This window comes from Gilliamella sp. B3464 (genome assembly GCF_026536145.1).
GTDB lineage: Bacteria > Pseudomonadota > Gammaproteobacteria > Enterobacterales > Orbaceae > Gilliamella.
Map to the genome: position 1 here is coordinate 115,343 of NZ_JAFNOQ010000003.1, position 115,343 is coordinate 230,685.

General features: G+C 35.1%; 102 protein-coding genes and 1 tRNA gene (1 of these 103 cut by a window edge). 27 read left to right on the top strand and 76 right to left on the bottom strand.

The window, feature by feature from the left end; translation table 11 throughout:
* The 15 genes from murC to J3U57_RS04585 form a co-directional block, all read right to left on the bottom strand.
* Window positions 1–698, bottom strand: partial view of a UDP-N-acetylmuramate--L-alanine ligase gene (murC, locus tag J3U57_RS04515; protein ID WP_065798417.1) — the 5' portion only. Its footprint begins 748 nt before the window's first position; the window shows 698 of its 1,446 coding nt (coding positions 1–698); it begins with the start codon at window positions 696–698; its stop codon lies beyond the left edge, outside the window.
* A 168-nt stretch (window positions 699–866) separates the two neighbouring features.
* Window positions 867–1,919 (bottom strand): undecaprenyldiphospho-muramoylpentapeptide beta-N-acetylglucosaminyltransferase, encoded by a 1,053-nt coding sequence (murG, locus tag J3U57_RS04520; RefSeq protein WP_267343955.1) that lies wholly within the window; start codon window positions 1,917–1,919, stop codon window positions 867–869.
* Window positions 1,919–3,070 (bottom strand): cell division protein FtsW, encoded by a 1,152-nt coding sequence (ftsW, locus tag J3U57_RS04525; protein ID WP_267333545.1) that lies wholly within the window; start codon window positions 3,068–3,070, stop codon window positions 1,919–1,921. Before ftsW ends, murG begins: the two co-directional genes overlap by 1 nt.
* The gene (gene murD / locus J3U57_RS04530; RefSeq protein WP_267343956.1) at window positions 3,067–4,401 is read right to left on the bottom strand and encodes a UDP-N-acetylmuramoyl-L-alanine--D-glutamate ligase; all 1,335 of its coding nucleotides are present in this window, start codon (window positions 4,399–4,401) and stop codon (window positions 3,067–3,069) included. The genes ftsW and murD overlap by 4 nt, the downstream gene beginning before the upstream one ends.
* Window positions 4,402–4,423: 22 nt before the next feature.
* Window positions 4,424–5,506, bottom strand: a complete 1,083-nt coding sequence (gene mraY / locus J3U57_RS04535) for a phospho-N-acetylmuramoyl-pentapeptide-transferase (protein ID WP_267333547.1) — start codon at window positions 5,504–5,506, stop codon at window positions 4,424–4,426.
* Between the two features lie 15 nt (window positions 5,507–5,521).
* Window positions 5,522–6,883 carry a UDP-N-acetylmuramoyl-tripeptide--D-alanyl-D-alanine ligase gene (gene murF, locus J3U57_RS04540; protein ID WP_267343957.1) on the bottom strand — a complete coding sequence of 454 codons (1,362 nt, stop codon included), beginning with the start codon at window positions 6,881–6,883 and terminating at the stop codon, window positions 5,522–5,524.
* Window positions 6,880–8,433, bottom strand: coding sequence for a UDP-N-acetylmuramoyl-L-alanyl-D-glutamate--2,6-diaminopimelate ligase (gene murE, locus J3U57_RS04545; protein ID WP_267343958.1), 1,554 nt, complete (start codon window positions 8,431–8,433; stop codon window positions 6,880–6,882). The genes murF and murE overlap by 4 nt, the downstream gene beginning before the upstream one ends.
* A gap of 13 nt (window positions 8,434–8,446) precedes the next feature.
* Complete coding sequence (ftsI, locus tag J3U57_RS04550; protein ID WP_267333550.1) at window positions 8,447–10,222, bottom strand: peptidoglycan glycosyltransferase FtsI; 1,776 nt, start codon at window positions 10,220–10,222, stop codon at window positions 8,447–8,449.
* On the bottom strand, window positions 10,222–10,599 hold the full coding sequence (gene ftsL, locus J3U57_RS04555) for a cell division protein FtsL (RefSeq protein WP_065633882.1): 378 nt from the start codon (window positions 10,597–10,599) through the stop codon (window positions 10,222–10,224). The genes ftsI and ftsL overlap by 1 nt, the downstream gene beginning before the upstream one ends.
* Window positions 10,589–11,527 carry a 16S rRNA (cytosine(1402)-N(4))-methyltransferase RsmH gene (gene rsmH, locus J3U57_RS04560; protein ID WP_267358438.1) on the bottom strand — a complete coding sequence of 313 codons (939 nt, stop codon included), beginning with the start codon at window positions 11,525–11,527 and terminating at the stop codon, window positions 10,589–10,591. The genes ftsL and rsmH overlap by 11 nt, the downstream gene beginning before the upstream one ends.
* 23 nt (window positions 11,528–11,550) lie before the next feature.
* Window positions 11,551–11,997 carry a division/cell wall cluster transcriptional repressor MraZ gene (gene mraZ / locus J3U57_RS04565; RefSeq protein WP_267333552.1) on the bottom strand — a complete coding sequence of 149 codons (447 nt, stop codon included), beginning with the start codon at window positions 11,995–11,997 and terminating at the stop codon, window positions 11,551–11,553.
* Between the two features lie 394 nt (window positions 11,998–12,391).
* On the bottom strand, window positions 12,392–13,090 hold the full coding sequence (gene pgl / locus J3U57_RS04570) for a 6-phosphogluconolactonase (RefSeq protein ID WP_267333553.1): 699 nt from the start codon (window positions 13,088–13,090) through the stop codon (window positions 12,392–12,394).
* A gap of 14 nt (window positions 13,091–13,104) precedes the next feature.
* On the bottom strand, window positions 13,105–14,565 hold the full coding sequence (gene zwf, locus J3U57_RS04575) for a glucose-6-phosphate dehydrogenase (RefSeq protein ID WP_267343960.1): 1,461 nt from the start codon (window positions 14,563–14,565) through the stop codon (window positions 13,105–13,107).
* 182 nt (window positions 14,566–14,747) lie between these two features.
* Window positions 14,748–15,032 (bottom strand): 50S ribosomal protein L25, encoded by a 285-nt coding sequence (rplY, locus tag J3U57_RS04580; RefSeq protein ID WP_267333555.1) that lies wholly within the window; start codon window positions 15,030–15,032, stop codon window positions 14,748–14,750.
* A gap of 183 nt (window positions 15,033–15,215) precedes the next feature.
* The gene (locus tag J3U57_RS04585; RefSeq protein ID WP_267333556.1) at window positions 15,216–16,091 is read right to left on the bottom strand and encodes a D-hexose-6-phosphate mutarotase; all 876 of its coding nucleotides are present in this window, start codon (window positions 16,089–16,091) and stop codon (window positions 15,216–15,218) included.
* Between the two features lie 196 nt (window positions 16,092–16,287).
* On the opposite strand from J3U57_RS04585, the gene hemW reads away from it, so the two are divergent.
* The gene (hemW, locus tag J3U57_RS04590; RefSeq protein WP_267343961.1) at window positions 16,288–17,421 is read left to right on the top strand and encodes a radical SAM family heme chaperone HemW; all 1,134 of its coding nucleotides are present in this window, start codon (window positions 16,288–16,290) and stop codon (window positions 17,419–17,421) included.
* Window positions 17,422–17,652: 231 nt separating this feature from the next.
* On the opposite strand, the gene J3U57_RS04595 is transcribed toward hemW, so the two are convergent.
* Both J3U57_RS04595 and J3U57_RS04600 read right to left on the bottom strand, forming a co-directional pair.
* Window positions 17,653–18,615 carry a sugar kinase gene (locus J3U57_RS04595; protein WP_267333558.1) on the bottom strand — a complete coding sequence of 321 codons (963 nt, stop codon included), beginning with the start codon at window positions 18,613–18,615 and terminating at the stop codon, window positions 17,653–17,655.
* Between the two features lies 1 nt (window position 18,616).
* On the bottom strand, window positions 18,617–19,444 hold the full coding sequence (locus J3U57_RS04600) for a DeoR/GlpR family DNA-binding transcription regulator (RefSeq protein ID WP_267333559.1): 828 nt from the start codon (window positions 19,442–19,444) through the stop codon (window positions 18,617–18,619).
* A 340-nt stretch (window positions 19,445–19,784) separates the two neighbouring features.
* Between J3U57_RS04600 and J3U57_RS04605 the strand changes: the two genes are divergently transcribed.
* The 4 genes from J3U57_RS04605 to J3U57_RS04620 are packed head-to-tail and all read left to right on the top strand — an operon-like array spanning window position 19,785 to window position 23,500.
* The gene (locus J3U57_RS04605; protein WP_267333560.1) at window positions 19,785–20,639 is read left to right on the top strand and encodes a tagatose bisphosphate family class II aldolase; all 855 of its coding nucleotides are present in this window, start codon (window positions 19,785–19,787) and stop codon (window positions 20,637–20,639) included.
* Window positions 20,640–20,651: 12 nt separating this feature from the next.
* Complete coding sequence (pfkB, locus tag J3U57_RS04610; RefSeq protein ID WP_416379583.1) at window positions 20,652–21,572, top strand: 1-phosphofructokinase; 921 nt, start codon at window positions 20,652–20,654, stop codon at window positions 21,570–21,572.
* A gap of 13 nt (window positions 21,573–21,585) precedes the next feature.
* Window positions 21,586–23,004, top strand: a complete 1,419-nt coding sequence (locus tag J3U57_RS04615) for a PTS fructose transporter subunit IIC (RefSeq protein ID WP_267343962.1) — start codon at window positions 21,586–21,588, stop codon at window positions 23,002–23,004.
* A gap of 55 nt (window positions 23,005–23,059) precedes the next feature.
* Window positions 23,060–23,500: a PTS sugar transporter subunit IIA gene (locus tag J3U57_RS04620; RefSeq protein ID WP_267333563.1), complete on the top strand. Its 441-nt coding sequence runs from the start codon at window positions 23,060–23,062 to the stop codon at window positions 23,498–23,500.
* A 116-nt stretch (window positions 23,501–23,616) separates the two neighbouring features.
* On the opposite strand, the gene J3U57_RS04625 is transcribed toward J3U57_RS04620, so the two are convergent.
* From J3U57_RS04625 to rpsU, 14 genes are all read right to left on the bottom strand, one after another.
* Window positions 23,617–24,090 carry a hypothetical protein gene (locus J3U57_RS04625; RefSeq protein WP_267343963.1) on the bottom strand — a complete coding sequence of 158 codons (474 nt, stop codon included), beginning with the start codon at window positions 24,088–24,090 and terminating at the stop codon, window positions 23,617–23,619.
* Window positions 24,091–24,132: 42 nt separating this feature from the next.
* On the bottom strand, window positions 24,133–25,260 hold the full coding sequence (gene ribD / locus J3U57_RS04630) for a bifunctional diaminohydroxyphosphoribosylaminopyrimidine deaminase/5-amino-6-(5-phosphoribosylamino)uracil reductase RibD (protein ID WP_267343964.1): 1,128 nt from the start codon (window positions 25,258–25,260) through the stop codon (window positions 24,133–24,135).
* Between the two features lie 8 nt (window positions 25,261–25,268).
* Window positions 25,269–25,721 (bottom strand): transcriptional regulator NrdR, encoded by a 453-nt coding sequence (gene nrdR, locus J3U57_RS04635; protein ID WP_065633897.1) that lies wholly within the window; start codon window positions 25,719–25,721, stop codon window positions 25,269–25,271.
* Window positions 25,722–25,958: 237 nt separating this feature from the next.
* Window positions 25,959–27,248, bottom strand: a complete 1,290-nt coding sequence (thrC, locus tag J3U57_RS04640) for a threonine synthase (protein ID WP_267333566.1) — start codon at window positions 27,246–27,248, stop codon at window positions 25,959–25,961.
* Window positions 27,249–27,344: 96 nt separating this feature from the next.
* A complete protein-coding gene (gene thrB / locus J3U57_RS04645) occupies window positions 27,345–28,283 on the bottom strand; it encodes a homoserine kinase (protein ID WP_065633899.1) in 939 nt (312 codons plus the stop codon).
* The gene (gene thrA, locus J3U57_RS04650; protein ID WP_267333567.1) at window positions 28,284–30,740 is read right to left on the bottom strand and encodes a bifunctional aspartate kinase/homoserine dehydrogenase I; all 2,457 of its coding nucleotides are present in this window, start codon (window positions 30,738–30,740) and stop codon (window positions 28,284–28,286) included. It abuts the gene before it with no gap.
* A 346-nt stretch (window positions 30,741–31,086) separates the two neighbouring features.
* Window positions 31,087–31,416 (bottom strand): hypothetical protein, encoded by a 330-nt coding sequence (locus J3U57_RS04655; protein ID WP_065633901.1) that lies wholly within the window; start codon window positions 31,414–31,416, stop codon window positions 31,087–31,089.
* A 140-nt stretch (window positions 31,417–31,556) separates the two neighbouring features.
* Complete coding sequence (locus J3U57_RS04660) at window positions 31,557–32,312, bottom strand: SDR family oxidoreductase (RefSeq protein ID WP_267333568.1); 756 nt, start codon at window positions 32,310–32,312, stop codon at window positions 31,557–31,559.
* Window positions 32,313–32,495: 183 nt separating this feature from the next.
* Window positions 32,496–32,948, bottom strand: a complete 453-nt coding sequence (uspA, locus tag J3U57_RS04665) for a universal stress protein UspA (RefSeq protein WP_267333569.1) — start codon at window positions 32,946–32,948, stop codon at window positions 32,496–32,498.
* Window positions 32,949–33,013: 65 nt separating this feature from the next.
* Complete coding sequence (gene pitA, locus J3U57_RS04670; protein WP_267333570.1) at window positions 33,014–34,528, bottom strand: inorganic phosphate transporter PitA; 1,515 nt, start codon at window positions 34,526–34,528, stop codon at window positions 33,014–33,016.
* Window positions 34,529–34,596: 68 nt separating this feature from the next.
* Complete coding sequence (locus tag J3U57_RS04675) at window positions 34,597–35,568, bottom strand: bile acid:sodium symporter family protein (RefSeq protein WP_267333571.1); 972 nt, start codon at window positions 35,566–35,568, stop codon at window positions 34,597–34,599.
* Between the two features lie 65 nt (window positions 35,569–35,633).
* Window positions 35,634–37,475, bottom strand: a complete 1,842-nt coding sequence (rpoD, locus tag J3U57_RS04680) for an RNA polymerase sigma factor RpoD (RefSeq protein WP_267333572.1) — start codon at window positions 37,473–37,475, stop codon at window positions 35,634–35,636.
* Between the two features lie 85 nt (window positions 37,476–37,560).
* Window positions 37,561–39,342, bottom strand: coding sequence for a DNA primase (dnaG, locus tag J3U57_RS04685; protein WP_267333573.1), 1,782 nt, complete (start codon window positions 39,340–39,342; stop codon window positions 37,561–37,563).
* Between the two features lie 141 nt (window positions 39,343–39,483).
* Window positions 39,484–39,699 (bottom strand): 30S ribosomal protein S21, encoded by a 216-nt coding sequence (gene rpsU, locus J3U57_RS04690; protein ID WP_024495180.1) that lies wholly within the window; start codon window positions 39,697–39,699, stop codon window positions 39,484–39,486.
* A 185-nt stretch (window positions 39,700–39,884) separates the two neighbouring features.
* On the opposite strand from rpsU, the gene hemB reads away from it, so the two are divergent.
* The 3 genes from hemB (at window position 39,885) to J3U57_RS04705 (ending at window position 43,024) form a co-directional block, all read left to right on the top strand.
* Window positions 39,885–40,895 carry a porphobilinogen synthase gene (gene hemB / locus J3U57_RS04695; RefSeq protein WP_267333574.1) on the top strand — a complete coding sequence of 337 codons (1,011 nt, stop codon included), beginning with the start codon at window positions 39,885–39,887 and terminating at the stop codon, window positions 40,893–40,895.
* Between the two features lie 301 nt (window positions 40,896–41,196).
* Window positions 41,197–41,967, top strand: a complete 771-nt coding sequence (locus tag J3U57_RS04700) for a hypothetical protein (RefSeq protein ID WP_267343965.1) — start codon at window positions 41,197–41,199, stop codon at window positions 41,965–41,967.
* A 91-nt stretch (window positions 41,968–42,058) separates the two neighbouring features.
* A complete protein-coding gene (locus tag J3U57_RS04705) occupies window positions 42,059–43,024 on the top strand; it encodes a hypothetical protein (protein WP_267333576.1) in 966 nt (321 codons plus the stop codon).
* 33 nt (window positions 43,025–43,057) lie between these two features.
* Here the strand turns inward: J3U57_RS04705 and nudC are convergent, their stop codons facing one another.
* The 6 genes from nudC to epmB all read right to left on the bottom strand — a co-directional run bounded on the left by nudC (window position 43,058) and on the right by epmB (window position 47,717).
* On the bottom strand, window positions 43,058–43,861 hold the full coding sequence (gene nudC, locus J3U57_RS04710) for an NAD(+) diphosphatase (protein WP_267343966.1): 804 nt from the start codon (window positions 43,859–43,861) through the stop codon (window positions 43,058–43,060).
* A 60-nt stretch (window positions 43,862–43,921) separates the two neighbouring features.
* Window positions 43,922–45,550, bottom strand: coding sequence for a membrane protein insertase YidC (gene yidC / locus J3U57_RS04715; protein WP_267333578.1), 1,629 nt, complete (start codon window positions 45,548–45,550; stop codon window positions 43,922–43,924).
* The gene (gene yidD, locus J3U57_RS04720; RefSeq protein ID WP_323849446.1) at window positions 45,550–45,873 is read right to left on the bottom strand and encodes a membrane protein insertion efficiency factor YidD; all 324 of its coding nucleotides are present in this window, start codon (window positions 45,871–45,873) and stop codon (window positions 45,550–45,552) included. The genes yidC and yidD overlap by 1 nt, the downstream gene beginning before the upstream one ends.
* The gene (rnpA, locus tag J3U57_RS04725; protein WP_267333579.1) at window positions 45,840–46,196 is read right to left on the bottom strand and encodes a ribonuclease P protein component; all 357 of its coding nucleotides are present in this window, start codon (window positions 46,194–46,196) and stop codon (window positions 45,840–45,842) included. The genes yidD and rnpA overlap by 34 nt, the downstream gene beginning before the upstream one ends.
* An 11-nt stretch (window positions 46,197–46,207) precedes the next feature.
* Window positions 46,208–46,348 carry a 50S ribosomal protein L34 gene (gene rpmH / locus J3U57_RS04730; protein ID WP_025314679.1) on the bottom strand — a complete coding sequence of 47 codons (141 nt, stop codon included), beginning with the start codon at window positions 46,346–46,348 and terminating at the stop codon, window positions 46,208–46,210.
* A gap of 343 nt (window positions 46,349–46,691) precedes the next feature.
* Window positions 46,692–47,717 carry an EF-P beta-lysylation protein EpmB gene (gene epmB / locus J3U57_RS04735; RefSeq protein WP_267333580.1) on the bottom strand — a complete coding sequence of 342 codons (1,026 nt, stop codon included), beginning with the start codon at window positions 47,715–47,717 and terminating at the stop codon, window positions 46,692–46,694.
* Window positions 47,718–47,750: 33 nt separating this feature from the next.
* On the opposite strand from epmB, the gene efp reads away from it, so the two are divergent.
* Window positions 47,751–48,317: an elongation factor P gene (efp, locus tag J3U57_RS04740; RefSeq protein ID WP_065633915.1), complete on the top strand. Its 567-nt coding sequence runs from the start codon at window positions 47,751–47,753 to the stop codon at window positions 48,315–48,317.
* Between the two features lie 138 nt (window positions 48,318–48,455).
* Here the strand turns inward: efp and trmL are convergent, their stop codons facing one another.
* The 4 genes from trmL to thiI form a co-directional block, all read right to left on the bottom strand.
* Window positions 48,456–48,941, bottom strand: coding sequence for a tRNA (uridine(34)/cytosine(34)/5-carboxymethylaminomethyluridine(34)-2'-O)-methyltransferase TrmL (gene trmL / locus J3U57_RS04745; protein WP_065633916.1), 486 nt, complete (start codon window positions 48,939–48,941; stop codon window positions 48,456–48,458).
* Between the two features lie 12 nt (window positions 48,942–48,953).
* Window positions 48,954–50,333: an envelope stress sensor histidine kinase CpxA gene (gene cpxA, locus J3U57_RS04750; RefSeq protein WP_267333650.1), complete on the bottom strand. Its 1,380-nt coding sequence runs from the start codon at window positions 50,331–50,333 to the stop codon at window positions 48,954–48,956.
* Window positions 50,334–50,368: 35 nt separating this feature from the next.
* A complete protein-coding gene (locus J3U57_RS04755; RefSeq protein WP_267333581.1) occupies window positions 50,369–51,088 on the bottom strand; it encodes a response regulator in 720 nt (239 codons plus the stop codon).
* Between the two features lie 122 nt (window positions 51,089–51,210).
* Window positions 51,211–52,665 (bottom strand): tRNA uracil 4-sulfurtransferase ThiI, encoded by a 1,455-nt coding sequence (thiI, locus tag J3U57_RS04760; RefSeq protein WP_267333582.1) that lies wholly within the window; start codon window positions 52,663–52,665, stop codon window positions 51,211–51,213.
* Window positions 52,666–53,050: 385 nt separating this feature from the next.
* Between thiI and secG the strand changes: the two genes are divergently transcribed.
* The 7 genes from secG to J3U57_RS04795 all read left to right on the top strand — a co-directional run bounded on the left by secG (window position 53,051) and on the right by J3U57_RS04795 (window position 56,521).
* Window positions 53,051–53,422, top strand: coding sequence for a preprotein translocase subunit SecG (secG, locus tag J3U57_RS04765; protein WP_267333583.1), 372 nt, complete (start codon window positions 53,051–53,053; stop codon window positions 53,420–53,422).
* Between the two features lie 7 nt (window positions 53,423–53,429).
* Window positions 53,430–53,515 (top strand) — tRNA-Leu (locus J3U57_RS04770).
* Between the two features lie 457 nt (window positions 53,516–53,972).
* The gene (locus J3U57_RS04775) at window positions 53,973–54,293 is read left to right on the top strand and encodes a chorismate mutase (RefSeq protein ID WP_267333584.1); all 321 of its coding nucleotides are present in this window, start codon (window positions 53,973–53,975) and stop codon (window positions 54,291–54,293) included.
* A 7-nt stretch (window positions 54,294–54,300) separates the two neighbouring features.
* Complete coding sequence (locus J3U57_RS04780) at window positions 54,301–54,816, top strand: ClbS/DfsB family four-helix bundle protein (RefSeq protein WP_267343967.1); 516 nt, start codon at window positions 54,301–54,303, stop codon at window positions 54,814–54,816.
* A 44-nt stretch (window positions 54,817–54,860) separates the two neighbouring features.
* Window positions 54,861–55,103, top strand: a complete 243-nt coding sequence (locus J3U57_RS04785; RefSeq protein WP_267333586.1) for a hypothetical protein — start codon at window positions 54,861–54,863, stop codon at window positions 55,101–55,103.
* Between the two features lie 156 nt (window positions 55,104–55,259).
* The gene (locus J3U57_RS04790) at window positions 55,260–55,781 is read left to right on the top strand and encodes a low molecular weight protein arginine phosphatase (RefSeq protein ID WP_267333587.1); all 522 of its coding nucleotides are present in this window, start codon (window positions 55,260–55,262) and stop codon (window positions 55,779–55,781) included.
* 224 nt (window positions 55,782–56,005) lie between these two features.
* Complete coding sequence (locus J3U57_RS04795) at window positions 56,006–56,521, top strand: O-acetyl-ADP-ribose deacetylase (RefSeq protein WP_065633924.1); 516 nt, start codon at window positions 56,006–56,008, stop codon at window positions 56,519–56,521.
* A 196-nt stretch (window positions 56,522–56,717) separates the two neighbouring features.
* Here the strand turns inward: J3U57_RS04795 and mukB are convergent, their stop codons facing one another.
* The 3 genes from mukB to mukF are packed head-to-tail and all read right to left on the bottom strand — an operon-like array spanning window position 56,718 to window position 63,227.
* The gene (mukB, locus tag J3U57_RS04800) at window positions 56,718–61,136 is read right to left on the bottom strand and encodes a chromosome partition protein MukB (RefSeq protein ID WP_267343968.1); all 4,419 of its coding nucleotides are present in this window, start codon (window positions 61,134–61,136) and stop codon (window positions 56,718–56,720) included.
* A 2-nt stretch (window positions 61,137–61,138) separates the two neighbouring features.
* Entirely contained in the window at window positions 61,139–61,924 is a 786-nt protein-coding gene (gene mukE, locus J3U57_RS04805) for a chromosome partition protein MukE (protein ID WP_267333589.1), read from the bottom strand.
* Window positions 61,905–63,227: a chromosome partition protein MukF gene (gene mukF, locus J3U57_RS04810; protein WP_267333590.1), complete on the bottom strand. Its 1,323-nt coding sequence runs from the start codon at window positions 63,225–63,227 to the stop codon at window positions 61,905–61,907. The genes mukE and mukF overlap by 20 nt, the downstream gene beginning before the upstream one ends.
* A gap of 409 nt (window positions 63,228–63,636) precedes the next feature.
* Between mukF and J3U57_RS04815 the strand changes: the two genes are divergently transcribed.
* Both J3U57_RS04815 and J3U57_RS04820 read left to right on the top strand, forming a co-directional pair.
* Entirely contained in the window at window positions 63,637–63,798 is a 162-nt protein-coding gene (locus tag J3U57_RS04815) for a hypothetical protein (RefSeq protein ID WP_267343969.1), read from the top strand.
* Between the two features lie 121 nt (window positions 63,799–63,919).
* Window positions 63,920–64,042, top strand: coding sequence for a hypothetical protein (locus tag J3U57_RS04820; RefSeq protein ID WP_267333592.1), 123 nt, complete (start codon window positions 63,920–63,922; stop codon window positions 64,040–64,042).
* A 324-nt stretch (window positions 64,043–64,366) separates the two neighbouring features.
* Here J3U57_RS04820 and J3U57_RS04825 read toward each other — a convergent pair whose 3' ends face one another.
* Genes J3U57_RS04825 through J3U57_RS04835 form a run of 3 tightly spaced genes read right to left on the bottom strand, consistent with a single transcriptional unit; the run spans window position 64,367 to window position 67,275 of the window.
* Window positions 64,367–65,761, bottom strand: coding sequence for an MFS transporter (locus J3U57_RS04825; RefSeq protein ID WP_267343970.1), 1,395 nt, complete (start codon window positions 65,759–65,761; stop codon window positions 64,367–64,369).
* Window positions 65,758–66,714, bottom strand: a complete 957-nt coding sequence (locus tag J3U57_RS04830; RefSeq protein WP_267333594.1) for a nucleoside hydrolase — start codon at window positions 66,712–66,714, stop codon at window positions 65,758–65,760. Before J3U57_RS04830 ends, J3U57_RS04825 begins: the two co-directional genes overlap by 4 nt.
* Window positions 66,715–66,738: 24 nt before the next feature.
* Window positions 66,739–67,275, bottom strand: a complete 537-nt coding sequence (locus tag J3U57_RS04835; protein WP_267343971.1) for a hypothetical protein — start codon at window positions 67,273–67,275, stop codon at window positions 66,739–66,741.
* 739 nt (window positions 67,276–68,014) lie between these two features.
* On the opposite strand from J3U57_RS04835, the gene pntA reads away from it, so the two are divergent.
* Both pntA and pntB read left to right on the top strand, forming a co-directional pair.
* On the top strand, window positions 68,015–69,547 hold the full coding sequence (pntA, locus tag J3U57_RS04840) for a Re/Si-specific NAD(P)(+) transhydrogenase subunit alpha (protein WP_267333596.1): 1,533 nt from the start codon (window positions 68,015–68,017) through the stop codon (window positions 69,545–69,547).
* A 15-nt stretch (window positions 69,548–69,562) separates the two neighbouring features.
* A complete protein-coding gene (gene pntB / locus J3U57_RS04845; protein ID WP_267333597.1) occupies window positions 69,563–70,957 on the top strand; it encodes a Re/Si-specific NAD(P)(+) transhydrogenase subunit beta in 1,395 nt (464 codons plus the stop codon).
* Window positions 70,958–71,022: 65 nt separating this feature from the next.
* On the opposite strand, the gene J3U57_RS04850 is transcribed toward pntB, so the two are convergent.
* From J3U57_RS04850 to oxyR, 3 genes are all read right to left on the bottom strand, one after another.
* Window positions 71,023–72,051 (bottom strand): alpha/beta hydrolase family protein, encoded by a 1,029-nt coding sequence (locus J3U57_RS04850; RefSeq protein WP_267343972.1) that lies wholly within the window; start codon window positions 72,049–72,051, stop codon window positions 71,023–71,025.
* A 192-nt stretch (window positions 72,052–72,243) separates the two neighbouring features.
* Window positions 72,244–72,888: an HTH-type transcriptional repressor FabR gene (fabR, locus tag J3U57_RS04855; protein WP_267333599.1), complete on the bottom strand. Its 645-nt coding sequence runs from the start codon at window positions 72,886–72,888 to the stop codon at window positions 72,244–72,246.
* Between the two features lie 39 nt (window positions 72,889–72,927).
* Window positions 72,928–73,854, bottom strand: a complete 927-nt coding sequence (gene oxyR / locus J3U57_RS04860; protein ID WP_065633934.1) for a DNA-binding transcriptional regulator OxyR — start codon at window positions 73,852–73,854, stop codon at window positions 72,928–72,930.
* A gap of 450 nt (window positions 73,855–74,304) precedes the next feature.
* Between oxyR and pcnB the strand changes: the two genes are divergently transcribed.
* The 6 genes from pcnB (at window position 74,305) to sppA (ending at window position 82,932) form a co-directional block, all read left to right on the top strand.
* Window positions 74,305–75,639, top strand: a complete 1,335-nt coding sequence (gene pcnB / locus J3U57_RS04865; RefSeq protein ID WP_416379652.1) for a polynucleotide adenylyltransferase PcnB — start codon at window positions 74,305–74,307, stop codon at window positions 75,637–75,639.
* A gap of 74 nt (window positions 75,640–75,713) precedes the next feature.
* Entirely contained in the window at window positions 75,714–78,077 is a 2,364-nt protein-coding gene (gene lptD / locus J3U57_RS04870; protein ID WP_267333601.1) for an LPS assembly protein LptD, read from the top strand.
* An 81-nt stretch (window positions 78,078–78,158) separates the two neighbouring features.
* Entirely contained in the window at window positions 78,159–79,472 is a 1,314-nt protein-coding gene (gene surA / locus J3U57_RS04875; protein ID WP_267343973.1) for a peptidylprolyl isomerase SurA, read from the top strand.
* A complete protein-coding gene (gene rsmA, locus J3U57_RS04880) occupies window positions 79,465–80,262 on the top strand; it encodes a 16S rRNA (adenine(1518)-N(6)/adenine(1519)-N(6))-dimethyltransferase RsmA (RefSeq protein WP_267343974.1) in 798 nt (265 codons plus the stop codon). The genes surA and rsmA overlap by 8 nt, the downstream gene beginning before the upstream one ends.
* A gap of 4 nt (window positions 80,263–80,266) precedes the next feature.
* Window positions 80,267–81,085 carry a bis(5'-nucleosyl)-tetraphosphatase (symmetrical) ApaH gene (gene apaH / locus J3U57_RS04885; RefSeq protein WP_267343975.1) on the top strand — a complete coding sequence of 273 codons (819 nt, stop codon included), beginning with the start codon at window positions 80,267–80,269 and terminating at the stop codon, window positions 81,083–81,085.
* Between the two features lie 23 nt (window positions 81,086–81,108).
* Window positions 81,109–82,932, top strand: a complete 1,824-nt coding sequence (sppA, locus tag J3U57_RS04890; RefSeq protein ID WP_267343976.1) for a signal peptide peptidase SppA — start codon at window positions 81,109–81,111, stop codon at window positions 82,930–82,932.
* A gap of 42 nt (window positions 82,933–82,974) precedes the next feature.
* Here the strand turns inward: sppA and J3U57_RS04895 are convergent, their stop codons facing one another.
* The 5 genes from J3U57_RS04895 to moaC all read right to left on the bottom strand — a co-directional run bounded on the left by J3U57_RS04895 (window position 82,975) and on the right by moaC (window position 86,921).
* Window positions 82,975–84,795, bottom strand: coding sequence for a sulfatase-like hydrolase/transferase (locus J3U57_RS04895; RefSeq protein ID WP_267343977.1), 1,821 nt, complete (start codon window positions 84,793–84,795; stop codon window positions 82,975–82,977).
* 179 nt (window positions 84,796–84,974) lie between these two features.
* Entirely contained in the window at window positions 84,975–85,673 is a 699-nt protein-coding gene (locus tag J3U57_RS04900) for a Bax inhibitor-1 family protein (RefSeq protein WP_267343978.1), read from the bottom strand.
* A 59-nt stretch (window positions 85,674–85,732) separates the two neighbouring features.
* A complete protein-coding gene (gene moaE, locus J3U57_RS04905) occupies window positions 85,733–86,176 on the bottom strand; it encodes a molybdopterin synthase catalytic subunit MoaE (protein ID WP_267343979.1) in 444 nt (147 codons plus the stop codon).
* A gap of 4 nt (window positions 86,177–86,180) precedes the next feature.
* The gene (moaD, locus tag J3U57_RS04910; RefSeq protein WP_267343980.1) at window positions 86,181–86,426 is read right to left on the bottom strand and encodes a molybdopterin synthase sulfur carrier subunit; all 246 of its coding nucleotides are present in this window, start codon (window positions 86,424–86,426) and stop codon (window positions 86,181–86,183) included.
* Between the two features lie 18 nt (window positions 86,427–86,444).
* Entirely contained in the window at window positions 86,445–86,921 is a 477-nt protein-coding gene (gene moaC, locus J3U57_RS04915) for a cyclic pyranopterin monophosphate synthase MoaC (protein ID WP_267343981.1), read from the bottom strand.
* Between the two features lie 224 nt (window positions 86,922–87,145).
* Between moaC and priA the strand changes: the two genes are divergently transcribed.
* Window positions 87,146–89,317 (top strand): primosomal protein N', encoded by a 2,172-nt coding sequence (gene priA, locus J3U57_RS04920; protein ID WP_267343982.1) that lies wholly within the window; start codon window positions 87,146–87,148, stop codon window positions 89,315–89,317.
* Between the two features lie 55 nt (window positions 89,318–89,372).
* Here priA and J3U57_RS04925 read toward each other — a convergent pair whose 3' ends face one another.
* From J3U57_RS04925 to accD, 21 genes are all read right to left on the bottom strand, one after another.
* On the bottom strand, window positions 89,373–89,678 hold the full coding sequence (locus J3U57_RS04925) for a ComEA family DNA-binding protein (protein WP_267343983.1): 306 nt from the start codon (window positions 89,676–89,678) through the stop codon (window positions 89,373–89,375).
* A gap of 154 nt (window positions 89,679–89,832) precedes the next feature.
* A complete protein-coding gene (locus tag J3U57_RS04930; RefSeq protein WP_267343984.1) occupies window positions 89,833–91,689 on the bottom strand; it encodes a SurA N-terminal domain-containing protein in 1,857 nt (618 codons plus the stop codon).
* A 134-nt stretch (window positions 91,690–91,823) separates the two neighbouring features.
* Window positions 91,824–94,259, bottom strand: a complete 2,436-nt coding sequence (lon, locus tag J3U57_RS04935; protein ID WP_267333613.1) for an endopeptidase La — start codon at window positions 94,257–94,259, stop codon at window positions 91,824–91,826.
* Between the two features lie 195 nt (window positions 94,260–94,454).
* Window positions 94,455–95,720: an ATP-dependent protease ATP-binding subunit ClpX gene (gene clpX / locus J3U57_RS04940; RefSeq protein WP_267343985.1), complete on the bottom strand. Its 1,266-nt coding sequence runs from the start codon at window positions 95,718–95,720 to the stop codon at window positions 94,455–94,457.
* A gap of 21 nt (window positions 95,721–95,741) precedes the next feature.
* Complete coding sequence (gene clpP / locus J3U57_RS04945; RefSeq protein WP_304364024.1) at window positions 95,742–96,344, bottom strand: ATP-dependent Clp endopeptidase proteolytic subunit ClpP; 603 nt, start codon at window positions 96,342–96,344, stop codon at window positions 95,742–95,744.
* A 97-nt stretch (window positions 96,345–96,441) separates the two neighbouring features.
* Window positions 96,442–97,743, bottom strand: a complete 1,302-nt coding sequence (gene tig / locus J3U57_RS04950; RefSeq protein ID WP_267333615.1) for a trigger factor — start codon at window positions 97,741–97,743, stop codon at window positions 96,442–96,444.
* Window positions 97,744–97,851: 108 nt separating this feature from the next.
* Window positions 97,852–98,880 (bottom strand): UDP-3-O-(3-hydroxymyristoyl)glucosamine N-acyltransferase, encoded by a 1,029-nt coding sequence (gene lpxD / locus J3U57_RS04955; protein ID WP_267343986.1) that lies wholly within the window; start codon window positions 98,878–98,880, stop codon window positions 97,852–97,854.
* Complete coding sequence (locus J3U57_RS04960) at window positions 98,880–99,368, bottom strand: OmpH family outer membrane protein (RefSeq protein ID WP_267333617.1); 489 nt, start codon at window positions 99,366–99,368, stop codon at window positions 98,880–98,882. The genes lpxD and J3U57_RS04960 overlap by 1 nt, the downstream gene beginning before the upstream one ends.
* Before the next feature lie 39 nt (window positions 99,369–99,407).
* On the bottom strand, window positions 99,408–101,831 hold the full coding sequence (bamA, locus tag J3U57_RS04965; RefSeq protein WP_267333618.1) for an outer membrane protein assembly factor BamA: 2,424 nt from the start codon (window positions 101,829–101,831) through the stop codon (window positions 99,408–99,410).
* Window positions 101,832–101,856: 25 nt separating this feature from the next.
* Window positions 101,857–103,173, bottom strand: coding sequence for an RIP metalloprotease RseP (rseP, locus tag J3U57_RS04970; RefSeq protein WP_323849448.1), 1,317 nt, complete (start codon window positions 103,171–103,173; stop codon window positions 101,857–101,859).
* A gap of 14 nt (window positions 103,174–103,187) precedes the next feature.
* The gene (locus J3U57_RS04975; protein WP_267343987.1) at window positions 103,188–104,030 is read right to left on the bottom strand and encodes a phosphatidate cytidylyltransferase; all 843 of its coding nucleotides are present in this window, start codon (window positions 104,028–104,030) and stop codon (window positions 103,188–103,190) included.
* Window positions 104,024–104,755: an isoprenyl transferase gene (locus J3U57_RS04980; protein WP_267333620.1), complete on the bottom strand. Its 732-nt coding sequence runs from the start codon at window positions 104,753–104,755 to the stop codon at window positions 104,024–104,026. Before J3U57_RS04980 ends, J3U57_RS04975 begins: the two co-directional genes overlap by 7 nt.
* Window positions 104,756–104,817: 62 nt before the next feature.
* Window positions 104,818–105,447 (bottom strand): cAMP-activated global transcriptional regulator CRP, encoded by a 630-nt coding sequence (crp, locus tag J3U57_RS04985; RefSeq protein ID WP_416379580.1) that lies wholly within the window; start codon window positions 105,445–105,447, stop codon window positions 104,818–104,820.
* Between the two features lie 89 nt (window positions 105,448–105,536).
* Entirely contained in the window at window positions 105,537–105,743 is a 207-nt protein-coding gene (locus J3U57_RS04990; protein ID WP_065634209.1) for a YheU family protein, read from the bottom strand.
* Between the two features lie 155 nt (window positions 105,744–105,898).
* Window positions 105,899–106,960 carry a hypothetical protein gene (locus J3U57_RS04995; protein ID WP_267343988.1) on the bottom strand — a complete coding sequence of 354 codons (1,062 nt, stop codon included), beginning with the start codon at window positions 106,958–106,960 and terminating at the stop codon, window positions 105,899–105,901.
* A gap of 116 nt (window positions 106,961–107,076) precedes the next feature.
* Window positions 107,077–109,776, bottom strand: a complete 2,700-nt coding sequence (locus tag J3U57_RS05000) for an inverse autotransporter beta domain-containing protein (RefSeq protein ID WP_267343989.1) — start codon at window positions 109,774–109,776, stop codon at window positions 107,077–107,079.
* 454 nt (window positions 109,777–110,230) lie between these two features.
* Entirely contained in the window at window positions 110,231–111,757 is a 1,527-nt protein-coding gene (gene purF / locus J3U57_RS05005; RefSeq protein ID WP_267343990.1) for an amidophosphoribosyltransferase, read from the bottom strand.
* Between the two features lie 18 nt (window positions 111,758–111,775).
* Window positions 111,776–112,261, bottom strand: a complete 486-nt coding sequence (locus J3U57_RS05010; protein ID WP_065634277.1) for a CvpA family protein — start codon at window positions 112,259–112,261, stop codon at window positions 111,776–111,778.
* A 56-nt stretch (window positions 112,262–112,317) separates the two neighbouring features.
* A complete protein-coding gene (locus J3U57_RS05015) occupies window positions 112,318–112,911 on the bottom strand; it encodes an SPOR domain-containing protein (RefSeq protein ID WP_267343991.1) in 594 nt (197 codons plus the stop codon).
* A 4-nt stretch (window positions 112,912–112,915) separates the two neighbouring features.
* Entirely contained in the window at window positions 112,916–114,187 is a 1,272-nt protein-coding gene (gene folC, locus J3U57_RS05020) for a bifunctional tetrahydrofolate synthase/dihydrofolate synthase (RefSeq protein WP_416379653.1), read from the bottom strand.
* Between the two features lie 6 nt (window positions 114,188–114,193).
* Window positions 114,194–115,084, bottom strand: coding sequence for an acetyl-CoA carboxylase, carboxyltransferase subunit beta (accD, locus tag J3U57_RS05025; protein ID WP_065634214.1), 891 nt, complete (start codon window positions 115,082–115,084; stop codon window positions 114,194–114,196).
* Between the last annotated feature and the right edge of the window lie 259 nt (window positions 115,085–115,343).

Consider the following 115,343-nt stretch of genomic DNA (forward strand, 5'->3'; position numbering starts at 1 on the left):
TCGTCATAACACATTATTGCTAAACCATAAAAAGGAAGATTACGTAAAAACGAGATAAATGTCTGTTTAAGATTTTCGACATTACCTTGATAAGTATCCATATGATCAGGTTCAATATTGGTGACAATCGATACCATTGGTTGCAAATGAAGAAATGAAGCATCACTTTCATCTGCTTCGGCAATAAAATAACGGCTGCTACCTAATTGCGCATGTGTGCCAGCTGCTTTAACCAATCCCCCATTAACAAAAGTCGGGTCAAGTTTTGCTTCAGCATAGATAGCTGTAACCATGGCTGTTGTTGTGGTTTTACCGTGTGTACCGGCAATGGCAATACCATAGCGAAAACGCATTAGTTCGGCTAACATTTCTGCCCGTTGAATAACTGGAATACGCGCTTCACGTGCCGCAACAACTTCTATGTTATCTTGCGAAATAGCTGAAGATATCACAACAACACTTGAACCGAGTATATTTTCGGCCGCATGCCCAATAACAATTTTTGCACCTAATGTCTCTAAATGTTGTGTTACCGCGTTTTCAGCAATGTCCGAGCCACTAATTTGATAACCTTCATTAGCCAAAACTTCGGCAATTCCTCCCATGCCAGCGCCACCTATCCCAACAAAATGGATATGTTTGACACGTTTCATTTCGGGAATAATTGCTCTTAATTCAGCTAATTCCTTCGTATTCACAATCGAACTCCTAATTATACTGTTTTTATTTACGTGTTATGCCTTAACTTTATTGAGTATTCTATTATGCTTATTATTAATGAACTCAATAATTGATATGTCATAACGATATTATTAATCTTAAACATCTTAAGTAAGATGATTACATCACATTATATAAAAAATTAATCATTTTACTACTGAACACAAGGTTTGAGCCACTCTTTCTGTCGAATTCACAATGGCTAAACTTTTAGCCTTAACGGCCATATCTATTAACTCCGATCGATTTAAATTTTCAAGTAAATGAGAAAGCGATGCAACATTAAAATCGGGTTGCTCAATAATAGTTGCAGCACCAATATCGGCTAAAGATTTTGCATTCCAATATTGCTGGCGATCTTTATGCATAAATGGCACGAAAATCGCCCCTATACCGACCACTTCAATTTCACTTACTGTTAGTGCTCCACTTCGGCAAATGACAATATCTGCCCAATTATAAGCCTCGGCAACATCAGAAATAAATTCAGTAATTTTATTGTTTGTCATATCACAATCTTGATAAGACTGAGAAACTGATTCTAGCATTCCTTTTCCTGTTTGATGCCAAACTACATATTTATCGGACAATTTGGTTATCACTTTAGGCACAATATCATTAATCACTTTAGCACCTTGACTACCGCCCATTACTAATACTCGAATTGGACCTTGTCTATCTTTCAATCTTTCACTAGGATCAGCTAGTTGCAATAAATCATTGCGAACCGGATTACCCACTACCTCAGCATGGGGGAAAGCAGTAGGAAAAGCTTGAAGCACTTTAGTTGCAATTTTCGCTAACCATTTGTTAGTTAAACCAGCAATACCATTTTGTTCATGTAATACAATAGGTATACCTAAAGTTTTAGCTGCAATTCCACCTGGACCTGATACATATCCCCCCATACCAAGCACTACATCAGGACGATAAGCTTTCAAAATTTTTCTTGCTTGCAAAACCGCTTTAACAATTTTATAAGGTGCTTTTAATAAAGCGCTTATTCCTTTTCCGCGTAAACCTGATATTTGGATAAAATCAATATCAATTCCATTTTCAGGAACTAAATGCGCTTCCATTCTATCTGCTGTACCAAGCCACCTAACTTGCCACCCTTGTTTCATCAAATAATGCGCAACGGCAATACCTGGAAATACATGACCGCCTGTGCCACCAGCCATCACTAATAATTTTTTCATTATTTTATTGACCTTATTCTTGCTTGTGCTTGTTTTTGTCTAAACTCATAGTCTATTCGCAGTAATATAGCAACAGCAATGCTCATTACAATAAGACTTGAACCACCGTAGCTAATAAATGGTAATGTTAACCCTTTAGTTGGTAACATGCCTGATGTTACGCCTATGTTAACGAAAGTTTGAAAACCAAACCAAATACCAATTTCACAAGCTAAATAACCTGAAAACTGCGAACCATCATTAAGTGCTCTATATCCAATAGCTAATGCTTTAAATGTTAGAAAAAATAACAACATCAATAAAGCAACAACCCCAAGATAACCATATTCCTCAGAAATAATGGAAAAAATAAAATCTGTATGACATTCGGGTAAATAGCCCAATTTAAGAATTGAATTGCCCATTCCTTGACCAGTAATACCACCACTACCAATGGCCATCAATGAAGCAACTAACTGATAGCCCGATCCTGTTGCGTCTTGCCAAGGATCGAGAAAGGTTAATAAACGGGTTAAACGATAAGCTTCATATAAAATCAAACATATCACAGCACCAACACCCGTCAACAAAATAGCAATAAATTGCCACAACTGAGCACCGGCAATAAATAAAATACCAATGGTTACCATAAACAGCACAATAACGGTACCTAAATCGGGTTGTTTTAAGAGTAGAATTGATAAAACAGCCATCACCACCATAGGTTTAAAAAATCCCCAAAAACGATTTTGCACTTCATCGGATTTGCGTGATAGATAGGCTGCTAGAAAAATAAATAAAGATAATTTGGCTAACTCAGCCGGTTGGAAGTTAAAAACACCTAATGGGATCCAACGCGATGCACCATTGATTGAAGAGCCTATGCCTAATACAATCACTAACATAATAATGGCAACAATTAAAAGAGCGGTACTAAATTGTTGCCAGCGCTGCATAGGAATATACAATGTTACAAACATTAAAAACAGGGACATAGCCAACTGAATTAATTCGCGCTGGGTATAGAAAAAAGGATTAGTTTCACTAAATGACATCGATGCCGATGTCACCATAATCAAACCAAAAATCATTAAACCAAACACTGTCCAGAGTAATGAATTATCAAACGGTATATTTGGATTTACCTGTTTTTTTATCCAAAAAAACGTCATTTTTCACTCCTTTGAGCATATTGCTTTGCCAGTTGAGCAAATTGATTACCTCGCTCAATATAATTTTTAAATTGATCTAAACTGGCGCACGCAGGGGAAAGCAATACCACATCATCCACCTTAACTTTATTCGCGATCAGTTGCATTGCATCTGCCATGGTTTCAGTCACAGTAGTTTTACTCGGTGCTAATTTTGCAAGTAATTGACGGTCTCGCCCAAAACAAAAAACCTCAATCTGGTTATTTTGTAAGTAAGGAATCAGAGGGGTAAAATCGGCAGATTTTCCATCACCACCTAATAGTAAATATAACTTACCTTGGCACACTATACTATTTAACGCTGCCTCGGTGCTTCCAACATTGGTCGCTTTTGAATCATTAATCCATTTCACACCATTTTGTTGATATACCAATTCAAATCGGTGAGCTAAACCTTGAAAGGTTGCTATGGTTGCTAAACTTGACGTTCTGGAAATACCTAATCGATCACTAATAGCAAGCGCAGCCAACGCATTTAAATAATTATGACGCCCAATTAGTTTCATCTCTTTAGTCGATAAAACCACTTCATTTTGTGCAATTAAATGTTCACACTTATCATCTAAATGGTAATCGCCTTTATTTACCCCAAATGAGACACAATTTTGCTCATTAGACGCAGGTATTGTTAATTTATCATCGTGATTAAATACGCAATACTTTGCATTATGATAGATGCGTTGTTTAGCTTGAGCATATTGCATTAAACCTAGCGGATAGCGATCCATGTGATCTTCGGATATATTTAAAATCGTCGCTACAGTTGCTTGTAAACTAAAAGTTGTTTCTAATTGGAAGCTTGAAAGTTCAAGCACATACACATCAACATTTTGTTTTAAAAGTGATAATGCCGGCTCACCGATATTACCACCAACACCAACCTTAATACCTGATGATTTAACAATATCACCAACCAATGTTGTGACGGTTGTTTTACCATTGGCGCCGGTAATGGCAACTACTTGCTTATTGGCTTGCTTGTTAACCTCGCGGCAGAAAAGTTCTATATCGCCTATAATTTCAATACCTTGGTTTGCCGCTTGTTGTAATTGTGGCGTAGATAAAGCTATACCGGGACTTGCGATAATTAAATCAGCATCTAACAACCAATCAAGCTTTAGATCACCTAAATGGTATTCAATACGGCTGTCTAATAGTTCTAATCCTTGTGGCTTTAAACGTGTATCAATCACTTTTGGAATCACATTTTGAGCAAGAAAATAGTCCACACAAGAGAGCCCTGTGATGCCTAAGCCAATAATAACAACGTTTTTGCCCTGATAGCTAATCATGATTTAATCCTGATCTTATTAATTAACGTAATTTCAACGTTAATAACCCAATTAATACTAACATTAATGAAATAATCCAAAAACGAACAATCACCCGAGGTTCCGGCCAACCTTTAAGTTCATAATGATGATGTATTGGCGCCATTCTGAAAATTCTTTTACCTCGTAATTTATAAGAACCAACCTGTAAAATTACCGATAACGTTTCAATAACAAATATACCACCCATTATCAGTAATAAAAATTCTTGGCGTAATAATACTGAAATGATGCCAAACACACCACCTAACGCTAAAGACCCTACATCGCCCATAAATACCATAGCCGGATACGTGTTGAACCATAAAAAGCCAAGTCCAGCACCGACGATTGCAGTGCAAACAATCATGAGTTCTCCACTGAATTTAATATAGGGAATATGTAAATAAGCAGCAAAATTAACATTACCGGTAGCCCAAGATACTAAAGCAAAACCTGCTGCAACAAATACTGTTGGCATGATGGCAAGTCCATCAAGTCCATCCGTCAAATTAACCGCATTACCGGCACCAACGATGACCACATAGGTTAGCAAAATAAAGAATAATCCTAATTGTGGCATCACATCTTTGAAAAAAGGAACAACTAATACGGTTACCGCTGTATCTTTACCATAAGCATAAAGGCCGAACGCAACAATTAAGGCAATAACTGATTGCCAAAAGTATTTCCACCTAGCAATAAGGCCCGCTGTATTTTTACGAATAACTTTTAAATAATCGTCTGCAAAACCAACAATACCGTAACCAATTAAAACAAATAAGGTTACCCAGACATAAGGATTACGCAGATCTGCCCATAAAAAAACTGAAATCGAGATTGATGCCAAAATGAGGGTTCCTCCCATTGTTGGCGTCCCTTTTTTGCTTAAATGCGATTCGGGCCCATCATTACGAATGACTTGACCAATCTGCAATTTTTGAAGCCAATCAATGACCTTTTGCCCCATAATTAATGAAATAGCTAATGAAGTTAACAGCGCTAAGATGGCCCTGACCGTTAAATAAGAGATAACATTAAAAAAAGTAAAATATTTAACTAAATGTTCTGATATTAAAAACAACATAATTTTAATCCTGAATCAACATTGTTCGATTTGAATTTTTTCGATGAGCTCTTCCATTTTAGCGCTACGTGATCCTTTAACTAGTATGGTTAAAATTGGATGCTGCCGTAGTAACATTAACAGATAATTCACTGCATCTTGTTTATGATTAAAATGGTGGCCGACACCACTATACTGGCTAATAAATTGACTTAAATTACCGACACTAATGACACAATCAAGTTTTTCGTGATGAGCAAGTTCACCAATTTGTTGATGATATTTTTCGGCATCTTCGCCTAATTCAGCCATATCACCAACAACTAAAATTCGATAACCAGGTTGCTTTGCTAAAACCTTAATAGCTGCCGACATTGAACCAACATTAGCATTATAAGCATCATCCAAAATTAACTGGGTTTGATTTAATTGTATTGGAAACAATCGACCTTTTACCGGTTTTAAGGTAGCTAAACCTTGCTTTATTTGATTAAACGTTGCGCCTACAGAAATCGCTAAAGCTGACGCCGCAACCGCATTAGAAACATTATGTTCACCAATCAAGGGAAGTTCTAGTGCACATTGACCATTAGGTGTATGTAAGATAAATGAAGTGGTCTGAGCGATTTGAATATTACTGGCATAAAAATTAGCCGATGGATTAGATAATGAAAAGGTCCATACCGTTTTGTTACCTAACGAATTAAACCACTTATCACTACAGCTATCTAAATTGATGATAGCAATACCATGATTCGCTAATCCTGCAAAAATTTCACCTTTGGCGGTTGCCACTCCATCAAGCGAACCAAAGCCTTCAAGGTGCGCCTGCGCAATATTATTAATTAGAGCACTTTGGGGTTTAACAATATTAGTTGTATACGCAATTTCACCAATGTGATTCGCGCCTAATTCTATTACTGCATATTGATCTTGCTCAGTTAGACGGAATAACGTTAACGGTACACCAATATCATTATTAAAATTGCCCTGAGTATAAAGTGTCTGACCACAATGTTGTAAAATTGCGGCAGTCATTTCTTTAACCGAGGTTTTACCCGAAGAACCAGTGAGCGCAACAATTTTAGCATGACTTAACTGACGAACCGCCGCCGCAATAAGCCCAAGTGCAATTTTTGTATCCTTAACGACAATTTGAGCAATAGCATTATTGTCAATTTTATGATCAACAATAACCACACTAGCGCCTTGTTCTATTGCTTGTTCAACAAAAACATGCCCATCAAAATGATCACCCACTAAGGCAATAAATACTGCATTTTTGATAATGTTTCTGGAGTCTGTACAAATAGCATCAATCATCATATCTTCGTTTAAGATATGATAAGATTGACCATTTATGACTTTTTTGATTTGTTTAATTTGTAATGGAATCATGATTGATTCGCTACTCCTAAAAGCTGTTTCACTGTTTCTTGATCAGAATAGTGATATTTGGTTTTACCTACAATCTGGTAATCCTCGTGCCCTTTGCCTGCAATTAATATTACATCATTAGATTTAGCTTGTTTTAGTGTATAAGTAATCGCTTGTTTTCTATCAGGGATGACTTTTACATGGGTACCATCATGTAACCCTTGTTGAATATCATGAATAATGTTCATTTCATCTTCAGTGCGTGGATTATCATTAGTTAGTACAATTTGATCAGCAAATTGTTCAGCCACTTCAGCCATTAATGGGCGCTTTCCACTATCTCTATCACCACCACAACCAAAAATCACCCATAACGTTCCTTTGCAGTGAATTCGGCTAGCTTGTAACGCTTTTTGTAATGCATCTGGCGTATGCGCATAATCGACAATAACTGTAGGACTATTTTTTTCGTGTAGAACTTCCATTCGTCCACAAATTGGTTTAAGAAAAGAGGCCATATTCACAACAGCAAAAAATGGGTAATCTAGTGTTAATAAAGTTGCAATGGACAAAAGTAGATTAGAAACATTAAATTCACCTAATAATCGGCTATTGATAATGGCATTTCCCCAACTTGACTCCATATGAATTTTGGCGCCTTTATCGTGGTATTCAATCATCGATACGCCAACATAAGGTATATTTAGTGCTTTTAAACGACGTAACGATTTAGGCTGGCAAGATACCGCTGTCACCTGTGTCAGTTTTTCAATCCATCGCTTGCCATATTTATCATCATAATTCACAATTGACTTGCCCGAATTTAGTACTTGCTTTTGCTTTTCTTCTGGAGTGAATAATGACCATTTTGCTTTCGCGTATTTACTCATAGTTTTATGATAATCAAGATGATCTCGACTGAGATTGGTAAATACGGTTGCGGCACAATTTAAACTTTTAACGCGGTCCATGGCTAAACCATGTGAAGAAATTTCCATTGCTACAACTTTGACATGCTTTTTCACAAAATCGGCTAATAAAGTTTGTACATCGATAGCTGATGCAGTGGTATTGGTTGATGGCTCGAGCTGATGATTATAAATGCCATTACCAATAGTACCTAAAATAGCGGTTTTTTCATTTAATAACGTAGTACATTGAGCAATAAGTTGTGTCACTGTGGTTTTACCATTAGTGCCTGTTACTCCAATCACTGACAATTTTTTGGAAGGTGAATGATAAAAATCATTAGCAATCATCGACAAACGATGTGACAATTGAAAAATACTGATTTGTGGTATTACAGACTTATCATCTTGCTTAAGATAATTAATTTTTAAATTATTCGATTTTCGATTAGTTTCAATAAGTATCGCAACGGCACCTGCCAAAATGGCTTGTTCAATAAAATTACGACCATCTACGGTATGCCCTTTGATCGCAACAAACACATCGTTTTTTTCCACTTGACGACTATCGATACGTAAATGATTAAGCGGAAAATCGGCTAATTCTAATTTGCCAGTTCCACCTAATAATTCAAATAATGTTTTAAATGTGCTTGTAGACATCATTTACCACCTGTTAATAAATAATCATTTGCCCATCAACTTGACGATCTGGCTTCACATTCATTGTTCGAAGAACCCCCCCCATAATACGGCTAAAAACAGGTGCGGATACTGAACCACCATAATATTGACCGGCTTTCGGGTTATCAATAACAACAACTAATGAATATTTAGGACCGGTTGCCGGTGCAATTCCTGCGGTATAAGCTAAATATTGATTGACATAGCGTCCACCCGATAATTTTTTTGCAGTACCCGTTTTAACGCCAACACTATAACCAGGTACCGAAGCTTTAGTTCCCCCACCTGTCACAGCCACAGCTTCCATCAATTGCACGACTGTTTTAGCTATTTTTTCTTGTACTACGCGTTCACCTTTAACCGGTTCTGTAATTTTTAAGATAGAAACAGGACGATATATACCGTAACTACCAATAGTTGCATAAGCTCTTGCTAATTGTAACGGTGTGACACTTAAACCATACCCGAATGCAAAGGTGGCGCGCTCAATATCTGCCCATTTTCTGGTACGATCAGCAGCAATAGATCCACTCACTTCACCACCTAATCCTAATCCCGTTGGCTGACCTAAACCAAAACGACTATAAAATTCAACTAACTCGCCAGGCTGCATTTGTAATGCTAATTTACTGACCCCAACATTACTTGATTTTTCTAAAATGCCCGCTAGATTTAATGATTTTTGATACGACACGTCTTTAATTTCATACCGATTCACAAAAAATGGTCGGGTATCAATGATGGTATTTACATCTGCAATTTTTTTCTCTAAAGCTGCCATAACAACTAATGGTTTAACTGTTGAACCAGGTTCAAACGCATCAGTGACAGCTCTATTACGTAATAAATTATAATCAATAGAGGAACGATTATTAGGATTATAAGACGGGCTCGTTGCCATCGCTAAAATTTCACCTGTATGCACATCAATTAAAACAGCTGTTCCACTATCGGCTTTATTAAATTCAACCGCTTGACTTAATTCGCTGTACACTAAAGATTGCAAGCGTTCATCAATACTTAACGTTAAATCGGATGCGGCTTCACTATCAGTTCGTTCTAACTCTTCAATAACCCGACCAACTCGGTCACGTCTTACGACTCGTTGTCCTGATTCACCAATTAACCATTTATTGAAGCTTTTTTCTATCCCTTCAGAACCCCGTTCGGTGCCGTTATCGTCGATATCGGTTAAACCAATTAACTGCGCAATATTTTCAGCAGCTGGATAATAACGTTTGGATGTTTTAGCAAACGAAATACCTGGTAGTTTTAACTGTTTTAAATAATCCGCTATTGTTGGTGTAATTTGCTTAGTTAAATACACAAAACGCATAGATGGATTACTCAATTTTTGCTGTAAGGTTGACATTGAAATATTGAGTGTTTTGGCTAAACCTTGCCACCTAATATCATCAGCCTTGACACCACCTTTTTGTACAACAATTTTAGGATCCGCCCACACATCAAACATTGGCACACTCACGGCAAGCGCTCGACCATTACGATCAGTAATCATGGCACGCGGTGCATCCATTTCTTGATGGCGAATGGATCGTTTATTACCTTCAGCAATAAGCTTATCTGGTTCTATTATCTGCAATATTGCCATTCGAATAATTAAACACACAATAGCAAATATAATAAAACCATAGACGATATAAAAACGGTTAGGTGTAAAAAACTGTTTTTTGTTCGGTTTATTTGCTTTGTTTGTTTTTACAACCTTTTTAGTTTTATCTTTATTATTTTTCACTACAGGTTTCATTATTTACTCTTTATCACAATAACGGTTTCATTTTGAGGCGTCACATATGACATACCCAATTGATTTTTAGCTTTATCTTCAACACGTTTCGGATCGGCAAGTACATTTTCTTCAATAACTAAATTACGCCATTCGCTCTCTAAAACATCTTGTTCTAGTAAAAGTTGCTCACGTTCAAATAGTTGCTTACGAACTTGTTGCGTTGTGATTAATACGGCTCCAGCTGTAATAATGATAAGTATAAGTAATAATAATGAAATTTTTTGATGACCGAGCAAATCACCAACAATTAAGCCAAATAAACTTTTACTTGGTCGCTTTTGATTGTCGATTTCAGCATAAAAATTTTCGCTATCATTTGCTTGATTACTGTTCATTTTTCCTTTCAGCTACCCTTAATATTGCGCTTCTTGAACGCGGGTTGTGATTAATCTCATCCATACTTGGTTTTACCTTGCCAAGTGATTTTAACTCGGCACCACCATATTGTTTAATTTGTTGTTCAGTAAGTGGTAATCCTGCTGGCAACTCAGGTCCTTTACTCTGTTTGCTAATAAATTGCTTAACTATTCGATCTTCTAAAGAATGAAAACTAATTACGGCAAGCCGTCCTTGGTTGGCAAGTATCGACAAACTGGCGTTCAATGCTTGTTCAACTTCTTCAAGTTCGCTATTAATATATATACGAATTGCTTGAAAACTCCGTGTTGCTGGATGTTTATGTTTATCTTTTTTAGGTGTTGTTTGTTCAATTAAATTGGCTAACTCTAATGTGCGAGTAATCGGCATAATTTTGTTTTTTTCGACAATAGCTCGCGCAATACGTTTAGCAAATTTTTCTTCACCAAATGTTTTTAATACCCATGCTATATCGGCTTCATCACTATTTAATAGCCACTCACTTGCTGTCATGCCCTGATGATTATTCATCCGCATATCGAGCGGGCCATCACGCATAAACGAAAATCCTCTTTGCGGATCATCAAGTTGCGGAGAAGAAACCCCAAGGTCCAATAAAAAACCATCAACTTTACCAAGTAAGCCTAAATTATCAATATATTGATATACATTAGAAAACTCACCACGAATAAAGGTAAATCGCGGATCAATTATTTCACTCGCTGCCTGTTGAGCTTTGGCATCGCGATCAATGGCAATTAATCTTCCTTCATTACCTAGATGATTTAAAATTAAACGAGAATGACCGCCTCGACCAAAAGTTCCATCAACATAAATACCGTTTTTTTTTATATTTAATGCTGCAATAGCTTCATTTAGTAAAACAGTTGTATGTAGATAGCTCATTAGTCTTGTACTCTATTATTTAGTTAAATCGTTAAATTTTTTAAATTATCGGATAAGTTTGTAATATCAGCCGACAGCTCAGCAATATCTTCACTAATTTGTTGATACCAGATGACTTCATCCCAAATTTCAAATTTATTAGATTGACCTACAAACATGACATGTTTTTCTAATTTTGCGTATGTGCGTAATGTAGGCGGTAATAGGATCCGACCTGAATTATCCATAGGGCACTCAATTGCATAGCCTAGTAATAATCGTTTTATTCGACGCTCTGACTCAACAATAGTAGAAAGTGTTGATAGTTGCTTTTCAATACTTTTCCATTCAGAAATTGAGTAAAGTGACAAGCAAGAATGATATAAACCAATTGTGCAAACCATGCCTTCAGACAAAGCATCACGATAGCGAGTAGGAATAGCCATCCGCCCTTTACTATCTAAATTGACTGAAGTTGCACCACTGAACATGAAAGCACCGTTTTCTTTAAATTTTTATTATTTTTTTATTGATTAAAATCAGATGGTTAAATAATTCTTACTTTTTTACCACTTAAACCCACTTTTTACCACAAAAGTTACAAAAATAATAGGTATTTAATCAATTAATTTAGCGAATATTCATAAAAATAAGTGCACGCTATTTTTACTAAAAATAACTTCAGCTTTGAATATTTAAAATATTTATTTAAATCAATTGGTTAAATGATTTATTTTTTAAACGTTCATACTAACAATAGAAAAAATATGATTAAGAGATGATGTGAATAAAGTAATGAAGTTAAATATTACTCATAATGGATGAGTAATGATTGAGGCTTTAAAGAAAGATTGTGGCCGACATAAGTCGGCACAATCAATAGGCTTACGCAGCAGTCCAAAATATGGTCACATTAACTTTATCTTGCTGTAAAATTGCTCTAACTGGCATTTGGTTAATATCTTTACCTTGTTCGGCTTGTTCTAATACTGACATTTTACTATCACCCACTAAATGTAGATAGATATTGTGACTATTTAAAATAGTAGGCAGCGTTAAAGTAATTCGATCTAAAGGTGCTGTTAATGGTGTCATACCGATAACTTTACGGCCTGATTTCATATCTAAACCGGCAGCTAAATTCGCAGCGCCAGGGAATAATGACGCAGTATGACCATCTTCCCCCATACCTAGAATTAATACATCAAATGGCATTGGTACTTTGTCTAACTGTTTTTCAGTAATTGACGCGCCATCAAATGGATTATTACAGCTATTTTTTAAACCGATAAAATTAGCCAACTTTGCTTTATTTTGTAATAAGTAAGTCATGACCAATTTTTCATTACTGGCATCATCAGTATCATCAACCCATCTATCATCAACCAGAGTAATAAATACACGGCTCCAATCTAAATTTTGCTCACTAAGAGCAATAAATAAAGGAATAGGCGTTTTACCCCCCGATACAGCTATCGAAGCTTGTCCTCTAATTTGAATCGCTTTGGTAAGTTCATTCACGATGTGTGAAGTCAGGTCTTCAACTAATAACTCACTTGTTGCATATTTATTTAGTGTAACCATATTGGATATTCCTTTTATTCAAATTCATGCCATGAATAGCCATCTTTAGTAATTAAAGCGACTGATGCAACCGGTCCCCAAGTACCAGCTTGATAAGTTTTTGGTGTGTCATTATCAGCATCCCATGCATTGATAATAGAATCAACCCATTTCCAAGCAGCTTCAACTTCGTCACGATGAACAAATAGTGCTTGTCGTCCTCGCATCACTTCAAGTAGCAAGCGTTCATAAGCATCAGCACGATGTTGATGGAAAGTTTCACTAAAACTTAAATCAAGCTTAGTTGTTTGTAAAGTATGGGTACTATCTAACCCTGGCACTTTATTAAGAATTTCAATATCCATACCTTCATCAGGCTGTAATCGAATGGTTAACTTATTTTGTGGCAGCTCAGGATAAGATTCACTAAACAAATTCAGTGGTAATGGTTTAAAATAAACAACCACTTCTGAGCATTTGCTTGGTAAACGCTTACCAGTACGCAAATAAAAAGGGACTCCCGCCCACTGCCAATTATCAATATCGACACGAATAGCCACAAAGGTTTCAGTATGGCTGTCTGGGGTTGCACCATCTTCTTCTAAATACCCCGGTACATTAATACCGTTAACAAATCCTGAGGTATATTGACCTCTAACAACTTTATCACGAATATTGGTTTTATTAATTGGTCTAAGTGCATTAAGTACAGCGATTTTTTCATTACGCAAGCTATCATCACCAAGATTAGATGGTGGAGACATTGCAATCATAGTTAAAATCTGTAATAAATGGTTTTGTACCATATCACGCATTTGACCAGCTTTATCAAAATATCCCCAACGCCCTTCAATACCGACTTGCTCAGCAACAGTAATTTCAACATGATCGATTGAATTTCGGTCCCAAAATGAGGCAAATACAGGATTTGCAAAACGTAATGCTAATAAATTTAAAACGGATTCTTTACCTAAATAATGGTCAATACGATAGACTTGTGACTCATTAAAATATTTCGCAACAGAATCGTTAATTTCACGCGATGATTGTAAATCGGTACCGAGTGGTTTTTCCATAACAATTCGGTTTTGGATTTGATTTAATCCCGCTTCAGCTAAACCTTGGCAGATAGTACCAAACGCACCAGGATGCATGGCAAAATAAAAAATAGTTGGTCTGGTTTGGTCAAGTTCATCCTTTAATGCGCTAAAACCAGCAAGATTATTGACATCTAATTTATGAAAATTAAGTCGTTGACTAAATCGTTGCCAAATCGCGTCGTCGATAGGTTCTGGCATAAAAGTAGCCAATGCTTCTTTGGCTACATCGCAATAAGCAGCATGATCCCAATCAGCACGACCTACGCCTAAAATTTTAGTCTGTTTTGGCAACTTACCATATTTTTCCAATTGATATAAAGACGGTAATAATTTACGTCTCGTTAAATCCCCTTTAGCACCAAAAATAACTAAATCGCAAACTGGGATATCAGACATAATTTTCTCCTAAAAAAAGCATATTATCTATTTTATTACGTTGTCCTACCTATGTACACTCAGTTAATAGAGCTAATCATAATAATAGGTATTTGCCTTATTTGATACGAAAACAAAAGGTCACCATGAAGGCGACCTTTTGCGTGGATTAGTAATTGGGTGTTACCCAATTGATGGATAATTTATACGCGCACAAAATCCATATGCACTAATTTTGGTTTGAATGGATGACGTTGTACTGCTTGTACTTTTGCTTTAACAGCTTTACCGTCAACTTCAATAGTTAATACTTCAGAATAAAATTCTGGTTTTTCTTGCATATTAAAAATATGGTTGTGATCAAGCACAACAGAAACTGCTGCTTCACTTCCACCATAGATAATAGCTGGGAATTGACCAGCGTGACGCAGGCGGCGGCTCGCACCCTTACCATGCTCTTTTCTAACTTCTGCTTTTAATGTAAACATTTTAATTTCTCTTAGTAATTTCAAATAAAAACCAATTACAGGCGACCCAGTAATTGGCTATCAAATAGTTGCTTAAAAAGCGCTAGCGATTATAAAGCGTTCTGCAATTTAACGCAATCAAATAATCATACTACTATTAATCAAAACCAAGTATCGATTAAGTTTGTAATACGAATTTACCGTTTACTTTATTAATTCTATCTTAAAACCATAAGACACTTTTTCTGTTGGCGAAAGTTTTAAAGGTTGAGTAATACACGCAGTTTCGACACAAACCATAGATTGATATTCATCATCAGCAAAATCAGCCATTGCTTTTGCTTTATCTACCCATGGATTCCATGTTACAACATCGGTCGAATGATTATTAGTTAACTCAATAGTACGTTGCCCATCTTTAATAATTAACTTATTATCGGCATGGGTGTAAATACGATCGACTTCTTGATTGAAAGTCAGCTGACCTACAGTAGTGGGTTTATTTTCATTTGCTAAACGTTCTTGATAGCTGTCTCCTAAACCTTTAACAAGCACATTGTTAATATTATCTACACCAAAATAGGTATGTAATGCACTTGTTGCTTCAAAATCGCCTTGGCAAGTTAACGTGACTTGGCAAGTATTACCAATATGAATCTGTAACCAAACGTGAAAAGGTTTTGAAAAAAACGGCTCAGTTTGTTGATTATTGGTTAACGATAAAACAAGATCAACGCCATCATTATCTTCGTTGCATGAATCTAGAGTCCACTGCACTATACGGGCAAAACCATGCATAGGATCACCTAATTTACCAAACCAAGGCCAACAAATAGGTACGCCACCACGAATAGCGGTACCTTTTTTAAATACGGCGTTGTTACTTAACCAAACGACTGGTGCAGTTTCAGTTGTCGGTTGCCAAAATAATAGATGCGCACCTTGTAGTGAAACCGCGGCTGTACAAGTTTGGTGATTAATGACTAAAATAGGTAATTCACCATAGGTGGTTTGTTTAACAGATGGGCTTAAAGACTGAGATTGTTTAGCACTATCCAATAGTTGTTTTAAAATACTCATAATTACTCCTATAATGTTTAATCTGATCGACAATCAATGTCATAAACTAAATCTAAAATTGTTTCTATTTTACGCTTTTTCACCACATTCTAGAAATAGAATAAAGGTAAAAAAGCTTTTTTTAATAAATACGAGTAATATAGCCAGCTCATTTAAACTTATTCTGCGTATTTGACAAAAATTTATGGAAAAGCATATGTTTGATTATAAAATTCCGCTTAGCTTATATATTCATATGCCTTGGTGTGTTCAAAAATGTCCTTACTGTGATTTTAATTCACATACGGTGAAAAAAACACCTGATTATCAAGCTTATATTCAACATCTTATTGAAGATTTACGGCAAGATGTCAAACTGTGCCCTGATCGCTCAATTCACTCTATTTTTATCGGTGGAGGCACGCCAAGTCTATTTTCAGCCGAATTGATTAATCAGTTATTAATCGACGTTAATAAAATTATTCCAATAGAGAGCGAGGCAGAAATAACAATTGAAGCAAACCCAAATTCTGTTGATGTAGAAAGGTTTAAGGGTTATCAGCAAGCAGGAATTAATCGTATTTCAATTGGCGTGCAAAGCTTTCAATCGGCTAAACTAGTAAATTTAGGACGCATACATAACCCTGAAGAAGCCATAAATGCAGGTACTCTTGCTCATAACCTAAATTTACATAGTTTTAATTTAGACTTAATGCATGGCTTACCGAATCAATCCATTGATGATGCATTGTATGATTTAAAGCAAGCCATTAAGCTAGCCCCCCCGCATTTGTCTTGGTATCAACTAACTATTGAACCCAATACATTATTTGGTTCCAAACCACCAATCTTACCTGATGACGATAACCTATGGGAAATTTATCAACAAGGGCATCAACTTTTAACTCAACAAGGCTATCAACAATATGAAACCTCAGCATATGCCAAACCCGGCTATCAATGCGAACATAATTTAAATTATTGGCGTTTTGGTGATTATTTAGGGATTGGCTGCGGAGCGCATGGTAAAATTACCCAATCGAATGGCAAAATTACCCGGACAGTAAAAACACGTCACCCTAAAGGGTATTTAGAAGGTCGATATTTAGAACACGCTTATCAAGTAGCGTCGCAAGATCTACCCTTTGAATATTTTATGAATCGTTTCCGATTATTTGAAGCAACGCCCAAGCACGAATTTGAACAACGTACTTTTTTACCCTTGCAATCGGTAAGTAAGCAGATTGACCTTGCCATAGAGCAAAATTATTTGATTGAACATAAACATAATTGGCAAATAACCGAGCGCGGTAAGCTGTTTTTAAACTCATTATTGGAGATCTTCTTATAGATAACACAATAAAAAATAATGAATTAGTGACGAGAATAAAGCGATTTACACTTACTTAACAAGATAGATACAATCTATTTAAGCAATCATTTAGTTATCTTTACATACATTTTTTAAAAAAAGGCGCATACTAACACTCGACAATGCATTTATTTCATTGTTTTCCTATTCCTTATGTTTTCCCAATAACCATGTTATTGGGATTTTTTTTGCAAATTTGTTCAACTGATTTTATTTATATTTAGAAATAAATTGTTTTAATTCATCTAATGTCGATGTCCCTTCCATTGGACCTTTTTTAGATACAGCTAGAGCACCGCTCGCATTCGCATAGCGCAAAGCCTGTTTGACAGAATATCCGGCTAACATCAAACTCACAAAGGTTGCACCAAAACAGTCACCCGCTCCAGTTGGATCAATGACGTTTGTGGCAAAACCATCGACATGAAGTGTGTATAATTTATTTTTTTCATCGTGACCATAGTAGTCTGCACCATTACTACCTTTTTTCACCACAATATGTTTAATTCCTTTTTCGAGTAATGAAAACATGGTTTGTTGTTCACTCTCATCATGGCTATGGGCAAAATAACTGACCTCGCTTTCGCTTGGTAAAAATATGTCGGTATATTCCATGATATAATCAAACGATTGCTCCATTTCCTGAATATTAAACATCTCTTTACGCAAATTAGGATCAAACGAAATTGTGCCGCCATTTGTTTTAATAATATCAAGTGCTTTACGCATAGCATCAATGGCGCGAAAAGAATAAAGTGAAGAGCCCATAACGTGTAAATGGGTACAATCTTTTAGTAAACTTTCATTTATATGATTGAACGAAAGTAGACCACAGGCACTATTTGGGATATTAAAGATAAAATCGCGTTCATTTAAGTCTTTATAGGTTACAAATGCACTACCTGTATTAGCTTTATAATGCGAGGTAATCCCCTCAATAATCACACCATCTTGTTTTAATCGCTTAGTGCACATGTGACCAAAAGCATCTTTGCCAACACAACCAAAAAAAATAACTGGAAAACCTAATTTTGCAACTTGATCAGCAAATATTGCTGGTGCGCCACTGACAAAAGGTCCGACAAACTCACCCGGTTCGTCAAAACGTTGGTTTTTCTGTTTAGCTAAAAACTCAACTAGCAATTCTCCTATAGTACAAATCTTAAATTGCATATTACATCCCCTTTGCATTACGATAGATCACGCAAAATTTGTTAACCACATCTTGTTTAAAATTAGAATCTAATAATTGTTGATGATATTCGGTGACAACTGGTCTTGATAATATAACCGTATCTAAATGCTTTAGTTTTCCGATACTGTGTTCATCATTCATTACCAATCGTTGAGGTAAAAGGCCAATAGTATGGTCAGCATTTTTAAATATTTGTTGATATGTTTTTTGTTGATCAATATTAGCAATAATTAAATGATTATTAGCATTGATAGCTGCCAATTCGACAATAAAATGGGTAATAGAAAATTGGTTAACAACCTCAGTTAGGGCATTATTATTTTGCAAAATATTACCCTCTAAAAGCACCCCCCCCACTAATATGACTTCGGCATCTGAAAACTCCTTAACCAATTGAGCATTTTGAATATCATTCATAATTAATTTTAAGGATTTTTTATTATGCAAAAAAGGAATGAGTTTTCGAATTAAAGTGCCATGACCTAAAAAAAGTGTATCGCCATCATTTATATAATCTAAACAATTTTTAACGATATCGATTTCACTGATATTTAAATTGATATTACTATAATTTACAGAGTCGAAAGAAGTTTGGTTAGCCAAACTTTCAGGTGGAATATAAATTGCTCCACCAAAGGATCGTTTTAAATAACCTTGTTGTTCTAAATATGTTAAATCTTGCCGAATGGTAACATTAGATACTTGAAGCTTGTCAGATAAGTCATCTACTTTTACTTCACCTTGTTTACGTACGATTTCGGCAATATCTAACCTACGTTTTAGTAGGGCTGAAGACGCTCTAGCCAAATTTTATTTCCTATATAACTGATAAATATCTAAAGATGATAATAAAATTTATCATACAAGTGGTCAACATCAATTAATGTGAAGAAATTTATTCCTAAACATGAATCAATGTTAATTATCGCGATTTAGTAGTCTTAAATCAGCCTTGACCAGTTAAACGTTAAAATGCAACTTTAGCAACAAGTTTATCTTGTTCGACATATTAAAATCTATTTTTGTGATCCACCTCACGCTATTAACACTAGTATAACTTTCGTTTTGCAATCATAATTTAAAAAAATAACTTTCAATTCGAAAGTTAAAAAATTAAGTAGTTAATAAAAATTTTAGGAGAAGTTATATGTCAATTATTTCTAGCCACAATATGTTAAAAAAAGCGCAAAAAGAGCAATATGCCGTACCCGCCTTTAACATTCATAATTTAGAAACAATGCAAGTCATTGTAGAAACAGTTGCTCAATTACAGTCCCCTGTGATTTTAGCAGGAACCCCAGGAACCTATAGTTATGCAGGAACAGAAAATATTGTCGCTATTGCTTATGAGTTGTCGAAAAAACATAATGTTCCTTTAGCGCTTCATTTAGATCATCATGAAGACTATGATGATATAACAGCCAAAATCAATGCAGGTATTCGCTCTGTGATGATTGATGGTTCTCATTTTCCATTCGCTGAAAATGTTGCCATTGTTAAACGTGTCGTTGAATATGCTCACCGTTACGATGTCAGTGTAGAAGCAGAATTAGGACGACTAGGTGGCGTTGAAGATGACTTAGTTGTTGATGCTAAAGATGCTTTATACACTAATGCTAAACAAGCAGTTGAATTTATAGAAAAAACAGGTATTGACTCACTGGCAATTGCAATTGGCACTGCGCACGGTCTTTATAAATCAGAACCCAAACTAGACTTTGATCGTTTATCGGAAATACGTTCAATGGTCGATATTCCACTAGTATTACATGGCGCATCGGGCGTGCCAGATAAAGATGTACGTGAATGCATTAAACGCGGTATTTGTAAAGTCAATGTAGCGACAGAATTAAAAATCGCGTTTTCTGATGCCCTCAAACAATATTTTATTGAACATCCTGATGCAAATGACCCTCGTCACTATATGAAACCAGCAAAAGCAGCAATGAAAGAGATCGTCAAAAAAATCATCACAACATGCGGATGCGCAGGAAAATTATAGAGGCTAAGCATGATGATCTATACCTTAACACTCAATACCGCCATTGATATGAATATTCGTTGCCAAGGGCTTTATCCCAATTGTGTCAATCGTACTTCGCATACGGAATATAGCCCAAATGGTAAAGCTATCAATGTATCGATTGTATTACATAAATTCAATAAACCAACCTGTGCTTTAGGTTTCTTTGGTGGTTTTTCGGGTAAGTACATTGTTGATGAATTAACTAAATTGCAACTTGAAACCAAACCTTGCTTTATTGATGATATCACGCGTATCAATGTTTTTGTCAACGATGGGCATAATGAATATAAACTGGTGGGGAAAGGACCGTTTGTTCCTGATAACAAAAAAAGTGAAATGCTAGCGATTATTAGTTCATTAGCCAATGACAGTTATTTAGTGATCAGCGGAAGTCTGCCAAATAATATTGAACCAGATTATTATCAGTCTATCTTAGATTTATGTCTGTCCAAAAATATCCAAGTCATTCTTGATATTAGTCATCCCAAATTAAGTGAATTACTAAAGTATAAGCCATTATTAATTAAACCTAATGACGATGAACTAAAAGAAATTTTTGGACTTGAAACCAATACCCAACAGCAAATCATAACCGCACTTGAGGCTGTTCATTTAAAAGGCGCACAAAACATTTTATTAACAATGGGTGACAAAGGCATGTACTTTTCAGACGGCACGCATATTTGGTTTTGTAATGCGGTGAAAATAAATCTAGTTAGTTCGGCTTGTGCTGGTGACGCATCGCTTGCTGCATTTATTAGTGAGTGGCTTTTTGAACAACAAAATATTGAAAAAGCCATGAAAAAGGCCTCAGCAACAGGCGCTAATGTTGCCGAGTCAGATGGATTAGGTCAATTAGACAAAATTGACATTTATATGGGTCAAGTTGTCGTTACCCAAATCAAGTAAATAGGAGAGCATTATGAGAAAAATATTAGCTGTCACAGGATGTCCAACTGGTATTGCACATACATATATGGCGGAAGAAGCCTTAAAAAGCGCTGCCGAAAAAGCTGGCTTTGAAATAAAAGTAGAAACCAATGGCGCAGGCGGTGTTGATAACGCTATTACAGACGCAGATATTAGCGAGGCAATTGGGGTAATTATTGCTGCTGATAAAGATGTCAACCCTGACCGCTTTAATGGTTTACCTGTTATTGAAGTACCTGTTAAAGATGGTATTCATAAAGCTAAAGTACTTATTGAACAAATCACATCAGGCGCTGTTCCCATCCGTAAAGGCAAAAATAACAATTCAGACAAATCCAATTCATCATCTAACCAGATAGAAGTTAAAGAATCCATTGGTCGTCAAATTTATAAACACTTAATGAGCGGTGTTTCGAACATGTTACCCTTTGTGGTAGCTGGCGGGGTTTTAATTGCGTTATCGTTTTTATGGGGGATATATTCAGCTAACCCTGATAATGCTCAATATAATGAATTTGCCGCGTTATTAATGAAAATTGGTGGGCAAGCGTTTGGCATTATGGTTCCTATCTTTACCGGTTTCTTAGCGTACTCTATAGCTGGCCGACCAGGAATGGTTGCCGGGTTTGTCGGTGGACTGATTGCTAATATCACCGGAGCTGGGTTCCTTGGTGGGATTATTGCTGGTTTTGCTGCCGGTTATTTAATGCTGTTTGTCAAAAAATTGTTAGATGGACTTCCACGTTCATTTGAAGGGCTTAAATCCATTTTCATTATGCCACTCATTGGCGTATTTGTGATTGGTGCAGGTATGTTTTTACTCGGTGGTCCGATTGCGACAGTAAATAATGCCATGAAGTCTTTCCTCGAATCACTGCAATCTGCTAATCCTGTTTTATTAGGTATTGTTATTGGTGCGATGTGTTCATTCGACTTTGGTGGCCCAGTAAATAAAGCCGCTTACGTAACAGGTACCATGTTATTAGGTGAAGGCAATTTCTATTTTATGGCTGGTGTCTCTGCAGCTTGTATTGCACCCCCGTTTGTTATTGCTTTTTCAACAACAATCTTCCGCGATAAAGCCTTTACTGAAGAAGAGCGTGCAGCTGGACTGGTCAATTATATTTTGGGTTCAACACACATCACGGAAGGGGCAATACCTTTTGCAGCAAAAGATCCATTGCGCGTGATTCCAATTATGATGTTATCGTCTGCTATTGCAGCTGTTTTAACCTTTTTATGCCAAATTCAAGTCCCTGCACCTCACGGTGGTTTTTTAGTACTGCCACTGGTCAATAAACCATTTTTATGGGTAGGTTGCATTTTCGCGGGTGCAATAGTTGGCGCTATTTTATTAGGTTTAGTTCGTATGGCACAAAACAAAAAATTAGCCAATAAAGCAACAGTATAATCAACAAATTAGTCTACCGCTCATCAGCGGTAGACTAACAAAATAAGGATAACAAATGAGCGATTTAAAACTTAATGTCAATGATATTTCAATCATAGATGGCTCTTTTTCTAAACAAGAGGCGATAAGAGCGGTATCTGAAAAGATGATTAACGCGGGATTAGTCAAAAATGATTATACTCAAGCAATGTTCGATCGTGATGCTCAAATTTCGACTTTTTTGGGTAATGGTATAGCAATTCCACATGGCACAACCGAAAAACGTGATAGTGTTATCGAAACAGGACTTAAAGTGATTTATTATCCACAAGGTATCAAGTGGGATGAAGATAATAATATTGCTTATGTTGTCGTTGGCATTGCAGCTAAATCAAATGAGCACTTAGATATCTTACGTAAATTAACACGTGCCGTAATTGCAGACGATACACTTGAGCGCATCTTAGCCGTAAAAACACCAGAACAACTATTAGCCATTCTTCAAGGTAATTCATGATAATCACCGAATCAAGTATTCGCATTTAACTCATAGAGGTATCGGCATCTTATTAACAATAGATGCCGTTACTCAACTGAGCACAGTTCGTTTTTGCAATAGAAAATACAGTTCATTTATGAATAAAAATTTTTCAGGCGATTATGGATAATTGTCTTATCTTTTACCATTTCGAATGAAACTAAAAATCCCTGCCAATTAATACCTAAAACAATTAACATCTCGTCAAAGTCATAGTAATAACGCACCTGATCGTCATCAATAGAGTCTTTGAACTTAAAATTATGATTAAACTCATCTGTTAACTCAAACGGATGCCCCATTTTAAAATCAAAGCCTAGATAAGTTAAAATTTGATTAGCTTTATCACGTAAAAACGTGTTCTCCACCACATCTTCCAGTGATAATACTTCAACATGCCCCAAAATATAAAAAAACAGAATTTGATAACCACATACTTTTGCTATTCCAGATATATCCGCATAAATAAAATCATCGATAATTTGATACTCATCTAACGTAAAAAAATAATCGATATCCAGCTTGTTAAAGCTGTTTTTTTTATACAAAGGACGCCGTTCACTATTCAAATTAACGTTTTCCTTTTTTCAAAATAGGGAATTGAACTGTCATCAAATTGCAGATGATTTTCTTTTTAGAATAACGCGCATATCCTCACCAACTGCTGCAACTGATTCAAATTGAAATTGAGGAGCTAGGGATAATTTTTGCAAATTGGGTAAAATACACATATCGTTAGCATTATGACCTAGCAATTTTGGCGCATAATAAATAATCAGTTCATCAACTAAATTTTGTTCAATTAACGCACCAGCAAGGTGTGCACCTGCTTCAACCCAAACACTATTTATCTGCTTTTGCGCTAAGTTTTCGAGTAAAACGTTTAAATCAATATACTGATTAGCTGAAGGCTCTACAATCAACGATGTATTAGGCATTGCAATCGATAAATTTTGCTTTCGTACAACCCAAGTTTCACCGGGTTGTTGGAAAATATTTTCATCGCCGGTTAGTTGATGTTGACCATCAATAATTACTCTAATGGGTTGTCTAATCTTGTCTACAGGGTAGATTTTCTGTATGTCATCGGGTAATTGGTGATATCTAACGGTTAAACTTGCATTATCGGTTTGTACTGTTTTACGGGTACTTAATATACAACTGGCTTGAGCACGAAACTGTTGTACGTCTTCTCTGGCTTTGTTTGAGGTTATCCACTTACTTTCGCCTGATGCCATGGCGATTTTTCCGTCTAACGAAGCAGCCAGTTTAAGTTGGACAAAAGGTAAGCCTGTGCGCATACGTTTTAAAAAACCTTGATTAATCGCATCCGCTTGGTCAGCTAAAACACCAACAGTTACCGCTATACCAGCATCTTGTAAACGTTTAATACCATTACCGGCCACGTTAGGATTAGGATCTTGCATAGCAATCACAACACGCTTTATCCCTGATTTGATTAAGGCATCGGCACAAGGGGGAGTGCGTCCAAAATGACTACAAGGCTCTAATGTTACATATGCAGTTGCACCTACGGCATTAGCACCCGCCATTTGCAAAGCATAAACTTCCGCATGGGGTTGCCCCGCTTTTTGATGGTACCCCTTACCAATAATCTGATTATCTTTAACGATAATACAACCGACATTGGGATTAGGTGTTGTAGTAAAGCGACCAAGTTTAGCAAGCTCAATGGCTTGATTCATATAAAGTTGATCGGTATCGTAAGGCGTTGTCATAAGGGTCATTATTTTTGTTGTAATTTAGCAATTTCATTACTAAATTGTTCTATATCATCAAAACTAAAATAAACTGATGCAAAACGTATATAAGCGACTTTATCGAGGTTTTTTAACTCTTCAATAACGTAACTACCAATTAATTTTGCTGGCACTTCACGTTCACCGGTAGCTCTGATTTTTGATTTTATGCGCGTAATTGCATCTTCGATCGCATCAAAGCTAACTGGGCGTTTTTCTAGCGCTCGTTTTATTCCATTACGCAACTTATCTTCATTAAATGGTTCTCGAACTTTATTGCTTTTAATCACATTAGGCATAATTAATTCAGCCACTTCAAATGTGGTAAAACGCTCATTGCACTCAACACATTGACGACGACGACGGACTTGATAACCTTCACCAACAAGACGCGAATCAATCACCTTTGTATCATCTGCATTACAAAACGGACAGTACATAACAATATCCTTATAATGGCCTAATTGATATTACAATAGCTGAAAATAGTGATTTAAACAAGATATGTCTAAACAGCAAAATAAATACTATTGATTAGCGTTTACTAAAATAATGTATATGTGATTGAATGTAAAAATCGTGAGGATAAATTTAATAGCAAAATAAATAACTGAAATTAGCTAAACCATATTTGATGATAAAGAATAATCCGCCACCGATTGGCAGCGGAACTAATTTTACCAAGATAAATTAATTAAAAAATCACGTAATTTGGCAAAATCATTTGGCATATGATGCGAAAGTAGTGTCATATCTGCACGTTCAGCTAATGCTTTAGGCAGTGGAATTGATTTACCAAGAATATCTTCAACCACCTCTTTGAATTTTGCTGGATGAGCCGTACCTAAAAACAATCCATATTCACCTGCTTGCAGCTGATCACGTAATGCCCGATAAGCAATCGCACCATGAGGCTCAGACAAATAACCTTTTTTATCTAATTCTCTTACCGTTTGTGAAGCAACTTCATCAGACACCGCCGCATGCCCAAGTGATTTTAACACCCAGCCTTCGCGACGATAAATCTCTTCAATACGAGGCCAGTTATTCGGTTGACTCACATCCATAGCATTAGAAAGCGTAGCAACTGTTGCATGAGGCTCCCACTTTCCAGTTTCTAAATAGCGTGGCACCGTGTCGTTTGCATTCGTTGCAGCAATAAAACGTTTAATTGGTAACCCCATTGTTTTAGCCAATAAACCGGCTGTTAAATCACCAAAGTTACCACTAGGCACTGAAATCACTAATTGTTGACGTTGCGCTGGTGTCAGTTGAGCATAAGCTTCAAAATAGTAACAAATTTGTGCCAGTAAACGACTGATGTTAATCGAATTTGCAGAATTTAATCCAATTAGCGCTTTTAACTCTTCATCATCAAATGCTTTTTTAACTAAGGCTTGGCACGCATCAAAGTCACTTTTAATAGCGATAGTATGAATATTATCGCCCAAGGTGCAAAATAGCTTTTCTTGTAATGGACTAATTTTTCCTTCGGGATATAAAATGACAACACGAATATTAGGTAAATGATAAAAAGCATGCGCCACTGCGGCACCTGTATCACCCGAAGTTGCTGTTAATATCGTAATTTGTTTATCCGCAGCCACTTGCACTAACGCTTGTGCCATAAAACGTCCACCAAAATCTTTAAACGCAAGTGTTGGACCATGATATAACTCTAATGAACCAATATCTGCTTCAACCGATTTGACCGGCGCTGGAAATTGAAAAGCATTATTAACTAATCGATACATATCATCCTGACTAATTTCATCGCCAATAAACGCCGATAAAATTTTGGCGCTACGAGTTATAAAATCCAGTTTTAATAATGCTTCAATTTCATTTTCAGAAAATTTTGGTAATTCTTGCGGGAAAAATAGACCTTGCCCTCTTCCTAATCCTTGTTGCACAGCTTGGGAAAAGCTAACTTGCTGCGAATGATCTTTCAAATTGTACAATTTCATAATATGTTCCAGTTATATTTATGCTGTAATAATTTATTCGTTTTATTATCTATCAACCAAAAAAATAATTTTTTCAATTACGCTTTTTATAGGATTTTAAATAACTCTTGCACCTTGTGTATCTATTTTACAGATATGGGTAAAACCTTCATCATTTTGTAAATAATCACTTTTGAGTAATGCTTCAATTTGCTGAGCAATTTCAAGTTTATCAGCAATGACAAACATTGTTGGACCCGAACCCGAAATACCCGATGCTAACGCACCCAGCTGTTTAACACGTTTTTGCGTCTGATCAAAGTTAGGTAGTAACTGTTTACGATAAGGTTCAGCAATATTATCAACCAACATTGCCGCTGCTAATTTTGGTTGCTGAGTATAACAAGCATGCAAAAATCCACCTACATAGCGACCATGCGCAACACAGTCAGCTTTTTGATACTGAGCAGGTAAAATCGCACGCGCTTCAGCTGTCGACACTTTAATCCCCGGGTAAGCCATTACCCAGTACCAATCGTTAAAGTGCGGAATCGACTCACTGATTGTCCCGATTTCATCAATAATAAGTTGTAAACCACCTAAATAACAAGGCGCTACATTATCATAATGTACACTACCTGAAATTCGACCTTCAAGTTCACCCATCATTGACAACATTTGAAACTCGTTAAACGGTTTATCAAAAAATTCATTTAAAGCAACAAAAGCGCCAACGACAGAACAAGCACTAGAACCTAAACCAGAACCAATTGGCATATTCTTTTCAAGGGTCATATGCACGGGTAACGTTTTACCCATAGCTTGGCAAAATCGTTGCCAACATTGATAAACGATATTGTATTTTGGATCGCGCGGTAATTTTTTTACAAATTGCCCTTTACTGGTAAGAGTAAATTCTTCAGCGGGCGCAACAGTAATACAATCACCTAGCATCGCCCCACTAATGGGGTGAATTGCCGCACCTAAAATATCAAAACCTACACTAATATTTGCCATTGATGCTGGTGCATAAACCGTTAAAGATTGCTGTTTCATTTAGCCTCCAATCTTGCCTGATGTCGTACGTAAAATATCAGCAAAGACACCGGCTGCAGTTACATCATTGCCTGCACCATAACCCCGTAATACCAGTGGAATAGGTTGATAATAACGGGTATAAAATGCCAATGCATTCTCGCCATTTTTCACTTTGTAAAGTGGATCATCACTATCAACAGCTTCGATTTTAACGCTACATTGATTATTTTCGATACTACCAACATAACGTAATACTTTACCTTGTTTTGCTGCTTGCTCGGCTTTTAATTTAAACTCAGCATCAAGTTGCGGTAATTTAGCCATAAATTCATCCACATTACCTTGTGCATATTGTTCTGGTAAAACGGATTCAACATTAATTTGATCAAGCTCAAGCTGCAAACCCGCTTCTCTGGCTAGAATCAATAATTTTCTTGCCACATCGGTACCTGATAAATCATCACGAGGATCGGGTTCAGTAAAACCTTTTTCTTTAGCAAGTTTTGTTGCTTCAGATAGTGACATACCCTCATCAAGCTTACCAAAAATAAAGGATAATGAACCAGACAATATACCTGAAAATCTAATTAGCTCATCACCGGCATTAAGTAGATTTTGTAAATTTTCAATAACAGGGAGTCCTGCCCCAACATTGGTATCATATTGGAATTTACGTTTACTTTTAGCGGCTTCTTGACGTAAACGTAAATAGTAAGCCATTGAACTGGTATTAGCCTTTTTATTTGGCGTAACAACATGGAATCCATTAGCCAAAAAGTCAGCATATTTATCAGAAACTTCACTGCTTGATGTACAATCAACTAAAATTGGATTGAGTAATCGGTTATTCTTAGCAAATTCAATTATGCTATCTAAAGTATAGCTTGTTTCACTCTGTTTTATTTGCTCTCGCCAATTTGTCAGATTGATGCCATCTCGATTAAGTACACCGTGCTTAGAGTTAAATAACCCGCAAACATGCAGATCAACTTGTTTATTTTTGAGCCACTTTTGTTGTCGCTCAATTTGATCAATAAGCGCACCACCCACGCCACCAACACCAATTACAAAAACATCCAGCATTTTATCGGTACCAAATAACATTTGATGAGTAACTCTTACGCCCATCACTGCAACATCATTATCAACTACAACCGAAATTGAGCGCTCGGACGAACCTTGAGCAATGGCAACAATATTAATATTGGCGCGAGCCAATGCTGTAAAGAAATTAGCAGAAAGTCCACGTAAAGTGCGCATTCCATCACCCACAACTGAAATAATCGCTAGTTTTTCGATGACTTCAATTGGCTCTAATAATCCATCTTTTAATTCTAAATAAAATTCATCACCTAATGCTTCTTCTGCTCGATAGAGCTCTGCTTGTGGTACACAAAAGCTAATACTATATTCTGAGGAAGATTGAGTAATGAGAACAACCGAAATACCCGCGTAAGACATAGCGGAAAAAACACGCGCCGACATACCAACCATACCTTTTAAGCCTGGGCCTGATACGTTAATCATCGCCATATTATTTAAGTTAGTGATGCCTTTTACTGGGGTTGTTGAATCAACAACATTTGCACCGATGAGTGTGCCGGGTGCATCTGGGTTATTGGTATTTTTAATTAAACATGGGATTTGGAATTGTGCAATCGGCAAAATGGTTCTAGGGTGAAGCACTTTAGCACCAAAATAAGACAGTTCCATCGCTTCTTGATAAGACATGGTTTTAAGCAATTTAGCATCTGGCACAATTCGCGGATCACAGGTATAGACGCCATCTACATCGGTCCAAATTTCACAACAACTTGCACGCAAACAGGCGGCTAATACTGATGCGGAATAATCTGAACCATTACGACCAAGCACAACAAGTTCGCCTTTATCATTTCCAGCGGTAAAACCTGGCATTAAAATAATATGATCTTGTGGAATATGCATTTCGCTAATGCGATGTGAGGATTCTGCTATATCGACGGTAGATTCTAGATAACCGCCTTCAGCAATGAGCATTGCGACAGGATTAATTACTGTGACTAAGTGCCCTTTTGCCTTGAGCAACTCTTGCATGATAGCAATTGATAGTTTTTCGCCTCGGCAAATAATTGAAGCGTTAATGCTATCTGGACATTGCCCTAATAAACGAATGCCTTCTAATAATTGCTTGATATTATTTAATTCATCTAAAGCAAAACTTTTCATTTTATCGTAGGCAAAATTAGGGTGTTCTTTTGCGATACCGGCTAATAGATCAGCAAATATTTTTTCAGCATCATAAATATTATTCTGTATATCTTGCCCTGCTACGGTTTTTTCAACCATCGCAACCAGATGATTAGTAATCTTAGCTGGTGCAGATAAAACTGTTGCAGTTTGTTCTTGCTTAGCATTATTTTCAATAATTTCTGCAACTCGCAAAAAACGTTCTGCGTTAGCGACAGAGGTCCCGCCAAATTTCAAAACTTTCATATCACACCTTTACTTATTATCCTAATTTATGCCAATTAAAATTCAAAATACCCGTTTACCTAAACCACTGAATAGTTTTTGAAAACAGGCGTATCATTTTGAGCTATATTATTTTTTTCAAATGCCTATTTTTAAGGTTCTTGAACATGTTTTATATAAACTAAAAACCCGCTTTTTTCAGCGGGTTTTTTATATTTTTTTAAGGAAAAATCAACCCGCCCTATAGTGAATAATAGTGCCTAAGGTGCCAATAATGCCTGAAATGATCATTAACATTGTCATCATTTTTCCTAATTAGTTTTTACTCTAAACAAAACAGCCCGACACTTTCATGTCAGGCTGTTATTTAAAATACTTTTTTGCTATTTTCGTACTCATTAACTACCTTATTCAAAGCTTGATAAAGAGTTTTAGCGTCTTGTTTTTTTAACGCTTCATCAAGAATATTAAGATAAGATAGCATAACTTTTTGATTCTCTTCGGCGAATTTTGGTGAAACTTCCTGATCTTCATATAACATGACATAAGTACGCGCAAAACCAAAGATCAAAAAATAAACTGAAGCATTGTTTGGATCTTCTTGAATCAATGTACGCATAGCTTTACGCAGTTTTACATAACTATCTGTACCCGGCAAGCTTGTCGCAAATGTTTTCGTTACTTCAGTAAATGTCATTACCATTAACCTCAATCAAAATTACAAGGGAAAAGGATAGCAATCCATTGACAGAAGTGCAAGTCTATTTTGTTAACCATATCTATTTTTTTAACATTAAACCGCGTCGATATTGTTTATCCAATATCGACGTCAATTATCTATTTAGTTTCTTTATAAACGGCTAATCCAGCAGAAGCTTGAGCAACTGGCATAATTTCGAGTGCATTGACATTAAAATGTGTTGGTGTGTTAACCAGCCATGAAACAGTGTTAGCAATATCTTCAGGTGTTATATAGTCAACCCCTTCATACACGGCTGCTGCTTGTTCATTATTACCATGAAATCTGACATTAGAAAATTCAGTCCCACCACACAATCCAGGCTCTATATTTGTGACTCTAATTTTTTTGCCTAACAAATCTGTACGTAAATTCGCACTAAATTGTTTAACAAAGGCTTTTGTTGCGCCATAGACATTTCCACCTTTGTAAGCATAAGTCCCTGCGACAGAGCCAAGATTAATTATGTAACCAAAGTTTCGTTCAACCATGCCAGGTAAAAGATGGTGAGTCAAATGAATTAAGCCAACTATGTTAGTTTGAACCATTGTTTCCCAATCTTCATAATTAGCTTGATAAGCGGGTTCTAATCCCAAGGCTAATCCTGCATTATTTATTAAAATATCGATAGGTTGAAACTCTTTAGGCAATTGTAACAAGATTGATTCTACGGCATCTTTTTTAGTGACATCTAAAGGCAATGCACAAAAATTAGCACCTAATTCTTCTGCTAACTTTTGTAATTTATCTGCGCGCCTTGCCACACCAATGACTTTATATCCATCATCAATCAATTTACGACAAATAGCCTGACCAAATCCAGAAGAGGCACCGGTAACTAATGCGATATTCATAATAAATCTCCTTATATTCTAAATATTAAATCTGAGTATATTCTTTAAATTATTAAATGAATAGACAAAAAGTGGCAATTAAATAAATAGATTAAGCCGTATTTTTAAAAAAATTTGTTTAAGATAAAAGGATTGTTAAAATATAAAAAAACCCGCTAGTTAAGCGGGTTGATATTTAGCGGTTCATTTGGCTGTTTCTTCAGAAGGCTCTTCATCTTTTAGAGGAACTATCAATGTATCAATATGGGTATTGTTGATAAGCTGACGAGCAGAAGACATTAACTTGCTCCAAAAGTCTTGGTGGTGACCACAAACGACCAAATCAATACTATATTCATGAATAGCTTCAATTAAGACTTGACCAAACTCGCCATTTCCAGAAAGAGTATGTGCAATCGGGTATCCAGCATCATCGGCTAATTTATTCAATGCAAGATGCGCATCTTCAGTAATACGATCTTTCATATCATTCATATTGATATCAACTAAACCAGTGTAAAGATCTGAATAGTTAATACCAACATGAATTAAGGATACTTGAGCATTATATGGTCTAGCCATAGAGACTGCTTTTTCGACAAGAACCTCACTTTCAGGTGATAAGTCAACTGCGACTAATATATGTTTATAAGCCATGATACTTTACTCCTTCTTATTGTTAACGTCCTAGTTAAGTTAAAATCAGTACTCTATTTTTACTACTAAATTAATTTTTGAGCAAGCCAAAAAAGTGAGCCAGATAACAAAATCGATATTGGTAGGGTTAATATCCAAGTTAATGCAATATTTTTAATCGTTTTACTTTGCACACCACCACCATCAACGATCATTGTACCTGCAACAGAGGAAGAAAGTACTTGAGTAGTTGAAACTGGCATACCGGTATAACTCGCAATACCAATAGATAATGCGGTAGTAATTTGTGCTGATACGCCTTGTGCGTAAGTCATACCTTTTTTACCAATTTTTTCACCAATAGTAATAGCGACACGTCGCCAACCAATCATTGTTCCAACCGCTAATGCAGACGCTACAGCAATAATTATCCAAATTGGTGCGTATTCAATAGTTTTAAGTAAATCATCATTTAATGATTTTAAATATTGTTTATCTTGTGAAGAGACATTGGGTTGCTTAGCCACGTGAGAAACCGTATCAGATAAGCATAATAATATACGTCGGGTTTGTGAACGTTGCTCGACGGTTAAGGATTCATAATCATTAATTTTATTGAATAAATTATTAGCAATGCCTAAAGTGATAAATGAACGGGAATAATCACAATGGTACTTATTCAGGTCGCCTTCAGGAATACTAGTATCTAAAGCGGGTTGTTTACCAATAACATTCATCAGATCATCATTATGTGTTACAAAGTACTCTTGAATATTATGAATCGCATTACGGGTATTGGTAATTTCATAAGTAGATGCGCCCATATTAACAATAAACCCAGCAGGAGCAATGCCCATTAAGACCAGCATTAATAAACCAATACCTTTTTGCCCATCGTTAGCGCCATGTGAAAAACTTACACCAGCGGCAGATATAATAAGCATTATGCGGATCCAGAATGGTGGTTTTTTCTTACCGTAAAGTTTTTCACGTTGTTCTGGCGTCATAAAGATACGTTCACGTTTTTTACTGCTTTTTTTACTTTGGCTTTTACGAGTCCAATACTTTCGCAGTAAAAAAATCATTAATCCTGCAAGCACAAGCCCAACAACAGGAGAAATAATTAAGGACAAGAAGATTTGTAACATTTTCGGAATATTTAATGCATCAATAATTGAGGTATCCATAATAAATGCATTTGCAATTGCCACACCAATAATTGAGCCTATCAGCGTATGTGAACTCGATGCTGGAAGCCCAACATACCAGGTACCTAAATTCCAAAGGATAGCGGCAAATAGAATAGAAAACACCATCGCAAGCCCATGTAATGAACTTACATTAAGCAATAAATCAGTTGGTAATAGGTGCACTATAGCATAAGCGACACTAAGACCACCGAGCAAAACACCAAAAAAATTAAACATACCTGCCATAAAAACGGCAAGCTGTTCTTTTAATGCTCTAGTATAAATGACTGTTGCAACCGCATTAGCTGTATCATGAAAGCCATTAATTGCTTCATAAAAAAGCACAAAAAATAGCGCCAAAACTAGTAATACAATGGTGGAAAATTCTAAATCAGCAAATAGATGTAACATAATATATCTTTCTGTTGTTAATAGCGCTTCTATTATCCTTGAGAATTAAGCAATGAGCAAAACAATTTTTATATTTTTCGTTTGGCATAGCGAGCAGCTAATACTGCACAAATCATTAATTGAACTTGGTGAAAAATCATCAATGGTAAAATCATTATTCCCATAACAGAAATAGGAAAGATAACGCTTGCCATAGGAATACCACTTGCTAGACTTTTTTTCGAACCACAAAACACAATGGTGATTTCATCTTCTTTATTAAAACCAAGCAACCGTGAACCATACGTAGTAATAAGTAATACAATGGTTAATAACACAATTGAATAGAAAATTATTTGTACCAGTGATAGTAAGCTAATTTCTGACCAAATACCATTTGCCACCGCATCACTAAAAGCAACATAAACCACCAATAAAATCGAAATACGATCAGTTTTAGAAATGACACTTTTATATTTATCTACCCATTTACCAATAAAACGTCTGGATAAATGACCAAGAATAAAAGGTAACATTAGCTTTAACATAATAGATGAAATTGCATCAAGCATACTCATAGAGCCTGATGATTGTGTATTCATTAATAAACCCACTAATATTGGAGTAATAAATACACCCAATAATGTCGATGCCGATGCACTACAAATGGCAGCAGCGACATTGCCTCTTGCGATTGAAGTAAACGCAATTGCAGATTGCACGGTTGCAGGTAATACACAAAGGTAAACAAATCCTTGATAAAGTTCTTGTGATAAAAAAGTGGGGACTAAAAAATGCATCATTATTCCCAGTACAGGAAAAATGATAAAAGTAGTGCTAAAAATGAATAGATGTAAACGCCAATTTTTTATGCCAGTTATGATGGCATCTAATGAAAGTTTTGCGCCATGCATAAAAAAAAGCAAACCAATTGCAAAGGTGGTCAAGTATTGAAACACAACTTTTGTTTGCCCTTCACAAGGAAAAAAGCTAGCTGTGATAACAACACAAATCAGTGTTAGCAAAAAAGGATCAATTTTAAAACGTTGTAGTATATTCATGGCGTTGAGTATAATAAGTCAAAAAAAATCGCCACAAAAGTGGCGATATAAATGGGTAAAAATAATTATTCTAAGAAGCTACGAAGTACGTCAGAACGACTAGGGTGACGTAGTTTACGTAAAGCTTTAGCTTCAATTTGACGAATACGTTCACGTGTTACATCAAATTGTTTACCAACTTCTTCAAGCGTATGATCGGTATTCATATCAATACCAAATCGCATACGTAATACTTTCGCTTCTCTTGGCGTTAATCCAGATAAGATATCACGTGTTGCACTTCGTAAACTTTCAGAAGTTGCCGCATCCAATGGTTGCTCAAGTGCAGTATCCTCGATAAAGTCACCTAAATGTGAATCTTCATCATCACCAACTGGTGTTTCCATCGAAATTGGCTCTTTAGCAATTTTGAGTACTTTACGGATTTTATCTTCCGGCATTTGCATACGCTCTGATAACTCTTCCGGTGTTGGTTCACGCCCTATTTCTTGTAACATTTGACGTGAAATACGATTCAATTTATTAATGGTTTCGATCATATGAACCGGAATACGAATTGTTCTTGCTTGGTCAGCAATTGAACGAGTGATTGCTTGTCTAATCCACCATGTTGCATAGGTTGAAAATTTATAACCACGTCGATATTCGAACTTATCAACTGCCTTCATCAAACCAATATTACCTTCTTGAATAAGATCCAAGAATTGTAATCCACGATTGGTATATTTTTTCGCAATAGAAATTACCAAACGTAAATTGGCTTCTACCATCTCTTTTTTAGCACGACGAGCTTTCGCTTCACCAATCGACATTCGTCGATTAATATCTTTAATTTGCTCTATCGAAAGATTGGTTTCAATTTCGATTTGCTGTAATAAGTTAATTTCAGCTTGGATGGGTTCTTCAAACTCTTTTAAGCTTGCCGCAAAAGCACCTTTAGCAGTTAATGCTTTATTGAACCAGCTCATATTATTTTCATTGCCAGTAAAATGCGTCATAAATTGCTTTTTCGGCATTTTGCATTGCTCAACACAGATCTTCATAATCGCACGTTCATGCGCTCTGACACGATCCATCATACTTCTCATATTGTTAACAAGAATATCAAATTGCTTGCCAACTAAACGGAATTGTTTAAATATTTCAGATAGATTTTCGATCTCTTGTTGTGCTTTTTTATGCGCACGACCATACTTTTTGATCGCTTCAGATGTTTTATCATGCTGTTCTTTTAATTCAGCAAATTTAGCTCTAGCAACTTCAGGATCGATAGATACATCATCATCGGCTGAAGAGTCTCCCTCTTCTTCTTCGTTTTCATCATCGCTATCATCAAGCTCAATTTCTGCTTCACTGTCTTCAAGTTCTTCAGGTAACTCTTCTGTTGACTCTTCAGCATTAGGATCCACAAAACCGGTAATGAGGTCAGATAAACGAACTTCACCACTTTCAATTAGATTATATTGTTCTAAAAGATAAGTGATAGCTTCTGGGTATTCTGATACCGAAGTTTGAACTTGGTTAATCCCATCTTCAATGCGTTTTGCTATGTCAATTTCGCCTTCGCGAGTTAATAGTTCAACCGCACCCATTTCACGCATATACATACGCACAGGATCAGTTGTTCGACCTATTTCTGACTCAACATTTGATAATACTAATGCTGTTGCCGCTTCTACCGCTTCTTCATCAGGGACATTATCTGAAAGTAACAACTCATCAGAATCTGGGGCTTCTTCTAATACCTGAATCCCCATGTCATTAATCATTTGGATAATATCTTCAATCTGATCTGAATCAATAATTTCTTCTGGCAAGTGATCGTTGACATCAGCATAGGTCAAGTATCCTAGCTCCTTACCTCGGATGATCAGGAGTTTTAACTGTGATTGAGAATTTTGCTCCATAAAAGGTGTCCACATTTAGTTATTCGGTCATGTATATTGTATAGGTATAACTTAAAAAGTTTTATATTACCTATACCCAGTATATTTAGTCTTTTTTTGATAAAACAAGTATAAGCGTCGCTAATTCTTTTTTCTCTGCAGTACTTAAGCCTGAGACTCTCTCTTTTGCGATAAGTTCATCTTGTCTTTGGGTGAGTATATTATCATACAACTCTTTTAAAGTATGAGAAAAAATTGAGCTTACTTCCTCATCTTGATAATGGTACTCAAATGTTGCCAACCGGTTTAATTGCTTATAAAACGGTCTATTAATACATTCAGTCAATATCTGTGCAGTAGTTATATTTGGGTAACGCTGACATAATTCAAGCAATTCAATAAAAATATCAATACCAGCTAATTTAACTTGGCGCATAACTGCAATATCAGTCACTTGTTTGGCAAGATTCGGATATTGAATCAATAAACCAATCAAAATACGCATAGTGGTTAATTTCATCTGAGATGCAGGTGCTATCTCAGTCACTTTATCTTCGCCTTTTTGACGACTTGTCGACATTAATTGCTCTATTTGAGTTACATCAAGTAACCCCAAATAACGCCCAAGTTGTTGCAATAAATTTAATCGAAACGCTTTGGCTTTAATTTGATCTAACAAAGGAATCGCTAAAGAACTTAATTTTGCTTTTCCCTCTGCTGTTTTCAAATCAACTTGTTTAAGCAATTCATCAAATAAGAATTCAGATAAAGTTGGCGCAGTTTTCAGATAATCTTCAAATCCATCTTTACCAACTTTACGTACAAAACTATCAGGATCTTCATCCTGAGGTAAAAAAACAAAGGTAATTTTTTTACCATCAATCAGGCAAGGTAATAAAACATTCAATGCCCGCCAAGCAGCACTGCGTCCGGCATTATCACCATCATAACAAAATATGACTGAATCGCTTGCTCTAAACAATAATTTGATATGCTCTTCCGACGTCGAAGTACCTAACGCAGCTACCGCATAATCTATACCATATTGTGCTAGCGAAACCACATCCATATACCCTTCAACAACAATAAGTTTTTCAGGATTTCGGTTGACTTCTTGCGCTTCATAAAGTCCATAGAGTTGAAAACCTTTATGAAAGATTGGTGTTTCGGGTGAATTAATGTACTTCGCCGAATCATTAATGATTGTTCGCCCACCAAATGCAATTACATTACCTTGCCTATCACGAATAGGAAACATAATGCGTCCTCGAAAACGATCATATTGGTTGCCATTATCATTAGTAACTAACATTCCGGCCTGATTATACAATGTTGACTCGGCATTGCTTTTCACTACATTTTGCGAAGTTAAACGCCATTCATTAGGTGCATAGCCAATTTTATATCTAGCGATAATTTCATGATTTAGACCTCGTTGCTCAAGATAATGTTGTGCATCAATCGAGGTAGGTAATGCTAACTGCTGTTGGTAAAAATGAGTGATTTTTGCCATCAGTGTATACAGGTCTTTACGGACATTACGTGATTCAATATGTTTCGCTTGATCATCTTGCTTATTATCCGTATCAGTATAAGGAACACGAATTCCTTGCATACTGGCTAACTCTTCTATCGCTTCAGGAAACGATAAACGATCATATTGCATTAAAAAATTAACAACAGAGCCAGATGCACCACAGCCAAAACAATAGTAAATCTGTTTTTTTTCACTGAGTGAAAAAGAGGCCGTTTTTTCATCATGGAAAGGGCAACAACCAAAGTAGTTATTTCCTTTCTTTTTCATTTTGACGCGTTTGCCGATCACATCAAGAATATTGGTGCGAGCAATCAAATCTAAAATAAAATCGCGAGGAATAAGACCTTTCATGATAAAAATTCAACCGATATCAATGTTGGCATTACACAAAGACAACAAGCCGTATCTATGGGTACGGCTTGTTAAAAATTCTTTATATCAAAAATAGATAAAATTGATTTTTTATATCAATGATAATTTTCTGTATAAATATTAGTATAGACGAGTGCGACGAGCGTTTTCTCTTTCTAATTTTTTAGCATGGCGTTTAACAGCTGCTGCTTTAGCGCGTTTACGAATTGTCGTCGGTTTTTCATAAAACTCGCGGTTACGAACTTCAGCTAAAATTCCTGCTTTTTCACAAGAACGTTTAAAACGACGTAAAGCTACATCGAAAGGTTCATTTTCACGTACTTTAATTACTGGCATGTGCCTCTCACCTCAAATTTGTTTAATATCACAAAGGACTAAAAATTAGTGCGCAATTTTACCTCTAATATAACTATGTTGTAAAGTAAAATATCGAATTATTACGCCATAACAAATTAATTTGCTAATCTCGTAACACAGTCCGATAATAAAGCAATTCTTTACAAAGATAGTTAGGTAGTGTTATGTCATTATTTTTTACTGGTCAATATCCGCAACGACGTTTACGTCGCAATCGTTATCAGGATTTTAGTCGACGTTTAGTTGCTGAAAATCAACTGACAGTTAACGATTTAATTTATCCTGTTTTTATTGTGGAAGGGAAAAACATTACACAGCCCGTTTCATCAATGCCTAAAGTGAATCGTATGAGTATTGACGTCTTATTAAAAGAAGCGCAAGAAATTGCTAAATTAGGTATTCCTGTTGTTTCACTTTTTCCAGCCATTGACCCTGCGCAAAAATCCTTACTGGCTGAAGAAGCTTATAATGAAAATGGATTAGTGCCAAGAGCGATACAGGCTCTAAAGAAGGAAATACCAGAACTTGGCATATTAACAGATGTCGCGTTAGATCCTTATACAACTCATGGTCAAGATGGCATCATTGATGAACAAGGTTATGTACAAAATGACATCTCGGTTGAAACTTTAGTTAAACAGGCATTAATGCAGGCACAAGCAGGTGCAGATATTATAGCACCAAGCGATATGATGGATGGGCGTATCGGCGCTATACGTGATGCATTAGAACAACAGCAATTAGTTAATACACAAATAATGGCCTATTCCGCCAAATATGCATCTAGCTTTTACGGGCCTTTTCGCGATGCGGTTGGTTCTGCCAAAAATATCAAAGGTGGCAATAAAAAAACGTATCAACTTGATCCTGCAAATAGTGATGAAGCACTACAAGAAATCTATCAAGATATTAGTGAAGGGGCTGATATGGTTATGGTAAAACCCGGTATGCCTTATCTTGATATTGTACGAAGAGTAAAAGACAATTTTGCCGTACCGACTTTTGCTTATCAAGTATCCGGAGAGTATGCCATGTTAAGAGCAGCTATTGACAATGGCTGGTTAGATGAAAGAGCAGCCATAATGGAATCGTTACTTTGCTTTAAACGCGCAGGCGCTGATGGCATATTAACGTATTTTGCTAAACAAGTCGCAGAATGGTTAAATCATCAATAATTTTTCAAATTAACTAAAATCGACAATTAGCATTCAAACGTTAATGTCGATTTTACTTGCCGTTATAGGGGTTAAATTAAAGCAACTTACCATTATCAATACTCAACTACCTTTTTATTTACTTACCAATCTAATATGCTGTGCATAGGCTCAATTTATTTCTTTGATTACTTGCTAAAGCTATTTATAACTTTCGTGCATCAGCGAGTTAAATAATGTAAAAAAGTTTAAGGAAAGCTATATGTTTATGTAAAAATCTGATAATATTTAGGCAGATAAGGGATAAGGGAGTAAACAATGAATGATCGATGAACTCATACCACTAGAATTGCATGAGCAGCTAAATGCTTTTCGTCACGATCTAGAAAAAATAACATCTCAACATATTGATGCTTGTCCATTTTGTGGCAAAAATGAATTTTATTTGATTCGCTCCAAACCCACCACAACTTATCGATGTAAAGCGTGTTATAAATATTTTACTGTAGCAGTCAATACACCTTTTAGTCGGCTAACGCCCTTTAATTGGTTAGAAATTATTTTTATTAACCGTATTCAAAATCAAAGCTATAATACCATAGCTAACAATTTAGGATGCTCAGTTGAGAAAGTGATGCGACGAGATCACGCGATGATTGATTATTTAAAATCGCATTATCACGCATTGTATCAATGGTATACCAAAAAACAACAGAGCTGCTTAAATCCGGTTTTGATTAAACAACATAAAGTCGTGAGTGAAAAAATAACAGCTTTGCTCAATGTACAAAACCCAACGTGTATACACTGTGGTTCAACCGATACCACCAAAGTTGGGAGTCGTACTTGTTATCGTTGCAAGCGATGCCGGCATAGTTTTAATATTTTAAACGGCACCAAATTAAATCGTTTGCCTAAACCCGAATTATGGTTGCAATTTATCGATTTACTTGTTGCTGGCGAAACTAATGCACAACTTGAGAAAAAACTAAAATTAACCGATAACACAATAAGGAGCTGGCGATCAACCTGGTGCACCATGATGAAACAATGGAACTGTGATGCTCTGGCGATCTGGTGTCAAAGCCATTAAAAAGAATAGATGAATTGATGATTTGAAATATTAACAATTGAAACTAAAGAAATAATATCTTTTAAATATTAACATAAATAGAGCCAATAATATGAAAAATTACATAACTTATATCTCCATTTGTTTATTAGGCACCGCATTATTAATAGGCTGTGATGATAAAAAAAATGGCACAACAACCGACACAACAACCAATAAAAGTGTTGAGACTAACAACAATAGCAAAAGTAATACCGATCAAAACACATCTGCTGATACCACAAATACCGTAACGACATCTAATGCGCCTTCAACGGTAAACTCAGATGAACAAATAACCAAACCATCACAACAATCTACCCCAAAATTAACACTCAGTATTATTAACAGCTATCTTTTTCATACTGAACCAGAATTATTACCCAATAATAAACTGATTAAACAACAAAAAATCCAAAGTTCAGCAAAGAGTAATAAAATCATTAACTATAATGCACAAGGTTATGTAGCTAATTACAATTTAGAAGGTCTTCATGGTGAAGTTAATTATGATACAGCTAAATACATTTATGGCATGAACAATACCAAAAATGAATATGATATTACTTTTGATTCAGAAAAAAATATTTTGGGTATGAAAAACAATGATGGTGATATTGTTGCCAGTTCTGAATTTGATGAACAAGGGCATCTGATTGAAACAAATCTATCACATTTCGCCGAAAATAACGTTATTTTCAATAGTAAAATTGTTTATGAAAACGATCGTGTCGAACTCGTGTTGTATAATGCCTATGTACCTGTTGATAACAAAACAAGATTTCCTGTTTTAGCACAAGAAAAAGACATCGTGTACAACGCTAACAATCAACTTGAAAAAACGATTACCAAAACATTTAAATTAGCATCAAATGGTGACATCATTATTAACGATAAGAACCAACAGGAAGTAGAATTAACTGAAACATGTACTTACTCTGATTATAATGAAAACAGCGACTGGACCAAAGCGGTGTGCGTTACTTCAGGTGAAGAATCCAAAACCATTAACTTAACAAGAACAATTGAATATCAATAGGTCATATGCCTATTGATATTAACGTGAATATGATTAATTTTCACCAAATTCGTCATATTCACGGCAAAGTACGATAGTATCTTCAATCAACCTTCTTGCTATGGTGCCATATTCCGGAATTTTAGGTAACTCGGTATAGTGATACCAATTAGCGTCGACAAGCTCATTTTTATCAATAGTAATATCACCACTTTGATAATCAGCTAAATAAGCCATCATAAGTGAATTAGGAAAAGGCCAAGGTTGCGATCCGACATAACGAATATTCTTTATTTTGATTTGTGATTCTTCAAATACTTCACGCTCAACGGCCATTTCCATCGTTTCACCAACTTCTGTAAAACCAGCTAATACCGTATATAAATTATCTTGATTATGTCTGACATGCTTAGCTAATAAAATTTTATTTTTATCGCGAATAGCGACAATAATAGAGGGTGAGATTTGTGGGTAATAGCGCTCTTTACAATTCGCACACATACAGCACCACTCTGTTTTACTGATATACATTTCATGCCCACAATAACCACAAAATTTATGTGAACGATAAAATTCAGATAATTGTACAGCACGACCCGCCATGTTAAATAATGTCTGATCACTATTGCCCAGCAATGGTCTGATTGAACTCATTGAATGGCTCATTTCTTGGCAAATTAACCATGCAGTTTGTCCTTGCCATTCCCCTATCGGCTGAGCAAGTAAATCATTAAAATAGAAATCGTTTGCACGACCGACTGGTACCTCACCATTAGGTAACCATAGTCGTCCATTTTTACTTACAAACCAATAACCGCTTTCGTTACCAGTTAACTTAAATCGTTGCTGAATGTTCATATCAATTACACCAAAAATAACAATTAAAAAGGAGGGTTTTACCCCTCCTTACAATTAATATTATTTCTTTTTCTTTTCGTGAAGTCCCTTTTTCTCAAGTTCCCAGTAAATTATACGTTGCTGAGCAATCGTAAATAAGTTACTTACGATATAGTATAAAACTAAACCTGACGGGAACCATAAGAAGAATACTGTAAAGATTAATGGCATATAAGTCATTAATTTTTGTTGCAATGGATCAGTCACAGGTGTTGGTGACATTTTTTGAATTAAGAACATAGTTCCGCCCATTAACAACGGTAAAATATAGTATGGATCTTGTGCGGATAAGTCATAAATCCAAAGCGCAAACGGTGCATGACGCAGTTCAACAGTATTACCTAACATATAGAACAATGACAAGAAAATCGGCATTTGGATAATTAAAGGTAAACACCCTCCTAATGGATTCACTTTTTCTTGCTTATAAAGTGCCATGGTTTCCATGCTCATTTTTTGTCTATCATCACCATAACGCTCTTTTAAAGCTTGTAAGCGAGGTTGCAGTAACTTCATTTTTGCCATAGAACGATATTGAGCACGCGTTAATGGGAATAAAATACCACGTACAATAAAGGTGATAACAATAATTGAAAAGCCCCAATTACCAATAAAACTATGAATAAATTTTAGTAGATAAAATAGTGGTTGTGATAAGAACCATAACCAACCATAATCGACAACTAAATCTAAGTGATTTGCCGTTTGTTTCAATTGGCTTTGAATTTCTGGACCTAACCATAATTTAGCTGCAATCGATTCTGAGCTACCCGCTTGAATCACTGTCGATTGCCCTTTAAAACCAATTGTTGCTTGTGAATTTTTAGCTGTAGCACGTGAATAAAAAAGATTGCTTTGATCTTGAGCCGGCACCCAAGCTGACGCAAAGTAGTGTTGCAACATTGCAACCCAACCTGTTTGAGTCTCGACCGCTAATGCTTTATCTTTAATATCATCAAAACTGTATTTGCTATAGTTGGTACTAGAGCTTGAGTAAGCAGTACCACGGAACGCACTTAACCCTAAGCCGCCGCCACCTTCAGTTGTTGCATCGTCAGGTAATTTTATAGTTTGTTTTAATTGACCGTACATTGAAACTTCAACAGGTGAACCACTTTGGTTGTTAATGTCGTATTGAACGTCGATAGCATAATTACCGCGATGTAAGATGTAGTACTTGGTATAAGTCACACCATTGACTTGATAAGTAAGTGGTACACGTAATTCATCTTGTCCATCAGCTAAAACATATTCTGTTTGCTCAGTTTGATATATCGGACGTTTTGAACCTTGAGAGGCATTATCTGGACCATCTTTACCGGTTAAGCCACTTTCAGCGATATAAATAAAATCAGGTCGTGAAGTCAGTAATTGAAAAGGCGTACCTGAATGTAAAGTCTGCTCATATTTTAATAATTGAGCCGCCTGCACATCACCACCATAGGTATTAATAGTTAGTGACAGCACATCAGATTTTACAGTAATTGTCTTACCTAATGTAAAATCTGTATTGGAATCTTCTTCACTTACTTGCTGAGTTAATTGATTCGTAATCGGCGGTTTAGGTGCATGATCATCTTCCCATGCTCGCCAAATTAAAAAAGATACAAAAAGTAAAACAATGACTAAAATATTACGTTGAGATCCCATTAGTGTTTTTCTCTATTGGTTTTAGTTTTTGGAGGAACAAGATCTTCTCCTCCTTCATGTAAAGGGTGACATTTTAATACACGTTTGACCGTTAGCCAACCACCTTTTATCACTCCAAAGCGTCTTAGTGCAATTATTGCATATTGTGAACATGTTGGCGTAAAGCGGCATTTAGGACCAAATAGTGGGCTTATAATACGCTGATAAAAACGAATAAATAAAATAAAAATGTTAACTATCAAAGTCTTACATGCAATAATGTGCTGTTTTATAATTAATACAATTTTATCTAGACGCTTTGTTTTTCGATAATTCGTTGACATAGTTTCTCTAACGTCGCAACAAGTTTTTGATTATCTAATTCTATCGCTGGCGATTTAGCCATCAAAATAAAATCAATATTAGGAAACTGGTGTTGATGGTGACGAAAATACTCTTTCGCTAACCGCTTAATGCGATTACGTTCATGCGATCGTTTGATCTGCTTTTTAGCTATGGCAAAACCTAAACGACAATGGTTTAAAGTATTCTTTCGTGCAACTAAAGTAAGAAATGGCGAACCCGCTCGAACAGATTCTTGGAATACATAATTGAAATCAAAGGGAGTTAGTAAACGTAACTCCCGAGGAAAAGTGAATTTAATCACTCAACTTTAAATCAGCTAGCAACAGTTAAACGAACACGGCCTTTAGCACGACGGCGAGCAAGAACTTGACGACCATTTTTTGTTGCCATACGAGCACGGAAACCGTGAGTTCTATTGCGTTTTAATACTGATGGTTGAAATGTGCGTTTCATGACGATTTATATCCAAATCTAATTTATCAACAAGTTGTAGAGTTTAAACCCTACAGCATTAATTAAAGAGGTCGGAATTATAGAATCTATTTTAGATATCGTCAATGAGATTTTCATAGAGAATTTCATAGATGATACATTATCGTAATATTTTTATCACAATCGTTGGTGGTAAAAAAGATAGCTATTTGCTATAGCGTAAAACAACATTCAAGCCTTATCCATTTTACACATAATATATTATGTCAATATTAGCCTGTTAATAACATAGACAATATGGTTTGGATTAATAACATTTAGCCTAAAAGGTTTTTAATCATGATCAAATACCAATAGGAAAACACTAATCATCAACAGCAAGTACGCGCTTACTCTTTTCACCACCAATTTCACGCGCTAACTTAGGTACTAAATAACCCGAGACTTTTTCAGCTAATTGTTTCATTATTTTTTTGGCTTGTTTATCTTCAACTAAAAAATGCGCCGCACCTTGCACTTTATCGAGTAAATGAATGTAATAAGGTAAAATACCGATATCAAAAAGTTTATTACTCAGCTCGGCTAAAATGTCTGCATTATCATTAATTTTTTTTAGTAACACACTTTGATTAAGTACTGTAACCCTATTTTGTTTTAACTGTTTGATTGCATCAGCAACATTATCATCAATTTCATTTGGATGATTGATGTGAGTAACCACGATTATTTGTAAGCGACTTTGCATAAACAATTGACAAAGCGTGGTAGTGATTCTGGAAGGAATAACCACAGCTAACCGAGTATGGATACGTAATCGTTTGATATGGGGAATTTTCGATAACGCATCAATTAAATTAGCCAGTTCGTGATCTTTTGCCATTAATGGATCACCGCCTGAAAGAATAATTTCGTCAAGTTCAGGATGATTAGCGATATAGTCTAGTGCTGCACTAACATTTTTTTTAGTACTTTGGTTATCATAGTAAGGAAAATGTCGTCTAAAACAGTAACGACAATTAATAGCACATGCCGTTTTAGTGATTAAAAGCGCACGATTATGATATTTGTGTAAGAGTCCAGCAATGTCATTATTTTGCTCTTGTAAAGGATCTTCACTATATCCATCAACTTTTAACATTTCGCTGTCACTACAAAGCACTTGCAATAAAAGAGGATCGTCGTTATCACCTTTTTTCATTCTATGAATAAATGCCATGGGGACACGCAGCGGAAATTGTTTTTTCGCCTGTAACATTGATAACGAAATAGCGTTAGGATCCAAATCAAGATAACGATAAAGCTTTTGGATATCGGTTACGACATTAGCAAGATCAAAAATCCAGTCATCTTTGTTTGGTAGTTCAACTTTTTGCTGTATAATATGGCTCATTTTTTGTAATTCAGAATGATAGTTGGAGCTTTTATGGCATCTTATAGTACTAATGAGTTTAAAGCCGGTCTTAAAATAATGCAAGATGGCGAGCCTTGTGTAATAGTTGAAAATGAGTTTTATAAACCCGGTAAAGGACAAGCAATTAACCGCGTTAAAATTAAAAAATTACTTTCTGGTAAAACTGTCGATAAAACATTTAAATCAGGCGAATCAGTTGAAGGCGCTGATGTTGTCGATATGAACTTAACTTATCTATACACTGATGGTGAGTTTTGGCATTTTATGAATAATGAAACATTCGAACAACTATCTGCCGATGCTAAAGCGGTAGGCGATAATGCAAAATGGTTAGTTGATCAAGCAGAATGTATTTTAACTTTATGGAATGGTCAACCTATCGCTGTCACACCACCAAACTTTGTTGAACTCGAAGTTGTTGAAACCGATCCAGGTTTAAAAGGTGATACAGCAGGAACAGGCGGTAAACCAGCGACATTATCAACTGGCGCAGTAGTACGTGTACCACTATTTGTACAGATTGGTGAAGTTCTTAAAATAGACACACGTTCTGGCGAATACGTTTCACGTGTTAAATAATACGGATTTACTTAAACATAAAACTTGTTTTTGTAACATCAATGAATAAAGAGGTCTAATTAAGACCTCTTTATTTTAAATACACTAACTAATCTCAAATATTCAATTAACTACAACATTTAATCAAACTTTCACTGATTATTTAGCACCAATATAATTCAGCTGACGCCAAGATTCATAAACCACCACCGCAACAGAATTAGATAGATTCATACTACGGCTATTCGCTAACATCGGAATACGAATTTTTTTATCTTGCGGTAAAACATCAAGAATAGTTGCTGGCAAACCGCGTGTTTCAGGCCCAAACATTAAAAAATCATTGGGTTTATAACTCACATCACTATGTGGTTTTTGCCCTTTAGTTGTCAAAGCATAAATCTGAGTAAGCAAATCAATTTGATTACTATCTAAAAAATGATTCAAATTTTTATAACGCTTAACATCAACAAACTCTTGATAATCCAGTCCGGCTCGTCTCAATTTTTTATCATCCCAGAAAAAGCCCATAGGCTCTATAATATGTAAATTGAAGCCGGTATTAGCACAAAGTCGAATAATATTCCCAGTATTAGCTGGAATTTCGGGCTCAAATAAAACAATATTTAATGCAACATTAGACACAACAATATCTCTTTAGTGTTTTTGTTTTTGAATTGGCAATACTATCACAATTCTTAATCCACCTAAGTGACTTTTTTCAGCTTTAATTGTGCCGTTATCTCGTGTAATGGCATTAGAAGCAATAGATAGACCTAAACCAGTCCCGCCCGATTCTCGATCACGGGCCTCACTTGTTCGATAAAATGGTCTAAAAATTTGTTGTAGCTCATTGTCGGCAACCCCTGGACCATCATCATCAATAGTAATGATGATGTCAGCCTGCTGAACAGTAAAACTGACTATAATTTGATGATGAGAATAACGAAAAGCATTACGAATCACGTTTTCAACGGCACTACATAATGCGATGGGATAACATAAAATACCCACATCAGGAAGCGCTTTAGCAATAGAAAAAGTCTTACCAATTTGTTCAGCTTCAAAAGTGGCATTTTCTAACACTGGCTTAAATAATAGATTAATTTGTTTATATTCTCGCACTTCATTATTTTTATATTGTTGCCTTGATAAAGATAATAAATCACCAATCATTGCATCAAGTTTAATCGCTTCATTATTAATTCGATTCACTTCATTACTTTCACCTTGTTTACGACGTAATAAAGAAACAGCTAGCTGTAATCGAGTTAATGGTGTACGTAATTCATGAGAAATATCAGAAAACAAACGTTGCTGTAATTCCTGCATTCGCTTTAACTCTCTTAACATATGGTTAAAACTTGCACCTGTTGCTTTATATTCCGAAGAACCTATCGTTTCAAGTTCTGGCCATTGTTGCAAGTTTCCTTTAGCGACTTCGTCTGCTGCTTGCTTTAAGCGTCTTGCTGGTTTTGCAATACTCCAAGATAGCCATAGTAAAAATGGCGAACTTATTAACATCATGAGAGTTAATAGCAAAAGAGGATGATCAAAAATCAGATTAACAAATTGTGACTGCGCATCCGAGGAAGGTTGTAAAACATACAATCGATATTGATCATTAGCATAGTTAATCAAAAAAGGGCCAATGATTTCTTGTGAGTCATAAATTTTTTTAGCCGGATCTGCAATATTATGTGATATTTCACTAAAATTTTTAACTAAATCAATATTTTTAGTATCCGCAGTTATAAATTGGTCATTGGGCGTAAGAATGAATAAAAATTGCCCAGGCTTCTGATAATTATCCATCACAACAATAAAACGCATCCACCAACGAAAGCTATCCTTGGGGATATGAGTAAATTCTTGTTCAATTTGATTAGCAAGTATATTACCTGTTTCTCTTTCTCTATTTGCTAAATAAGTCAAATTTCTCGAATCTAAACTCGGCAATAATACAATCAGCGCTAAAAAAAATGCGATAGTGAGTAGGAAGATAGTGAAAATCCGAATAGTTAAACGATCAAAAATCCACATATCACCAACACCTAAATTAAAATATTACGTCAATTTTGTAACAAATCATCATGACTATCAATAACAAACAAATATCCTTTTGAACGTAGCGTTTTGATCCAAGGCAATCCATCGCTACGCGGTGGAAGTTTTTTACGCAAATTAGATACATGTACATCAATCGAACGAGCTAGTGGAATAAACTCTTTACCTAACACAGTTTCGCTCAGCGTATCTCGGGATATTATTTTACCACCATTCTCAAGGAGCTTAAGTAAAACTTGAAACTCAGTGCCCGTTAAATCGATATATTGATCATCATAATAGGCTGATTGCTGTTTACGATTTACGGTAAGTTTATCAACAGTATATTGTAAAGGTAAATTACTATCATCATTTACAATATTATCCCAGCGCGTTCTTCGCAATAATGCATTTATTCTTGCAATGAGTTCCCGATCGTTAAACGGCTTTAAAATATAATCATCAGCACCCAGTTCAAGACCAATAATTTTATCCATTTCATCGTCTTTTGCTGTTAAAAATATAACTGGAACAGTACACTTGCTTCTAAGTTGGGATAACACATTAAGACCATTCAGTTCTGGCATCATTATATCAAGTAGAATCAGATCAAAAGTTGAATCAAACTTTTCTAAAGCTTCTTTACCATTATTTGCTGTTTCAACTTGAAAACCTTCTAATTCTAGTAGTTCGCATAATAATGAGGCGATTTCTGGATCATCATCAACTACAAGCAATTTACTCATTACAATCCTCTTTTATTCATTTATCGCATTTATTTTTTGGATTAAATATAAAATTTGTATTTTCACTCAATTATTATATATGCAAAAAATGATAGTCTGGTTAATAATATGGTAAATAATTGTTAATTTGCATAATTTAACACCTTTACATTATGAAAACCTTGTTCAATTAAATACAGTGCTTGTAATTTGCTCATGACACCCCTTGCACAATAAAGCAAATATTGTTTATTTTGATCCAAATCACCGAATTGCGTTGCCAATTTATAAAAAGGAATTAACTTAATTTCAACATCGGCTAACTGTAAAGGATTGTCTTCTTGCTCTTCAGATGAACGAATATCAATAACAACATGATTATTGTGCAAGGTAGAAACGGTCTCAACTTGCTCAATTGAAGTATCTGATTGCTTAGCTATTTCTCGAATATCGATATTTTCAGCTTGTTCGACGGCCTTATCAAGTATTGAAAAATCGAAATTTAGCTCTTCTGCTTCAATTTTCTCTTTCACGGCTTTTACTGTTGGGCTTTTTGAAATTACGCCACAGAATTCGGGCATGGTTTTAGCAATATCTTCTGTGCCAATTTGCCGTGCTAAGTTAATAATTGTTTCTTTATCATGGGTTATCAATGGTCTTAAAATTAATCTATCGCTAACATTATCAATTAAACGTAAGTTTGTTAATGTTTGGCTTGATACTTGCCCTAATGCCTCGCCGGTAACAAGCGCTTCAACGTTATAACGCTGAGCTATTTTTGCTGCAGCACGAATCATCATCCTTTTTAAGATAACGCCCATTTGACCATCATCAATTTTTTCTAGAATTTCACCCACAACGTTAGAAAAATCAATGGCAATAAAGCGAACTTTATGAGATGAACCAAACCGTTCCCATAAATAGTGAGCCATCTGTTTAACACCAATTTCGTGAGTTTTCCCCCCTAAATTGAAAAAGCAATAATGCACTCTACAGCCACGCCTAATTAACATATAACTGGAAACACCTGAATCAAATCCTCCTGAAATAAGTGATAAGACATCTTCTTGAGTTCCAGTTGGAAAGCCACCTATTCCACAGTATCTGCCTTTAACTAATAATAATTTATCTTTATCAATTTCAAGGTTCACCGTGATATCAGGTCGAGTTAATTTAACTTTGGCTGAGGCAACATGTTGATTTAATCCGCCACCAACATAACGCTCTACATCAATTGAAGTAAAATCATGTTTTCCTCGACGTTTAACTCGAACACAAAACGTTTTGTTTTCAATAAGAGGAGCATAGTAATTTAATGCTTTTTCGTAGATGTCATGGACGTCAACATAAGTGAGCTCTTCAACGGCTAAGATATGATGAATACCAGGAATACGCATTAGATATTCTAAAATTTGATTTTCACTATCGACAATTTTTGGGCGAACTTCAATATAATCCCAGTGACGAATAACCGCCACTTCTTTAATATGATTTTTGAGAATATTGCGAATATTACTGGTTAATATTTTAATAAAACGTAAACGTACAGAATCACTTTTGATGGTAATTTCAGGGAAAAGCTTAACAATAAATTTCATAAAACGAGCATGGACTATAACTAAAAATGGCGTCTATTATACTGATTTTCACAAAAAACACACAACCGAATATCGCGATATCAATTTAAACGGGTCGGCAATATCATTAAATTAGACTTAGCCAATAATATAAAATTGTTTTGAAAACTGTTTACTGTATTGATTATATAAAAAATATAAAGATTAATTTAAATTTTTAGTAAAAAAAGATTTTTATTAATTTTAATACCAACGCTAAAAAATATTAGTAGTCATCGATTTAAACACTTAAATCTTAAATTATACCAACAATAACTTAAATTTTACTTGCTTGTTGGCGAGTCTTTCGCTAATATTTCGCAAAATTAAATTCTGTTGTATAACACATAAAAATTGACAGGTTGAAATGTACGAACTTTTGATTATCAGTTATTTGATTATTGCAGTTGCGATCATCGTTTTAGTTTTAATCCAGCGAGGAAAAGGCGCCGATATGGGTTCGTCTTTTGGTGCTGGTGCATCTGCAACGTTGTTTGGCTCATCTGGAAGCGGTAATTTTTTAACTCGCACAACAACGTTACTCGGTGTTTTATTTTTTATACTAAGTATTATTTTATCTAATTTGGGCAGTCGCAGCCATATCACTTCTAGTGGTGAGTTCAATAATATTGAAGATAATGCTCCTGTAACCACGCAACAAACTACAGGTCAAGCACCGACAGTAGATCCTGTTATTCAATCTGAGAATAAAAATCCAACATCAGATATTCCAGAATAAAAACGGCGCCGTGGTGGTGAAATTGGTAGACACGCTATCTTGAGGGGGTAGTGCTCTAAGGGCATGCGGGTTCAAGTCCCGCCCACGGCACCAATTCAATATTCAGTAACATTCTTTAAAATTCTTTAAACCACATCAAAACCTGAATAAACAAGGCTCAAAGCCTGTTTTACTATTTCGTAAGCATCAGTAAGATACATTTACAACCACATTTTTTAGTTATATGTTTAGTTATACAAATCTCGTATAACTACCGTTTTAACAAATACTCAAATAAAAACAATCAAGCCCAGCGATAAAATTACTCATTGTTTGACAGTGGAATAGATATTTACGAGTTAAAACGAGTTATAGTAAAAATAATCCCCCCAAAAAGCTACAAAGATATAATTCAAATATCTCGCTAACAATATAAAAAATAGATAAAATCGAGTAATTTTGGCGGGTTGCAGTTAAATATAATTCAAAATTAAAAATTATGATTAATAGTTTTATATAAAACAGCATAATGCTAGGATAGTCATTAATAAATTTTAACAGGCTAAATATCATGCAATATAATCCTAAGTTAACACCCCAAAAATGCTGTAATATGGACGATATTCGTTCAGAGATAGATCAGATTGATCACACTGTTATTAAGCTATTTGCAGCTCGCTTTGAATATGTTAAAGCTGCTAGTGAATTTAAAAAAAGTGCTAGTGCTGTAGAAGCCAAAGCCCGTTTTGACACTATGCTTGAGCAACGAAAGCTTTGGGCCAATGAGTTAGGACTAAATGGTGATATTATTAAAGCGTTATATGCTAATTTGGTTCGTTATTTTATTGATGAAGAATTAAAGCAATTTAAAAATAAAGCAAAAAAAGGATAGTTTGTCTATGGCTTATACCAGTAAACAACAGTTATTGAATGAAATAAACAAAACCGCTAAATTATTTATTGAAGAATTTAATACATTAACAGAATCGCAAAAAGATCAGTTAATTCATGGTGTCGATCGTACTCCTGCGCAAATGATTGCTTATCAGTTAGGATGGTTGGATCTTGTTAAGTCTTGGGATGATGATGAACTTGCAGGACAAACCCCAACATTACCAGCAGAAGGCTACAAATGGAATCAGTTAGGCAAATTATATCAACACTTTTATAAGATTTATCAGGATTATTCATTACAAGAACTAATTACATTATTTAACCAGAAACTTGTTATCTGGAATAATTGGATTGAATCTTTGGATGATGATACGTTATTTATTAAAGATAGACGTAATTGGACTAAACCTTTCCCTGAATCTTGGACCGTAGCGCGCTTTATTCATATTAATTCTGTGGCACCGTTTAAATCATTTCGAACCAAAATCAGAAAGTGGAAAAAGTTAAGTGAACAAGTTTAAATATAAATTAAAATTAATATTAATGTAATCCAAATAGGAATGATATGGCTTTTTCAGAAACAGAGCGACAACAATTGTTACAGCTAAAATTTGTGGGTGGCAAAATTATTGACAGACTTGAACAAATGGAACTTGATTCTTTTGATAAATTACGCCACGCCACTTTAGATGAAATTCTAAGCAAAGGCGCATTATTAACAGGCTCAACTTGCTGGAAAAACAGCCATCAAGCTAAAACCGCCATAAATAATATTTTGTATTTAGTTAAACAAAACGACAACAGGTAAACATAATCGGCTTCTTGTTTTTTTATCATATTGTTATTTGATAAATCGAAAGCTAATGAGTTATAACACTATGATAAACATTGTATTTAATGTTATTTAGTATAAAATTTGCTTAAAATTGTAATAAGCCAATTGATAAAGGATAAAGGAAATAGAATGTCTATGTTAAAAAAATTTTTAGTTTGTTTATTTGTATTTTTTAGTAGTTCTTGCTTTGCATTAGATCATATTGTTACATTTGTTTGTACTGGTAATACGGGACGTAGTCCAATGGCTGAAGCCTTGGCAAATGATTATGTAAAAAAACATAATCTAAATATTATCGTGCAATCAAGAGGTGTGAATGTTGATCCTAAAGAAACCGCACCAGAACAAGGGACAGTGACGGTATTAAAACAACATGGTATTGATATCTCATCACATAAAGCAACACAATTAACAAAAGCGGATATTGATAAATCAGAATATTTGCTGACTATGACACAAAAACACAAAGCAAAAATTTTAGAACAATATCCGCAAGCAAAAGGTAAGGTTTTTACATTATCTGAGTTTTCTACAGGTAAAAATGAAGATCTTTCAGATCCCTATCAAAAACCTTTAGAGGCTTATATCAAAGTAGAAAGTCAATTAAATGAATTTTTGCCATTGGCTTTAAACAAAATAGCTGACAAATAATCAATTAATCCCTTATTAACATAAGGTGCCTTGCTGCTTTAGAATAGCAAGGCAAAATTTTCTATATAAAATACCATAAAGTTCAAATAGCAATATCAAATTTCATTCATGTTTTAGAAGTTATAGCGATTGATAGATATTACTTGTTGACAGATAAGTGTAAATCTCAAACTCTAAAATTTAAGAATCTACCTATGTGAAAAATCAGAATTGGCGTTCATACCGTGAAGAATAAAATTGAATTACTGCAAGCTGACATTACTAAAATTTCGACAGATGCTATTGTTAATGCTGCTAATACCTCATTGCTAGGTGGGGGTGGCGTAGATGGAGCAATACACCGAGCTGGCGGTAAAACCATCCTTGAAGAATGTATAAAAATCAGAGAAAAACAAGGCGGTTGTAAAGTTGGTGAGGCCGTTATCACAACGGCTGGTAACCTTCCAGCTAAATATGTTATACATACCGTTGGTCCATGCTGGAATGGAGGTAAAAATAATGAAGAAGAATTATTAAAACAAGCTTATCTAAATAGTTTTAAGTTGGCATCTCAGTATCCAATTACCTGTATATCTTTTCCTAATATTAGTACTGGTATTTATCGTTTTCCTAAACCAAAAGCAGCACAAATAGCATTATCAACAATAAATCAGTGTTTAATGCAATATTCAATAATCACAAAAGTGAATATTGTCTGCTTTGATATTGAAAATTATCATATCTATCAAGCTATGATTTAGCATTAACTTTGTTAAAAAACAAAGAAAAAAGTTAATTATCACTGATTAAATATCAGTTATCCAAAAATAAGAGTAGAACACTTTTTAAAATGATAGATATTGACAAGGATTTATTACTAGTTAATTAACTAATAGAAAATTAGAAATAACATCTTCGTCGATTAAAATCGACGAAGATGTTAACCTTAAAAAATAGTTACGCAAAGCCTTTTAAACCAACCACATGTACATGTTCTTGGTTATTCATTACTTTACGCACCAGTTTATAAGTAGTCCCTTTTTCTGGGCTGATATTTTCTGGCGCTGCTATAATCAGTTGCATTTCGAGTCGTTCACACAGCTCAAATAACGTGGCAATCGATTTAGCATCTAGGCGAGCAGCTTCGTCTAAGAATAATAAGCGACATGGTAAAATATCTTTATTACGTAGACGTTTTGATTCTTCTTCCCAACTTTGAATGACCATCAAGAGAATTGACATACCGGTACCAATGGCTTCACCAGTTGATAATGCGCCACTTTCCGCACGCAACCAACCATCAGCACCACGATTAACTTCAACATCCAGCTCGAGATAATTGCGATAATCTAACAGCTCTTCCCCAATATTTTGTGCAGTTCGTTGCCCCATATCAATATGTGGATTCAAACGTTGATAAAGTTTAGCTAACGCTTCCGAGAAGGTAATACGATTATTACTAAACAGATCTTGATGCTCATTTTGATCATCGGCTAATGCTGCTAATAATGATGAGTGCGCTTCACGAATGGTAACATTCAAGCGTACACCGTTAACTTGTCCAAATGCCACCGCCTGTAGACCTTGGTTAAGCATACGGATACGATTTTGTTCACGCTGTATAGTTTTTCGAATAATGTTTGCCACACTTTTCGAACTTATTGCTAATTGTTGCTCACGCGAGGTTAATTCTTCAGTTAAACGTGATAATTCAATTTCCATTTGCTCAATTGCTTCAATTGGATCATCTGTTTTGACAATATCTTGACGAATTCGTTCACGAAGATGTTTATAAACCGCAATATAAAATTGAATTTTACGTTCCGGACGTTTTGGATCTTCAGATAATCGTAAAACATCACGTAAATGTTCATTATCATTCACAGCCAGACGTAATGAGCCCAGCGCCTTATCTGACATTGAGCGCAGTTCATCAGCACTTAAATAAGCTAATTCTCGACGATGTAATCGTCGTTCAACGCTATTTTCTTTGACGAGTCGTAAAACTAAGCACCAACCAGCTTTAGCTTCAACAACCTGTTCGCGTAATTGTTTATAATCACGGAGTGTTTGAGCTAAACGTTTTTGCATTTGCGTCATTTCGCTTTCACACATAATTAGTTGTTTTTCTAGCGAACTACAGTGCTGACGGTTACTGTTTAATTTTTGATGGATCTCATCACGACGTACCCTAGCCCTCTCTTCGGTGATGGCATCGGCTTTAACACCAATTTGTTCAATCTCTTTATGTAGTTCATTAAGCATGTCACGTTTAGTTTCAAATGCACTTTTTAATGAAGCTAATGTTTGATTGTACTGGTTATACTTATCTTGATACTGCTGCATTTGACGACGAGCATCGGTTCGCTGTGCTTCTACAATATCTAACCGAGCACGTAACTTTTCGTTCAAATCAGCATTTTCATTCAACATGCCGGCTGAATCTTCATAACTAAAATGGGCTCGGCGTTGCATCACTTCAGTAAGCGCAAACACCTGTTGACGAATCGTTTGTTGTTGCGACTTAACGGTATTATATTGCTCACGTAACGCTTCGTTCTGTTCTGGGTCACTTTGTAAAACGGCCACAATAGGCTCAAGCTCAGAAACCGTGTGACGATTGCGACCAACATATTGTGCAGCATCTTGTGCTTCGGCAACTTGTTCGCGTAGATCATCAACTCGATCTGCTAAATCTTCATCAGCTAATAAATGCATTTGCGCAACTAAACGATTAACCGTTGTTAACTGCTCTTTGCAATTAGCTACCTGCTGTTGATTCTGCTTATCTATTGCTTCTTGCGAGGATAATTGACGCTCAATCTCATTGCGTCTTGTCGCTAATTTTTGAGCTTCAGCTTCGGGATCGATATCAAAGGCAACTGATAAATATTCACCAATAAATTGACCCACATTTTGTTCTATACGTTGTAATTTTTGTAAATCAAACGAGATAGTGGCATAACGTTCATGAAGTTCATCACGCTCTGCCGATAATTTTTCCAGATGAACTTCACGAGCTGCGCGGCCAAATAATGGTACCGTTGGAAAACTGGAAAAGCGCCATTGACGATCACCAGTTTTGACCAATACCGCTTTATTCATCTCTTCACAATCAAATACACTGTCGTCAAATGAAGAAGGATCGCCTTCAATAAAATAGATATCTTCTGGGTAATCTTCTTCGCTAGCAGTAAGATTTTCGAGCTGGGTTTTGACTAACGACAAATCAGGTACCACAATCGCTTGTCTTGAAGGACCATATAATGCCGAGAAATAAGGCGCATCTTCAATAGTCACATCTTCATAAATTTCTGAAAGAAGAACACCATTAAACCGCTCAGCTAATGCCGATAAACGGCCGTCATCAACACCACTAGGTTGATTGAGTTGTTCTATTTGTGTATCTAATTGAGTTCGTTTAAAGGTTATCTGATCGCGCTCTGTAACCAATGTTCGTTCTTGCTCAAGCAGCTGCTGCATATGTTGCGTGACAGCTTGACTGTGGGTAAAACTTTGTCCGGTTTGTTCTTGTAAGGCAATTAAAGCATCTTGTGCTTTTATCCACATTGGTGCTTTTTGTCGATAATCGGCTATTTTAGATTGAATTTGTTCAAGTTCTTGTCTAAATTCAATGCGTTTTTCACTAGATTGATTAGCAAGCTCCGCATTTTCATCTAACTGAACTTCAAGTTCCTGTTTTAGTTCATCAAGTTCATCATAATTAACATGTCGACCAATACGTTTGCAAAATTGGTTTAATAATGATTCTGCTTCTTTTTGTTCAAAAAAGCGTTGTTCAAGCTCATCAAGCTGTAATTGTAAATGTTCAGCTTGTTCAGCTTGATAACATTGTGAAGGCCATTGTCTTAGTGCTTCTTTAGCAGCAGTAAATGCTTCACTACGAACAACATCACCAACCAGTTTTATTACAAGTTGATAAGCACGATCAAACTGATTAATTGCGGCATCAGAAACACTTAATCTTTGTTCAAGTTCTAAAACTTGCTCTGTAATCTCTTTTTGTTTTTCAGCAAAAACGTCAAAGTGATTTTCAATATTACTGATCCCCAATTTTGGTAATTGGCATAAAGACTGTGCATTTTTCAAAGCTTGCAAAGCTTGTTGATACTGAATTGCCCGTGTTTGCTGCACATCAAGAGCTTGTTGATAATCAGCTAATTGCGTTTTTATTTCATCCACTTCTTGTTCAGTTTGTTCAGCCTGATCACGGTAGCTTTGGTACTGTTCATTCGCTTCAATGACAACTTCATTTTGTTCTTCAAGTTTTAGATTAAGATCATCTAAGTCCGCTTGATAGCGATCAATTTTTTCTTGTTGGCGTAAAGCTGTTTGCGCTAGATTAAGATGGTCATTTGCCGCTTGTAAATCAGTTTCTAGGTCATTTTGGGCTTCTTGAAACTCTTTGAGCTCTTTTGCCATTTCAACTTGACGATATTGATGACTGATTAACAAATCTTGCGTTTTAAACATATCTCGACGCAAACCAAGTACCGATTCAATATGAACACGGCGCTCATTAGCATGGCGCATATAATCCGCTGCCACATAATTTGTTGATTCAGTAATCAGGTGTTTAAATAGATCGCGATCAGATTGCGTAACGCGAATCGCTTCTAATGTCATGCGATTTTCACGTAGTGCTGCTTCCATATCCTGAAAAGCTTTACGTACACCACTGTTTTCAGGTAATAAGTAATCACGAAGTGAGCGGGTAATGGCACTTGAAATCCCACCATAAAGTGACGCTTCAATTAATCGGTAATATTTACTACGATCAGATGAGGTACGTAATCGTTTTGGTAATATACCAAAATCAAACATTACTGAGTGATAATCAGTAATAGAGTTAAACTGTTTAAAAATCACGCCCTCTATTGATTCAATTTTATCTTTTAACTCAGGCAGTGATAAGATTCGTGCTTGTTTATCGTTTACTCTTTCTGTCACTAATTCTGTTGGTTTGATTTCAACAGGTAAACCTTGTATTAAAAAAGGTTTAATATCCACTTTTTTATCACGACCCGCAACTTGCTGTAATCGAACACCACATATAATCCGTTGGTGACGTGAATTGATCACATCAAGCATCGAATAACAAACACCGGGTTTTAATTTACCATGTAGACCTTTATCACGAGAGCCTGATGTTGCACCAGCTTCGGTAGTATTACGAAAATGTAATAAGGTTAAATCTGGAATCAATGCAGTAACAAAAGCCGCCATGGTGGTTGATTTACCTGCCCCATTCCCCCCAGAAAGTGTGGTGACAAGTTGATCTAATTCAAATGTTCTGGCAAAAAAGCCGTTCCAGTTAATTAAGGTTAAGGAGTGAAATTTTCCGTGTTCAATCATAATTATTCAATCTCCTCGTTAACTTCATCATCTTGTTCATCATTATTATCATCTAAGATGAGTGACGATTCAATTTTGATCGCTTCACCATCCCGAATTAAGCGTAATTGTGCTTCTTGCGCATCGTCACTACTGCGCACATCGGCGCCAAAACGGAAAATAGATTCATTAATTCGAAAACGGCTGCTGTCATTACCGACAATAAAAAAGATCATACCTAATCTACGCAGACGGTTTAGGGCTGTTTTAACTTTATCAAAAAGTTTTTGCCGATCTAAATCCGATCCGGTTGAACGTTGGTTGACTAATTTAAGTAATTTACTTTCGTCGGCTAACGAAACAAGCTCATCAAAGAGTTCTTGTAAAGTAAAAATGCCTTCATGCGCAAGTCGTTCGGGACTTAAATAGAGGTAACAAAGCACTTTACCAACAAGCATATCTAATTCTGATAGAACAGAACGAGGAATTAATGTTGTTGATCGAGGACGAAGATAGAAAAATCCTTCAGGTGCACGTATTAGCTCAACATTATAGCGTTGATAAAATTGTTCAAGTTCAAGTTGAAAATCCATTAAAAAGGCATGTTGATCGAGTTCATCAATACCTATATGACGCCCAGAACGAAGCAAACTATCCAACTCAGGAAAAATAGGATTAGCAATCGCTTGAGCTAATTTTACCGGCATGTATTTATCGATTGACGCTTGAGAGCTCGCTGCAATACGCCCTATAACCTCATCAATATGATGAGCGGTTTGTTCTAATTCTTTAATATCTGTTGATGACATGTGCTTGTACCTTAGCTCCATAATCGTTGATAGGTTTCCATTCGGCAGGAATACCGAGCAAATCATCTTCGGCAATACCTAGACGAATAGCTTGATCGATAAATAATCTTGCAATATCAAAATGTTGTTCACGTGGGAACTGTGCTAAATAGCTACGAATGGCAACACTTATATCGAGTGGTTTATTTTGTTGTTTAAAAACCAATAAATTTTGTTCAATATGCGCAATAATGTGTTCTTGAAGTTCTTCAATCATTTCATATTCAAGTTCTGATGGTAATTCACCTGTAACTTCAGCTTCATGTAAAGCAAGTTCTTCATCACGCATATCAAGTAGACGGTCGGCATTAGCAAAAGTCAGGGACCAGGGTAAATCAAAATAGCTCTGAATCGATTTACGTAATCGTTGAGAAAAGACGCGATTTTTATCTAAATCAATTGCTGTACGGATAAATTTATGAACGTGTCGGTCATAACCTATCCAAAGATCTATCGCTTTTTGCCCCCAACCAATAATTCGATCTAGCTTACCTTGTAGATCAATTACCACGTTATTAATTTTATCTAAATCAGGATTATCTAATGTCGCATCTTGAATTAACAATAAACTGGCTTGAAGTTTATCACCCGCCGCTGCCAGCGTATCTTGCAATTCGCGTAATGTTTGCGAAGTTTCGGTTAATAGCCCTTCACAACTGGTAATAGCAGCTTGCCAGTCTTGACTTAATAATGCCGAGATATTTTGTTTTACATCGGCTTGCTGCTCATCCATCACACGTTGAGTAATATCAATACTATCAAATATTTCAGCAACTGAATATTTTAGTGGAGCAAACACATTTCGATGCCAGTGTAAGTCATCACCACCTTCAAGTGCTGCATCAGCAGCTCGTTTTAACTCTTGAGCAACAATGGATAATTGGATAGACAAACGTAACGTTGAAAACTCCCGCTGACGAATATAGTAATCAGAAATACCAATACCTAATGGTGTCAAACGATAAATAGAATATCCATCAGTCATTTCGCTAGCAAAACGCGTAATTAGGCGCTGACGCACTAAGTCATTAATGGCATTATTTGCTCGAACAGTGATGGTGTCTTCACTCTGTTCAAAAATTTGTGAAACATGCCTGAAAGCATCAATTAATTCAGATTCGGTCATTTCACCATCAAAACGCTCGCTGTTTAATACGGCAATCGCCAATAAAAATGCAAGCCGTTCCACTGGCAAATTAATTGAAAAATCATTCTTTTTTGCCCAAGAGACCAATTCTGGCACTGATTGGGAAAAATCCATCATAGCGGTTCCTTAATTAAAGACACTCAATTTTTAAACGTATCTTAGAAATAATATGAGAAACACAATATATTGTGCTAAAGACAAAATATTATCGATTATATAACAATTTGTAGTAGTTAAAAATAACTAAGTTTGAGATTTATCATTTAACTTAATTAAAAAGCAACAAAGTCAATTTAATTAAAAATTACCTATAATAATTACGATTTTCTTTTTTTTATTTTCGCTCAATCCCATTTTTTGTCGTTAAAAAGATCAATGACAACAAAAAAATAATTATCATAATTGAATTTTAATCTTAAATAATCTTGATATGTTATGGAATTAATTGTTTAATTATTGTACCATTTTTAACTTATAGTTATATTAATAATGATAATGGTTATTTTTTTTATAAGGGAGAAAACAAATGAAAAGTCTATTATACATACTTTTAGCTGGATTAGTCGCATATGTTGTGTCAAAAGCCGTTTCTGCAAATGAAATCGATACAGTACACCGTGTTGTTCAGCAGCAGGGAGTTTTAAGTGAAAATCATTTAGAGAGTGGAGATAAACCAAATAGTCTCTGACAGTTCAGTCATTACTTTCATGATTAGTTAGGATTGTTGATCTTGTAACGCCTGCACGTTAATTTTGTCACAATTGGCGTGTTAATAATGCTGCTGCTTGTTGTAGTAGTTGAGTTTAATTGTGCATATTGATTTAATGGGCACGCAAGGTAAGACTGTTGTTTACCGCGTGTCAATAAATAAGCCCAAAATCACCGAAGATATTGCACTCCCACTAGCTGAACAATCCATTCCACAAAATTAAAACTTACCGATGCTTTCTTTATTATAGTCTTAAAAGAGAATGATCTAATCAGCAATATGCTTGCTATTATTGACGTTGTGAATAATGTCGATAAAGCAAATAATCAAATGATAAAAATCAAGTCATAATCGCGCTATTTAATTGAGTGTTAACTATCATTATTGTTATAAGTAGTTTTCAATTTGAAAAAACCACTCAGCCATTTAAGACAAGTTTTTAACAGCATAGTGTCTACACTTATGCACAACACAAAACTCATAAAATTAAATTTGATTTTGGTATTTTTAAAAAGGTGAAAACGGGATGGGTTATCCCGTTTTTTAATTAATGCGTTACTTCTGCATTGATTGGTCGAGGAATTAAGAAACTACTAAATAACGCTAAAATAGTAATCACTAATCCTACTAAAATACCATTAAAATACCCCGTCATTGTATTACCATTTATCATCTGAACTGCGGGTAACAACGCAAAACTTAATCCTGCACCTAAGTTAAACGCACCGGCATTCATTCCAGGTAAAAATCCTTGATTGTCGGCAGGTGATAAGACAACACCTAAACCATTTAAAATAATATTGGCCATGCCTGCGTAAAAAACACCTAGTGCAATTACACCGATTGATAAGATAGGTAAGGAATGCACACCATAAAATAAGATCACTAAGATACCAACAATACAACCAATCAAACCCAATTTGAGGACATTGTTATATCCGATCGTTGGTGCTAAGCGACCAGAAAATGGTCCAACAAACCAACCAATTAAAGCATAAGGTGTCAACAAAATTAATGACGCCCAATCAGGTTTTAGACCAAATCCTATATCATGATTTTGAGCAAGTGACATAACTAACCCATTGACTATGGCAAAAATACCTGTCATGGTTAAGGTTGTTGTTAACAATAAAGCCCAAGTAGCACGTTTTTTCAGATGCGTTGTTGTCACCAAAGGTTGCTTATTTCGTTTTTCGACATTCCAAAATAAAATAAAACAAACAATGGCAAACACGGTTAAGCCAGTAACAATTAACCAATTTGCATTAGCTAAATTACCCGCTTCATTAAGTGCCAATAATAATGCAGCAAGCGTTAGGACAATTAATATAACGCCTAACCAATCCATTTTAGTTCCTGCTGAAGGCTTGGATTCTGGAGCAAAACGATAGACAAGATAAGTCGAAATAGCTGCAACCACAGCAATTACCCAAAATACAGAACGAAAGCCCCAATAAGTAGCAAGTAAACCACCTGCTATCGCATCCACACCAGCAATACCACCGTTTACTGCGGTGATAATGCCCATTAACATGCCATATTGTTTGACATCTTTTACTTCGTAACTCAGCATAAGTAAGCAAAGTGGAACAACAGGACCAGATACGCCTTGAATAATACGCGCTGCATATAATACTTCAATATTAGGTGCAACAGCAGCCAATATTGTTCCTATTGTCATAATTAACAACATAACCGTTAATACTTTTTTACGACCTTTGATATCACTCAAACGAGGAAGAAAGAGTGAAAACAGTGCTGCCGCAGTAAAAAAAGAAGTTTGTGAAAATCCAACAGCTGCATCATTGGTGCCTAATTCTTTGGCTATAGTCACTAATACAGGACTTAACATACTTGCATTGAGCTGAAAAGCAACACAAGCTGCAAGTAAAGCAACCATTAATGTTAAAATACTTTTTTTATTGTTGCTTTGTGCAATCATACATTTACCTCACCAATTCGCTGTAACGCATCAACGATTAAATCCCAAAAACCTGCATGATCAAGTTTTGTCGCCACTTGTGTATGGCAAGTTTCATCGACTGGAAAACGAAAATCAGCAACAGTCATGCCTAAAGTTAATGTTCCTGTGAGCTCTATATCAACAGGAACTCGTCGAGTTTTAATTAAATCCGGATTAATAACATAAGCTACAGCACAAGGGTCATGTACTGGTGGATAAGTAAAACCTTGTGCTTGCTTATACATTTTTCCGAAGAATTCAAGCATTTCAAGTACAAATGTTGCTGGTTTTGTTTTGATTGCTGAGATTTTTTCAATTACTTCAGGCGTTGCGAGAGCTTGATGAGTCAAATCTAATCCCACCATAGTCACAGGCCATTTTTCATTAAATACTATATGGGCAGCTTCTGGATCGATTTTTATATTAAATTCAGCAACTGCACTCCAGTTACCAACATGATAGCCACCGCCCATCAAAACCACTTCTTTCACTCTTTCGACAATTTTGGGTTCTTTGCGCGCAGCCATCGCAATATTGGTTAACCCACCAGTTGGGACCAAGGTAATGGTTTTGGGTGGATGAGCCATAATCGTATCGATAATTAAATCAATAGCATGTCTAGAGTCCAATTGTATAGCAGGTTCGGGTAATACAGGACCATCCAGACCTGAATCACCATGAATATCTGGTGCAATTTCAACATTCCTCACTAATGGTCGAACAGCACCAGCGGCAAAAGGAATATGAGTTATGTTAGCAATACGAGCAACTGATAACGCATTACGGGTCACTTTTTCTAATGTTTGATTCCCGACTACAGTTGTTACCGCTAATAATTCAATATTAGGATTCCCATGCGCCAATAACATGGCAATAGCGTCATCATGACCTGGATCACAATCAAGAATGATTTTTTTAGGTTGATTTGTCATTAAGCGTTTTCCTCTAGTAAATTTTTAATTTGCCATTCTATCAAGTACATTTTGACAAGATGACATAGTTGATGTTCCTTCACGTTCAACCACTGAAAATGCAATAGCACCATCGGCTATCGGGTAAAAAAACTCTCCGTCAGCTTGTGATAAACTTAAAGCATAAATAAAATTGTTGGCCATGTTGAATATGCTAAGTAAGACAAATCCATAAATTTGAATATACCTATAATTTTTAACATAAAAAGCGAGAGGTCCATTACTATTAAATAGGATAATAATGGTTTGAATATCAAAGGAATGAATTTTAGTAACAATTAGTTTGAACGTATCAAAACGATTTACGTTAATGCCAAACATTAAACTTGTTTGAGTTTTATTAGATGTAATTTTATTGATATAAAGTAATAGTTGTATCATCTTGTTAAAATACGCATTAGGATTAACAACGACTTCAATGCCTAAAGCTTTAGCTAATGTTATTACATTAAAAACAGCATCACTAGTTTTTGCAAGTTGCGTTAATAAGATATCAGATTTTTTTAAGTTCGTTTCTAACATTACAATTTTTTATCAATCCTTGATTAAATTAGCCACTTAATTTGATTATTATTTTTACCAAAGTTAATTAAAGTATCTTTGGTTGCTTTATTATCATAATGATATAAAGAAAAAAATTCATACTTGATAGCAAATAATAAGGACGCTAACCCAATGATTCTTCGTACATCAAGTAATCAAATCCAATTAATTTTTGGCTAAATTATTAATACTTTTTTACCTATACTTTTATATACTCAATCTAGTTAATTAGGTCGCGATAACAATATTCATATAACACAAAATACCGATATTACTCTGTAATTTTCTTTTCGCTTTTAGTATTTTATCTTTGCTATTTTTCCATTCATTATAACAATATGAAATACAACGATTTTTTATTATTTATGTTCACCTAAATATCCCAGAATAACCTTATTTTTTTCGAAAAAATAGACTCATTTTTTGCGTGTTATTTGATCAGTATAGCGCAGGTAAATGATAAAAAGAGTGACGAACATCATAACTTAGAAAATAAAAACAAAACTTAAATAATGGATGAAATCAATATATAACAACCATAAATCGGCAAACAATAAATTGATTATTGCTTCATTTAAGAAAGAATCGACAACCGACTTATTAGTTACAATAATAATGTGACTTGGAAGATAAAAAATAAATTCCTTACTCGCACTGCCGCTAATTTATGCTAAAATCGAAAATCATTAATAAACACTAAACATAAGGATGTAACGAAATGCATATCGGTATACCAAAAGAGCGGTTAGCCAATGAAGCTAGAGTTGCAGCAACTCCACAAACAGTTGGACAACTGTTAAAACTTGGATTTACAGTCTCTGTAGAACAGGGTGCAGGGCATGCTGCTCACTTTGAAGATCAAGCATTTATCGATGCTGGAGCAACAATTCAAAATACTCATGATATTTGGCAAAATGACTTAATTTTAAAATTTCATGCCCCAACAGATGATGAAATCGCATTAATGAAAGAGGGTTTAACCCTTATCAGTTATATTTATCCAGCTCAACATAAAGAACTATTAGAAAAATTAGCAGCCAAAAATATTACAGTCATGGCGATGGATTGTGTGCCACGTATTTCTCGTGCGCAATCGTTAGATGCACTAAGTTCTATGTCAAATATTGCTGGCTATCGTTCTGTGATTGAAGCTGCCAACCAGTTTGGTCGATTCTTTACAGGTCAAGTCACTGCCGCAGGTAAAGTGCCACCGGCAAAAGTGTTAGTCATTGGTGCTGGTGTTGCTGGCCTTGCAGCAATTGGCGCAGCAGTAAGCCTTGGTGCAATTGTTCGAGCCTTCGATACTCGCCCTGAAGTTGCTGAACAAATTAATAGTATGGGTGCTGACTTTTTAGAGTTAGATTTCGAAGAAGAAGCCGGCTCTGGAGATGGTTATGCAAAACAAATGTCTGCTGCCTTTATAGAAGCTGAAATGGCATTATTTGCAGAACAAGCTAAAGATGTTGATATCATTATTACTACAGCATTAATTCCAGGTAAACCAGCACCAAAACTGATTTCGAAAGAGATGGTTGAATCTATGAAACCTGGTAGTGTGATTGTTGATTTAGCTGCATTAACGGGTGGTAACTGTGAATTAACTAAACCCGGTGAAGTTTATGAAACAGATAACAATGTAAAAATTGTTGGCTATACTGATTTGGCAAATCGCATGCCAGCTCAAGCATCTCAACTTTATGGTACCAATATCGTTAACTTATTAAAGTTACTGACTAAACAAAAAGATGGCAATATTGATATCAATTTTGACGATGTGGTTATCCGCGGAGTGACCGTTGTTAAAGATAAAGAAATCACTTGGCCTGCACCGCCAATTCAAGTATCAGCACAACCGCAGAAAAAAGTTGCAGCGCCGGTTGCTAAACCTGAACCTAAACCAATGGATCCACGCAAAAAATATGGCATTTTAGCGTTAATAATCATTGCTTTCTTCTGGTTGGCTAATTCTGTTCCTGAAAGCTTTTTAGGTCACTTTACCGTATTTGCTCTATCATGTGTAGTTGGTTATTACGTAGTATGGAATGTAACTCATTCTTTACATACACCGCTCATGTCAGTCACTAATGCCATTTCAGGCATCATTTTAGTTGGTGCAATATTACAAGTTGGTGATGATAATGGCTTAACTACGGCAATTGCCTTTGTTGCTATTTTAATTGCTAGTATCAATATTTTTGGTGGATTCTTTGTTACCCAAAGAATGCTAAAAATGTTCCAACGTGGCAAATAAAGGAGAGTATCAATAATGTTAAGTAATGGAATTATTCAAGCAGCTTATGTAATTGCTGCCTTACTGTTTATATTCAGTCTACGTGGTCTTTCCAATCAAGAATCCGCTAAATCGGGTAATATCTATGGCATGATCGGTATGGCAATTGCCCTTATTGCCGCGATTGCGAGTATCAATGGTGGATTACATTGGGTCATCATTGCGATGATTATTGGGGCGGCTATTGGTTTATATTTAGCCAAAAAAGTAGAAATGACACAAATGCCAGAACTCGTTGCACTACTTCATAGCTTTGTTGGTATGGCTGCGGTACTCGTTGGTTTTAATAGCTTTTTAGACTCACATATTTTTACCTTCTCATCGAGTGAAATTACCGTTCATTTGGTCGAAATATTTGTTGGTGTTTTTATTGGTGCGGTTACATTCTCTGGTTCGATTGTCGCGTTTGGCAAACTAAATGGTCGCATTAGTTCAAAACCATTATCTATTCCAAATAAACACTATTGGAACCTTGCTGCTATTGTCGTATCTGTAATACTCATGTTTACATTTGTCAATCTGCAAACAGGAGCTGGCGCGCTATTTTGTTTACTCATTATGACACTTATAGCATTAGTCTTTGGTTTCCATCTTGTTGCATCAATTGGTGGCGCAGACATGCCCGTTGTTATTTCGATGCTTAACTCCTATTCTGGATGGGCGGCTGCTGCGGCAGGATTTATGTTAGGTAATGATTTACTCATTGTAACTGGTGCTTTAGTTGGTTCTTCAGGCGCAATTCTTTCTTACATTATGTGTAAAGCAATGAATCGCTCATTTATTAGCGTAATTGCCGGTGGTTTTGGTAGCGATGGCAGTTCATCAAGCTCTTCAGAAGAAGAACAAGGTGAATATCGCGAAATCCAACCTGCTGAAGTTGCACAAACTTTAAAAGAAGCACGCTCAGTTATTATTGTTCCAGGTTATGGTATGGCGGTTGCACAAGCGCAAGGTGCAGTCAGTAACATTACTGAAAAACTACGAGCTATGGGAATTGAAGTGAGATTTGGTATCCACCCTGTTGCCGGGCGTTTACCGGGGCATATGAATGTATTATTAGCCGAAGCTAAGGTACCTTACGATATCGTACTTGAAATGGACGAAATCAATGACGACTTCCCTGATACTGATGTTGTATGGGTCATTGGTGCAAATGATACGGTTAACCCAGCGGCAGAAGAAGATCCAAATAGCCCTATCGCAGGTATGCCAGTTCTTGAAGTTTGGAAAGCTAAAACGGTTATCATTTCTAAACGTTCAATGAATACCGGTTATGCCGGCGTTCAAAATCCACTATTCTTCAAAGAAAATAGTTATATGCTATTTGGTGATGCCAAAGATAGTGTTGAAAAAGTGTTACAAAATCTTTAATGACAATTAGTCTTATAGAGAATACAAAATATTACTGCGGCCTAGCCGCAGTAATTTTATAAGCGTTAAGGGTTCAAATTTATTTGCGCTAAGAAAGTAGTAATTTGTTTAATTATTTCACGATGAATCTCGGCTCGAGTTCGTTTCCCACCATCCTTACAAATAATACCTTCGCCTTGAGCTTCTTGCTCTAATATTTCTATTGCCTTAGGTTTACAAACTTGTATAAAACTAAAATGCATCGCATCTGGTATCACCGTATAAGTAGATAGTGATTTTGACAGGAACTGCATTAAATAGCCTGATTCAAGCTCTGCATCCATATCACCTACATCAACTCCTGCACCAATAATTAAAGAAGGGATGTTAATATCTTTTAAACTTTTTGACGTAAAACCTCTGACTAATCCTGCATCTAAAGAGATAAATGATTTTATTCTTGGATCGAATAAACTTTGATTTAATTTTGGATTATCAAGACCGAGTTCAGTCACTAATTGGCACGCTTTTAAATGGGAATGAATTGTACAGTCTTGCTTAAAAAGCTCTGTATCAAATTTTGCTCCAGCAAGTGCAATTACCGTCCAACCGCCAAGGGAATGCCCAATGGCTGATATATTATTCATATCAATAGAGTTTGCTAAAGTCTTATCCTCTATCAAACAATCAATTGTTTTACTCAAATCTTGTGGGCGCAACCATAATTTAGAAGATTGATCAATATCTTTATTAAACAGTGTAGTCCCTGGATGATTTGGTGCGGCAACAATATATCCTTTTTCGGCCAGCGCATAAGCAAGCCAACTTAAATTTTGCTGGCTGCCCCCATAACCATGTGAGAGAACAATTAAGGGATGCTTACGATAATCTAAAACAGGGGGTGCATTGAATAGAACCTTATAACCATAAAAAATAGCACTATCGCCAACCATTACGTCATCTTGTTGATTATTTGCTTTATACCATATTGCGATATTCAACGGTCGGTTACTTTGTTTATCGTAATAGATTTGTTTAAACCCTACAGCTGAATAAGCATGATTGCTAAAGGTGAAGATTAAATAAACAATCAAGCCAATGTAGAATTTAGTCATTCAATTTATCTCTATTAAAAAAATTGCCTATTTGCAGCTGGAATGAATATGAAGACTTAACAATAGAATAAATAATACAATTTGTTAATCAATAATTAAATTTATCAGATTAAATATTTAACAAATAATATGACACATTAATTTATTAAAACACGTTAGATTCACTATACATGTCAGTATAAAAATTTAAAATCAGTGATTTTCTTGCTTAATCAATTCTTTGTGATAAAGGTAATAGGCACCGCGCGAAACCATACGAAGTTGAAATATAAGATTTTCGATCAATTTTTGGCGTTGTATTAGGTCAAAATCTAAAGCCTCGGCTCCTGCATTAAAAGCAATGGTAACCATTGCTTCAGCTTGAGCTTCATTATATTGATGAGGCATGTCATTAGCATTATCTAAATAATCAACCAATTCAACAATAAAATGTTGAATTTCTCGAGCAATAGCAGAACGAAAAGCCGATGATGTCCCCGCTTTTTCACGCAGTAATAATAAAAAAACTTTAGGATTTTTATCAATAAATTCAATAAAGGTTGTAACAGAGGTTCGTAACACACTTCCGCCCTTTTCAATACGTTTCCGTGCTTGTCGCAAAAGTTGACGAAGGGTTAAACCACTTTCATCAACCATCGCCAAACCTAATTCATCCATGTCACGAAAGTGCCGATAGAAAGAAGTAGCGGCAATACCAGCTTCACGTGCAACTTCACGCAAACTTAGACTAGCAAAACCTTGTTCGGCATTAAGTTGATTAAATGCAGCTTCTATTAATGTGCGACGAGTTCGCTCTTTTTGCTGAGCTCGAACCCCCGAAGTTTTGGCATTTTTCATTATTTCAATCGATTTTGGTAATTTTAACTTAGTCAATCATTAATTCGCTTTTTCTAACAAACGCTCTTTTTCAGCAAATACTTTTGGCATGTGATCTCGAATTGTTTTAGCAATGGTTTCATAACGGGAACGTAATGGCGATCCCGGACGATATATCAGGGCAATGCTTCGCACTGGAACAGGATCAGTACAAGGAATATAGCAAATATTATCACGAATACGTTCATTTGGTGCCGCTAATTCAGGAAACAACGTAATACCGCGCCCAGCAGAAATCATACTGCGTAATGTCTCAAGACTTGTCGCTTTAAATTGTTTGTCTTCGTCAATTCCGACTTGAAAACAATATCCCATTGCATGTTCACGTAAACAATGACCATCTTCCAACATTAAAAACTTATGTCCTTTTAAACTAGAAAGTTTAATTGTCCTTTTGCTGGCTAGTTCGTCCGTCGCCGGAACCGCTAAAAACATCGGCTCATCAAATAATGGCAATTCTATAAATTGTGATGTTTCTTTAACCTGTGCAACAATGGCGCAATCAAGCTTGCCACTCTCAAGTTGGGCAACTATATTGGCAGTTTGCGCTTCATGTAAATAGAGTTCAAGTTGTGGAAAAGATTCGTGTAATACTGTTATTACATGTGGTAACAGATAAGGTGCAATTGTTGGTATCAAGCCAATATGCATTGGGCCGGACATCTCTTCACCTTGACGACTGGCCATCTCTTTTAAAATTTGGATATTGCGTAAGATCTCTTTAGCCTGTTCAACAAGCATCATACCTGTTTGTGTAAATAGTACTTTGCGACTAGTACGTTCCAGCAACATTACACCAAGTTCATCTTCCAATTTTCTGATTTGTCCACTTAATGTTGGTTGACTCACATTGCAAGCATCAGCGGCTTTACGAAAATGACGAAATTCAGCTAACGAAACAAAATATTCCAAATCACGAATATTCATAATGTCCCCCAATAAGTTATCAGTTAATGTTATATACTCAATTGACTTTTTGTCAAAGCGATCTATTAAACGACTATTACTCACATTACTCAAAAAATTAAGCAAAATGTTTAATATGCTTCCTATATCTATTGTGTTCTACAATGAATTAAAAAAGACGTTTTGAGCATAGGTTGTAGTAAACCTTAATCAGCTTGTTAAATAATGCATGAAATATGTATAAACAGGTATTGATGCCTTTTAAAGCTATATGACTAATTCTACTCTATAAACTGCTATTGTTGATAATTATTGCCAAAAAATCAAATAGAATATTCATTTAAAATTAGAAAATACCTGCTTTTCATCGAATTAAAATTCAGATAATAAGAAAAATGGAAAGTTATAAGCAATTATTATATAATCGCGCGCTATATTGCCATTTTGGTTCATACACGTTTGAGGTGCACTATTTTTAAACAAGTCTCTCGCTTTTATCGCAAAATGTTTCGCCATGAAGAACAAAAACAATCTCGCTATATTTCTATTTCTCGTAATGAACATAATATTTCTCGTAAAAATATCAGTGAAAATGCATTAAAAGTTCTTTATCGTTTAAACAAACAAGGATATGAAGCTTATTTAGTCGGTGGTTGTATTCGCGATCTTTTATTAGGAAAAATACCAAAAGATTTTGATATCGCCACGAATGCGACACCTGAACAAGTGCAAAAAACATTTCGAAATTGCCGTTTAGTCGGTCGTCGTTTTCGTCTTGCACACATTATGTTTGGTAAAGAGATTATCGAAGTTGCTACCTTCCGTGGCGAACATAGTTTTCAAGATGAACAAAGTAATGTTGCCAAACGATCGCAAACCGGTATGTTATTACGTGATAATGTCTATGGTACGATTGAACAAGATGCTTTGCGACGTGATTTTACAATGAACGCGCTTTATTACAGTGTTAAAGATTTTACACTGCGCGATTATTGTGGAGGTATAAAAGATTTACAAAATGGTATTATTCGCTTAATTGGTGATCCACAAACTCGCTATCGAGAAGATCCTGTGCGAATGTTAAGAACCATTCGCTTTGCAGCAAAACTCAATATGACAATTGAGCAAGCAACGGTTGAACCAATTAAAGAGCTTGCACCATTATTAAAAAATATTCCTGCTGCTCGTTTATTTGATGAATCATTAAAGTTACTGCAATCAGGTCATGGATACAAAACCTACCTATTATTAAAAGAATATCACCTGTTTGAACAATTATTTCCAGTCATTCAACGATTATTTACCGGAAATAACAATAGCTATTTAGAAAAGATGATTGAACAGGTGTTAAAAAATACTGACTACCGAATTGCTCATAATCAACGTATTAATCCAGCATTTTTATTTGCTGCTTTCTTCTGGTATCCGATTATGGAACAAACACAATTAACGTGTGTTGAAAGTGGCTTACAATTCCATGATGCTTTTTCAATGGCTATCAATGATATTTTAAGTGAACAATGTCAAATTATTGCTATTCCAAAACGTTTAACATCAATAATGGGTGATATTTGGCGACTACAATTACGTATGAAAAAGCGTGAAGGTAAACGTGCATTTGCCATTTTAGAACATCCTAAATTCCGAGCGGCTTATGATTTATTAGAAATGCGGGCATCTATTGAAAAAGGGGAGTTATTGGATTTAGCAAAATGGTGGGATGAGTTCCAACATACCTCAATTGAGAAAAGAATTAGCATGGTTAACCAGTTGAGTAAAAGAAATAAACGCAGGGCTAAACATTAATTTTTCATTCGCACTTTTATAAATAACCGCTATAATGCTTAAATTAAAATAATCATCATTACTTTTAATCATTAATGAAAAAATTAGCGCCTTCATTTATCGCAATAACCGTTACTCTATGTCTCTATAATAGTAGCAGTTATGCTATCGGATTACCTAAAGCTATTATTAATAATCCACAATGCCTCATCGATGTGCCTAAATTCGATCGCCCATTAGTTGAGGGTGATATCCAAACACTGCCTGTTGATGCTGAAGCAAACCAGTTTGAAGCACTTTATCCAAACAAAATAATTTATCAAGGTGATGTAGTTGTCGAACAAGGCAATCGTACCGTACAAGCAGATAGAGTAACGATTGATTCTCATGATAAAAATAATCGACTTGTTACTTTGCAAGGCGATATTACTTATCAAGATAATTTGATAAGAATTAAAGGCAATGATGCCTTGATGAATCTTGATAATAATGATGCTAATATTACACCGAGTGATTATCATCTGGTTAACCGACTAGGCCGTGGTAACGCCGACGAGATGAAGCTTGAAAAAAATCGCTATGTTATTTTGAAAAATGGTAGTTTTACATCTTGTCCTGTCGATGACAGCACATGGAGTGTAAAAGGTAGCACAGTGATTCATGATAATGAAGAGCAATTACTTGAAGTATGGAATGCAGTATTTCGTATTGGGAAAGTACCGGTTTTATATTCACCTTATTTACAGTTACCAACTGGTGATAAACGCCGTTCAGGCTTGCTAATGCCTAATTTAAATTATGATAGTGTCGATGGTATTGATTTTTCGTTACCAATTTATTGGAATATTGCACCTAACTATGATGCAACATTTACCCCAAGAATATTACAGCGTAGAGGCGTTCAGTTACAAACAGAGTTCCGCTATTTAAATCAATTAGGTTTAGGTACTGTAGCTTTTGACTGGCTACAACATGATAACAAATATGATGATGATCGAGATAGATTATTAAATGGTCAAAATTATGATGATAACCGCCATCGTTGGTTATTCTACTGGAAAAACGATGAGTTAATTAATTACAATTGGCGTTTTAAGGCAGATACTACAAGAGTAAGCGATAATCAATATCTAACAGATTTGAACTCTAAATATGCGTCACAAACAGCTGGATATTTAACTCAATTTTATAAAATTGGCTACAATGATCCTAGTTGGGATATTACTCTGGGTTATAGACACTTCCAAGCATTCCATGATGGAGTTAGAGATTCACTATACCAAACTCAACCACAATTAAATATGAACTATTATAATTATGATTTTGGTCCATTTAAATTCAAAACCTTTTCACAAGTATCACGCTTTTTAAGTTCAGGCAAAAATAATCCGAAAGCTTGGCGTGCACATATTGAACCTACTCTTGATTATACTATCACCAATACATGGGCTTCATTAAGTGCGTCTGGTGGTTTAATGGCAACGCACTACAACCAAGATAATATAAAAAAATCTATTGAAAGATACCAAAACTTAGACAAGAGTGTTAATCGTTTTATGCCTAAATTTAGTATCGATGGAAAAGTCATTTTTGAGCGTGATTTTGATCTGATTGAGGGTTATACCCAAACTTTAGAGCCACGAGTAAAATATACATATATTCCATATCGCAATCAGTCAAATATTGGCAGCTATGATTCTACTTTCTTACAATACGATTATATCGGTCTATTTAGAGATCTCCCTTATAGTGGGTTAGATCGCATTGCATCAGCTAATAATATCGCGACAGGTGTGACGACCCGTTTTTACGATGAAAGCAAGGTAGAAAAATTTAATTTATCAATCGGACAAATCACCTATTTTACTAAATCAAAAACCAGTGAACACAATACCGAAATAGACAAAAATTCTGATACAGGTAGTATTACTTGGGCATCGGATAATTTCTGGCGTATTACTGACGATGTGATTTTTAGAAGTGGCGTACAATACGATACCCGTATTGATACTATTTCTTTAGCCAACACGATACTTGAATATCGCCCTTCAAGTGAGAAATTACTACAGCTATCATATCGTTATGCTAATCATAATTATATCAATACGGTAGATAAAAGTTCGTTATATAGAGGCTATAAACAAGATATTTCCCAAGCAGGTATTGTGACTACTTGGCCATTATCTCAAACTATAGATGCTGTTGGTTCTTATTATTATGATATTAAATTGGGGCAAACCGCAGATGGTTCAGTTGGATTACATTATAGTGACTGCTGTTGGGGTATGACTGTTCAATATGGACGTAAATTGACAGATTGGGATTGGATATCCCATGATAGTAAATATGAAAATAAACTTTCAGTTAATTTTGAGTTAATGGGTCTAGGCCACAATCGTGATGTAAAAGCAAAAATGTTGAATTTTGGTAAACTACCTTATACAACAGCGTTTGAATAATTATATTAGTAACGCATAACATAACTAATTAACTTAATTACAGTTATTGTCAACTGTAGCAAATAAAATGAGTTGAATAATATGAAAATATCTAAATTACTTATCGCTTTAAACTTAAGTTTAAGTATAGCAGTGATTAATCCTTTATCAGCTAATGCTGCCGCTAAAGTCGTTGAGCAAGTTGCTGCAGTAGTTAATAACAATGTCATATTAGAAAGTGACGTTAATGATATGTTAAAAACTATAAAAGCAAGCACCGATCCACGTAATTTACCGAATGATAACGTACTGAGGCAACAAATTCTTGATCGTTTAATTGTTGAAAATCTAATCTTGCAAAAAGCCGCTAAAGCTAAAATTACAGTGAGTGATGATCAAGTGAGCAATGCGATTGCTAAAATTGCAGAAGAAAATGGTATGACAATCGATCAACTTAGAAGCAAACTTTCAACAATGGGGATAAGTTATAGCGCTTATCGTGAACGTATACATAACGATATGTTAATAGACCAAGCCCGAATGAATGAAGTCAGACCTAGAATTAAAATCTCTGAAAAAGAGGTTGAAAACTTAGCTAAAAATATGTCTCAACAAACCTCTAACAATATAGATGTTAAAGTAAGCCATATTCTTATATCCGTTCCAGAAAAAGCCTCTAAACAACAAATAGATGATGCGACTAACAAAGCAACCGACATTATCCGTCGAGCCGAAAAAGGTGAAAGTTTTGCGAAATTAGCGACCTCATATTCAAATGATGATCTTGCTTTAAAAGGTGGCGATATGGGCTGGCATAAGCTCAATGAATTGCCTACCATTTTTGAAGAAAGATTAATTCGAGCACCAAAAGGAAGTATTATTGGTCCAATTCGATCCGGTGTTGGATTACATATTTTAAAAGTTGATGATACACGTTCTGAAGCACCGAAAAAATTCACCATTGATGAATTTAATGCTCGCCATATCCTAATTAAAACTAATGTGCTTGTAACAGACCAAATTGCCAAACAAAAACTGTCTGATATCCGTAAATCCATAGTAAGTGGAGCGACAACCTTTGAAGCAGCAGCTAAAGCTAATTCTCAAGACCCAGGTTCTGCTGAAAGTGGCGGTAATTTAGGTTGGAGTCGAGCCGATGTTTATGATGCTGGTTTTAGAAATGCATTAGTTCAATTAAAAAAAGGCGAAATTAGTCAACCAATCAAATCATCGTTTGGATGGCATTTGATCCAATTAATCGATACTAAACAGACTGATGGTACAAATGCAGTGAAACAAGATCAAGCTTATCGATTAATTTTCAACCGTAAATTTGGTGAAGAAGCGCAAGTATGGATCCAAGAATTAAAAGGCGATGCTTATATCAAAATCACAGGTGAAGAAAAACATGACTAACCGTGTACACCAAGGTCACTTTGCCCGTAAACGATTCGGGCAAAACTTTTTACATGATGATTATATTATTGAAAGTATTGTCGCAGCTATTCAACCTAAATCAGATCAGGCTCTTGTAGAGATCGGTCCTGGTCTAGCTGCATTAACAGTGCCAGTCAGTAAATATGTTGACCATCTAACAGTTATAGAAATTGATAGAGATTTAGCCAGTAGATTGATTGATAATCCTTTATTAAACAATAAATTAACTGTTATTGAACAAGATGCTCTAACCTTTAACTTTAATGAGTTAAATCAACAATTAGGTAAACCATTAAGAGTATTTGGTAACTTACCCTATAACATTTCTACACCGTTAATGTTCCATTTATTTGAATATGCCAATATCATTGATGATATGCATTTTATGCTACAAAAAGAAGTAGTCACGCGACTTGTCGCGGCACCAAATAGTAAAGATTACGGAAGATTAAGTGTAATGGCACAATATTATTGCCAAATTATTCCTGTGTTAGAAGTTCCGCCTACCGCGTTCAAACCGGCACCTAAAGTTAACTCTGCTGTTGTCAAGTTAATTCCTTACAAACAAAAACCTTATTTAGTTGATGATGTTAAAATACTTTCTCGCATCACTACAGAAGCCTTTAATCAAAGACGCAAAACGATTCGCAATAGTTTAAGTAATATGTTTACAACAGACCAATTAATTGAATTAGATATTGACCCTAATTTACGTGCTGAAAATTTGTCAGTACAACAATATTGTAAACTTGCAAACGCATGGAAATAATATTATGGCAAACCTAATCATTGGTGATATTCATGGTTGTTATGATGAGTTTATGCGTTTGCTTGATAAAGCGAGTTTTTCATCATCTGATACTTTGTGGTTAACCGGTGATTTGGTTGCCAGAGGACCAAAATCGTTAGACGTGCTTAGATTTGTAAAAAATTTAAGTAGTCAAATTCGTTTAGTTTTAGGTAATCATGATTTACATTTATTATCGATTTATGCCAATGTAACATTAGCAAAAAAGAAAGATAATCTTGACAGTGTGATCAATGCGCCTGATTACGATGAATTAATGAATTGGTTACGTAAACAACCATTAGTTCAAATAGATGAAAAGTTAAAACTGATTATGACTCACGCGGGTATTTCACCTCAATGGGATCTTGATACATTAAAAAAATGTGCCAATGACTTAAATGTTATGTTATCGAGTGATTCATATCCACTTTTTCTCGACAAAATGTACGGTAATTTCCCTGATGAATGGTCTTGTGATTTACAAGGATTAGATCGGTTACGTTACATTGCTAATGCACTCACACGAATGCGGTTTTGTTATGAAGATGGCCGACTTGATTTTTATTTCAAAAAATCACCAGATCAAGCGCCTACAAAACTTAAACCTTGGTTTTTATTACCTTCAAAAATTCCAGCTCAATACAGTATCGCTTTTGGCCATTGGGCCGCTTTAAATGGTAAAGGTACTCCAGATAATATTTATGCTCTCGATACTGGCTGTTGTTGGGGCGGTAAATTAACATGCTTGCGTTTTGAAGATAAAAAATATTTCAAAAAACGAAATATAGAAGCGAAAAGCTAACATTACGACTAAAAGGGCTAATTATGATATCTGTATTATCAGTCATAAAATTAATTTGGAAAACCATCAACGTTTTTAGACAAATTTTTCTAAATATAATATTTTTTATTGCTATTATTCTTATTTTTAGTGGTATTGAACTGATAAAAGATTTGAAAAAACAGGATGTCGTTCCACAATATGGCACGCTTGTACTTGATTTAGAAGGTGTTATTGTTGATAGTACGCGATATGACGATGAGATTTATGCATTACAAAATAAAATATATGGCAAAAAAGTAAATACTTCTCGTGAAAATAGTTTATTTGAATTAACACAAAAAATAGCGCAAGCAACAACAGATCCTAATATTGATGGTATGGTTTTAAAATTGGATAATTTTGTTGGGGCAGATATGAGCTCATTACAATATGTGGGTAAATATTTATCCAAATTTAGAGAAGCCAATAAGCCAATTTATGCAATTGGTTCCAATTTTAATCAAAGCCAATATTATCTAGCCAGTTATGCCAATAAAATTTATTTAACACCATTAGGTGCAGTCAGTGTATACGGGTTATCAGCCAATAATCTGTATTATAAAACCTTATTAGATAACTTAAAAATTAATACTCATGTTTTCCGAGTAGGCACATACAAATCTGCAATTGAACCATTCATTCGAGACGATATGTCAGATGCAGCAAAAAGCAATACGACGCGCTGGCTTTCAGCCATGTGGGAAAATTATCTTAATGATATTTCAGCACAACGTAAAAAAGCCCCTAGTCAATTAGTTCCAAATCCTACTGATATGTTGTCAGAGTTAAAAGCAGCTAAAGGAAGTATGAGTCAATATGCTTTATCTACTGGTTTAGTTGACGTTGTTGCATCCAATTATCAATATGATCTCGATATTGTTCAGAATCAACATCAATTAAGTATTTATGACTATAAATTGACAGAAAAAGATGAACAAACTGACGATAAACCATTAATCGCTGTTGTTTTTGTCAATGGTACGATAACTGACAGTGAAAATAATACTGATATAGCGGGCAGCCAAGATATTGTTGAACAGCTTAGAAATATCCGTAACAACTTGGATAATCAAAATGTTCAAGCTGTTATATTACGAGTTAATAGTCCTGGCGGAAGTGTTGACGCCTCAGAGGCCATTCGCAGTGAATTAGAAGCACTACGCAGTTATCAAATTCCTGTAGTAGTTTCAATGGGCGGAATGGCCGCATCTGGTGGATATTGGATATCGACAGCATCAGACTACATTATTGCTAGTCCGAATACAATCACTGGCTCTATTGGTATTTTTGGTATCATTCCAACCTTTGAAAAATCATTATCTCACATTGGTGTTTACAATGATGGAGTTGCGACATCACCACTTGCAAATAATAGTGTTACTCGAAATCTACCGGATGAAATGAGCCAACTAATACAAATGAATATTGATAATGGATACAATACCTTTATTTCATTGGTTGCTAAAGCAAGAAATATGTCAACAGAACAAGTGGATAAAATAGCTCAAGGTCAAGTTTGGTTAGGTTCAGAAGCAAGTAACATTGGTTTAGTTGATAAACTTGGTGATTTTGATGATGCTATCGAAACAGCCGCTACATTGGCCAATTTAACGGATTACAAAATTGACTGGCTTAAACCAGATGTCAGTTGGTTCAATAGTTTTTATTCTGAAATGCTAACAATGCTGCCAAAATCAACTGCCGAAATATTTTTTGATCAATTACCACAAGCAAAACAGTTAAAACAACAAGTGTCTTTATGGAATAAATTTCACGATAGCCAAAATCGCTATATTTATTGTTTAAACTGCGCTGATGTTCGTTAAGAATTCTTCTCTATCCTTTTAAATAAAAGGATAGAGAACTAACTAGTTCGAAGGTTGATAAAAATAACGCATATTGCCTATTGCCGCTTGGATATAGCTATAGTTAGGCGTTGCATCAATCTCATGATTGTGCGAATCCATATAATGACTAATACCTAGTCTGTTAACAAGATAAATATTATCCGGTGTGCGAACAGCATAGGAACTATAATTTGACATCAATAACCAGTTACGATTAGTGATTGGGTTAAATAAATCATACCCTGTTGAATAATCACTTATATCATTTTCCACATATAAATAATGTTTCATTAATGACGGTACTACATCTTCGTGACTAGTCAGTTTAGCGGCATTATCTTTTAACTGCTCTAAATTTTTAGCGCCAATAATGATAAACGGAACTTTGGTTTGAGCATCGGTATAATTACCATTGTGCCCCCAAAAACCAAGCTTATTATCATTCATTTCTTGACCATGGTCACCAGTAATAATAATTAACGTATTATCCAACGTTCCCGATCTAATTAGTTCATCATAAACATTTTGCAATAAATAATCATCATAATAGACGCTTTGTTTATAACGATTGAAAATTGGCACAGGATCAGTATTATTATTTAATGTCATATAATCAAGGTCACCAATTGGCTTAAATTTTACCTCAAAATCATCTGGAAAATCATAAGCGTGAGGTGCGTCATAAAATAAAAATGAGAAACTTGGTTTAGAGGTATCACGTTGTTTATACCATGCTAACCAATCGTTTGTGATCTGTTTATCGCGACTTGAAGCTCGGCCATCGTGACTACTTATTCTTAAATTTTTAATTGTTGCAAATACGGTGCGATCAAATTCAGGGGCAGTCACCTTAGCTGAGGTAAAAATACCAATATTAAAATTTTCTTTTTGTAATGTCGTAACGAACAAAGATGGAACACTATTACGCAAAAAGGCATCCCAGTAAGTACCAGGGATACCATAAAATAACCCAAAGATACCTGTCCGAGTAGCGTTACCCGTTGAATAATGATTATTGAAAATAACACCATTATTTTGTTGTGCAAAATGATAAGTATTAGGAGAAATTTGCTCACTAAATGTATCATAACGCCAAGAGTCTAATACAATAAACATAATATTTTGAGGTTTATTGTTATCAGAATTAATAATAAGCGTATGTTTAGGATAATGAATTCCTGTATGTTCATCATCTTTTTCATAAATAACTTTTCGTTGCCCTTGTTTATCAAAAAATTCCATTATTTTTTTTGATGTAAACGGACGATATAAGGGAATATATTCTTTTACTACCATAATTGGAGAATAAGCATAATAAAAAGCAATCATGTGCACAATATGGCTAATAAAAAAAGCAAAAATAAGAAAAATAGTAGATAAACGTAGAAATTTAGACTTAGTGTGTGCTATTGCAAATTTGTTATTAATCCAATAAAGAATAAAGCACTCTAGGCAAAGTGAAGCAATGATTAATGTCAACATCAAGCAATAAGTGAATAGCGAAAAATCCACCACTTGCCCAGAAAATACCATTGATATAACAGAGAGATTTATGTGAAATCGGTATTGTTGAAAAACAATAGTATCAATAAATAATCCAATTTGAAAAAAACCAAATAATACAATCAAAATGAGATTACGAAGACATGGTTTTATCCAAAGCAGCGGAATACAAATAATTAAAAGCAATAAATAAACTGAGAAAAAGTGTCCAATTACTGCGAAAATTGAAAAGGTAATTCCGGTCCAATTAAATAACGCTCCAGGAACAACAAAATAACGAATGGCAATGATTGATGAAATAAAAATGTTTATTAGAACAAAGGAATATAATTTTTTCACAGTAATTCTCTAATATTAAACTTAATATTAAGTATATAAGAAATAAAAAACGGTATTCTATATTAAAACACAGTATTTTCCGCGAAAATTTTAATATAAAAGACTAAAAAAACAAATTACTAATAAAAAACTAACAAAAAAGGCTCTTAATAGAGCCCTTTAAATCTATAAAAATACCATCATCGACGATCGCCAAAAATCCTTAGCAGCATAATGAACAAGTTAATGAAATCAAGATATAAAGTTAATGCACCTAAAATGACAAAGCGTCTAAATACATTTTGATCATCATAAGATATATTTTCGCCTAACTCTTTAAGTTTTTGATTATCATAAGCAGTTAATCCTGCAAAAACAAACACGCCAATGTAAGTTACAGCCCACATTAATGGCTCACTCTTTAAAAAGAGATTAACCAATGAGGCAATCACAATACCAATTAGTCCCATAAATAAAAAGCGACCGAAGGCTGATAAATCACGTTTTGTGGTATAGCCATAAAAAGCCATCGCAGCAAACATGCCTGCTGTAATAAAAAATACACTCGCAATCGAAGACGAAGTATAAACTATAAAATAGATAGAAAACGTACAACCATTTAAAACAGAATAGAGCATAAACAATGTGGTTGCCGCTGCGCCAGATAAACGATCGATAAAACCAGAAATAACAAAAACTAGCCCTAGCTCAGCAATTAATAATACCCACATACCTCGATATAATAACTGTAATAATTGCAGATTAGTTGATGCATACCATGCAACTAAAGCTGTTAATAATAGTCCAACAGTCATCCAGCCGTAAACATGACTCATATAGGTTTGTACACGACTTGTCGATTTTTCGATTATTGAACTATTAGATGAATAATTTGCCATCCTTTACCTCTTATAAAATATTATGTAACATACTCAATCTATTATATATTAAATGGAGATTAAAGCCATTTTTTCAATGCTTGTATATCAGAATTTTTAGGCTCGACCCAATTATCCCCATTACCTGTACGTTCTTTTTTCCAAAAAGGCGCTTGTGTTTTTAATACATCCATTATAAATTCAGCTGCAGCAAAAGCATCCGCACGATGGGCACTACTGACTCCGACAAAAACGATTTGTTCATTATTATTTATTTCACCTACTCGGTGAATCACGGCCACACGACTTAATTGCCAACGCTCACGAGCTTGATTAACAATTTGACGTAGTACTTTTTCTGTCATGCCAGAATAGTGTTCTAAAAAAAGGCTAAGAGGCAGCTCGTCAACTGAACGAACTTTACCCATAAATGTTACAACCGCACCGTCTTGCGATAGTTCTGATAACCAAGCACTTAATTTGTTGGCATCTATTTGCTCATCACCAACTTGAATGATATCCATATTTTCAGCCGCCTGTCACAGGAGGAAAAAAAGCGATTTCATCATCAGGTTGTATTATATAATCAAAATCGACCAATGATTGATTAACGGCACATAATACAGTTTTCTCTGTTAATGCCATTGACCATTTATTGCCTCGCTGGCTTAATTTTTGTAAAAGGTCAGAAATCGACAATTGACTAACATCTAATAAGATACTTTCAACACCAATGAGCTCTCTTATTTGAGCAAAAAAAATAATTCTATTCATACTTTGACTATTTTAGTATTAGATTGAAAAATCACCCGATTTACCACCCGTTTTAGTTAATAATCTTACTTGAGTGATAACCATGTCTTTTTGTACAGCTTTACACATATCATATATCGTTAAAGCCGCTACAGATGCAGCAACCAATGCTTCCATTTCAACACCTGTTTGACCTTGCAATCGACATACAGACTCAATTCTAACACAAGAATTAACAATATCAGCTTCAATATTAACTTCAACTTTACTCAGTAAAAGCGGATGACAAAGGGGAATAAGTTCCCAAGTTTTTTTAGCGGCTTGAATACCTGCAATTCTAGCAGTGGCAAAAACGTCACCTTTGTGATGTTTACCTTCAATAATCATGTTTAATGTTGCTGAGTTCATCAAAACCTGTGACTCAGCTCTTGCTTCCCGTGCCGTTATTTGTTTATTGGACACATCAACCATATGTGCATCACCATTATGATTAATATGTGAAAAGTTTTCTGGCATTTTGTATTCCTTAAAAAATATCACTAATTCTAATCTGCCAAGATAACAAATTTTATAAAACGATACCATATTTCGATCAATGGGTTACCATTTAAATTTTAAAGTTTAATCGCAAACTTATTAGATAAAATCCATAAAAAAACAAATGATGTCAGCTAGCTTTTGCGAGTTATATAAAAACTCAGTACAATATTGACCTTGATTAATTTTACTTGTGACACTTAATGCTGATCGCTCATGTAGCCTTACCGGTACCGCTTTACCAACTTTATGACTATTGCTTAACTTCACCTGCTCAAGTGGGTATGCGGGTAAAAGTCCCTTTTGGTAAACGTTTTGCTATAGGTATTATTGTTAAAATAGATCAGCAAACCGACATTGAAATTGAACACTTAAAATCGATTGTCTCAATAATTGACGAGCAACCGTTGTTCACAAATTCAATTTGGAAATTATTAAATTGGGCAGCTAATTACTATCATTATCCCATTGGCGAAGTTTTGTTTCACGCTATGCCTATTTTGCTACGCCAAGGTCGCAAAGCTTGCCAAGATGAAATTAAACAATGGCAACTGACGCAATTAGGTCAACATATTGATTTAAATACATTATCAAGAGCACCAAAACAAAAATTGTTATTATCTTTATTTAGAAATAATCAGTTGCATGATTCAGATTTAAGCTTAACTGTATATCATCAGTTACAAAAAAAACAATTGATTACCCAAATCAGTCAACAACCAAATAACATTCCATGGCAATCTAGTTTTTCAACTAATCGCAATACTATTGTATTAAATAACGAACAAATCCAAGCTATTAATACCATCAATCAACAAAATGATCATTTTTCAGTATTTTTGTTAGAAGGGATCACTGGATCAGGTAAAACGGAAGTTTATTTAAATGTCCTTACTGGCATTTTAGCAAAAGGCAAGCAGGCTTTAGTATTAGTACCCGAAATTAGTTTAACGCCACAAACAATTAGACGTTTTGAACAACGCTTTAACGCACCGATTGATATTTTACATTCAGGATTAACCGATAAGCAACGGTTGAATGTTTGGTTAAGGAGTAAGAATGGTGAAAATGCCATTGTCGTTGGTACTCGCTCTTCAGTTTTTACACCGTTTAAAGACTTGGGCATAATTATTATTGATGAAGAACATGATAGCTCTTATAAACAACAAGAAGGATGGCGTTATAATGCAAGGGATTTAGCCATTATTCGTGCCAAATTCGATAATATCCCTATATTATTAGGTTCTGCAACACCGTCACTTGAAACCTTGAATAATGTCCAAAATCACCGTTATCAATTATTACAGTTAACTAAACGAGCAGGAAATGCACAACTAGCAAAACAATCTATCTTAGATATAAGAGGATTAGTCTTATCGGCTGGATTATCTCAACCCCTTATTGAACAAATAAAAAAACATCTAAACAATAACAATCAAGTCATGTTATTCTTAAATCGACGAGGTTTTTCACCTTTATTGATATGCCATGATTGTGGTTGGATTGCTGAGTGCCCACGTTGTGATAGACCGTATACCTTTCACCAACAGCAAAATAAACTCAGTTGCCATTATTGCGATACCCCAAGAGGGGTACCTAAACAATGCCCTAAATGTGGTTCAACGCACTTAGTACCCGTTGGATTTGGTACCGAACAACTTGAAAAACAATTAGCAATATTATTTCCAGAAATAAAAATTAGCCGAATTGATCGTGATACTGTATCTAAAAAAGGTGCACTCGATACATATTTACAAACTATTGAGCAAGGTGATGCTCACATTTTAGTTGGTACCCAAATTTTAGCTAAAGGCCATCACTTTCCGAATGTTACTTTAGTTGGTATTGTTGATGTTGATGGTGCATTGTTTTCAAGTGATTTTCGCGCAACAGAGCGATTTGCACAAATCTATACGCAAGTATCTGGTAGAGCAGGACGTGAGGCCAAAGCAGGTGAAGTCATTTTACAAACCTATCATCCAGATCATCCTTTATTAAATATTTTGCTTCATCAAGGATATCAAGAGTTTGCCAAACAGACGTTGCTAGAGCGTCAAAAAACCTTATTACCGCCATTTAGTTACCAGACATTAATTCGTGCAGCAGATCGTAATAATCAATATGCACCAGCATTTTTACAACGTATAGATGAGTGGTTAAAAATACATTGTGACGATCCTGCTTTATGGTTACTTGGTCCAATGCCAGCAAATCAAGCCAAAAAAGCGGGGTACAACCGTTGGCAGTTATTAGTACAACATACTAATCGACAAAAGCTTCAAACTATTTTAGATCAATTAATTATAACAATAGAAAAATGGAATGAATCAAGCAAAGTTAGGTGGAGCATAGATGTTGATCCTATAGATAATTAATCGAAGCCATCTAGATAAACAGCCGACGAGGTTCTCAGTCGACTGCCTAATTACGTTATAATGCTATTTTACCAGCATTTTTATCCAATGTTGCTTGACCAATACCTGATACCTCTTTTAATTGTTCTACTGAAACAAAAGGCCCAAATTTTTCACGATACTCAACGATTTTTTTAGCTTTACTTGCGCCTATTCCTGTTAATACTTTTGTGAGTTCCTCTGCCGAAGCGGTATTGATATTGACTTGAGTGATTTGTTGCTGATCTTGTTTAGCTACTTCATTAGGTAACTTATCAGCTAAACTTACATTAGAAAACGCTAGACTCGATAATAAAAGACAGATTAGGGAAAATAGTTTCATTTGATTAACCTCTTAAATATAGTTATGCAATTAATATGCTTTATTACTATGTCATTGAATAAAACTATATGGCGTTAATCATTTAAAAAATGAGAAAAGTCACCTAAGTGACTTTTCTAAATTAAACAAATTTTCTGTAATTTTACGAACTACATCACAAATTTGCATCCGGCATTATTTCGATTTTAGCTTTAGAACGGATATCTTCAGCTAAATAATAATAGGTATTATTCATGAATAATGGTAATAATTCTGATGATATATCTTTCGATTCGCTAGGGGTATTAACACCCGTTAACACAACAACTGTTGCGCTTTTATCATTCAAATATTCTACGCCATACACGCGTTTAGATGTTGTTGAAGGTACCAGATCAAACACCATATTTATAACACGCGCATCGAGATCATTGTCATTACGATGTAGGGTATAATTTTTGGAAAATTGCACATTTGCCGAACTACCTTTATTATTTAATTGTTCCATTGTGCTATTAACAGTAGCTTGAAAACGACTATTGGCAATATCTTGATGTAATTTTTTATTAATTTCATCTTTAACTTCATCAAAAGGTGCAATACCTTCTGGTCGATAATCAACCACCTGAATGACAAAATCAGACAAATCTAAACCTTGTCCGACGGTTATCATTTCAGACACTTTACCTGTTACTTTACCATCAACTATCATTTCATCACTAAAAGCAACATCTCTAACTTCAGGATAACGTAAAATAGTTGATACATCATTAAAATAAGCCCAATCAGAATTAAATAGTGGTAAATCAGATTCTTTAGCAATCAATTCTAATGAATTAGGATTTTTGTTAACTGCAGCTTGGATTTTCTGTTCTACAGTTTCAAATGCATTTTTTATTTTCGAATTCTTAAGTTTTGATTCGATAATAGACTTAGCATAATCAAAATCCATTGCTTTAGCGGGTTGAATATCATCTAATTTGACAATAAGATATCCTTCATCAACAGCAATAGGATTAGATATTTGCCCTATTGTATCCAAGTGTGCATCTTTAAATGCCTGTGGTAAAGAATCATCATCAACAAACCAACCTAATGAACCATTTTTACCATATGGAGATGCATTATCTTGATTAACAGTTTTAGCAATACTTTCAAAATTGCTACCTGATGCTAATTCATTAACAATATCATCAGCCTCATGTTTATCTTTGATATAAATTACACTATAAGATTTTTTTGCAGGAAAAGTATAATCTTTAATATTGTTATTAAATTCTTGTTTTACCTCATCACCACTGACATGAATTTTTTTATTATATTGATATTCTTCATTTAAAATATAATTAAATTTCACTCTCTCTTTTTTATAAAATTCACTTTGGTGTTCGTCATAATATTTTTGCTCATCCTCTAACGTAATTTTCACATCATCGAGATTAACAATATTGGGATTAATCTCTGCTGTATAAATGGTTCGAGTTTGCTCCTTCAATTTAGAAATTTCTGAGTCCACAGGTAAAACAAAACTCGAATTGATTAGAGCGTCTATGACTTGTTGTTGTTGTAAAGATGATCTTATACCTTCACCATAAGTATCTGGTGTGTAACCATTGGCAGCTAAGAGGTCTAAATATTTTTCATTACTAAATTTACCATTGTCAAAAAATACTCTTTGCTGTCTTATAAACTCTTTTACTTGGTCATTACTTATATTTGCACCAAGTTGTTGAGAAAATTTATAGGCTAAATAGTTGGTAATTTCAGAATAAAATACGTTCCGACGAAGTTGTTTAATAAATGCAGGATCACCCATTGACGTTGAGGTAACTTCTTTTGCGCGTGCTTCAAATTCAGCTCGACTAATACCTTCTCCATCAACTTTTGCAATATATAGTGTAGCATCGTTAGCTTTGTTACTACCACCAAACCCAAAAAAACCAATCCCTGTAAATATAAAAGATAAAATAATGATTGCAAAAATAATCTTAACGACAATATTATTTGCCGCTTTACGGATTGTATCCATCATTTCTTGCTTTTCTCCATACACCTTAAGTTTTAATTTGGCAAGTATAGCATATTTAGTTAAATTGGCTATTATCGGAATTATCCGAGATAAAAAAAAAGATCAACATCAGTTGATCTTTTTAATTTTAAGGATGATTAATTCAATCGGGCATGTGTAGGAATTTTAGTTTTCACTACTTTTGTAGCCTTTTTTGAAGAGGGTTTTAATTTAATGTTTTTTTTCAGTGGTTCGATACCAAATGGATTATTTTGTAATGCAATGGTGATCACGTCATCAATCCATTGAACAGGTCTGATATCAACTTCTGATTTTACATTATCAGGTATTTCCTCTAAATCTTTAACATTATCCTTTGGTATAATTACTGTTTTAATGCCACCGCGATGTGCTGCCAGTAATTTCTCTTTTAGTCCACCAATAGGTAACACTTCACCACGTAAAGTTATTTCACCTGTCATGGCAACATCTGACCGGACAGGATTACCCGTTAGTGTCGAAATTAATGATGTACACATGGCAATACCAGCACTTGGTCCATCCTTTGGTGTCGCACCATCAGGAACATGTACATGTATATCGCGTTTTTCGTAAAAATCGCTATTAATACCTAATTTTTCTGCTCGAGAACGTACCACCGTCAATGCCGTTTGGATAGACTCTTGCATAACATCACCTAACGAGCCTGTGTATGTTAGTTTTCCTTTACCAGGAACACTCACCGATTCAATTGTCAATAAATCACCACCAACTTCTGTCCAAGCAAGACCAATAACTTGCCCTACGCGATTTTCGTTGTCAGTTTTACCGTAATCAAACCGTTGAATACCTAAGAAATCCTTCAAATTATCTTGCGTAATAGTTACTTTTTTCAACTTACTGTTTAAGGCTAATTGCTTAACCACTTTACGGCAAATTTTGGCAATTTCTCGTTCTAAACTACGTACACCAGCCTCTCGAGTATAATAACGAATAATGCCGATAATCGCTGAATCATCAATCTCTATTTCTTTTGATTTTAATCCATTATTTTCAATCTGTTTCGAAATTAAATGCTGCTTTGCAATATTCAATTTTTCATCTTCGGTATAACCTGATAGACGAATGACTTCCATCCTATCTAATAAAGGAGCAGGAATATTCATTGAATTCGCCGTAGCAACAAACATCACATCCGATAAGTCATAATCAACTTCTAAGTAGTGATCACTAAATGCGTTATTTTGTTCTGGATCAAGCACTTCTAATAAAGCTGAAGCAGGATCGCCCCGCATATCTGATGCCATTTTATCAATTTCATCAAGTAAAAATAACGGATTTTTGACACCGACTTTAACCATACGTTGAATCAATTTACCTGGCATAGAACCAATATAAGTACGTCTATGACCACGAATCTCGGCTTCGTCTCGAACACCACCGAGAGCCATACGTACATATTGACGACCTGTTGCTTTAGCAATAGATTGACCTAACGATGTTTTACCTACCCCTGGAGGACCAACTAAACATAAAATTGGACCTTTGACTTTATTAACCCGTCCTTGTACGGCTAAGTACTCTAAAATACGGTCTTTAACTCGCTCTAAACCATAATGATCTTTATCCAAAACTTTCTGTGCAGCTTCAATATCTTTTTTGACTTTCGAACGTTTATGCCATGGAATTTGTATCATCCAATCAATATAACCACGGACCACTGTTGCCTCAGCAGACATTGCTGGCATCATTTTGAGTTTATTAAGCTCCGCTAATGCTTTTTCAGTCGCTTCTTGAGGCATCTTTGCCTTAGTAATTTTTTCTTTTAGTTCTTCATATTCATCAGGTTTATTATCGATATCACCTAATTCCTTATGAATTGCTTTGATTTGTTCGTTAAGATAATACTCTTTTTGCGCTTTTTCCATTTGTTGTTTAACGCGCTGGCGGATATTTTTTTCAACTTGCAATAAATCAATTTCCGCTTCCATCAATGAGATAAGCAATTCAAAACGCTTTTCTAAATTAGCGGTAACAAGTAACTCTTGTTTTTGTTCAACTTTCAAAAATAGCGTAGCTGCAATTGAATCAGCAAGTTGAGAAGGCTCTTTGATTAATCGAATTGAATCAACAACTTCTTGTGTGACTTTTTTATTCAGTTTTGCATAATCATCAAAATTAGAAAGTACTACCCGCATTAAAGCTTCATTCAAATCACTATCTTTATTTTTTTCATGCAATGGTTGAATACTTGCAACGAAAAAATCATCTTCTTTTTGCTCGACAATATCAACAATTTTTGCTCTTTCGACGCCTTCAACTAACACTTTTACTGTACCATCAGGCAGTTGAAGTAATTGCAAAATATTTGCTACAGTACCAATTTCATATAAATCATCAATCTCAGGATCATCTTGTGAAGGATTTTTTTGGGTTACAAGAAAAACTTGTTTGTCCATTTCCATTGCACTTTCAAGACAACGTATTGATTTATTACGACCAACAAAGAGAGGGATTACCATATGTGGAAAAACAACGACATCACGTAATGGTAAAATAGGCATAATCATTTGGTTAGTTTGTTTTGTTTTCATTTTATTCTCTCTAATAGTACAAAACCTATTATGTTGATATTGGGGTCGTTTTTAGATATTCAAGTCTATAATTTATGATTTGAATACATACTATTCCTGAAACATCTTGACAATATCTATACGATCTATACGTAATTATACCTAAATTATTTGAACTAATGCTTGTGAGTCAAAAACTAACAAGCATATCTAAAATTATGCTGAAAGCTCAACATTATCTCGGTATACTAAACTTGGTGTTTGCGACTGTTCAACCGTTTCTTTTTCAACTATCACTTTTTTAATATTTTTGTTTGATGGTAAGTCATACATAGTATCTAACAAAATATTTTCAACAATTGAACGCAAGCCACGTGCTCCAGTTTTTCGTTTTAAAGCTTTAGTTGCAATAGCAGCTAATGCCTCTGGAGTGAATTCAAGTTCAACACCATCTAAATCAAAAAGTGTTTCAAACTGTTTTGTTAAAGCATTTTTCGGTTCAGTCAATATACTAATTAATGCCTCTTTATCCAGTTCAGACAATGTCCCAATCACTGGTAATCGTCCAATAAATTCTGGAATCAAACCAAATTTGACTAAATCTTCTGATTCGATTTGCGCCAATAATTCGGATTCAGTTGCTTTATTTTTGGTACTTTTAACATCAGCGCCGAAACCTATGCCGGTGTTAGTAGAAACTCGATTTTCGATAACTTTATCTAAACCACTAAATGCGCCACCACAAATGAATAAAATTTTAGAAGTATCAACTTGTAAAAATTCCTGCTGCGGATGTTTACGCCCACCTTTAGGTGGAACCGAAGCAATAGTTCCTTCAATAATTTTTAAAAGTGCTTGTTGAACGCCTTCACCAGATACATCTCGAGTGATAGATGGATTATCAGATTTTCGTGAAATCTTATCGATTTCATCGACATAAATAATTCCTCGCTGAGCTTTTTCAACATCATAGTCACAATTTTGTAATAACTTTTGAATGATATTTTCAACATCTTCACCGACATAACCAGCTTCAGTTAGCGTTGTTGCATCAGCCATAGCGAAAGGAACATCTAAAAAACGCGCTAACGTTTCAGCTAATAATGTTTTACCACTACCAGTTGGCCCAATTAATAGAATATTACTTTTACCTAATTCAACATCATTACGGCTAGCATGATTACGTAAGCGCTTATAGTGATTATAAACAGCAACGGATAAAACCTTTTTCGCTCGATCTTGACCAATCACATATTCATCAAGATGTTTTCGAATTTCATGTGGAGTTGGTAAAGGTTTGTTAATAAACTCTTCATGAGAAAGGAAGCTTTTAGTTTCTTCTTTTAAGATATCATTACATAATCCTATGCATTCGTTACAAATATAAATAGATGATGGACCAGCAATTAATTTACGAACTTCATGTTCACTTTTCCCACAAAAAGTACAATAGAGTAATTTTTCAGAACTTTCTTTATTCACTTTTACCACCTAATTTATTTATTATGATCGTTTACTGTATATGGCATCAACTAATCCATATTCAACTGCTTTTTCGGCAGACATAAAGTTATCACGATCGGTATCTTTTTCTATCACGCTGATATCTTGACCGGTATGCTTGGCTAAAATACTATTCAACCGACTTTTTACCTGTAAAATTTCCTGAGCATGAATTTGAATATCAGAAGCTTGTCCTTGAAAACCACCTAATGGTTGATGAATCATAACCCGAGCATTAGGTAAGCAGTAACGTTTACCTTTAGTGCCAGCAGTCAGTAGTAGTGACCCCATTGAACATGCTTGTCCCAAACAAATAGTGCTTACATCTGGTTTGATAAATTGCATTGTATCGTAAATAGCCATGCCTGCTGTGACGACACCGCCAGGTGAATTAATATATAAATAAATATCTTTTTCGGGATTTTCAGCTTCTAGAAATAACATCTGAGCAATAATTAAATTCGCCATATTATCTTCAACTTGACCAGTTAAAAATATAACGCGTTCTTTCAATAATCGTGAGTATATGTCGTAAGCTCTTTCTCCTCGCGAGCTTTGTTCAACAACCATTGGAATAACGCTCATATATGGTTCTAAAGGCATTTTCATCTCCTAATTAAACAAAATAGCCCAAACAGACAATCCTTATTTGGGCTCTAAAGTGATCTTTTTGATTAAATGAAACAGATAATAAAAAAAACTAAGCTACTTGTTGATTCATTAATTCAGAAAATGAGTAATTTTTATCTGTTACTTTAGCGCTAGCTAATAATAAATCAACAACTTGATCTTCTAATGCTACAGAACGAAGGTTATCCATAGCTTTTTTATCTTTATGATAATATTCTATGACTTCTTTTGGATCTTCATAAGCTGTTGCAATTTCATCAATTAATGATTTCACTCGTGTTTCATCAGCTTTAAGTTTATTACTTTCAATGATTTCACCAAATAGTAATCCCACCGATACGCGACGTTTCGCTTCTGCTTCAAAAAGTTCTTTAGGTAATTCCATTGCTTGTTTCACATTACCACCAAAGCGAGAGACTGCTTGTTGGCGTAATACATCAATTTCGCGCTCAATTAAGGCATTAGGAACATCAATTTCATTATTTTTAACTAAACCATCAATGACTTGAGCTTTTATTTTGTTACGAATAGTTGCATTAAGCTCACGTAACATATTTTTACGCACTTCTGCACGTAAACTTTCAACAGTACCATCAGCAATACCAAATCGTTTGATAACGTCTTTATTTAATTCAGGTAGTTCTAGCTCTTCAACTTTGTTTAAGGTCGCAGCAAAAACAGCCGGTTTACCTTTTAAGTTTTCAGCATGATAGTCTTGAGGGAAAGTGACGTTAATATCAAATTTATCACCAGCTTTATGACCAACAATTGCATCTTCAAAGCCAGGAATCATACGACCTTGACCTAAAACTAGAGTAAAATTATCCGCTTTTCCACCTTCAAATTCACTACCATCAACTTGACCAACAAAATCTAAAGTAACACGATTTTGTTCTTGTGCAGATTGATCTACCTCTTTCCAAGTGCCTTGTTGTTTACGTAAAGTCTCGATCATTGTATCAATATCAGCATCATTTACTTCAGCGACAGGTTTTTCAACTTCAATTTTATCTAAATCTTTAATTTTAACATCCGGATAAACTTCAAATTCAACCGTATAAGTATAATCTTGTCCTTCTTTAAACTGAGTAGGAGAATAAGTTGGTGCGCCAGCTGGATTGATTTTTTCTTGAATAATTGCATCAACAAAATTTCGTTGCATTAAATCACTTAATGCATCTTGTAAAATAGAAGCCCCATAACGCTGCTCAACAATTTTTAAAGGTACTTTTCCTTTACGAAAGCCATCAATACGTACTTTTTTTGCAGTATTAATGAGTTCTTTATCAACCGCTTTTTTAATGTCTTCTGCTTTAATTGTAATTGATAAACGTCGACCTAAACCTTGTGTTGTTTCTACCGAAACTTGCATCTTCATACCTCAAAATTATTAAATAATATCTGCTCAAAATTAGTTTAACTTAATAATTGAGCTAAAAAAATTGATAAAATAGGCAAGCATTATACCGACCGTAATCGCCTACGTCGAGACATTTAATAGTTTCTTCTCAAGCGCTTTCAAACGTTTATTCATTTCATCAATATGTAATACCAATGAAGCGGTTTTTCGCCATACTTTATTTTCTTGTAATGGGATCCCTGATGAGTAAACGCCAGGCTCTTTAATAGGGCGCATAACCATTCCCATTCCTGTTACGGTAACTTGATCACATATTTCCATATGCCCGTTAATGACGCTCGCTCCACCAATCATACAGTGACGACCAATAGTTAAACTTCCCGCCATAATAACGCCACCAGCGACCGCAGTATGATCACCGATTACATCATTATGCGCAATTTGGCATTGGTTATCGATAATCACGCCATCACCAATTACTGTATCATCAAGTGCACCACGATCAATTGTTGTTGAAGCACCAATTTCTACATTGTTACCAATGATAACCCGACCTAATTGTGGGATTTTAATCCATTTACCGCGATCATTAGCGTATCCAAATCCATCTGCACCAATGACGGTACCGGATTGAATTAAACAATTATCACCAATTATACAATTATGATATACAGAGATATTAGCCCATAATTTTGTCCCTGAGCCAATCGTCGTATTTTTTCCTATAAAACAACCAGGACCAATAATGCAATTATCACCAAGTACAACACCACTTTCGATAACAGCATTTGCGCCAATCGAAATATTAGTACCTAATTTTGCTGTTGGATCTATTACAGCAGTCGTTGCTATACCTTTAGCGGGTACAGGTGTACTGTCAAGTAACTGAGCTAATTTTGCATAAGCGAGATAGGGATTTTTGACAATTAGAGCAGCACCCTTCCAATATTCAAGACTATCCTCTGTCATCACAACAGCAGAAGCTTTGCATTCTAATAAGTTACTTTGCAATTTTTTATCAGACAAAAAAGTAATTTGTCCTGATTTTGCACTTTGCATTGAAGCAATACCGGTGATGGATAATTCACCATCACCATGTAACTTCGCATCAAGCTGTTGAGCTAGTTGTTTTAAACAAAAAGCTGACATTATTTACTAACCTTTTCCAATACTTTATTTGTGATATCTACAGCATCTGATGCTGATAATGTCGCTTCAGCTTTTAAAATGATATCGTACTTTTCAGTAGTAACAATGTCTTTAACCGCTTCTTGAATTTTAGTTAATAATTTGCCGGCTTCTTCTGTTTCACGTTTACGATAATCAGCTGAAAATGCTTTAGCTTTGTTTTCAAAATCAGAAATTGTTTTGTTTAATTTAGTTTTTTCAGAAGCAGATAAAGTCAGACCATCTTTTTTGAGACGAGCAGCAGCATCTCCTGCTTTCTTTTCTTCGTCTTGCAGAGATTTAGCTCTTGCTTCAAATTCCTTATCTAATGCTTTACCTACTGTTTCTCGTTGTGGCATTTTTTGTAAAACTGACATAACATCAACCACACCAATTTTCACTTCTGCATTTGCCATACCTGTAAACAATAATGCAGCACTTATACCTAGAACTGAAATAATTTTTTTCACTTTTATCACCTATGTCTATTTATTAATTTTGACATGGCATTACCATGTCGATCCTATATTAAACTGGAACTGTTGAGCCGAGTCTCCATTATATTTTTTAAACGGCTGTGCATAAGAAAAGACTAATGGTCCTAAAGGGGACATCCATTGCACAGCTAAACCCGCTGACATTCTTATATCAGATGGAGAGCTATAATCCGGAATATTATGTCCTTTAAAGTCCCATTCGGTATCCCATACTGTACCAGCATCAAAAAATACAGAGGTACGAACATTATCTACATATTTTTCACCAATGAATGGTGTTGGCACTATTAATTCAGTACTAGCAAAAGCAATAGCATTACCACCAACCGCATCTTTAGACCTTGTACATGTACTTGTATCATCTAAACCGCTACAGCCTTTACTGTTATTAAAATATACAGCCTTAGGACCAACAGTATTTGATTTAAAACCACGAAGTACTGTTGAACCACCAGCATAGAAGTTCTCATAAAATGGTAATTCTTTACCGCCAAGACCATTACCATAACCTAAACGGCCACGAGTTAAAAAGACCCAATGATGTTCAGAATCAAATGGTAAATAATACGATGCATCAGTAACTAGCTTGTAAAAACGGTTATCAAATACTGGTGCAGAAATTTTAGCATTAGAGGTTATTTTTAAACCATCAGTCGGGAAGAAACCACGATCTAACGAATTATAAGTCCAATATGCATTTAATAATAAGTCATTGGTATCAAACGATATAGAGTGTTTATCTTTTGTTTTTTCGCCCATTTTATCAAAATATCGCCACATACCATATTGGGCTTTCATATCTGATAGCTTATGATTTGCGTATTCGGTACCAAAACGAACAAAATTATTCTCACTAATTGGAAAACCTAAATTAGCTGAGGCCCCCCATGTTTTACTCGAATATTCTGATTCATCTTTATCATCATCAGCTTTATAAGTATTATAATAAATACTTCCACCTAAACTGACACCATCCACCGTAAAATACGGGTCAACAATTGAGATAGATGCAGTTTTGTCAGTATCTGTAGTATTCACATCAAACGATACACTGTTACCTGTACCTAACCAGTTATCTTGTGAAATACCAGCATTGAAACTTATTCCACTATCTGAGCCAATACCAACACCAAATTTAATACTACCCGTATTGCGTTCACTCACTTTATAAATGATATCAACTTGATCATCAACGCCCGGAACGCGTTCAGTGTTTGCTTCGACTGTATCAAAAAAGCCAAGTCGATTTAATCGATCTTTACCTAGTTCCACTAAACCGTTACTTAACCAAGCCCCTTCCATTTGACGAAGTTCACGACGAACAACACTCTCACTAGTAACAGTGTTACCAACGATTTTAATATTACGAACATAATAACGTTGGCCTACATCAACCATGACAGTTAATTTGACCTGATGGTTGGCATCATCCATCTCTGGTTGGATAGCCACTCGAGGATAGGCATAACCAAAATTAGCAAGTAAACGTTTAATATTATCTTCAACATCGGTAATTTTTTTGCCGTTATACAGCTCACCAATTGTTACGTTTTCTTTTGCTATTTTAGCAATAGCATCTTTATGACCAGCGAAATTGCCTTTAAAATCAAGGCCTGATAGTTTGTACTGCTCACCTTCATGAATATTAATGGTGACGTAAATGCCTTTTTTATCTGGCGTTAAACTTACTTGAGTTGATTCAATATTAAATCGAGCATATCCACGATTGAGGTAAAAACTTTGTAATTCATCTAGATCGTTAGCTAATTTTTGTTTTTGATATTTACGATCACCAAGCATATTCCACCAAGGAACTTCATCTCGCAAAGAAAAACGGGCAATAAGCTCTTCAGAAGAAAAAGCTTTCGCACCGACAATATTGATTTGATCGATTAATGCGGATTTTCCTTCTGCAATAACTAATTTCAGATCAACACGATTTCGAGATAATGGTGTAACAACAGCTTTGATTTTTGCGTTATATTTACCGACACTATAATAAAAATCTTCTAGCCCTTTTTCTATTCCTGAAAGCATTGTACGATCCAACGCTTCACCTTCTCGAATTCCAGAACTATCTAAATTCTTTTTTAACATGTCATCTTTGACTGATTTATTACCAGAAAAAGTAATACTTGCAATAGTTGGCCGTTCTTGAACATGAACAATTAATCGATCACCATCACGAGAAACACTAATGTTTTCAAAATTGCCACTCGCATAAAGTGATTTGATGATACGCCCAAGATCGGCTTCATTCACATAATCACCAACTTGAACAGGCATTTCAAGCAATGCCGCTCCCGGAGTAACCCGTTGTAATCCTTCGAATTTAATATCCTTTACCACAAAATCATCAACACAAAATGCGTTAGAACTGTATACCGCTGTGGTACTAAACAGCAAAGATGCTATAAGTAATTTATTTATTTTCATTGTAAATGTTTATAACCTCATCCCATCACAATCGTAAAACATCATTAAATAGTGCAATTCCCATTATTACCATTAATAATAAAAACCCTATACGAAATAATCGTTCCTGAGTTATATTAGATAAAGCTTTTCCCTTAATCTTTTCACATAATAGTAAGACAAGGTGACCGCCATCTAGCATTGGTAATGGAACAAGATTGATAACCCCCAAACTTACACTGATAAAAGCAAGAAAGTATAAGTAAGGTGTGAAACCATAACTTGCTGTTTGCCCTGCGCTTTTTGCTATCGTTATTGGTCCAGATAAATGCTTAAGACCAATAACACCTGTCACTAGCTGATAAAGTGAACCTACAGTTAATTTTGTTGTTAATACTGTTTGCTCAATGCCTTTACCTAATCCTTCAAAAAAACCATACTGCTTAACTACCGCGTTTGAAGAAGGATATAAACCCGCTACACCTTCTCCATTTTTTTGAATGGTCGGTGTAAGAAGCAGTTCAACATCATGATTCTTCCGTTCGACCTTCAATGTTAGTTTATTTGCTTTTTTTATCTCAGCTGAAAAATCATCCCAATTAGTATAAAGTTTATTATTATAACTGATAATTTTATCACCAATTTGTAATCCTGCTTTTTCTGCTGCAGATTCTGGCACAATTTTACTCACAATTGGATAAATTTCCAACGCTTTAGGAATAAAACCAAATGTTGTAATTGCTGATTCTTTCTCTACATCAAATCGCCAATGGCTAATATCGACAGTTTTTCTAATTTCGTCTGTACTATTTTTGGTTGATACTAAGTAAGTTAAAGACACATCATGTTGCCCCATAACCGACATCAGAGCTAGATTTACATCATTCCAACTGTCTATCTGAATATCATTTACTTTTTTCAACTCTGCATCGACCGGTAGATTTATTGTCGATGCTGGCGTATTGGGTATCGTTTCTTTAATTTTGACAGGATAAACTGTCACACCAAGTAAAAAAATACCCCAATAAATTACTGCCGCTAGAACAAAATTAGCTATAGGACCTGCAAATACGATTGCAGCTCTTTGCCATAGTTTTTTATTATCAAAAGCCGAGCTTTTATCAATGGTTGCTAATTCTTTCGATCTTCCATCTAGCATTCTAACATAACCACCAAGAGGAATCATAGCAATAACCAATTCAGTTCCACTTGAAAATTTATGCGACCATATTTTTTTTCCAAATCCAATGGAAAAACATTCAACACGAACTCCACATAAACGAGCTACAAAAAAGTGGCCGAATTCATGTATAGTCACTAATATACTGATAGTAATGATAAATAACAACAGTGACCAAAGCAAAATCTATAACCTTTTTATAGTAAATGCAAAGATAATACAGTAAAAATAGGCACCGCAGCTGTTAAACTATCTATTCGATCTAAAAGACCACCATGACCAGGTATCAGATTGCCACTATCTTTTATACCTGCTTCTCGTTTAAACATACTTTCAGTGAGATCACCTAATACTGAAACCAAAATTGCCAATAATGAACTAATAAAAAATACATTAAATTTAATATTAATAAGATTCGAAAAATAAGCAAGAACACTAATAACCACTGCCAGACTTACTCCACCAATAAATCCTTCTACTGTTTTACCGGGTGAAACTTTTGGTGCCAATTTTCTTTTTCCAAAACTTCGCCCAGCAAAATATGCGCCTGTATCGGTAGCCCATACAAGAACAAATACATATAACAACAAAGTCGCTCCTGTATAACAATTTGAACTATAATTGACCGACCTTAACCCCACCATACCAAGGAAAAAAGGCACTAATGTAAAAAAAGCAAACAGTAATTTTAATGTAATTGAATTGAACCAATAATGTGCAGTTTTGGGATAAGTCATAACTAAAATCAGTGCAATTAACCACCAAATAATGGATAATGATAATATTACGCTATAGAGTGTTATTTTTAATTCAATTGGAATTGGAATAAAATAAAGTACAGCCAATATCACTACAATTAGAAGAGCAAATAACAATTTATTTTGTTGGTTAGTAATATGTAAGAATTGAGCCCACTCCCATGCAGCGATACCACCAATTATCATCATAATAACAACAAAAACGGATAATGGAGCAAAAAAAAGTATAATTAACACAAGTGGAATGAGCGCAATTGCAGCCAATAATCGTTGAATTAACATGAATGTTCCTCTGCTTGAATACCACCAAAACGTCGTTCTCGGGTATTAAAAACATCAATTGCTTTATCAAATAAAGCTTGATCAAAATCCGGCCATAAAACATCAGTAAAATAAAATTCTGAATATGCTATTTGCCATAACAAAAAATTACTAATTCGATACTCACCGCCAGTGCGAATAACGAGATCGACATCGGGTAATTCGTTCATACTTATTTGTGAAGCAAAGTATGTTTCGGTAATATCATCTAAAGTGATTTTTCCATCTAAAACATGTTTAACCATTTTTTTCGTTGATTGAATAATATCCCATCGCCCACCATAATTAGCTGCAATATTCAATACTAACCCAGAATTGTCTTTTGTTAGTTGTTCCGCTTTAATGATCATAGTTTGCAATCGTTCATTAAATTGCGAAATATCACCAATAATATTTAACTTCACATTATTATTATGCAGACTTTTCATTTCACGATTTAACGCGTAAATAAAAAGTGAAAGTAATGCTGAAACTTCATTTTGAGGACGCTTCCAATTTTCACTACTAAATGCATATAAAGTCAAAGCTCTAACACCTAAGGTTGATGCATAACTGACAATTTTACGAACAGCTTTTAAACCAGCCCTATGCCCAACTGCGCGTAACTGCTCTCGTTGTTGGGCCCAACGACCATTACCGTCCATAATAATTGCTACATGATTGGGAATAGATCTTTGTTGAATCATGAGACATGCCAATCCATATATAGCTTTTTATAAATGTTTTGATCAAATATAGCCATCATCAATTAACGGGTTCCATAAACCACAATGGTTTTACCATGTGCTGAAATTAAATGTTGGTCTTCTAGCATTTTTAAAATTCGACCAACAGTTTCACGCGAACAGCCAACAATTTGACCTATTTCTTGACGGGTAATTTTGATTTGCATACCATCGGGATGAGTCATTGCATCGGGTTGTTTGGCTAGATTTAATAGCGTTTGCGCAATGCGACCAGCAACATCTAGAAAGGCTAAATTACTCACTTTTTCTGATGTTACTTGTAAACGGCTTGCCATTTGACTTGCAAGTCGCATTAAAATATCAGGATTGACTTGAACAAGTTGCTTAAATTTTTTGTAAGAAATTTCGGCCACTTCACAACTTGTTTTAGCTTTAACCCAAGCGCTTCGTTCTGTACCTTCTTCAAACAAACCTAATTCGCCCAAAAATTGATTTTGATTCAAATAAGATAAAATCATCTCATTGCCTTCATCATCTTTAATTAATACCGCAACAGAGCCTTTTACAATGTAATAGAGAGTTTCTGCTTTTTCGCCTTGATGAATGAGAGTGCTTTTGGCGGGATACTTATGAATATGACAATGCGATAAAAACCATTCTAATGTTGTATCCGTGTGCTGTTTACCAATCATTATTCCTTCCTCTCAATCCAATTTCCAATTTACACACTATAACAAAGTTGAGCGATAAATTATATACTAAGCTATAAGGAATTTAGTGATTATTTAACAAGCTTGATGTCGATCGTTTGGTGCAGTTCAGACCAAAAAATTGCCGCTTTTCCCGCAATCAATTGAGATTTAACATTATCTACTTTTTCTATAAGTGATATTTCTTGCAAACCGTAATCCGTACCTTCACGTAACACAAAATATTCAATTAAATTATTCAGCGTATTTGAATCTAGTTCTTGCCAAGGAATGATCATAATATTATCAAATAAGTGATTGTGATATTTATTCTATAATAGAAATAGCATGCTATAAAGATAGTAACTTACAAAAAACTAATAAAAAAACCACTCATAAGAGTGGTTTTTAATCTGTTAAAAAACAGAACTATATTAATTCAATACGAATAATATTATCTGTCTGTTGCAACTTTCAACAAGTAACCTTGCGCACCAGCTTTGTATTTAGTGTTATAAAGCTCATTATTATTCTTGGCACCGTCTTCACTACCTAAATAGATTGTATCATTCGTACCTGTTGTAGTAGTGGTTCCGGTTAAAGCTTCAGTAGTTACAGCATCCTGATAATCAGCTGTTGCTGCTGGATCATTAGATAGCGTCCAAGTGTATGTATACGAAGATGTTTTCACTAACTCACCTGCATCAGGAATATTGTTTTTGTTTGCGTCGTCCCATACTACAGCACCATATTTTTCGCCATATTTAGGTGTTGGTGCATCGCCTGTCGCAGGTTTAACTGTATAGTTAACAGTTAAATCTAAACTACCGTCAGTACCATATTTGAAAATACCAACTCTATAGCCATCATCGATAATAGGACCTTTACTAGGAGGGGTATCACCAGGACCATGTTTTTCCTCTGAAGGTTTTGTTGGCTGATTATTATCAACTTCAGGTGGCACTTTTGACCAGATATCAGATACGTTCAACCATTTATTCGTATTTGGTAAACCAAATTCTGTCTGTTCTTGTAAGGTGAAACCAATTTCATCAGCACCACTAAATTCACTATTGATCTTGAATATAATTGTACCTTCAGACACACCATTTACATTTTTTGTTGCTGTTGATGTTAAACCTTCAAGTGTATTGATTTTTTTCCAATCACCAAAATTACCAGTAGCATCTTTTTGTCTGACGAAAAAAGTAACTGTTTTTTCAATGTTTTTATTATCAACATCACCATCTTTATCTTTCAAATTATATGAAATTTTAAAATACTGACCAACTTTAACCTGATCTGTATCTGCAATTGGTGTTAGACCTGCGGCATCAGTTGTAATTGTTAAGGACACAGTATGATCTACATCCGCACTTGTCTTTGAAAGTATTGGCGCATTACCGTGAATTGGCGCTGATGTCTCTGCTGTTAGTACAGCAGCAAATGCACTACTTGAAGCATAACCAGCTAATAATAAGCCGAATGCGACTTTTTTTAACGTTAAATTTTTCATGTTTAACTTCCTATTTTATTTCTAAATTAACATGTTGTATTTATATAAATACACCACTTTGGTTGGTGTTCCCAGTAATAGGCTGCCGATTAACTTCGACAACCTAAAATCTATTATTAATTAACAACGACTTGCAATTTAAACCCTTGATCCCCAGCACAAGCTAATGGCGATGCATTAAGTGTTGCTAAATTCAAATAAGTCGGCGCTCCTTCACTCTTTTCAATACTCATTCCAGAAGACGCATAACTTTGTGTTCTTAAACTTCTTAATGTGTAATGAGCATCAACACCCATAGCGACATTAAACCAAGGTCCATTAGGGTTCTTCACAAAATCTGGTAATGCACTTGTTGCCTTACTACCAGGACATGCAAGCTCATTTGACCCCACTAATGACCAAATTATAAATGGATTTTTAATTTCATGCGCTTCATCTTCGTAACCCATAGGATAAGCTTTTACATAATATTCAGAATCAACTTTCCACTCATTTGGACCGCTTGGATCAAATTGAAGAAGATGACCTTCACTTCTTGCTACTAATACACCATCACTACGATAAACTTTTACTATTCCTGCTTTACCGCCAGAGAAATCTACGATCGCTTTATTGAACGATGTCCCAAACTGATCAATTGCGATAGAAAACTCAACAACACCTTCAATGTTAGAAGCAACATCTAAAAGATAACTATCACCTATGACCTCTGTACCTGCTGCTGTTGCTGACTTGGAAGAAGCTTTTTGTCCCATTTTTACTTTTTCAAACCCTTTAACAATAATACAAGGTTCTTGTGTCGGACAAGAGTTAACATTACCAGAAACACCATTAATTAAACTAATTTTTTTACCATTACTAGTCGCTGTCCAGCCTTTTAATACTGCATCAAAAGTTTCTGGAATACGATTCATTAAATCATCATCACTAAAACCTATTACATCTTGTGCAGAGGTAATTGAACCATTAATAACCTTTGGTTTAACTAACGTTGCTAATACGGTTATTGCACTTTGCCCATCTGCTGGATTCATTGCTAAAGCAGTTTTATTCCCACCTTTATCTACAGCCCAAACTCCAATTTTGCGCATTGAAGGATTAGGCAAAACTTCGAAAGTAACAGAGTTAGATGTCGCCGATTTACCTTTACCATCAGTCACTGTAACAGATAAAGTATATTTACCATTAGTACTGATTGGGTGACGCTGACCGTTTGCATCAACATAATTCGGCGCGACAATCTTCCAATTATTTGTATCAGCAGGAGGCGTCATCCAACTAGAAGCTGTACATATTCCAACAGTAGAGCATAGAAAGCCGCCTCCAGCATCAATTTCCATCATGTCACCAGACCATGAAAGGCTATTTAAACCTTTAGCATTATGTACACCAATAGTAACGCCGTAAGACTCACCTTCAAGTAACTGAAGTGCTTCAAGTCCTAGATCGACGCTCATTTTTTTATCTTTATATTCAAGTACAATATAATTATTACGATCGACAAGATCATAACGGCTACCTTTAACTGAACGAGCAGCCTGAACCATATCAGGATCAAGTTGATCTTTTAAAGGTGTACCAATACGATAGTTCATCGTCAATTCAGCTTTAGTTGCCTTTTTATTATCTTGTCCACGCTTATGTTCAGCTTTGATCGTAAAAAGCGGAACTGGCGTATAATCAATACTAGCCGTGATTGCTCTTGGGTCTTTTTGCAAATTATCTTTGCCAAACAATGCGACTTTATCACCATAGTATTGTTCATACATTAAAGAACCACCAAGATGTGGATATTGAGGTAAATAGCCTTGGAAACGGATATCAAATCCTCTAGCTGCTCGTTCTAAATAATCATCAAAGTCTTTAGATTCTTTCCAATCTGATAATGGATGATAATAGTTAACAGCAAACTTCATGTAATCGGTCCAAGCTTCAGCACCTACCCCTAAACGGTTATGAGATCGTTGAAAATCATGGTCGAAAAATACGTTATAACCCAATAACCACTTTTTATCTGCTACATCCCAACGTTGACCTATACCAAAGTTACCAATACGCCGATTATGTTCATATTCTTGAAACGAAAGTTGAGTAAATATCAACGTATCTTCTGTATCCAACCAAGGGCTAAACAATTTAAGATTGACGTTATTAAACGTACCTTTATCGCTTAAATCGAATTGCAATTGCGCAGTACCAAATCGACCTAAAAAGTCTTGTGCTGCACTTTTGATTGGATCAACAACTTGGTTTCTAACACCACCGCGGACATAATCCTCAGCATAATCTTTAGCTTTACTCTTTATATGACCTGACAAACCGCCATTATCTGGAGAGGTTATCTGTTTCCAATCTTGACTTGCTAAAGTTTGAATTGTTGATGCAACTTGGCTGGCTAAAGCACTTCTATCCACTTTAGGATCATATGTGTCATCGGATCCTAATTTAGGCAGATTAGCATATTTATTTTGGCTATCAGGATCCACTTTCTTTATTGCTGGTAATAATGGCGAATTTTCAGGAAGAACCAATCGTTCGCCAATCTCAACCACATCTTTCTTGTCATAACGACCAGCGTTCATTGCTCTTAATTCAGCAATAGATATACTACTTAGTAAAGCAATTTGATATAAGCTGCGTTGTTGGTTATTCACCATTTCACGAACTTTAGTACCATCTTTTAACTCAATTATCTTATTGCTATCAACAGCAGTTACTGGGCTAGAAGTGTTACTACCCGTAGCCCATGTTGTTTGACAACCTAGAGCTATAACAATTAGTGCAGAGATAACTTTTAAATTAAGATTGTTTCTCATCTTAATTATTCCTTATATTTCACCAGCAACATTGCTACAAAGTAACAAGTTATTTTTATTCTAAATAAGCATAGTTATAATTAAACCTTGTACACTTACAGTTCAAATTTATTGTTTTTCTATACTTAAATTTATTTAAAGATTGTGGATTTTTTTACAAAACCTCTTATTGGGTAGGATCATATTACAAAACTGTCATTTATCAAAATGATTTTATAATTTTTTTTTGATTTTTTTTTGTAAAAATATTAAATATTGTTTTTTTTCAAGTAATTAATATTATTTAATTATTAAAAGGCTATTTTACATAAAATTATAATTAATTGATTTATATGAATATTATTTTTATGACTTTTTTGTTATTGAAAAAAATCGAGAGGGAATAATAGAAAATAAATAAAAAAAACAGACAAATTAGCAAAAATTTATCTGTTTTTGAGATGTCTTCAACTAATCAATTATACGATTGATCTTCATTATAAATTTCTAAATTTTCCGATTCCTTTTGGCAAAACACTTTTTTATCATCGTTGCGTTTTTTTTCTAAAAGTGACAAATAAGTATCATTTATACCTTGAGTAATATACTTGCCATCAAAGACCGAACATTCAAAATGAGTAATGTTAGGATTTAATTCTCGTATCGCAGCAATTAAATCATCAAGGTTTTGGAAAATAAGTTTATCTGCACCAATATCTTTAGCGATTTGATCAACGTTACGATTATAAGCAATAAGTTCTCTGGCAACGGGCATATCGATGCCATAAACATTAGGGTGTCTTATTTCTGGTGCAGCCGAAGCCAAATACACTTTTTTAGCACCACAAGAGCGTACCATTTGAAGTATCTTTTCTGACGTAGTGCCTCGTACAATTGAATCATCTACCAGAAGAACATTTTTTCCTTCAAATTCTATACGATTGGCGTTGAGCTTTCTTCTTACTGAAAGTTTACGTGCACTTTGCCCTGGCATAATAAATGTACGACCAATATAACGATTTTTAACAAATCCTTGTCGATAAGGTTTATTTAAAATGCGTGCAATTTCGAGCGCAGCATCACATGAGGTTTCAGGAATGGGAATAACGACATCAATATCGATATCTTTCCATTCTCTCGCTATTTTTTGACCTAACTTTTGCCCCATTAAAATGCGAGATTGATAAACAGATACCCCATTCATTAGCGAATCAGGTCGGGCAAAATAGACATATTCAAAAATACATGGATAATATTGGGGGTTATCTGCACATTGTTGTGCATAAAATTGGCCATCTTGGGTAATGTAAATAGCTTCCCCTGGTTCAACATCACGCATCAATTCAAAATCAAGAATATCTAATGCAACGCTTTCTGACGCAACCATATATTCAGTTTTACCATTATCAAGTACGCGTTTTCCTATCACTAAAGGACGAATACCATATGGATCACGAAAAGCAACAAGTCCATGTCCAATAATCATAGCAACACAGGCATAAGCACCCTGAATAATATTATGTACTTGATGAACAGCCTGAAAGATATTATCAGCCGTTAACGGGTAAGTTGGAAATTTATCCAGTTCATTAGCTAAAATATTTAATAAGACTTCTGAATCCGAATTAGTATTGATATGGCGGCGTGCAAGTTCAAATACTTTATGGCGTAATTGGTCGGTATTAGTCAAATTTCCATTGTGCGCAAGCGCAATACCGTAAGGTGAATTAACATAAAAGGGTTGAGCTTCGGATGGACTAGAACTACCTGCTGTAGGGTAACGAATATGACCTATACCCAGTTTGCCTTGAAGTCGTTGCATATGATGTTCTTGAAAAACATCTTTAACCAAACCATTAGCCTTACGTAGACGAAAGCGATTTTGCTCATCAATAGTAACGATTCCGGCCGCATCTTGCCCTCGATGTTGTAACACCGTTAGAGCATCATAAATTGATTGATTAACTGTACTACATCCTACAATACCAACTACACCACACATATAACAATTACCTCAAATCTAATGCGCTAAAAAAGAAGACGAATTTTGGATATAATCAAAAAACCAACGAATAATAAAATGAAAATGTGGAATAAGCTGAGACTGAGTCCAATATTGAGATTGTGATAAAGGAGTAAAAGTATCAATAAAGAAAAGTACTGCAGCAACGACTAAAATACCACGTAACACACCAAAACAAATTCCTAAAACGCGGTCTGTACCTGATAACCCCGTTTTTTGAACCAACTGACCAATAATATAAGACACTATAGTACAAACTAATAATGTAGCAATAAACAAAATAGCAATAGCAACCGCAATTTTAACCACATCACTATCAAAATAGGTCAAATACTGGGTAATATGAGAATAAAATCGGCTAGCAATAAAAAAAGCAAGTATCCAACTGATAAGGGATAACGCTTCTCGAACAAAACCTCGAACAATGCTAATTAATGCAGAAAAAACAATGACCCCAATAATCGTAAAATCAACCCAATTCATCATCATAATCACTCACAATCTTATGTTAAGAATTTATTTTATTATAGTTACTGTATTTAGTTAGCCACTATAATACCTTTAAGTTTTGTCAAAGTATCTAGATCAACAATAACTTGTTCTGCTTGTTCTCTTTTAGCGTAAGGCCCAATCTGCAATTTAATAAGCTGGTTGGGTTCAGGATTTTTGGGAATTAGCCTAACGTTATAGTTATTTAATCGTAATAAAGCTACAAGCTCTTCTATTTTTTGTCTATTTTTTAACGCAGTAAGTTGAATCATGTAAGGTTTAGTTTCTTGACTTGATACAACTGACTTATTATTTACTGATGAAACACTATCATCATTTGTTGAAATATTATTTGAAGATAACGTATTTGAATTTTGGTCATCTTCCGGAATATAAGGAATATCAGCAACCTCATTATTTGGATTACCAAGTTGGCTTCCAGATTCAGTTGGTGATGTCATAACTTGATTTTGCTGGTTAACAATTTCAGGTTGTAAAATAGGCGTTGAAGAAATAGGTAAATTGGATTTATCGGTTAAAATCGATGGCGCTACTGCTGCTAAAATTAACAATAAAGTAGCAAAACCGACCCATCGATTTCGAACCCTATTTGGAGTGCTATTATTATTTTTTTTATTTTCCATAAAATTAATCATCAATTTCAGCTAAGACTGCAGATACCGTATGAAAAGATCCACATACCACAATAATATCATTTTTTTGAGCATCTTGAAGTGCTGCTCGGTAAGCATCACAAACATGATCAAATGTTAAAACGTTTTGGGCATTATTCTCGACTAAATATTGTTTTAATACATCACAACCACATCCTCGATCGCCATAAAGTGATGCACAATACCAAGCATCTCCATTTAATAACGACAATGTACCTTTGATATCCTTATCTTTCAACATGCCAATTACAAACATGACTCGACCAATATCCTTATTTTCGGTTTTTAAAGAATTTAACTGATTAGCTAAATAATGAGCTGCATGAGGATTATGTGCAACGTCTAAAATAACAAGTGGATGAGTTTTTACAATTTGAAATCGTCCCGTTAGGCTTGCTTTACCTAATCCTTCATTTATTTGTTGCTCAGCAATCTTAAATGATGAATAATTTAGGGCTGCAATAGCAGTGGCTGCATTTGATAACGGCACATGAGGAGTCACTAAAGATGAATATTGACATTTGTCAGAATAAAATTCCCAAACATTTTTATCTTTTTGCTCATAAGACCAATTTTGGTTTACCGCATATAAAGGACAATCGACAGCATTTGCCACATCAAAAATTGATTGAGGAATGTCTGGCTCCCCAACAATAGCAATACTTTTAGGCTTAAATATACCTGCTTTTTCTCGGCCAATGCTTTCACGAGTATTACCTAAATAATCGACATGATCTATAGCTATCGAAGTAATAATAGCCACATCAGCATCAACAATATTAGTCGCATCAAAACGCCCACCTAACCCGACTTCTAAAATAACAACATCTAAATTGGCTTGCTTAAATTGATATAAAGCCGCAAGTGTTGCAAATTCAAAATAAGTCAGTGAGATATCACCTCGAGCATTTTCAATTTCAATAAATGCATTTATTGTTTCTGTCTCGGTCGATTCTTGATTATTGATTCGTACGCGTTCAGTAAAACGTAAAAGGTGAGGAGAACTATACACACCTACTTGCATATTTGCTGCAAGCAATATCATTTCAAGTGTTTTACACGTTGTGCCTTTACCATTTGTTCCTGCAACAGTAAATACATAAGGAGCTGGTTGTAATAAGTTAAGCCTTTGAGCAACGGCTCTAACACGATCTAACCCCAAATCAATAGTCAATGGGTGTAGTTGCTCTAAATAACTAAGCCATGATTGTAAATCAGACTTAGCATTAGGTTTCGTATATTGTATGCTCACTTAATTTGTCTCGTTATTGGTGACATCATAAAAAGGGCTTGGTAATTTCATTAATTTAGCTAATAAACTGGCAATTTTAGAGCGCATGTCTTTACGATGAATGATCATATCTAACGCGCCTTTTTCAAGTAAAAATTCGCTACGCTGAAAACCTTCAGGTAAGGTTTCACGTACAGTTTGCTGAATGACTCTGGGACCAGCAAAGCCAATTAATGCCTTAGGTTCAGCAATATTAATATCACCTAGCATAGCTAAACTTGCTGATACGCCGCCCATAGTAGGATCGGTCATCACCGAAATATAAGGTAAACCTTCATCTTGCATTTTAGCTAAAATTGCACTTGTTTTTGCCATTTGCATGAGTGAAAAAAGTGCTTCTTGCATGCGAGCACCACCACTAGTTGAAAAACAAATTAATGGGCATTTATCAGCAATGGCTTGTTCTGCTGCACGTGTAAATAAAGCTCCTACAACAGAAGACATTGACCCACCAATAAAAGCAAATTCAAAACAAGCTACCACAACAGGAATCCCCAATAAAGTGCCTTTCATTACAACCATAGCTTCTTTTTCGTGCGTTTCTTTTTGAGCCGCTAATAAGCGATCTTTATACTTTTTAGTATCTTTAAATTTTAGAATATCTTTAGGCGCTAATTCAGATCCAATTTCAACATCAGAACCTTCATCTAAAAACCGATATAATCTTACACGTGCAGGAATATGCATATGATGATCGCATTTAGGACATACCTCTAAGTTACGATCTAATTCAGCTTGATAAATAATTTGCTCACAGTTACTACATTTGGTCCAAACACCACCAGGAATATTCGCTTTTTTATGATCTGACGATATATTATTTTTACTTAGAATTTTCTCAATCCAGCTCATTATGATTCTCTCATTTGATACGCTTTTAGAAATATCGGGGTATTGTATAATATTTTGGAATAATTCTTAATAGTTGTTTTAACTTTTATCTTTTTAATCAATTTTTTTCGAAAATTATCTGCATTTAAATATAAAAATAATCAAAATAAAAGCTATAAAAGATAAATATATCTATAACAGCATAATGACGAAATAAAATCACCATACCATCGTGATAACATTAAAAATATAATTAATATGATCTTGAAAAATTATTAGT

What these genes read in the sequence shown, in the direction of transcription:
- J3U57_RS05000 (WP_267343989.1), bottom strand. Translation starts at nt 109,776, where the DNA reads ATGAGAAACAATCTTAATTTAAAAGTTATCTCTGCACTAATTGTTATA.
- mukF (WP_267333590.1), bottom strand. Translation starts at nt 63,227, where the DNA reads ATGATGGATTTTTCCCAATCAGTGCCAGAATTGGTCTCTTGGGCAAAA.
- J3U57_RS04620 (WP_267333563.1), top strand. Translation starts at nt 23,060, where the DNA reads ATGAGCGATTTAAAACTTAATGTCAATGATATTTCAATCATAGATGGC.
- pgl (WP_267333553.1), bottom strand. Translation starts at nt 13,090, where the DNA reads ATGGTTACACTAAATAAATATGCAACAAGTGAGTTATTAGTTGAAGAC.
- hemW (WP_267343961.1), top strand. Translation starts at nt 16,288, where the DNA reads ATGTTTGATTATAAAATTCCGCTTAGCTTATATATTCATATGCCTTGG.
- murF (WP_267343957.1), bottom strand. Translation starts at nt 6,883, where the DNA reads ATGATTCCATTACAAATTAAACAAATCAAAAAAGTCATAAATGGTCAA.
- moaD (WP_267343980.1), bottom strand. Translation starts at nt 86,426, where the DNA reads ATGAATAGAATTATTTTTTTTGCTCAAATAAGAGAGCTCATTGGTGTT.
- thrB (WP_065633899.1), bottom strand. Translation starts at nt 28,283, where the DNA reads ATGAAACAGCAATCTTTAACGGTTTATGCACCAGCATCAATGGCAAAT.
- yidD (WP_323849446.1), bottom strand. Translation starts at nt 45,873, where the DNA reads ATGTCAACGAATTATCGAAAAACAAAGCGTCTAGATAAAATTGTATTA.
- J3U57_RS04815 (WP_267343969.1), top strand. Translation starts at nt 63,637, where the DNA reads ATGAAAAGTCTATTATACATACTTTTAGCTGGATTAGTCGCATATGTT.
- J3U57_RS04995 (WP_267343988.1), bottom strand. Translation starts at nt 106,960, where the DNA reads ATGAAAAATTTAACGTTAAAAAAAGTCGCATTCGGCTTATTATTAGCT.
- surA (WP_267343973.1), top strand. Translation starts at nt 78,159, where the DNA reads ATGAAAATATCTAAATTACTTATCGCTTTAAACTTAAGTTTAAGTATA.
- J3U57_RS04585 (WP_267333556.1), bottom strand. Translation starts at nt 16,091, where the DNA reads ATGAGTATTTTAAAACAACTATTGGATAGTGCTAAACAATCTCAGTCT.
- apaH (WP_267343975.1), top strand. Translation starts at nt 80,267, where the DNA reads ATGGCAAACCTAATCATTGGTGATATTCATGGTTGTTATGATGAGTTT.
- ftsL (WP_065633882.1), bottom strand. Translation starts at nt 10,599, where the DNA reads ATGAACAGTAATCAAGCAAATGATAGCGAAAATTTTTATGCTGAAATC.
- J3U57_RS04835 (WP_267343971.1), bottom strand. Translation starts at nt 67,275, where the DNA reads ATGTTAGAAACGAACTTAAAAAAATCTGATATCTTATTAACGCAACTT.
- clpP (WP_304364024.1), bottom strand. Translation starts at nt 96,344, where the DNA reads ATGCCTTTAGAACCATATATGAGCGTTATTCCAATGGTTGTTGAACAA.
- purF (WP_267343990.1), bottom strand. Translation starts at nt 111,757, where the DNA reads ATGTGTGGTGTAGTTGGTATTGTAGGATGTAGTACAGTTAATCAATCA.
- mukE (WP_267333589.1), bottom strand. Translation starts at nt 61,924, where the DNA reads ATGTCATCAACAGATATTAAAGAATTAGAACAAACCGCTCATCATATT.
- fabR (WP_267333599.1), bottom strand. Translation starts at nt 72,888, where the DNA reads ATGAAAAATGCCAAAACTTCGGGGGTTCGAGCTCAGCAAAAAGAGCGA.
- ftsW (WP_267333545.1), bottom strand. Translation starts at nt 3,070, where the DNA reads ATGACGTTTTTTTGGATAAAAAAACAGGTAAATCCAAATATACCGTTT.
- nudC (WP_267343966.1), bottom strand. Translation starts at nt 43,861, where the DNA reads ATGAACATTCAGCAACGATTTAAGTTAACTGGTAACGAAAGCGGTTAT.
- J3U57_RS04990 (WP_065634209.1), bottom strand. Translation starts at nt 105,743, where the DNA reads ATGATCATTCCTTGGCAAGAACTAGATTCAAATACGCTGAATAATTTA.
- J3U57_RS04595 (WP_267333558.1), bottom strand. Translation starts at nt 18,615, where the DNA reads ATGCAATTTAAGATTTGTACTATAGGAGAATTGCTAGTTGAGTTTTTA.
- thrC (WP_267333566.1), bottom strand. Translation starts at nt 27,248, where the DNA reads ATGAAATTGTACAATTTGAAAGATCATTCGCAGCAAGTTAGCTTTTCC.
- ftsI (WP_267333550.1), bottom strand. Translation starts at nt 10,222, where the DNA reads ATGAAACCTGTAGTGAAAAATAATAAAGATAAAACTAAAAAGGTTGTA.
- hemB (WP_267333574.1), top strand. Translation starts at nt 39,885, where the DNA reads ATGTCATTATTTTTTACTGGTCAATATCCGCAACGACGTTTACGTCGC.
- pntB (WP_267333597.1), top strand. Translation starts at nt 69,563, where the DNA reads ATGTTAAGTAATGGAATTATTCAAGCAGCTTATGTAATTGCTGCCTTA.
- epmB (WP_267333580.1), bottom strand. Translation starts at nt 47,717, where the DNA reads ATGAGCCATATTATACAGCAAAAAGTTGAACTACCAAACAAAGATGAC.
- J3U57_RS04980 (WP_267333620.1), bottom strand. Translation starts at nt 104,755, where the DNA reads ATGATTCAACAAAGATCTATTCCCAATCATGTAGCAATTATTATGGAC.
- pntA (WP_267333596.1), top strand. Translation starts at nt 68,015, where the DNA reads ATGCATATCGGTATACCAAAAGAGCGGTTAGCCAATGAAGCTAGAGTT.
- J3U57_RS04655 (WP_065633901.1), bottom strand. Translation starts at nt 31,416, where the DNA reads ATGACATTTACTGAAGTAACGAAAACATTTGCGACAAGCTTGCCGGGT.
- efp (WP_065633915.1), top strand. Translation starts at nt 47,751, where the DNA reads ATGGCATCTTATAGTACTAATGAGTTTAAAGCCGGTCTTAAAATAATG.
- J3U57_RS04850 (WP_267343972.1), bottom strand. Translation starts at nt 72,051, where the DNA reads ATGACTAAATTCTACATTGGCTTGATTGTTTATTTAATCTTCACCTTT.
- murG (WP_267343955.1), bottom strand. Translation starts at nt 1,919, where the DNA reads ATGAAAAAATTATTAGTGATGGCTGGTGGCACAGGCGGTCATGTATTT.
- J3U57_RS04660 (WP_267333568.1), bottom strand. Translation starts at nt 32,312, where the DNA reads ATGAATATCGCATTAGTTACCGGTGCCTCTTCTGGATTTGGTCAGGCT.
- yidC (WP_267333578.1), bottom strand. Translation starts at nt 45,550, where the DNA reads ATGGGATCTCAACGTAATATTTTAGTCATTGTTTTACTTTTTGTATCT.
- J3U57_RS04925 (WP_267343983.1), bottom strand. Translation starts at nt 89,678, where the DNA reads ATGAAACTATTTTCCCTAATCTGTCTTTTATTATCGAGTCTAGCGTTT.
- murE (WP_267343958.1), bottom strand. Translation starts at nt 8,433, where the DNA reads ATGTCTACAAGCACATTTAAAACATTATTTGAATTATTAGGTGGAACT.
- bamA (WP_267333618.1), bottom strand. Translation starts at nt 101,831, where the DNA reads ATGAAAATAAATAAATTACTTATAGCATCTTTGCTGTTTAGTACCACA.
- J3U57_RS04775 (WP_267333584.1), top strand. Translation starts at nt 53,973, where the DNA reads ATGCAATATAATCCTAAGTTAACACCCCAAAAATGCTGTAATATGGAC.
- mukB (WP_267343968.1), bottom strand. Translation starts at nt 61,136, where the DNA reads ATGATTGAACACGGAAAATTTCACTCCTTAACCTTAATTAACTGGAAC.
- lptD (WP_267333601.1), top strand. Translation starts at nt 75,714, where the DNA reads ATGAAAAAATTAGCGCCTTCATTTATCGCAATAACCGTTACTCTATGT.
- J3U57_RS04675 (WP_267333571.1), bottom strand. Translation starts at nt 35,568, where the DNA reads ATGAATATACTACAACGTTTTAAAATTGATCCTTTTTTGCTAACACTG.
- moaC (WP_267343981.1), bottom strand. Translation starts at nt 86,921, where the DNA reads ATGCCAGAAAACTTTTCACATATTAATCATAATGGTGATGCACATATG.
- J3U57_RS05015 (WP_267343991.1), bottom strand. Translation starts at nt 112,911, where the DNA reads ATGGAAAATAAAAAAAATAATAATAGCACTCCAAATAGGGTTCGAAAT.
- rplY (WP_267333555.1), bottom strand. Translation starts at nt 15,032, where the DNA reads ATGTTTACATTAAAAGCAGAAGTTAGAAAAGAGCATGGTAAGGGTGCG.
- pfkB (WP_416379583.1), top strand. Translation starts at nt 20,652, where the DNA reads ATGATCTATACCTTAACACTCAATACCGCCATTGATATGAATATTCGT.
- oxyR (WP_065633934.1), bottom strand. Translation starts at nt 73,854, where the DNA reads ATGAATATTCGTGATTTGGAATATTTTGTTTCGTTAGCTGAATTTCGT.
- lpxD (WP_267343986.1), bottom strand. Translation starts at nt 98,880, where the DNA reads ATGTCAGCTTTTTGTTTAAAACAACTAGCTCAACAGCTTGATGCGAAG.
- rsmH (WP_267358438.1), bottom strand. Translation starts at nt 11,527, where the DNA reads ATGAGCTATCTACATACAACTGTTTTACTAAATGAAGCTATTGCAGCA.
- rpsU (WP_024495180.1), bottom strand. Translation starts at nt 39,699, where the DNA reads ATGCCAGTAATTAAAGTACGTGAAAATGAACCTTTCGATGTAGCTTTA.
- zwf (WP_267343960.1), bottom strand. Translation starts at nt 14,565, where the DNA reads ATGTCTGATATCCCAGTTTGCGATTTAGTTATTTTTGGTGCTAAAGGG.
- J3U57_RS04785 (WP_267333586.1), top strand. Translation starts at nt 54,861, where the DNA reads ATGGCTTTTTCAGAAACAGAGCGACAACAATTGTTACAGCTAAAATTT.
- lon (WP_267333613.1), bottom strand. Translation starts at nt 94,259, where the DNA reads ATGAAAACAAAACAAACTAACCAAATGATTATGCCTATTTTACCATTA.
- J3U57_RS04930 (WP_267343984.1), bottom strand. Translation starts at nt 91,689, where the DNA reads ATGATGGATACAATCCGTAAAGCGGCAAATAATATTGTCGTTAAGATT.
- J3U57_RS04615 (WP_267343962.1), top strand. Translation starts at nt 21,586, where the DNA reads ATGAGAAAAATATTAGCTGTCACAGGATGTCCAACTGGTATTGCACAT.
- priA (WP_267343982.1), top strand. Translation starts at nt 87,146, where the DNA reads ATGCTGATCGCTCATGTAGCCTTACCGGTACCGCTTTACCAACTTTAT.
- J3U57_RS04605 (WP_267333560.1), top strand. Translation starts at nt 19,785, where the DNA reads ATGTCAATTATTTCTAGCCACAATATGTTAAAAAAAGCGCAAAAAGAG.
- J3U57_RS05010 (WP_065634277.1), bottom strand. Translation starts at nt 112,261, where the DNA reads ATGAATTGGGTTGATTTTACGATTATTGGGGTCATTGTTTTTTCTGCA.
- nrdR (WP_065633897.1), bottom strand. Translation starts at nt 25,721, where the DNA reads ATGTACTGTCCGTTTTGTAATGCAGATGATACAAAGGTGATTGATTCG.
- crp (WP_416379580.1), bottom strand. Translation starts at nt 105,447, where the DNA reads ATGATTGGTAAACAGCACACGGATACAACATTAGAATGGTTTTTATCG.
- ribD (WP_267343964.1), bottom strand. Translation starts at nt 25,260, where the DNA reads ATGACAACGCCTTACGATACCGATCAACTTTATATGAATCAAGCCATT.
- J3U57_RS04780 (WP_267343967.1), top strand. Translation starts at nt 54,301, where the DNA reads ATGGCTTATACCAGTAAACAACAGTTATTGAATGAAATAAACAAAACC.
- murD (WP_267343956.1), bottom strand. Translation starts at nt 4,401, where the DNA reads ATGATTAGCTATCAGGGCAAAAACGTTGTTATTATTGGCTTAGGCATC.
- J3U57_RS04900 (WP_267343978.1), bottom strand. Translation starts at nt 85,673, where the DNA reads ATGGCAAATTATTCATCTAATAGTTCAATAATCGAAAAATCGACAAGT.
- J3U57_RS04705 (WP_267333576.1), top strand. Translation starts at nt 42,059, where the DNA reads ATGAAAAATTACATAACTTATATCTCCATTTGTTTATTAGGCACCGCA.
- mraZ (WP_267333552.1), bottom strand. Translation starts at nt 11,997, where the DNA reads ATGTTCAGTGGTGCAACTTCAGTCAATTTAGATAGTAAAGGGCGGATG.
- rsmA (WP_267343974.1), top strand. Translation starts at nt 79,465, where the DNA reads ATGACTAACCGTGTACACCAAGGTCACTTTGCCCGTAAACGATTCGGG.
- accD (WP_065634214.1), bottom strand. Translation starts at nt 115,084, where the DNA reads ATGAGCTGGATTGAGAAAATTCTAAGTAAAAATAATATATCGTCAGAT.
- thrA (WP_267333567.1), bottom strand. Translation starts at nt 30,740, where the DNA reads ATGAAAGTTTTGAAATTTGGCGGGACCTCTGTCGCTAACGCAGAACGT.
- rpmH (WP_025314679.1), bottom strand. Translation starts at nt 46,348, where the DNA reads ATGAAACGCACATTTCAACCATCAGTATTAAAACGCAATAGAACTCAC.
- sppA (WP_267343976.1), top strand. Translation starts at nt 81,109, where the DNA reads ATGATATCTGTATTATCAGTCATAAAATTAATTTGGAAAACCATCAAC.
- rpoD (WP_267333572.1), bottom strand. Translation starts at nt 37,475, where the DNA reads ATGGAGCAAAATTCTCAATCACAGTTAAAACTCCTGATCATCCGAGGT.
- tig (WP_267333615.1), bottom strand. Translation starts at nt 97,743, where the DNA reads ATGCAAGTTTCGGTAGAAACAACACAAGGTTTAGGTCGACGTTTATCA.
- J3U57_RS04790 (WP_267333587.1), top strand. Translation starts at nt 55,260, where the DNA reads ATGTCTATGTTAAAAAAATTTTTAGTTTGTTTATTTGTATTTTTTAGT.
- uspA (WP_267333569.1), bottom strand. Translation starts at nt 32,948, where the DNA reads ATGGCTTATAAACATATATTAGTCGCAGTTGACTTATCACCTGAAAGT.
- thiI (WP_267333582.1), bottom strand. Translation starts at nt 52,665, where the DNA reads ATGAAATTTATTGTTAAGCTTTTCCCTGAAATTACCATCAAAAGTGAT.
- J3U57_RS04825 (WP_267343970.1), bottom strand. Translation starts at nt 65,761, where the DNA reads ATGATTGCACAAAGCAACAATAAAAAAAGTATTTTAACATTAATGGTT.
- pitA (WP_267333570.1), bottom strand. Translation starts at nt 34,528, where the DNA reads ATGTTACATCTATTTGCTGATTTAGAATTTTCCACCATTGTATTACTA.
- J3U57_RS04700 (WP_267343965.1), top strand. Translation starts at nt 41,197, where the DNA reads ATGATCGATGAACTCATACCACTAGAATTGCATGAGCAGCTAAATGCT.
- mraY (WP_267333547.1), bottom strand. Translation starts at nt 5,506, where the DNA reads ATGTTGTTTTTAATATCAGAACATTTAGTTAAATATTTTACTTTTTTT.
- J3U57_RS04755 (WP_267333581.1), bottom strand. Translation starts at nt 51,088, where the DNA reads ATGAGTAAATTGCTTGTAGTTGATGATGATCCAGAAATCGCCTCATTA.
- moaE (WP_267343979.1), bottom strand. Translation starts at nt 86,176, where the DNA reads ATGGATATCATTCAAGTTGGTGATGAGCAAATAGATGCCAACAAATTA.
- secG (WP_267333583.1), top strand. Translation starts at nt 53,051, where the DNA reads ATGTACGAACTTTTGATTATCAGTTATTTGATTATTGCAGTTGCGATC.
- J3U57_RS04975 (WP_267343987.1), bottom strand. Translation starts at nt 104,030, where the DNA reads ATGTTAATTCAACGATTATTGGCTGCAATTGCGCTCATTCCACTTGTG.
- J3U57_RS04830 (WP_267333594.1), bottom strand. Translation starts at nt 66,714, where the DNA reads ATGACAAATCAACCTAAAAAAATCATTCTTGATTGTGATCCAGGTCAT.
- dnaG (WP_267333573.1), bottom strand. Translation starts at nt 39,342, where the DNA reads ATGAAAGGTCTTATTCCTCGCGATTTTATTTTAGATTTGATTGCTCGC.